Source organism: Streptomyces rubellomurinus (assembly GCF_000961885.1).
In the GTDB taxonomy this organism is placed as follows: domain Bacteria; phylum Actinomycetota; class Actinomycetes; order Streptomycetales; family Streptomycetaceae; genus Kitasatospora; species Kitasatospora rubellomurina.
The window spans coordinates 1-115,343 of record NZ_JZKH01000014.1; the positions used below are offsets into that span (position 1 = coordinate 1).

At 74.3% G+C, this 115,343-nt stretch carries 97 protein-coding genes and 1 pseudogene (1 of these 98 running past the window's edge); 28 read left to right on the top strand and 70 right to left on the bottom strand.

Annotated features, from left to right (window positions below; all coding sequences use genetic code 11):
- Positions 1-349 precede the first annotated feature (349 nt).
- From VM95_RS09515 to VM95_RS09525, 3 genes are all read right to left on the bottom strand, one after another.
- Positions 350-1,147: a hypothetical protein gene (locus VM95_RS09515; protein WP_045694074.1), complete on the bottom strand. Its 798-nt coding sequence runs from the start codon at positions 1,145-1,147 to the stop codon at positions 350-352.
- 76 nt (positions 1,148-1,223) lie between these two features.
- Complete coding sequence (locus VM95_RS09520) at positions 1,224-1,730, bottom strand: SigE family RNA polymerase sigma factor (RefSeq protein WP_045694076.1); 507 nt, start codon at positions 1,728-1,730, stop codon at positions 1,224-1,226.
- A gap of 258 nt (positions 1,731-1,988) precedes the next feature.
- Positions 1,989-3,650, bottom strand: coding sequence for a PLP-dependent aminotransferase family protein (locus VM95_RS09525; protein WP_052707238.1), 1,662 nt, complete (start codon positions 3,648-3,650; stop codon positions 1,989-1,991).
- Between the two features lie 159 nt (positions 3,651-3,809).
- Between VM95_RS09525 and VM95_RS09530 the strand changes: the two genes are divergently transcribed.
- Positions 3,810-4,298 (top strand): Lrp/AsnC family transcriptional regulator, encoded by a 489-nt coding sequence (locus VM95_RS09530; RefSeq protein ID WP_045694078.1) that lies wholly within the window; start codon positions 3,810-3,812, stop codon positions 4,296-4,298.
- A gap of 55 nt (positions 4,299-4,353) precedes the next feature.
- Here VM95_RS09530 and VM95_RS09535 read toward each other — a convergent pair whose 3' ends face one another.
- From VM95_RS09535 to VM95_RS42330, 5 genes are read right to left on the bottom strand one after another with little or no spacing between them, the layout of a single operon-like run.
- Complete coding sequence (locus VM95_RS09535; RefSeq protein ID WP_045694080.1) at positions 4,354-5,580, bottom strand: hypothetical protein; 1,227 nt, start codon at positions 5,578-5,580, stop codon at positions 4,354-4,356.
- 53 nt (positions 5,581-5,633) lie between these two features.
- Complete coding sequence (locus VM95_RS09540) at positions 5,634-9,371, bottom strand: hypothetical protein (RefSeq protein WP_045694082.1); 3,738 nt, start codon at positions 9,369-9,371, stop codon at positions 5,634-5,636.
- Positions 9,372-9,376: 5 nt separating this feature from the next.
- On the bottom strand, positions 9,377-9,694 hold the full coding sequence (locus VM95_RS09545) for a hypothetical protein (protein WP_045694085.1): 318 nt from the start codon (positions 9,692-9,694) through the stop codon (positions 9,377-9,379).
- A gap of 42 nt (positions 9,695-9,736) precedes the next feature.
- Entirely contained in the window at positions 9,737-12,082 is a 2,346-nt protein-coding gene (locus tag VM95_RS09550; RefSeq protein WP_045694087.1) for a hypothetical protein, read from the bottom strand.
- Positions 12,083-12,085: 3 nt separating this feature from the next.
- Positions 12,086-12,226: a hypothetical protein gene (locus tag VM95_RS42330; RefSeq protein ID WP_157882022.1), complete on the bottom strand. Its 141-nt coding sequence runs from the start codon at positions 12,224-12,226 to the stop codon at positions 12,086-12,088.
- A 284-nt stretch (positions 12,227-12,510) separates the two neighbouring features.
- Between VM95_RS42330 and VM95_RS09555 the strand changes: the two genes are divergently transcribed.
- From VM95_RS09555 to VM95_RS09565, 4 genes and pseudogenes are all read left to right on the top strand, one after another.
- Positions 12,511-13,566, top strand: a complete 1,056-nt coding sequence (locus VM95_RS09555) for an NAD-dependent epimerase/dehydratase family protein (RefSeq protein ID WP_045694090.1) — start codon at positions 12,511-12,513, stop codon at positions 13,564-13,566.
- A gap of 99 nt (positions 13,567-13,665) precedes the next feature.
- A pseudogene (locus VM95_RS43630) lies at positions 13,666-14,388 on the top strand (glycosyltransferase family 2 protein); the annotation flags it as partial.
- A 99-nt stretch (positions 14,389-14,487) separates the two neighbouring features.
- The gene (locus VM95_RS43635) at positions 14,488-15,015 is read left to right on the top strand and encodes a DUF2064 domain-containing protein (protein WP_244178702.1); all 528 of its coding nucleotides are present in this window, start codon (positions 14,488-14,490) and stop codon (positions 15,013-15,015) included.
- On the top strand, positions 15,012-15,665 hold the full coding sequence (locus VM95_RS09565) for a class I SAM-dependent methyltransferase (protein WP_045694093.1): 654 nt from the start codon (positions 15,012-15,014) through the stop codon (positions 15,663-15,665). Before VM95_RS43635 ends, VM95_RS09565 begins: the two co-directional genes overlap by 4 nt.
- Positions 15,666-15,704: 39 nt before the next feature.
- On the opposite strand, the gene VM95_RS09570 is transcribed toward VM95_RS09565, so the two are convergent.
- The 6 genes from VM95_RS09570 to VM95_RS09595 form a co-directional block, all read right to left on the bottom strand.
- Positions 15,705-16,313 (bottom strand): cytochrome b/b6 domain-containing protein, encoded by a 609-nt coding sequence (locus VM95_RS09570; protein ID WP_045694095.1) that lies wholly within the window; start codon positions 16,311-16,313, stop codon positions 15,705-15,707.
- Positions 16,297-17,010 carry a molybdopterin-dependent oxidoreductase gene (locus VM95_RS09575; RefSeq protein ID WP_045694097.1) on the bottom strand — a complete coding sequence of 238 codons (714 nt, stop codon included), beginning with the start codon at positions 17,008-17,010 and terminating at the stop codon, positions 16,297-16,299. The genes VM95_RS09570 and VM95_RS09575 overlap by 17 nt, the downstream gene beginning before the upstream one ends.
- A gap of 53 nt (positions 17,011-17,063) precedes the next feature.
- Complete coding sequence (locus VM95_RS09580) at positions 17,064-18,482, bottom strand: glycosyltransferase family 87 protein (protein WP_045694098.1); 1,419 nt, start codon at positions 18,480-18,482, stop codon at positions 17,064-17,066.
- Between the two features lie 19 nt (positions 18,483-18,501).
- The gene (locus VM95_RS09585; RefSeq protein WP_045694100.1) at positions 18,502-19,356 is read right to left on the bottom strand and encodes an S-methyl-5'-thioadenosine phosphorylase; all 855 of its coding nucleotides are present in this window, start codon (positions 19,354-19,356) and stop codon (positions 18,502-18,504) included.
- A gap of 90 nt (positions 19,357-19,446) precedes the next feature.
- Positions 19,447-19,950, bottom strand: coding sequence for a hypothetical protein (locus tag VM95_RS09590; protein ID WP_045694102.1), 504 nt, complete (start codon positions 19,948-19,950; stop codon positions 19,447-19,449).
- A 30-nt stretch (positions 19,951-19,980) separates the two neighbouring features.
- Positions 19,981-21,420 carry a molybdopterin-dependent oxidoreductase gene (locus VM95_RS09595; protein ID WP_078859734.1) on the bottom strand — a complete coding sequence of 480 codons (1,440 nt, stop codon included), beginning with the start codon at positions 21,418-21,420 and terminating at the stop codon, positions 19,981-19,983.
- 319 nt (positions 21,421-21,739) lie between these two features.
- On the opposite strand from VM95_RS09595, the gene VM95_RS09600 reads away from it, so the two are divergent.
- The 3 genes from VM95_RS09600 to VM95_RS09610 all read left to right on the top strand — a co-directional run bounded on the left by VM95_RS09600 (position 21,740) and on the right by VM95_RS09610 (position 25,510).
- Entirely contained in the window at positions 21,740-22,867 is a 1,128-nt protein-coding gene (locus tag VM95_RS09600) for an NADH:flavin oxidoreductase (RefSeq protein ID WP_045694104.1), read from the top strand.
- Positions 22,868-23,055: 188 nt separating this feature from the next.
- Complete coding sequence (locus VM95_RS09605) at positions 23,056-23,712, top strand: hypothetical protein (RefSeq protein ID WP_157882024.1); 657 nt, start codon at positions 23,056-23,058, stop codon at positions 23,710-23,712.
- A gap of 331 nt (positions 23,713-24,043) precedes the next feature.
- Complete coding sequence (locus tag VM95_RS09610; RefSeq protein WP_045694109.1) at positions 24,044-25,510, top strand: S53 family peptidase; 1,467 nt, start codon at positions 24,044-24,046, stop codon at positions 25,508-25,510.
- 118 nt (positions 25,511-25,628) lie between these two features.
- Here VM95_RS09610 and VM95_RS09615 read toward each other — a convergent pair whose 3' ends face one another.
- The 6 genes from VM95_RS09615 to VM95_RS38660 form a co-directional block, all read right to left on the bottom strand.
- Entirely contained in the window at positions 25,629-26,618 is a 990-nt protein-coding gene (locus tag VM95_RS09615) for a PI-PLC domain-containing protein (protein ID WP_045694111.1), read from the bottom strand.
- Positions 26,619-26,715: 97 nt separating this feature from the next.
- Complete coding sequence (locus tag VM95_RS09620; RefSeq protein WP_052707239.1) at positions 26,716-27,099, bottom strand: DUF962 domain-containing protein; 384 nt, start codon at positions 27,097-27,099, stop codon at positions 26,716-26,718.
- 4 nt (positions 27,100-27,103) lie between these two features.
- Positions 27,104-27,811: a DUF6875 domain-containing protein gene (locus tag VM95_RS42340; RefSeq protein WP_052707240.1), complete on the bottom strand. Its 708-nt coding sequence runs from the start codon at positions 27,809-27,811 to the stop codon at positions 27,104-27,106.
- Positions 27,808-29,028 carry a methyltransferase gene (locus VM95_RS09630; RefSeq protein WP_052707241.1) on the bottom strand — a complete coding sequence of 407 codons (1,221 nt, stop codon included), beginning with the start codon at positions 29,026-29,028 and terminating at the stop codon, positions 27,808-27,810. Before VM95_RS09630 ends, VM95_RS42340 begins: the two co-directional genes overlap by 4 nt.
- Positions 29,025-30,404 (bottom strand): cytochrome P450, encoded by a 1,380-nt coding sequence (locus VM95_RS09635; protein ID WP_078859736.1) that lies wholly within the window; start codon positions 30,402-30,404, stop codon positions 29,025-29,027. The genes VM95_RS09630 and VM95_RS09635 overlap by 4 nt, the downstream gene beginning before the upstream one ends.
- Positions 30,405-30,454: 50 nt before the next feature.
- Positions 30,455-31,543: a UbiA family prenyltransferase gene (locus tag VM95_RS38660; RefSeq protein WP_052707243.1), complete on the bottom strand. Its 1,089-nt coding sequence runs from the start codon at positions 31,541-31,543 to the stop codon at positions 30,455-30,457.
- A gap of 648 nt (positions 31,544-32,191) precedes the next feature.
- Between VM95_RS38660 and VM95_RS09645 the strand changes: the two genes are divergently transcribed.
- From VM95_RS09645 to VM95_RS09680, 8 genes are all read left to right on the top strand, one after another.
- Positions 32,192-34,294: a transglycosylase domain-containing protein gene (locus VM95_RS09645; protein ID WP_244178693.1), complete on the top strand. Its 2,103-nt coding sequence runs from the start codon at positions 32,192-32,194 to the stop codon at positions 34,292-34,294.
- 589 nt (positions 34,295-34,883) lie between these two features.
- Complete coding sequence (locus VM95_RS09650; protein WP_045694114.1) at positions 34,884-36,146, top strand: phenylacetate--CoA ligase family protein; 1,263 nt, start codon at positions 34,884-34,886, stop codon at positions 36,144-36,146.
- Complete coding sequence (locus tag VM95_RS09655) at positions 36,143-37,453, top strand: MFS transporter (protein WP_045694116.1); 1,311 nt, start codon at positions 36,143-36,145, stop codon at positions 37,451-37,453. Before VM95_RS09650 ends, VM95_RS09655 begins: the two co-directional genes overlap by 4 nt.
- Positions 37,450-38,595: a GNAT family N-acetyltransferase gene (locus VM95_RS09660; protein WP_045694238.1), complete on the top strand. Its 1,146-nt coding sequence runs from the start codon at positions 37,450-37,452 to the stop codon at positions 38,593-38,595. Before VM95_RS09655 ends, VM95_RS09660 begins: the two co-directional genes overlap by 4 nt.
- Positions 38,596-38,651: 56 nt before the next feature.
- Positions 38,652-39,818 carry a LuxE/PaaK family acyltransferase gene (locus VM95_RS09665; protein WP_045694240.1) on the top strand — a complete coding sequence of 389 codons (1,167 nt, stop codon included), beginning with the start codon at positions 38,652-38,654 and terminating at the stop codon, positions 39,816-39,818.
- Entirely contained in the window at positions 39,815-42,355 is a 2,541-nt protein-coding gene (locus tag VM95_RS09670; protein WP_244178694.1) for an acyl-CoA reductase, read from the top strand. Before VM95_RS09665 ends, VM95_RS09670 begins: the two co-directional genes overlap by 4 nt.
- Positions 42,356-42,521: 166 nt before the next feature.
- Complete coding sequence (locus VM95_RS09675) at positions 42,522-43,712, top strand: CapA family protein (RefSeq protein WP_425265293.1); 1,191 nt, start codon at positions 42,522-42,524, stop codon at positions 43,710-43,712.
- A gap of 58 nt (positions 43,713-43,770) precedes the next feature.
- Entirely contained in the window at positions 43,771-44,838 is a 1,068-nt protein-coding gene (locus VM95_RS09680) for a polyprenyl synthetase family protein (RefSeq protein ID WP_045694246.1), read from the top strand.
- Positions 44,839-44,877: 39 nt separating this feature from the next.
- On the opposite strand, the gene VM95_RS09685 is transcribed toward VM95_RS09680, so the two are convergent.
- Positions 44,878-46,221: a GH1 family beta-glucosidase gene (locus VM95_RS09685; protein WP_045694120.1), complete on the bottom strand. Its 1,344-nt coding sequence runs from the start codon at positions 46,219-46,221 to the stop codon at positions 44,878-44,880.
- Positions 46,222-46,416: 195 nt separating this feature from the next.
- On the opposite strand from VM95_RS09685, the gene VM95_RS09690 reads away from it, so the two are divergent.
- A complete protein-coding gene (locus VM95_RS09690) occupies positions 46,417-47,487 on the top strand; it encodes a hypothetical protein (protein ID WP_052707252.1) in 1,071 nt (356 codons plus the stop codon).
- Here the strand turns inward: VM95_RS09690 and VM95_RS09695 are convergent.
- On the bottom strand, positions 47,456-48,226 hold the full coding sequence (locus VM95_RS09695; protein WP_045694125.1) for a hypothetical protein: 771 nt from the start codon (positions 48,224-48,226) through the stop codon (positions 47,456-47,458). The genes VM95_RS09690 and VM95_RS09695 overlap by 32 nt on opposite strands.
- Before the next feature lie 74 nt (positions 48,227-48,300).
- Positions 48,301-49,146, bottom strand: a complete 846-nt coding sequence (locus VM95_RS09700) for a class I SAM-dependent methyltransferase (protein ID WP_045694127.1) — start codon at positions 49,144-49,146, stop codon at positions 48,301-48,303.
- Positions 49,147-49,324: 178 nt separating this feature from the next.
- Between VM95_RS09700 and VM95_RS09705 the strand changes: the two genes are divergently transcribed.
- Positions 49,325-50,818, top strand: a complete 1,494-nt coding sequence (locus tag VM95_RS09705; protein ID WP_244178695.1) for a N,N-dimethylformamidase beta subunit family domain-containing protein — start codon at positions 49,325-49,327, stop codon at positions 50,816-50,818.
- On the opposite strand, the gene VM95_RS09710 is transcribed toward VM95_RS09705, so the two are convergent.
- Both VM95_RS09710 and VM95_RS09715 read right to left on the bottom strand, forming a co-directional pair.
- Positions 50,757-51,527 carry an HAD family hydrolase gene (locus VM95_RS09710; RefSeq protein ID WP_244178696.1) on the bottom strand — a complete coding sequence of 257 codons (771 nt, stop codon included), beginning with the start codon at positions 51,525-51,527 and terminating at the stop codon, positions 50,757-50,759. The two genes, VM95_RS09705 and VM95_RS09710, sit on opposite strands and share 62 nt — an antisense overlap.
- An 11-nt stretch (positions 51,528-51,538) precedes the next feature.
- Positions 51,539-52,714: a serine/threonine protein kinase gene (locus VM95_RS09715; protein ID WP_244178697.1), complete on the bottom strand. Its 1,176-nt coding sequence runs from the start codon at positions 52,712-52,714 to the stop codon at positions 51,539-51,541.
- Between the two features lie 195 nt (positions 52,715-52,909).
- On the opposite strand from VM95_RS09715, the gene VM95_RS09720 reads away from it, so the two are divergent.
- The 4 genes from VM95_RS09720 (at position 52,910) to VM95_RS09735 (ending at position 57,081) form a co-directional block, all read left to right on the top strand.
- Positions 52,910-54,196 (top strand): extracellular solute-binding protein, encoded by a 1,287-nt coding sequence (locus tag VM95_RS09720; protein WP_045694130.1) that lies wholly within the window; start codon positions 52,910-52,912, stop codon positions 54,194-54,196.
- Positions 54,186-55,100, top strand: a complete 915-nt coding sequence (locus VM95_RS09725; RefSeq protein WP_045694132.1) for a carbohydrate ABC transporter permease — start codon at positions 54,186-54,188, stop codon at positions 55,098-55,100. The genes VM95_RS09720 and VM95_RS09725 overlap by 11 nt, the downstream gene beginning before the upstream one ends.
- Positions 55,097-55,921 (top strand): carbohydrate ABC transporter permease, encoded by an 825-nt coding sequence (locus VM95_RS09730; RefSeq protein ID WP_045694135.1) that lies wholly within the window; start codon positions 55,097-55,099, stop codon positions 55,919-55,921. The genes VM95_RS09725 and VM95_RS09730 overlap by 4 nt, the downstream gene beginning before the upstream one ends.
- A 62-nt stretch (positions 55,922-55,983) precedes the next feature.
- Positions 55,984-57,081 carry a radical SAM protein gene (locus VM95_RS09735; RefSeq protein WP_052707245.1) on the top strand — a complete coding sequence of 366 codons (1,098 nt, stop codon included), beginning with the start codon at positions 55,984-55,986 and terminating at the stop codon, positions 57,079-57,081.
- 16 nt (positions 57,082-57,097) lie between these two features.
- Here the strand turns inward: VM95_RS09735 and VM95_RS09740 are convergent, their stop codons facing one another.
- Genes VM95_RS09740 through VM95_RS09750 form a run of 3 tightly spaced genes read right to left on the bottom strand, consistent with a single transcriptional unit; the run spans position 57,098 to position 59,702 of the window.
- A complete protein-coding gene (locus VM95_RS09740; protein ID WP_045694137.1) occupies positions 57,098-58,069 on the bottom strand; it encodes a GHMP family kinase ATP-binding protein in 972 nt (323 codons plus the stop codon).
- A complete protein-coding gene (locus tag VM95_RS09745; RefSeq protein ID WP_045694139.1) occupies positions 58,066-58,560 on the bottom strand; it encodes an NUDIX domain-containing protein in 495 nt (164 codons plus the stop codon). Before VM95_RS09745 ends, VM95_RS09740 begins: the two co-directional genes overlap by 4 nt.
- Before the next feature lie 59 nt (positions 58,561-58,619).
- Positions 58,620-59,702 (bottom strand): NAD-dependent epimerase/dehydratase family protein, encoded by a 1,083-nt coding sequence (locus VM95_RS09750; RefSeq protein ID WP_078859740.1) that lies wholly within the window; start codon positions 59,700-59,702, stop codon positions 58,620-58,622.
- Between the two features lie 244 nt (positions 59,703-59,946).
- On the opposite strand from VM95_RS09750, the gene VM95_RS38665 reads away from it, so the two are divergent.
- Entirely contained in the window at positions 59,947-61,644 is a 1,698-nt protein-coding gene (locus VM95_RS38665; protein WP_157882025.1) for an NAD-dependent epimerase/dehydratase family protein, read from the top strand.
- 13 nt (positions 61,645-61,657) lie between these two features.
- Here the strand turns inward: VM95_RS38665 and VM95_RS09760 are convergent, their stop codons facing one another.
- The 19 genes from VM95_RS09760 to VM95_RS09850 all read right to left on the bottom strand — a co-directional run bounded on the left by VM95_RS09760 (position 61,658) and on the right by VM95_RS09850 (position 80,884).
- A complete protein-coding gene (locus tag VM95_RS09760; RefSeq protein WP_045694141.1) occupies positions 61,658-64,498 on the bottom strand; it encodes a hypothetical protein in 2,841 nt (946 codons plus the stop codon).
- 302 nt (positions 64,499-64,800) lie between these two features.
- Positions 64,801-66,219: a cytochrome P450 gene (locus tag VM95_RS09765; RefSeq protein WP_045694142.1), complete on the bottom strand. Its 1,419-nt coding sequence runs from the start codon at positions 66,217-66,219 to the stop codon at positions 64,801-64,803.
- Positions 66,220-66,250: 31 nt separating this feature from the next.
- Positions 66,251-67,795 (bottom strand): MFS transporter, encoded by a 1,545-nt coding sequence (locus VM95_RS09770; RefSeq protein ID WP_045694143.1) that lies wholly within the window; start codon positions 67,793-67,795, stop codon positions 66,251-66,253.
- 150 nt (positions 67,796-67,945) lie between these two features.
- On the bottom strand, positions 67,946-68,515 hold the full coding sequence (locus VM95_RS09775; protein ID WP_244178698.1) for a hypothetical protein: 570 nt from the start codon (positions 68,513-68,515) through the stop codon (positions 67,946-67,948).
- A 5-nt stretch (positions 68,516-68,520) separates the two neighbouring features.
- On the bottom strand, positions 68,521-69,477 hold the full coding sequence (locus VM95_RS09780) for an alpha/beta hydrolase (protein ID WP_078859741.1): 957 nt from the start codon (positions 69,475-69,477) through the stop codon (positions 68,521-68,523).
- Between the two features lie 143 nt (positions 69,478-69,620).
- On the bottom strand, positions 69,621-70,361 hold the full coding sequence (fabG, locus tag VM95_RS09785) for a 3-oxoacyl-[acyl-carrier-protein] reductase (RefSeq protein ID WP_045694145.1): 741 nt from the start codon (positions 70,359-70,361) through the stop codon (positions 69,621-69,623).
- Positions 70,358-70,861, bottom strand: coding sequence for a 3-hydroxyacyl-ACP dehydratase FabZ family protein (locus tag VM95_RS09790; protein WP_078859742.1), 504 nt, complete (start codon positions 70,859-70,861; stop codon positions 70,358-70,360). Before VM95_RS09790 ends, fabG begins: the two co-directional genes overlap by 4 nt.
- Positions 70,858-71,241 carry a 3-hydroxyacyl-ACP dehydratase FabZ family protein gene (locus VM95_RS09795; RefSeq protein ID WP_045694147.1) on the bottom strand — a complete coding sequence of 128 codons (384 nt, stop codon included), beginning with the start codon at positions 71,239-71,241 and terminating at the stop codon, positions 70,858-70,860. The genes VM95_RS09790 and VM95_RS09795 overlap by 4 nt, the downstream gene beginning before the upstream one ends.
- Positions 71,241-71,492 (bottom strand): acyl carrier protein, encoded by a 252-nt coding sequence (locus VM95_RS09800; protein WP_045694150.1) that lies wholly within the window; start codon positions 71,490-71,492, stop codon positions 71,241-71,243. The genes VM95_RS09795 and VM95_RS09800 overlap by 1 nt, the downstream gene beginning before the upstream one ends.
- A gap of 113 nt (positions 71,493-71,605) precedes the next feature.
- On the bottom strand, positions 71,606-72,034 hold the full coding sequence (locus tag VM95_RS09805) for a hypothetical protein (protein ID WP_045694152.1): 429 nt from the start codon (positions 72,032-72,034) through the stop codon (positions 71,606-71,608).
- Between the two features lies 1 nt (position 72,035).
- The gene (locus tag VM95_RS09810; RefSeq protein WP_045694154.1) at positions 72,036-72,443 is read right to left on the bottom strand and encodes a hypothetical protein; all 408 of its coding nucleotides are present in this window, start codon (positions 72,441-72,443) and stop codon (positions 72,036-72,038) included.
- Position 72,444: 1 nt separating this feature from the next.
- Positions 72,445-72,771, bottom strand: coding sequence for a DsrE family protein (locus VM95_RS09815; RefSeq protein ID WP_045694156.1), 327 nt, complete (start codon positions 72,769-72,771; stop codon positions 72,445-72,447).
- On the bottom strand, positions 72,764-73,744 hold the full coding sequence (locus tag VM95_RS09820) for an alpha/beta hydrolase (protein WP_063773475.1): 981 nt from the start codon (positions 73,742-73,744) through the stop codon (positions 72,764-72,766). The genes VM95_RS09815 and VM95_RS09820 overlap by 8 nt, the downstream gene beginning before the upstream one ends.
- Positions 73,744-74,538, bottom strand: a complete 795-nt coding sequence (locus VM95_RS09825) for an SDR family oxidoreductase (protein WP_045694158.1) — start codon at positions 74,536-74,538, stop codon at positions 73,744-73,746. The genes VM95_RS09820 and VM95_RS09825 overlap by 1 nt, the downstream gene beginning before the upstream one ends.
- Before the next feature lie 46 nt (positions 74,539-74,584).
- Positions 74,585-75,541: a beta-ketoacyl synthase N-terminal-like domain-containing protein gene (locus tag VM95_RS09830; protein WP_244178699.1), complete on the bottom strand. Its 957-nt coding sequence runs from the start codon at positions 75,539-75,541 to the stop codon at positions 74,585-74,587.
- Entirely contained in the window at positions 75,538-76,722 is a 1,185-nt protein-coding gene (locus VM95_RS09835; RefSeq protein ID WP_045694160.1) for a beta-ketoacyl-[acyl-carrier-protein] synthase family protein, read from the bottom strand. Before VM95_RS09835 ends, VM95_RS09830 begins: the two co-directional genes overlap by 4 nt.
- Before the next feature lie 441 nt (positions 76,723-77,163).
- Complete coding sequence (locus VM95_RS09840) at positions 77,164-78,990, bottom strand: acyl-CoA dehydrogenase (protein WP_045694162.1); 1,827 nt, start codon at positions 78,988-78,990, stop codon at positions 77,164-77,166.
- Between the two features lie 56 nt (positions 78,991-79,046).
- The gene (locus VM95_RS09845; protein ID WP_157882026.1) at positions 79,047-79,913 is read right to left on the bottom strand and encodes a helix-turn-helix domain-containing protein; all 867 of its coding nucleotides are present in this window, start codon (positions 79,911-79,913) and stop codon (positions 79,047-79,049) included.
- A 125-nt stretch (positions 79,914-80,038) separates the two neighbouring features.
- On the bottom strand, positions 80,039-80,884 hold the full coding sequence (locus tag VM95_RS09850) for a helix-turn-helix transcriptional regulator (protein WP_157882027.1): 846 nt from the start codon (positions 80,882-80,884) through the stop codon (positions 80,039-80,041).
- A gap of 649 nt (positions 80,885-81,533) precedes the next feature.
- Between VM95_RS09850 and VM95_RS38670 the strand changes: the two genes are divergently transcribed.
- The 3 genes from VM95_RS38670 to VM95_RS09865 all read left to right on the top strand — a co-directional run bounded on the left by VM95_RS38670 (position 81,534) and on the right by VM95_RS09865 (position 84,188).
- Positions 81,534-82,625 (top strand): sensor histidine kinase, encoded by a 1,092-nt coding sequence (locus VM95_RS38670; RefSeq protein WP_052707248.1) that lies wholly within the window; start codon positions 81,534-81,536, stop codon positions 82,623-82,625.
- Positions 82,622-83,314: a response regulator gene (locus VM95_RS09860; RefSeq protein WP_244178700.1), complete on the top strand. Its 693-nt coding sequence runs from the start codon at positions 82,622-82,624 to the stop codon at positions 83,312-83,314. Before VM95_RS38670 ends, VM95_RS09860 begins: the two co-directional genes overlap by 4 nt.
- 127 nt (positions 83,315-83,441) lie before the next feature.
- Positions 83,442-84,188: a phosphatase PAP2 family protein gene (locus VM95_RS09865; RefSeq protein ID WP_107072904.1), complete on the top strand. Its 747-nt coding sequence runs from the start codon at positions 83,442-83,444 to the stop codon at positions 84,186-84,188.
- Positions 84,189-84,195: 7 nt separating this feature from the next.
- Here the strand turns inward: VM95_RS09865 and VM95_RS09870 are convergent, their stop codons facing one another.
- The 23 genes from VM95_RS09870 to VM95_RS09985 all read right to left on the bottom strand — a co-directional run bounded on the left by VM95_RS09870 (position 84,196) and on the right by VM95_RS09985 (position 113,870).
- Positions 84,196-85,521, bottom strand: coding sequence for a glutamate-1-semialdehyde 2,1-aminomutase (locus VM95_RS09870; protein WP_045694164.1), 1,326 nt, complete (start codon positions 85,519-85,521; stop codon positions 84,196-84,198).
- 5 nt (positions 85,522-85,526) lie between these two features.
- The gene (locus VM95_RS09875) at positions 85,527-86,075 is read right to left on the bottom strand and encodes a dTDP-4-dehydrorhamnose 3,5-epimerase family protein (protein ID WP_045694166.1); all 549 of its coding nucleotides are present in this window, start codon (positions 86,073-86,075) and stop codon (positions 85,527-85,529) included.
- A complete protein-coding gene (locus tag VM95_RS09880) occupies positions 86,072-87,274 on the bottom strand; it encodes a polysaccharide pyruvyl transferase family protein (RefSeq protein ID WP_045694168.1) in 1,203 nt (400 codons plus the stop codon). Before VM95_RS09880 ends, VM95_RS09875 begins: the two co-directional genes overlap by 4 nt.
- Positions 87,271-88,218 carry a glycosyltransferase family 2 protein gene (locus tag VM95_RS09885; RefSeq protein ID WP_045694171.1) on the bottom strand — a complete coding sequence of 316 codons (948 nt, stop codon included), beginning with the start codon at positions 88,216-88,218 and terminating at the stop codon, positions 87,271-87,273. The genes VM95_RS09880 and VM95_RS09885 overlap by 4 nt, the downstream gene beginning before the upstream one ends.
- A complete protein-coding gene (locus VM95_RS09890; protein WP_045694173.1) occupies positions 88,215-89,543 on the bottom strand; it encodes an MATE family efflux transporter in 1,329 nt (442 codons plus the stop codon). The genes VM95_RS09885 and VM95_RS09890 overlap by 4 nt, the downstream gene beginning before the upstream one ends.
- A gap of 5 nt (positions 89,544-89,548) precedes the next feature.
- On the bottom strand, positions 89,549-90,802 hold the full coding sequence (locus tag VM95_RS09895) for a DUF4910 domain-containing protein (RefSeq protein WP_045694283.1): 1,254 nt from the start codon (positions 90,800-90,802) through the stop codon (positions 89,549-89,551).
- Between the two features lie 17 nt (positions 90,803-90,819).
- Entirely contained in the window at positions 90,820-91,845 is a 1,026-nt protein-coding gene (locus VM95_RS09900) for an NAD-dependent epimerase/dehydratase family protein (protein WP_045694175.1), read from the bottom strand.
- Between the two features lie 6 nt (positions 91,846-91,851).
- On the bottom strand, positions 91,852-92,499 hold the full coding sequence (locus VM95_RS09905; RefSeq protein ID WP_045694178.1) for a PIG-L deacetylase family protein: 648 nt from the start codon (positions 92,497-92,499) through the stop codon (positions 91,852-91,854).
- Entirely contained in the window at positions 92,496-93,293 is a 798-nt protein-coding gene (locus tag VM95_RS09910; protein ID WP_045694180.1) for a glycosyltransferase family protein, read from the bottom strand. The genes VM95_RS09905 and VM95_RS09910 overlap by 4 nt, the downstream gene beginning before the upstream one ends.
- A complete protein-coding gene (locus VM95_RS09915) occupies positions 93,290-94,525 on the bottom strand; it encodes a class I SAM-dependent methyltransferase (RefSeq protein ID WP_045694182.1) in 1,236 nt (411 codons plus the stop codon). The genes VM95_RS09910 and VM95_RS09915 overlap by 4 nt, the downstream gene beginning before the upstream one ends.
- Positions 94,522-95,796, bottom strand: a complete 1,275-nt coding sequence (locus VM95_RS09920; RefSeq protein ID WP_045694184.1) for a glycosyltransferase — start codon at positions 95,794-95,796, stop codon at positions 94,522-94,524. The genes VM95_RS09915 and VM95_RS09920 overlap by 4 nt, the downstream gene beginning before the upstream one ends.
- Before the next feature lie 2 nt (positions 95,797-95,798).
- Positions 95,799-97,025, bottom strand: a complete 1,227-nt coding sequence (locus VM95_RS09925; RefSeq protein ID WP_107072905.1) for a hypothetical protein — start codon at positions 97,023-97,025, stop codon at positions 95,799-95,801.
- A gap of 1 nt (position 97,026) precedes the next feature.
- Complete coding sequence (locus VM95_RS41345; RefSeq protein ID WP_045694187.1) at positions 97,027-98,544, bottom strand: right-handed parallel beta-helix repeat-containing protein; 1,518 nt, start codon at positions 98,542-98,544, stop codon at positions 97,027-97,029.
- Positions 98,541-100,568: an alginate lyase family protein gene (locus tag VM95_RS41350; protein ID WP_107072906.1), complete on the bottom strand. Its 2,028-nt coding sequence runs from the start codon at positions 100,566-100,568 to the stop codon at positions 98,541-98,543. Before VM95_RS41350 ends, VM95_RS41345 begins: the two co-directional genes overlap by 4 nt.
- Before the next feature lie 2 nt (positions 100,569-100,570).
- Positions 100,571-102,763 carry a bi-domain-containing oxidoreductase gene (locus VM95_RS09940; RefSeq protein WP_045694192.1) on the bottom strand — a complete coding sequence of 731 codons (2,193 nt, stop codon included), beginning with the start codon at positions 102,761-102,763 and terminating at the stop codon, positions 100,571-100,573.
- 37 nt (positions 102,764-102,800) lie between these two features.
- Complete coding sequence (gene asnB, locus VM95_RS09945; protein ID WP_045694194.1) at positions 102,801-104,711, bottom strand: asparagine synthase (glutamine-hydrolyzing); 1,911 nt, start codon at positions 104,709-104,711, stop codon at positions 102,801-102,803.
- 3 nt (positions 104,712-104,714) lie between these two features.
- On the bottom strand, positions 104,715-106,241 hold the full coding sequence (locus VM95_RS09950; RefSeq protein WP_045694196.1) for a Wzz/FepE/Etk N-terminal domain-containing protein: 1,527 nt from the start codon (positions 106,239-106,241) through the stop codon (positions 104,715-104,717).
- Positions 106,238-107,611, bottom strand: coding sequence for a Wzz/FepE/Etk N-terminal domain-containing protein (locus VM95_RS09955; RefSeq protein ID WP_045694198.1), 1,374 nt, complete (start codon positions 107,609-107,611; stop codon positions 106,238-106,240). Before VM95_RS09955 ends, VM95_RS09950 begins: the two co-directional genes overlap by 4 nt.
- A complete protein-coding gene (locus tag VM95_RS09960) occupies positions 107,608-108,876 on the bottom strand; it encodes a glycosyltransferase family 4 protein (RefSeq protein WP_045694200.1) in 1,269 nt (422 codons plus the stop codon). Before VM95_RS09960 ends, VM95_RS09955 begins: the two co-directional genes overlap by 4 nt.
- Positions 108,866-110,182 carry a nucleotide sugar dehydrogenase gene (locus VM95_RS09965; protein ID WP_045694202.1) on the bottom strand — a complete coding sequence of 439 codons (1,317 nt, stop codon included), beginning with the start codon at positions 110,180-110,182 and terminating at the stop codon, positions 108,866-108,868. Before VM95_RS09965 ends, VM95_RS09960 begins: the two co-directional genes overlap by 11 nt.
- Positions 110,183-110,256: 74 nt before the next feature.
- Entirely contained in the window at positions 110,257-111,753 is a 1,497-nt protein-coding gene (locus VM95_RS09970) for a sugar transferase (RefSeq protein WP_045694285.1), read from the bottom strand.
- Between the two features lie 758 nt (positions 111,754-112,511).
- Positions 112,512-113,099 carry a protoglobin domain-containing protein gene (locus tag VM95_RS09980; RefSeq protein ID WP_045694208.1) on the bottom strand — a complete coding sequence of 196 codons (588 nt, stop codon included), beginning with the start codon at positions 113,097-113,099 and terminating at the stop codon, positions 112,512-112,514.
- A gap of 138 nt (positions 113,100-113,237) precedes the next feature.
- Positions 113,238-113,870 carry a MarR family winged helix-turn-helix transcriptional regulator gene (locus tag VM95_RS09985; RefSeq protein WP_052707249.1) on the bottom strand — a complete coding sequence of 211 codons (633 nt, stop codon included), beginning with the start codon at positions 113,868-113,870 and terminating at the stop codon, positions 113,238-113,240.
- Positions 113,871-114,190: 320 nt separating this feature from the next.
- Between VM95_RS09985 and VM95_RS09990 the strand changes: the two genes are divergently transcribed.
- Positions 114,191-114,394 (top strand): cold-shock protein, encoded by a 204-nt coding sequence (locus tag VM95_RS09990; protein ID WP_045694210.1) that lies wholly within the window; start codon positions 114,191-114,193, stop codon positions 114,392-114,394.
- Between the two features lie 170 nt (positions 114,395-114,564).
- On the top strand, positions 114,565-115,343 hold the 5' portion of the coding sequence (locus VM95_RS09995) for a DEAD/DEAH box helicase (RefSeq protein WP_045694212.1). Its footprint extends 703 nt past the window's final position; 779 of the gene's 1,482 nt are visible here — the first part of the coding sequence; its start codon is at positions 114,565-114,567; the stop codon falls past the right edge of the window.

Here is a 115,343-nt window from a genome sequence, read left to right on the forward strand (position 1 = left end):
TATCAGATGTTTTCCGCTCCGTTTTCCGGGGCTTCGTCATCCAACTCGCCGGTGTCTTCCGGGGCTTGACGCCCCGTCCGACGTTTCAAACTCTAGCCGATCCCCGCTCCGAAAAGCGAATCCAGCAGAGTCCGACCGCAACCCGATAAAACGCGCACGCCGAATACGCACCGAGCCGCACCTGCACATGACAGGACCGGCCCGGTGCGAACCGGACGTGATGTCTCAAAGGATTGGCCGCCCCGGGACCGTCCGCGCAGATGCGTGTCCGGTGCTCCCAGCCGAGCGACTGGGAGACAGTACTCCTCCGCCACGCTCAAAACAAAATGCGCAGGCCGCCCCGGGTGGGTCAGCCGAGCGAGGCGAGGATCGGTGCCCAGGTGGCTCCGGTGAGGGCGGCCACCGCCTGCTGGTCGGAGAGCGGCGGGCCCGAACGGGTCGGCTTCGGCACCTCGCTTCCGCTACCGCCGCCGGTGCTGTTCCACTGCACCATCTGGAGCTGAGCGCCGGTCGACTTCAGGGTCACCGTCACCGTCCAGCGGTGGGCGGTGTCCGGGCCGGCCGGGTGGCCGGCCGCGGTCTGTTCCGTCATCACCAGGGCCCCGCCGGGGAGCGCGGCGCTGCTCGGCAGCTCGCTCACCTTGCAGGTGTCGCCCGCGGCGCGGGGCCTCGCACTGCAGCTCAGCCCCTCGCCGTCCTCCAGCGGCAGCTTGAGCCGCTGCGCCGAGACGCCGACGTAGGCGGCGCCGTGGCCGTCGTCGAGGACCAGTCCGCCGTTGGCGACGTAGCCGCCGGACGGGTCCGAGGGGTTGTTGCTCTGCCCGGTCTCCTGGCTGAACCGGCCGCCGGGGAACGTGGCCTCCACGGCCTGGATCATCTGGGCGTCGGTGATCGTGGTGCGGGGCGCCGCCATCGGCATCTCCCGCTCTCCCGCGGAGTGGCTGCCGGCGAGCGCGGCGGGGAGCACCAGGCCGGCCACCGCGAGCACGGCGCAGCAGGCGCCGGCTCCGGCGAGGACGGCGGCGGTGCGGCGGCGCCGGCGGCTGCGGCCGCGTTCGACGGCGCCGTTCAGGAAGGTGCCGAGCTCGGGTTCGAGGGCGTCGGTCGTGCGGTCGAGGGCGTGGGCGAGGTCTGTTTCGAACGACATGGTGGGGTCACCTGTTCTGTTCTGTTCTGTCGCGGGTGAGGGCTCGGGGCGGTGTCGGCCTGCGCGGACGGGGTGCTCAGTGCGGGATCAGGTCGGACAGGCTGTCGCCGAGCAGCGCGCGGGCCCTGCCGAGTGCGCGGGTGCTCTGGGAGCGGACCGCGCTGCTGGTCATCCGGAGCATCTGGGCGGTCTCCTCGATGCTGCGGTCCTCCCAGTAGCGCAGCAGCAGCACCGCCCGGTCGCGGGGCGGGAGTTGGCCGAGCGCGTCCAGCAGGGTGAGGCGCAGCGCGGTGTCCGGGCCGGTGGCCGCGTTGTCGGGCAGGGTCCCGGTGGGGCGTTCGGTGCTGCTGCGGCGGCGGCGCAGGCTGAGGAAGGTGCGGACCAGCACCGTCTGGGCGTAGGCCGCCGGGTTGTCCGCGCGGACCACGCGCTTCCAGTGGACGTACACCCGGCTGAGGGTCTCCTGGACGAGGTCCTCGGCGAGGTGGGCGTCGCCGGCGGCGAGGACGTACGCCGAGCGGTACAGCGCCTTGGCCCTCGCGGCCACGAAGGCCAGGTACTCGTCCTCCTGTGCTGACTTCACTCGGTGCCCGCCCGTTCCCTGGTGGTGTGATCTTCGTGCATACCCCTGATGACTACGTGGGGCGCCGGGATGTCGTGCGGGGCTGGGCACTTTTTTCTCCGGAACTCATTTCTCCGGAAACCCCTTGTCCGGGAACCCCGTCTCCGGGAACGGCAATGCTCCCCCCGGCCGGGGCCGGGGGGAGCTGCCGCGCGCGGGTCGGCCGAGGACGGCCGAGGTCGGCCGGGCTCAGCCGAGGACGGCCGAGGTCGGCCGGGCTCAGCCGAGGACGGCCGGGTCCTCGGCGAGGTCGGCGAGCAGGGCGTCGAGCTTCGCCCGGTCGACGGAGGGCATCACGAAGACGTGCACGTAGCTGCGGCGGGTGGACTCGTCGCCGGGGACGAGCAGGACGTCCTGCGAGGACAGCGACCACTTCGCCACCAGGTCGGCGCTCGGCTTGCGGAACCGTACGGTGACGGCGCCCGGGGTGCGGGCCGGCCAGAGCTCGACGCCGAGCTCCTGTTCCATGGCCAGCAGGCGGCGCTCCAGGTAGGCGGCGAGCTCCTGGGCGGTGCGGATCCGGTCGACCTGGTCCTGGTAGGAGTGGCGGGACAGGTGGTCCCAGAGGATCAGCGGGGAGAAGCCGTTGCGGGAGCCGGCGAAGGTGGTGTCGGGCGCGCCTATGTAGTCCGGCTGGGACGGCGGCGAGATCTGGTACTTCACCTTCGTCATGTAGATGCCGCACGGCCACGGCGCGCCGGCCCACTTGTGGCCGCTCATGGCGATCGAGGAGACCATGTCGACCTCGCCGTGCTCGGCGGTGGGCAGGGCGAGTCCGAAGTCGAACTCCGGCAGCCCGGTCTCCGGCGCCCAGCCGTACGCCGGGTCCTCGGCGGCCATCCGCAGGAACGGCGCGTAGCCGGCGCCGAGCGCGCCGTCGACGTGGATCCAGAAGCCGCGGCGCACGTCGACCAGCGGCTGCCCGCTGTCCGGGCAGGTCCCGTAGACCACCTCGCGGCGCACCAGGCCGTACCGCTCGAAGATCGGCAGCAGGCGCTCGCAGACCGTCCGGACGTCGTCGTGGGCGCCCTTGAAGGTGCTGCCGAGGTTGAGGTTGACGAAGACCGGGTGCCCCTTGGCGGCGAAGAACTCGACGAGGACGGCGAGCGCGTCGACGTCGATCTCGCCGGGGCCGTCCCAGGAGTACCCGGACGGGCCGGGGCGGGAGGGCACCTCGGCGGGCCATTCGCGGCGCCCGGTGGCCGGGTCGGTCAGCGGGCACTCGTCCGGGTACAGCTCCAGGCCGACGGCGTGGAAGGTCTCGACGGCCAGCACCCGGACGGCCTTGGCGAAGGAGTAGTGGGTGTCCTCGGAGTAGAACGCGACCGGGCGGTGGGCGTTCGGGTTGTGCCGGTCGGGCTCGGCCTGGACGTAGCGGACCTCGTCGCGGGCGGCGGTCGGCGGGTGGATCAGGGCCTTGCCGCTGAGGTAGTCGCGGGCGTTCCAGAGCGCGTACATGTTGCCCTCGGTGGAGCCCATGGACAGCATGTAGCCCCAGTACGACTCGGGGTCGGCCGGGTCGTGCGGGCGCTTCGCGTGCCACAGCCGCGCGTAGTAGTCGAGGACGGCGCGCTCGATGACCTTGGTGTTCGGCTTGTAGCCGCCGCTCTGGAACGGGTCGCCGAGGTTGTTGATGTTGTTCGGCATGAACCGGGCGAGGTCCAGCGCGGTGCCCTGCATGTCCTGGGTGGCCTGGTAGCCGACCAGGTGCTTGCGCTTGCGGGTCAGGTACTCGTCCACGGTGTCCAGCGCGCGCAGCCGCCGGGTGTCGTCCAGGCCGGTCGCGGGGAGCACGAACGCGTCGCCGTCCAGCTCCGGGCCCGGGTCGACGCAGGTCGCGGTCGCGGGTGCGGGCACGGCGAAGGTGGCGGTCGGGCTCATGGGCGGGGCACTCCGGGCGTGGTGGGGGGTCGGGGGGCGTTCGCCGCCCGCGCCCAGGATGGAACTTTCCGGCGGTTTCCGGAAGCTCGGCCGAAGAAGATTCGGTCGAAGCCCGAACGAGCTTGCTCATCGACGGAATCGGCTGGGATCCTGGCGGGCATGCCGAACAATCCGCAGCAGCGGCGGACCCCCATCGACGACACCGACCGGGCGATCGTCCGCGCCCTGACCGACAACGCCCGGCTGCCGAACAACGCCCTCGCCGAGGCGGTGGGCATCGCCCCGTCCACCTGCCTGGCCCGGGTGCGTGCCCTCCAGGAGCGCGGCATCATCCGCGGCTACCGCGCCGAGGTCGACCCGGCGGCCATCGGCCTGCCGCTGCAGGCGATGATCTCGGTCCGGCTGCGCGCCCACACCCGCGAGCAGAACGAGAGCTTCCGCACCACCGCACCCGATCTGCCCGGCGTCCTGGCCGTCTTCCACATGGCCGGCTCGGACGACTACCTCCTGCACGTCGGCGTCGCCGGCCCGGAGGCGCTGCGCGACTTCGTCGTCGACCACCTCACCACCCACCCGGCGGTGGCCCAGACCCGCACCAACCTGATCTTCGAGCAGATACCGGGCCGCCGTTACCTGGGGCCGGTCTGACCCGCGCGGACCACCCCGGGCGCGGTGCTGTCCGCTGCGCTCCGTCCGGTGGCCGTCAGGTCGGGAGCTCGGTGTGGTCGGTGAAGGGGTGGCCGCAGATGTCCCGCCGGCAGATCGCGTGCGGGCCCGAGCCGCCGGAGAACGCGGGGCAGCCGTCGTCGCGGCGGCAGTGGGTGTCCGGCGGGGGCTGGTGATGGATCTTGTGCGATTCGCCCCACGTGTGGCCGCATCCCGGTTGCACGCACACGTCGTCCTCGGCACCGCTGGTCCCGCCGTTCGCGCTGCGGTAGCCGGGGCAGCCGTCGTCCAGCCGGCAGGCCGGTCCCAGTCCGTGGAAGCCCTCGCCGTGTCCGCACCCGGTCTGCCCGCACGGGCCTGTGGTCGGCGCGCCGAGGGCGGGCTCGTACGGCGGGGGCGGGACGTAGCCGGGGCAGTGGTCGATGTTGCAGGGGGCGCCGGGCGACGGCGGCGGGTAGTTCGTGCGCTTGACCAGAATGGTGAGCTGCGCCTGGTGCCGCCCGTCGTTGGCCTGGACGGTGTGGGTGACGGTGGTATCGGCGTCGGCGCCGTTGTGGTGGACGCCGAAGACGATCTGGTCGACTCCGTGCGTGTCGAGCAGTGGGTGGTGGTCCGGATCGGTCCGGGCGGGCAGGGCCGCCATCACGGCGGGGCTGTCTGGGCCCCCGATGGACTCCCCGGCCTTCTCGTCGAACACGAGCGGGGCGGTGCCGAGGTTGCGCACCGTCACCGCGTGGGTCGTGAACAGGCCCGGCAGGAAGACGTGGAGTTCGTTCGGGTCGCCCGCCGCGGTGAAGTTCCCCGGGGTGGCGCCCCACACCATCCAGGGCTGCAGGGTCTGGTCGGGGTCGGTGGAACTGATCGCCACGAAGTGCAGGGTCTGCGGGTCGTTGTTGGTGAGGCGCAGCTGCCAGGGGCCATTGGTCTCCGCGATGGCGAAGAGGTGGACGAGGTAGACGTCGTTGTTCCCCCGCACGCACGTGCCCTGCGCCGCGACGACGCCGTCCGTCCCGATGACGGGTACGGCGGTGGTGCCCTCCCCCAGCGGCGTCACCGTCAGCGGGGTCAGCCCGCCCTGCCCCGAACGGACCTCGACGGTGGGCGCCTTCCCGCCGAGCGCCTGGTTGTCCCGCCACAGCGCGATGACGCGCAGGTAGGTCTCGCCGATCTCGATCGGCACCAGGTCGGAGAACGGGAACTCGTCGCTGACCTGTTGGAACGCGAGCTCGACCACCTGCGAGCCGAACGGAAAGTCGAATCCCATGGCGACCTCCTGGTGCGCTCTGGGTGTCGGTCGGATGCGGGATCAGGGCGGGATCAGGTCAGGCGGACGGTCTCGGCGTACACCAGCCGGGTGCCCTGGCGTCCGGGGCCCGGGTCCTGCGCGGGGTAGTTCTCGACCTCGGTGACGAGGACCCGCAGCGGACGGGTCTCCCCGGCCGGGATGCTCAGCTGGAGCTGCGCCCCCAGGGCACCGCTGGTGGCCGCGACGGTCGTCCAGCCGGAGGAGCCGATGACCGCGTCGTCGCCGAGCGCCGCGGTCGCGGCGCTGGTGGCGGCCTGCAGCTCGACGCGGACCGTGTTGGCCTCCGGACCGTCCGGGCCCTTGCCGCCGAGGACCGCCGTGATCCCGGCCGCCGCCTGTGTGACGACCAGGTCCCGGGGCGGGAACAGCTGCAGCGGTTCGGTTTCCACCGGCGCCGACAGGTGGGGCACGTCCACGGCCGTGTGCTCCTGGTAGCGGCAGAGCGACAGGCGCACGAACGGGCGGTACGACGTCGCGGCCAGGGGTGACAGGTCGATGTCGGCGAGCCAGCAGTTCGGCTCCGCGTCGAAGGTCACCGGGTGGAGCACGGCGGTGACCCCTCCCCCGGCCTCGTCGAGCACCTCCGGCACCGCGCCGAGGGCCGCCACGACCTGATCCGCGCGCAGCGGGCTCTTCGGCGCGTCGGTGGTCCAGATCGGGTCCTTCCCGGTGAGGCTGACGTGGTCCGGCTCGGAGCCGGCCGAGACGATCACGGCCAGCCGTTCGTCCGTCCCGGAGGCGAACCAGGGGCGTTCCAGGAACACCCGCAGCCCGCCGCCGCGCGTGGAGCGGTGGACCCCGCCACTGCTGCTGCGCGACCAGGCGAACGCGGGCACCGTGTACCGCGGCCGGGGCGCGGGCGGCCGTGCCGAGCAGGGCACGTCGGTGGTCCCGGGCAGCGTGACCCGTACCGTGCAGGCCTCGGGGTCGACGGCGGTGAGCCTGCCGAAGAAGTCGTGGAACCGCGAGATCGCGGTGACGGTGTAGGTGACCTGCCGGCGGCGGGTGTCGCCGAAGGTGTGCACGATCGTGGGCAGGGCCAGATCCGGCCTGGTGTAGGCCACGTCGTAGGAGCCGACGTGGGTGGCGAAGGCCGCGGCGGCCGGGGCGGACGGCGGATCGGTGATGACGTCCTCGAAGTCCGACCACTCGGCGTGCACGTCGATGCGCCCGGTGCTCGCGACGTCCAGGACCAGGTCGGTGATCCGCAGGATCGCGTCGGTGTCGCCGGTCTGGCGGCTGGCCACGAAGCGGCCGCCCGGGTCGACCAGGGGCCGCTGCACCGCGTGCACGACGGTGATGGTGTGCGGCGGGGTCACGGTGCGGATGTGGCCGTGGTAGACGAGCTGGTTGGTGGTCTTCGTCGAATCGGCCGGATCCGCGCCGGCCCAGATCGCGACCCCGTGGTTGGGAACGTCGGCGAGGCCCGGGCAGGACACGAGGTCCAGCGTCGCCTGCTCGGCCGGCCCCAGTTCGACGGTCATGACGCGTGGTGCCCCCGTGTCCGGAATGCTCGCCGTGCATCCGGCGGGGCCGGCGACGAGTCGCAGGCCGACCGGCGGGTAGTCCGGCCACTTCCCCCAGCGGTGCTGCAGGTGCAGGTGGTCGGCGCCGTCGAACCCCGTCGTGGTGCCCTCCGTTCCGGTGACCGGGTCGACGGGGCGCGAGCGCACCCCCACGGCGAACAGCGGGGCTCCCGGATCCGGCAGCCACGGCAGGTCGACGCCGGTCGCGGGCACGACCTGGTAGGAGCCGGCCCCTTCGTCGTGGGGCTGCGCGCCGGGGATGTCGGTCACGTCACGGTCGGCGCGGACGGCGGTGGTGAACGCCGAATCGATCGGCGGCACGGCCGCGGCGCCCACCGCCGAGTCGAACACCCCGTGCTGGAGGGCCAGTTCGAGCGGGGCCTTCGGCGCGAACAGGTACCGCAGGTCATCCGCCGGGTACCCGTGTGCGGCGGCGTAGTCGGCGGCCGAGGTCCCGCGATCGCTGCGGACGACCAGCCGGCTTGGCCCTTCGCCGTCGACGTACGGCCGGGTGGGCAGGAGCTCGGGTGCGGGGACGGGGTCGAAACGGCGGTGCGGGAACGACGCGCTGTGCTGCTCGTCGGCATCGGGCTCCCCCGGTCGCAGCCCGCCTCCGGCGAGATCGGCCAGGCGGGCTCGCAGCTGGTAGTGCCGGCCGAACCGCAGCCGGGGCAGGGACCCCGGTTCGTGGCCGAGCACCATCGTGAAGGGCAGGTCGGGGGTGTCGACCGGCTCCGCGATGCGGTCCGGCCGCGGGGCCACCGCGCTCCACCCGTCCCAGCGGGCCACGGTCTGGTGCACGTAGACGGCGCTGTCCGCGCCGGCGCCGGTGGTCACCGAATCGACCCGGACGCAGCCTTCTTCGAGCAGCCCGTCGGCACCGCCGAGTTGGAGGCCGCCGACGCCGTACCGCACTCGGCGCTGACACAGCGACCGCCAGGTCCGGGTGCGGTCGTCCCAGACGTCGAGGCGGTATCCCGCGACGAGGTTGTCGGCGGTCAGCGGCGAGCCCAACAGGCCCTCCCTGGTCGCGCGGTCCTGGGCGCGCCGCAGTCGGTTGTCGTGCTCCTGCTCGCGGTCGGTGTCGAGCAGGGCGACTCCGGCCGACCGCAGGGCGGGCAGCCCGGTGTCGTCGGCGTGGTCCGAGGCGGGCCCGCCGTCGCCGGACGCGGCGATGCCGACCATGCGCAGCGCCGCCCCGTCGACGTCGAAGGGCATGATCTCGAACCGGCCGTTGGCGCCGTCCCCCGCCGGGGCCGCACCTGGGGCGGCGCCCGGAGCGGCGCCCAAAGCCGCGCCCGCCAGGGCGAGCATGCCCAGCGCGAACGGGGCGGCCTGCGGCCCGGAGCCTGCGGCGGGCACGAAGCGGGTGCCGGACAGGGTGTAGGCGGTGGTGGGTGACAGGTCGTCCTGCGCGGCGCCGGCCCAGCCGGCCGTGGGCTCGGACCCGGGCCACCGGGGCGTCACCCGCAGGGTGGCCGGGGCGGTGGACGGGGCGAGCGCGGCCACCGGGACCCCGAGGTCGACGATCAGCCCGAGCGCCCGCAGCAGCATCGGGTGGTCGGCGAGTCTGGCGACGATGTCGTGGAATTCGGGCTGCTCCGGGGCGCCGGGCGGGGCCGCCGCCGCGCTGTCCGGACGCCGGTAGAAGTCGTAGGCCCGGCGCAGCGGCGACGGCTCCGTACCGGCGTCGGTGTCGGACGGTCGCAGGCCGCTCTGCCAGCCCTCGTTGACGGTGCGCAGCGTGGCCCGCAGCGCCTCGGGATCGGTCTGGTGCGCCGCCGCCAGCGCGGAGCCGCTCTGCCCGTAGGCGGCGCTGATCTGCGCGCCGGCCTGGCTGGCGGGCATGTGCACGGCCTGCCGGTCCTGGTAGGAGGCGGGCTGGTAGGGCCGGACGGCCAGGTCGGGCGGGAACAGCGCGCTCCACGCGGACTGCTGCTGCGCGGCCGTGAACAGCGTCGGGTTCCCATCGAGGTCGAGGTGCGGCACGGGCTGCGCCGGCACGACGGTGTCGCCGCGGTTCATCGTGAAGCCGACCGCCGCGAGGGCCTGCGGCCAGGCTTGCAGGCCGAAATCGGAGAGCCGCAGCGGCTGGTCGGCCGGGCCCAGCAGTCGCGGGGTCAGCAGCACCGAGCACAGCGCCAGTTGGCCGCCGTCGACGGTCGCGACGCGGCCGGCCGGAATGACGGTCCACACGAACTGGCGGGTCAGCGAGGTAGCCATGCGGATCACTCCGGTGCGAAGGCCTGGCAGTACGTCTGCCACGGGTAGGACGCCGTGTCCCGGCCGAGAGCCTCCTGCACCGAGAACCCGGGTTCCGGGCCGACCATGAAAGCGACCAGGGCGACGGGGTTGCCCCCGTGCACGGGCGGCGCCGGTTCGGAGCCTCCGAACGACTTGGAGCACCCGATCTCCACCGAGGTCGACCAGAACGTCAGGTCGACGCTGATGACCAGCCGGGCCGACCCCGTCAGCATGTTCGGCACGTAGGTCATCGCGATGGTCAGTTCGACCGACACCGAGACCAGTCCGAGCACCCGGACCATGCCCCCGATCCGGAGGTAGCCGGTGATCTCGACGGCGCTGCCCTACTTGGTGAACGTCACCCCGCCGAACACGTGCACCTCGCCCGAGGCCACCCCGAAGTCCATCGCGGCGCAGGCACCGAACTCGAGCGAACCGACGAACCGTTGGAGCCCGCCGGAGTCGCCGGCCCCGATGGCCAGTTCGAGGTAGCCGCCGCCTCCGAACGCGGAGACCACCACCAGGAAGGGCTGTTCGCGCGATGCGAAGGAGAACTCCACCAGCACCGGCTCGTTGACGAACGACAGGGTGATCGCGGCCTGCAGCCGGATGTTCCGCAAGGTGAAGGCGCCCATCGACAGCGGGCTCGGCACGGCCGCCGCGAACGTCGCCTTGATGGCCTTGTCCGAGACCTCGATCGCCGGGGCGGCGTCGCCCACCTGGGGCAGCGCCTGCTGCAGCTTCTGCACGAAGGCGAGGCTGCCGGTGAGCCGGGCGCCGCCGATCGAGAACGAGGTGGTGGGCAGGGCTCCGGTTTCGGCGTGGAACTTCAGTTCGCGGAAGTCGAGCTCGACCAGGGTGTCCTGCGGCGGGATGCTCAGCGTGAAGTTGCTGACGGTGCCGTCCGTGACCACCGGCGGCGGCCCGCCGTTCGCGGCGGCGGGCTTGGTCGTCACGGTGAGGCCGACCTGGCAGGTGGCGCCCGTGGTCGGGGCGAACGGGCCCGACGGCTGGGTCAGTTCCTGCGCCCAGGTCAGTGTCGCGACGGGATGGTCGCCGCCCGACCACGTGATCGTCGGGCGGCCGTGCTCCGGCGAGATCCGGGAGATGAGCTCGCGGAGCGGGAAGACGCCCAGCAGGTTCGCGTCCGGGGGGAACAGCTCGGCCGGGTCGGTCGGGAGACGATCGGTGATCGGCCCCAGCGTCCGCGAGATCCGGTTGACGTTCATGTTCGGCGCGGCCACCACCCCGGCGCGGGCCGAGCCGAACTTCAACGGGAGCGTGTCGAACTTCAGGAGCACATCGGGGACTTCGGCCCCGGCCGGGGTCTGCACCAGCTCGTCGGACAGCTGGGCGTTCAGGATCCCGTCCGCTCCCAGCAGCTGGCGCACGGCCGGCAGCATCACCTCGAGCCCGGTCACCACGGGGTGGAATCCGGGGCCGTCCGCGACGGGTTTGCCGCCGAAGGTCAGCGACCGTACGTGCTGGACGGCGCCGTCGAAAGCCTCGGTCGGGCTCTTCACCGCGACGGCCATGAACCGCCCGACCGACGCCTGAGGTCGCCCAGCCGCCGCGTCATGGACGGCGCCCGGCCCCTGGGCGTAGACGGCGTCGAGCTGGTCGGACCCGGCACCGGCGTGGAACAGCAGTGGCAACGCCATCTCCACGACGTCCCCGGCGGCCCGGGCATGCACCGAGAACAGCACCGGGGCGCCGCCGCGCGTCGGCCAGAACGTGGTGGTGTCCGCCGGCTGATCCAACCCGTCGACCATCAGCGGGGCCAGCTCGACGTGCTGGAACGGGAATTGGCGCTCCGCGAGGTCGAAGTCGCGGGCCGGCTCGGTGATCACCAGTGACCGCGTCCCGCGCAGCACCGCCACCGGCGCGTCGCCGGACTCGAACCGGCGTTCGTAGGTCTCGACGAAGGATGCCCGGTGGCCGAAGGGGAACAGCACGCCGGTTTCCAGCACGCGGACGTAGAAGTCCCGGCCCATGGCGGCGCGGTGCGTCCAGTCGAGCTCCCCGGCATCCCCGCGCCAGCTGATGGAGCCGCCGAACCACGCCCCGGACGCGCTGAGGATCAGCCGGTCCACCGCCATCGGCTGGCCCGGATGTGCGGCCGCCTGCGCGTCGATCCTGTCGAAGAAGCCGCCCAACGGGGTGCCACCCGCGAAGCCCGCGTCGCCGCCCAGCGGCAGCGTCCGCAGCGGGGACACGGACGCGTACGCACCGCCGTCGGCGACCAGCCGGGTGTGCCACAGTTCCGTGACGCCGCCGGACCCCGTGGCCGGCGCGGCGCGGTGCACGCAGGTGGTGTCCGCCACCAGCCCGAGCAGCACCCGCCACGGAATCTCCAGCGTGCTGCCGTCGGCCGCCGTGCCGGGAACCGGTCGAAGCCGGCCCATCGCCGTGAGGAGACCGCTCCCGGACAGCGGAATCGGCCGGTCGTCCACCGGGAACTCCAGCCTGGAGGGCCCGGCCGGACGGCCTTCGCTCGACGACGACCCGGGCGGCGGCGCCGTTTCGGCGATGTGCTGCGCGGCGAACTCGACGACCAGCCGGCCGCCCGGCCCGGTGGACACCAGCTCGGGCCCGGCCGCTCCCTCCTGTTCGGCCAGACCGACCGCCGTGACGGTCACCCTCACGAGGTCCGGCGGTCGCAGCACCAGAGAGGTCACCGGCTCGGTCATCGCTCATCCACCACCTTCCCGCCGCCCGGCGGCCGTCCCGTCCGCGAAGGTGAGCTCGCGCAGCAGCGCGCGGTCCGTGGGGGTAGCTGGGGCAGGAGGGGCCAGGAGGTCGTGCACCAGGCGCTCGGCAACGCGGAGTCTCACGAGGGCACGCCGCACCCCGAGCAGGAGGAAGGGGGTCGGCGGGGTCGAGCCGGGGCGCGGAACGCGGCCCTCGTGCGGGATCCGGAGGGCACAGACGGGCGACGCTCCGGATCGGATGCTTCGTTCACCCCCACACTACGCCGGTCGGGTGAAAAGCAACACCGTCCGTACTCGCCGCCGCCCTGACCGAGCGTCACCGCTCGCCGCCGCCGGAGCGTGACCGGCGGGGACACGGCCGCCGGGCGGCGGGGTCACGGGGTGGTGGGCCGGTAGCGTCGCGGGGCATGAGGATTCTGGTCACCGGCGGTGCCGGGTTCATCGGGTCGACGGTCGTCCGGGCGCTGGCGGCCGCGGGGCACGAGGTCCGGGTGCTGGACGCGCTGCTGCCCGCCGTGCATCCGTCCGGCGTGATGCCCGTGCTGCCGGACGGCGTGGAGGCGCGGCGCGGTGACGTGCGGGACGCGGCGGTGGTCGGGCGGGCGCTGGAGGGTGTGGACGCGGTCTGCCACCAGGCGGCGATGGTGGGGCTGGGGCTCGACCTCGACGACGCGCCGGACTACGCGGCCTGCAACGACCTCGGCACGGCCGTGCTGCTCGCCGCGATGGCGCGCTCGGGGGTGCGGCGCCTGGTGCTCGCCGGGTCGATGGTGGTCTACGGGGAGGGCCGGTACCGCTGCCCGGCGCACGGGGACGTCGCGCCCGGCCCGCGGCGCCCGGCGGCGCTGGACGCCGGCCGGTTCGAGCCGCCGTGCCCGCACTGCGGGGCCGAGCTGGGCCCCGGGCTGGTGGCGGAGGACGCGCCGGCCGACCCGCGCAACGTGTACGCGGCCACCAAGCTGGCCCAGGAGCACCTGGCCGCCGCCTGGGCCCGCGCCTGCGGCGGCCGCGTCCTGACGCTGCGCTACCACAACGTCTACGGGCCGGGCATGCCGCGCGACACCCCGTACGCCGGGGTCGCCTCGCTGTTCCGCTCGGCCCTGGCCCGCGGCGAGGCGCCCCGGGTGTTCGAGGACGGCGGGCAGCGCCGGGACTTCGTCCACGTCCGGGACGTCGCCGACGCCAACCTCGCCGCCCTCGCGGCGGTCGGCGACCGGCCGCCGGGCAGTGCCCGGGCCTACAACGTGGGCAGCGGCGAGGTCCGGACGGTCGGGGCAATGGCCGAGGCGCTGGCCGCCGCCCACGGCGGGCCGGCGCCGGTGGTGACCGGCGAGTACCGGCTCGGCGACGTCCGGCACGTCACGGCGGACTCGTCCCGGCTGCGCGCCGAGCTCGGCTGGCGGCCGCGGGTGTCCTTCGCGGACGGCATGGTGGAGTTCGCGGCCGCGCCGCAGCGCGCCTGACGGCGAGTGCGGGAGGATCCCCCGAACGGCCCCACCCGGGCGGCCGCGGCACCCCCGCACGGGCGCGGTTCGGCCCCCTCGGCACCGGCCACCGTTAGCGTGACCGCCGTGACTCCTCCCCCTCCTCCCCCGTGGGCCGTCGACGTCGTGCTGCCCTGCCTCGACGAGGCCGCCGCACTGCCCTGGGTGCTCGCGCGGATCCCGGACGGCTGGCGGGCGATCGTCGTGGACAACGGCTCCCGGGACGGCTCCGCCGAGCTCGCCCGCTCCCTCGGCGCGACCGTGGTCGAGGAACCCCGGCGCGGCTTCGGCGCCGCCTGCCACGCCGGGCTGCGCGCCGCCACCGCCGACCTGGTCTGCTTCCTGGACTGCGACGGCTCGCTCGACCCCGCCCAACTCCCCCGGGTCACCGGCCCGGTGCTGGCCGGCGCCGCCGACCTGGTGCTCGGCCGGCGCCGACCGGCCACCGCCGGCGCCTGGCCCCCGCACGCCCGCCTCGCCAACGCCCTGCTCGCCCGCCGGCTGCGGGCCCGCACCGGCGCGCCGCTGCACGACCTCGGCCCGATGCGCGCCGCCCGCCGCGAACGGCTGCTGGCCCTGGGCCTCGGCGACCGGCGCTCCGGCTACCCGCTGGAGATGGTGCTCGCGGCCTCCGCCGCCGGGCTGCGGATCGCCGAGACCCCGGTGGACTACCTGCCGCGCGCGGGACGGTCCAAGGTCACCGGCACCGTGCGCGGCACCCGCCAGGCCGTCCGCGACATGCGGGCGGTGCTGGCCGCGCCGCCGCCCACCCTGCTGGTGATCGCCAAGGCGCCCGCCCCCGGCCGGGTGAAGACCCGCCTCACCCCGCCCTGCACCCCGGACCAGGCGGCGGACCTCGCCGGGGCCGCGCTCGCCGACACCCTGCACACCCTGGGCGCGATGCCCGCCGGGCGGCGCCTGCTGGTCCTGGACGGCGTTCCCGGCCGCTGGCTGCCGCCGGGCTGGGAGGTCGTCCCGCAGGGCGGCGGCGGCCTCGACCGGCGGCTGGCCGCCGCCTTCGCCGACGCCGCCCGGTTGGCCCCGCGGGCCCCCGCGCTGCTGGTCGGCATGGACACCCCGCAGCTGGAGGCGGCCGCGCTGGCCGAACCGCTGTCCGCCGCCCGCCGCCCGGGCGTGGACGCCTGGTACGGCCCGGCGGCCGACGGCGGGTTCTGGGCGCTCGGCCTGGCCCGGCCGAGCGCGGAGCTGGCCGCCCGCCTCCTGCACGGCGTGCCGATGTCCACCCCGGGCACGGGCGCGGCGCTCCTGCGCCGCCTGGCGCAGGCCCGACTGACCGTCCACCACCTGCCCCGGCTCACCGACGTGGACACCATGGAGGACGCCCACCAGGTGGCCGCCGAGGCCCCCGGCAGCCGCTTCGCCGCGCGGCTGCGCGCCCTCGACTCCGCGCCGGAGGTGGCGAGTTGACGGTCGCCGCGGCCTGGGTGGACGACCCCTTCGCCGACGCCGTCCGGACCGGCCGGGGCCCGCTCTGGCTGCGCCGCGAGGACGGCCGGCGGCGGCGCCTGGACATCGAACGCTGGTGCGCGCCGGCGGCCGGCGCCGACCACAGCCTGCTGCTGCGCTGCGCCCGGCTGCGGGCGCCCGTCCTCGACCTCGGCTGCGGCCCCGGCCGGCTGGTGACCGCGCTGCTCGCCCTCGGCGTGCCCGTCCTCGGCGTGGACGTGACCGGGGCGGCCGTCGCCCGCACGGTGGGCCTCGGCGGCCCCGCGCTGTGCCGGTCCGTCTTCGACCGCCTGCCCGCCGAGGGCCGCTGGGGCGCCGCACTCCTCGCCGACGGCAACCTCGGGATCGGCGGCGACCCGGGCGCACTGCTCCGCCGCGGCGCCGAACTCATCGCCCCGGACGGACAGTTGCTGGTCGAGGTGGAGCCACGGGAGGTCGAGGAGCGCGCCCTCGTCCGGGTGGAGGGGCCGGACGGCCGGCTCGGCCCGGCCTTCCCCTGGGCCCGGCTGGGCACCGCCGCCGCCCTGCGGCGGGCCCGCGCCGCGGGTCTCGTCGAGGCGGAACGCTGGACCTCGTACGGCCGCCGCTTCCTCGCGCTGCGCAAGGCCTGAGCCGCCGGTCCGCGTGCGGGCGGGCCGGCGGCCCGGCCGCTACTCCGGCTCCGCGGCCCGCCAGTGCGGGTGCTCGCGCTCGGCCCACCGCCGTTCGACCAGCCCGGTCCGCATGCCCAGCCGCGCCTCGCGGTCCCGCCAGGCCATCCGGACGTGCCCGGCGACGACGACGGCGATGGCGGCGGCCAGCCAGTCGTGCACGAAGGTCGCACCGGTGCGCCAGGACGCCGGGGCGAGGTGGGTGAGCCACATCAGCAGCCCGGTGCCGACGATCACCAGGATCGCGCCGAGCGTCCACTGCGCGTACAGCTTCTGCCCCGCGTTGAACTTGCCGGCCGGCCGGTGCGCGGCCCGGCCGCGGACGGCCCGCAGCCACTGCCGGTCCACCGCGGTGAAGCGGCTCAGCCGAACGAAGTCCGCCCGCAGGTCGCGGAAGGCGAGGCCGAGCAGCAGCGGCACCGGCAGCGCCAGGCCGCACCACACGTGCACGGTGACCACCAGCGGGCGGTTGCCGACCAGTTCGGCGAGCGGCGCGACGTAGAGGCAGGCGGCCGTGGCGAGGCAGACGCCCATCAGTGCGGCGGTCGTGCGGTGCACCCAGCGCTCGGCGCGGGAGAAGCGCAGGACCAGGTCAGCTCGTCGGCGCATCGTCCCTCCCGTTCGACCGGCCGACCCAGGCGTCGACGTCGTAGCCGTTGCGCTCCCAGTAGCCCGGCTCGACCGCGCCAGTGACGGTGATGCCCGAGAGCCACTTCGCCGACTTGTAGAAGTACATCGGCGCGACGTACAGCCGCACCGGCCCGCCGTGGCTGTGCGAGATCGCGTCGTCCCGCATCCGCAGCGCGACCAGCACGTCGTCCCGCCGGGCCTGCTCCAGGGTGAGGCTCTCGGTGTACGCGCCGTCGAAGCAGCTGAAACGGACGGCCTTCGCCCCCGGCCGCACCCCGGCGGCGTCCAGGAGGTGGGCCAGCGGCACGCCCTCGAACGGGGTGTCCGGCACCCGCCAGCCGGTCACGCACTGCACGTCCTTGACCAGCCGCCGCTGCGGCATCGCCCGCAGATCGGCGAGCCGGTGGGTGCCGGGGCGCTCCACCAACCCGTCGACGGTGAGGGTGTAGTCGGCCTCGGTCCGCTCGGGGACGGAGGTCACCACCGAGTAGTAGCGGAAGCCGTTGTTGCCGGGCAGCAGCCCGGACAGGCCGATCGGGTCCCGTTCCGCGAGCGCCGACTCGGCCCGCTGCAGGTACGGCCCGGCGGCCACGCCGGCGGCCCCGAGGCCGAGCAGGCCGAGCACGACCCGGCGCCCGACCGGGGTGCCCCGGCTCTCGTCGTCTGTTCTGTCCACCCGACGATTCGAGCAGGTCGGGGCGGGTGTCTGCCAGGGCCGGGGGCGTTCTTTCAGACTTTCGTCATCTCCGGGCGCATCTCGTGTCCGGGCCGGGCCGGTGCCGTGCGTAGCAGCCGGCGCAGTGCCGGGACGGCGAGCACGCAGGCCAGGGCGGCTCCGTACGCGGCGCGTTGGGCGTCCTCGCCGCCCGTCAGGTAGAGCACCTGGCCGGCGGCGGGCACCGCCAGCCACTCCCACCGGCCGTCCAGGGCGACCAGGGCCACCACCAGCAGGCCGTACCAGGGGTAGCTCGGCGCGACGACCAGCAGCGCGGTGCCGGTGACCAGGAGCGCGCCCCGCCAGGGCCGGCGGGGGTCGCCCCGGCGCAGCACCCACAGCGCCACCGCGGCGAGCAGCAGGGCGGCGGCCCCCGGGGTCCACGCGTCGGGGAGCAGCGCCCGGAGCAGGCCGAAGCGTTCGAGGTGCCCCTGCTCGTAGCCCTCCTCCCGGAGGTATCCGGGCAGGTAGCCGAGGACGCCGACGCCGGAGGCGGCGACGTACGGCAGGTAGGCCGCCGCGAAGGTCCCCAGGGCCGTGGCGAGCAGGACCAGGTCGTGCCGCCGAGGCCGCCGGGCGAACAGCCCGGACAGCGCTCCGGGCAGGGCTGCGGGCACGGCTGCGGACAGGGCTCCGGACAGCGCTCCGGGCAGGGCGAGGGCCGGGAGCAGTTTGGTGGCGACGGCCGCGCCGAGCAGGGCGCCGCCGGGGCCGGCCCGGCGGCGGGCCGCGCAGGCCAGCCCGGCCGCCATCAGGAGCGCGCCGAGGGTGTCGACGTGCGCGTCGTTGACCGCCCACACCGTGACGCCCGGGCACCAGCCCCACAGCGCGGCCCGCCGCCGCTGCCGGCCCCCGGCGGCGAGCAGGACGCCGGTGGTGGCGACCGCCAGCAGTGCGCCGCCCGCCTGCGCGCCGCGCACGCCGCCGCCGAAGGGGTGCGCGGCGAGGAACCAGGCCTCGGCGACGGGCGGGTAGATCGTGTGCACGGCGGGCCGGTTGATCCGGGTGCAGTCGCCCGCCGCGGTGCGCCGCTCGTCCCAGCCCGTGCAGCCGTCGCCGACCGGGAACAGGCCCGGGTCGCGCAGCCGGGCCAGCGCCGGGTCGTCCGGGGCGTGCGCGTACGGGGAGATGCCGGCCGCCTGGACCCGGCCGTCCCACACGTACCGGTAGGCGTCGTCGCTGGTGCGCGGCGGCGCCAGCAGCCCGGCCGCGGCGACCAGGGCGCTGCCGGCCAGCACCAGCGGCGCCACCCGGCGGTCGTCCACCCCGCGCAGCAGGAGCAGGGCGAGCGCGAAGAGGGCGGCGTCGAGGGCGTACCAGCCGTACAGCGGCGGCCGGTCGGCGAGCGTCCCGCCGCCGGTCACGGTCAGCGCGAGGGCCGTGACCAGGGCGGCGAGGACGAGCGCGCAGGGGAGGACGGTCCGGGCGGGCATGCGGGCGGGCCGGGCCGGGTCAGTGGCCCGGGACGCCGGGGAGGCCGGTGGTGAGGCCGTCCAGCGCGTGCGAGCAGGGGCAGTCCCGGTCGGCGGGCAGGGCCTCCAGGGCCTTGAACAGCACGGTGCGCAGCCGGTCGACGTTGCGGGCGAAGACCTCCAGCACCTCGGCGTGGGTGACGCCCTCGCCCGACTCCACCCCGGCGTCCAGGTCGGTGACCAGCGCCAACGAGGTGTAGCAGAGCCCGAGTTCGCGGGCGAGGACGGCTTCGGGGTGGCCGGTCATGCCGACCACGGACCAGCCGTTGGCGGTGAACCAGCGGGACTCGGCGCGGGTGGAGAAGCGCGGGCCCTCGATCACCACCAGCGTGCCGCCGTCCACCGGCTCCCAGGCCGCGGCGCGGGCGGCGTCGAGGGCGGCCTGCCGCCCGGTGGGGCAGTACGGGTCGGCCATCGACACGTGCACGACCTCGGGGACGGTGCCGTCCGGCAGCGGCAGGCCGTCGTAGTAGGTCTGCGCCCGGCCCGAGGTGCGGTCGACGAACTGGTCCGGCACCACCAGCGTCCCCGGCCCGTACGCGGGGCGCAGCCCGCCGACCGCGCACGGCCCGAACACCTGGCGCACGCCCAGCGAGTGCAGCGCCCACAGGTTGGCCCGGTAGTTGATCCGGTGCGGCGGCAGGCCGTGGCCGCGCCCGTGCCGGGGCAGGAAGGCGATCCGGCGGCCGGCGGCCTCGCCGAGGAACAGCGCGTCGCTCGGCGGCCCGTACGGGGTGTCGACCCGCACCTCGGTCACCTCGTCGAGCAGGGCGTAGAGCCCCGAGCCGCCGATCACGCCCAGCTCGGCCTGTGCGGAGTCCCGACGAACCGTCATCTGTACCACCTCTCTTGGAAGGAATGCCCCGGCTGATGCACGAGCCCTTCGAGCCCTACCCCGCAGGCCCCGGTCCTACGATTCGCCGTCCTACGATTCGCCGCCGTCCTCGCCCGACCCCCGCGCCGGTCCCGATCGGCCGGCCCGGCGGAGCCGGAGGGCCAGGGCGAGGGCGGACGCGCCGAACAGGGCCCCGGTGACGGCGAGCCAGCGGCCCAGGTAGACGCCCTCCGACAGCCCGGTGGCGCCCGGGTAGGGCACCGAGAGGTCGAGGACGAGCGGGAACCAGACGAGCAGCAGCAGGCCCGACAGGAGGGCCGGCACCCGCAGGTGGTTGATCCAGGGCACGGCCGGTGCCGGCCCGCGCCGCCGGCGCAGCACGGACCGGGCCGAGAGGTCGGCGAGCGAGTAGAGCGGGAGCAGGAGCAGGTCGTGGGCGACGGCCGCGCCGACGAACCAGACCGCCACCGCGAGGGGGCGTTCGGCCAGCAGGCGCTGGACGGCGAAGCCGGTGAGGGCGAGGGAGGCGAGGAGCGCGAGCAGGTGCAGCGGGCCGGCGCCGTACCAGCGGGTGAGGGGGGTGCGTCGGTTCATCGTCCGTCCCGGTCGTGAGGTGCTCGTGCGTCAGGCCCTGAAGGTCAGCCGGTGGACCCACTTCGTGTTGTTCACCCCCGGGTTGGCCGGGACGATGACGCGGGCGGGGTACCCGTGGTCGAGCGCGAGGTCGACCCCGTTGACGTGCAGGGCGAGCAGCGAGCGCGGGTCGCGGATCTGGTTGCCGCGCAGCACCACGGAGGCGTACGGGCCGGGCGGCTGGACGGAGTCCACCAGCACGCTCGCCGCGTCCGGGAGCCCGGCCAGGGCGGCGAGGTCGGCGAGGCGCAGTCCGCTCCAGTGCTGGTCCCCGGTGGACCAGCCCTCCACGCAGGCGATCGGCAGCCGGGCCGCGTGCTGGGCCATCGCGAGCAGGTCCTCCCGGGTGAAGGACCGCACCGGTCCGGCGCCGTGCAGCTCCAACCGCCAGTCGGGGCCCACCATCGCCGCGGTGATGCCGACCGCGGCGGCGGTCTTGTTGACCTGGAAGCCGTTGGGCCCGTCCGCCGGGGCCCGGTTGTGCGGTGCCAGCAGCGCGGTGGCGCGCAGCCGGCCGCCGATGCTCTGCCCGGCGGTGACCACGAACAGGGCCAGCGAGCCCGCGCCGACCAGGGCGAGCGCGCCGCGCCGGGCGATCGTCGGCGGGGCGGGTGCGACGGCCACCAGGCCGTCCGCGTCCGGCGGTTCGGGCCGGGTGTCGGCGAGGCCGGTGCGCAGCTCGCCGAGCAGGGAGCGCGACCCGAGCGCGCGGACCATCCGGCCGAGCCGCAGCGCGACGTGGACGGCGAACGCGGCGATGAACACCCACGCCCCGTAGAAGTGCAGGGTATAGAAGGAGCCCGGGAAGACGTAGTGGAGCTGGATGTTGAGGATCCCGGTGGCGAACTCGAAGACGGCGCCGCCGACGAGCATCAGCAGCGACAGCCGTTCCAGGGCGTGGGCGGCGCTGCGCGCCGGCGGCCACTCGAACAGCTTCGGGATCACCGACCACAGCTTGGCCAGCAGGACCGGGACGAGGACGACGCCGAGCGTCACGTGCACGCCCTGGACGAGCCGGTAGAGCCAGGCCGGGCGGGTGGGCCAGTCGAAGAGGTAGAAGCCCAGCCAACCCTTGTCCGGCGTCTGGTCGTTCAGCGGGCCGAGGTCGGGGTTGTAGGCGGCGTAGGACAGCGCGCCGGTCACGAACAGGACGGGGATGCCGACCAGCAGCACCAGCCCGAACACCGAGGTCAGCCACGGCCCGCGGATCGGGCTGCGCCAGAAGCCGGGCCGGAACGGTCCGGGCGGCGCGGGCGCCCGCCGGAGCCGGTCGGCGACCGCCGACAGCCGGGCAGCGACCGCCGACAGCCGGGCACCGGCCGCCGTACGGGCTCGCGCGGCGGCCCGCGCGGCGTCGCGTCCGAGGCGGCGCGACGCGTCGGCGGCCGGCCGAGGCCGGCTCCGAGGCGATCCACCACCGCGCCGACCCATGACCACCGACCGCCTCCCACCGCCCAGGAACCCGTGGCGCGCGTCCCCGGCCGGAGCTGCGCCGCGCGGCCGGGGAAGGGCCGACTGGCCGGCGCCCGCCGGACAGCCAACCACCGGCGGAGCGGCGGCCCCGCCGCCACCACACCGGACCGGCGCCACGATCACCCGTACGGATGACCCCGCCTTTCAGCGCGTGGTGACGGGGATCACAGCGGGTTTCGCGCGGGCACCGAAATGCGGGGGCGGCCGCAGTGGTTGGCACGGGCAACCGTTTCCGTCCCGGCGCACACCGCCGCGGCACCCCGCAAGGAATCCGCTCATGACCGTCACCGAGTCCTCCGCCTCCCGCGCGGCCGAGATCCTGTCCCGGCCCGTCGCGATCAACGGACTGACCGTGCCCAACCGCATCGCGATGGCGCCGATGACCCGCATGTTCTCCCCCGGCGGCGTGCCCGGCGAGGACGTGCGCTCGTACTACGCCCGCCGCGCGGCCGCGGGCGTCGGCCTGATCGTCACCGAGGGGACGTACGTCGGGCACGAGTCCGCCGGGCAGAGCGACGCCGTCCCGCGCTTCCACGGCGAGGAGCAGCTGGCCGGGTGGGCCCGGGTCGCCGAGGACGTCCACGCGGCGGGCGGCACCATCGTGCCGCAGCTGTGGCACATCGGCATGGTGCGCAAGCAGGGCGACCCGCCGTTCGCGGACGCCCCCGCGGTCGGCCCGTCCGGCATCCGGCTGGACGGCACCGAGGGCACCGGGCGGGCGATGACCCGGGCCGACCTGGACGCCGTCATCGGCGCGTTCGCCGAGGCGGCCGCGGCCGCCGAGCGGATCGGCTTCGACGGCGTCGAGCTGCACGGCGCCCACGGCTACCTGCTGGACCAGTTCCTCTGGGCGGGCACCAACCGCCGCACCGACGCCTACGGCGGCGACGCGGTCGCCCGGACGAAGTTCACGGCCGAGCTCGTCGCCGCGGTGCGCGCGGCCGTGTCCCCCGAGTTCCCGGTGATCTTCCGCTACTCGCAGTGGAAGTCGGAGAACTACGAGGCCCGCCTCGCCGAGACCCCGCAGGAGCTGGAGGCGATCCTGACCCCGCTCGCCGAGGCCGGCGTCGACGCCTTCCACGCCTCGACCCGCCGCTACTGGGTCCCCGAGTTCGACGGCTCGGACCTCAACCTGGCCGGCTGGACCAGGAAGCTCACCGGCCGCCCGGCGATCACCGTCGGCTCGGTCGGCCTGGACGGCGACTTCATCCGTGCCTTCGCGGGCGAGGGCGCCCCGGTCGGGGCCCTGGACAACCTGCTCGACCGGCTGGAGCGCGACGAGTTCGACCTGGTCGCGGTCGGCCGCGCGCTCCTGCAGGACCCGCAGTGGGCGGAGAAGGTCCTCGCCGGCCGGTTCGCCGACCTGCGCCCGTACGACGCCGCCGCGGTCCGCACCCTGAGCTGATCGCCCCCGGACAGCCGGAGGCCCCGAGGCCCCGGCCGCCCGCGCCCGACGTGGCGCCGGCGGCCGGGGCCTCGGCCGTCCGTCGCCGATCGCTTCCAATCTGTGACATGGCCCCGTCTAGTTCGTTCGCGTCCCGGTGTGGTGGGATGTGCGCTCACGGGGTGACGACTGCAGACGGGGGTTGTGCGGTGCGAAGTGGACGGCTGAGGGAACTGGGCGGCGACGCGGCGTGCCTGGTCGCGGTGGGACTGGTCCGGCTGGGCGCGCGCGAACAGCTGGGCGCGACGGGCCGGTCCCCGGCCTGGGTCGGCGGGCTGCGGGCGGCCTCGTTCGCGGACGCCTGGCTGGCGTTCGGCGACGCGCCGGGGCCCGGGCTGCGGGTACCCGCGCCCACCGCGCTGCGCACCGTCACGGAACGGGCCGCCGAGCTGGTGCTCCGCTCCTGCGGCGACGACGGCCCGACCGCGCTGGAACGGCTGGGACGGCAGGCGACGGACAGCCGCGAGCAGGCCCGCCGGGACGGCGTGACGCACCCGGCCGAGCCCTGCGCGCTGACCCTGGTCTGGCACGGCGTCCAGGCGCTGGCCGCCGAGGACGGGCCGTCCCACGACCGCCGCATCGAGGAGCGCAGCGAGGCCTACGTGCGGGAGCGGCACCGCCGCCAGGACGCCCTGGCGCTCGTGCTGTGCTGCGCGCGGATCGCCGCCGCCGCACTGGTGGAGCTGAGCGAGGGCGATCCGGCGCGGGTGGACGCGTGGCTGGAGCAGGAGGCGGCCCACGCGATGCCCCGCACCGGCCCCGTGCCGCTGTGGGTGCCGGGGCGGCCCTGGCAGCCCGCCGGCTGACGGCCCGGCGCGCGGCCCGGCTGACGGCCCGGCTGACGGCCCGGCGCGCGGCCGGGCAGGCGGTCGGGCCGGGGCCGCCGTCCGGTCGTGGACGCAGGGCCGAACGCACGCCCGGCCGCGGCCTCCCCCGCCCGAACGGGTTTCCCACGAGCCATTGAGGACAGGGCGTTCCCGCCCCTACACTCGCGCCCGTCCGTGACCTCGTGTCGCGGCTCCCCCACGTCCCGGAGTCGTTCGATCCGACCCGGGCCGGGCCGAGCATGTCCCCCAACCATCCCTCGTGGAGGACTACTTGAAGGCTCCATCGATACGCCGGCTGCTCCTGGCGGGGGTGAGCAGCCTGGCCCTCGCGGCCTCCGGCGCGCTCGCCGTCCCCACGGTCAGCAGCGCCGCCGCCTACCCGGTGGTGCATCCCACGCTCGCCGACTACGCCCAGGTGTCGGCCGGCACCACGCCCCCCACCCAGGCGCAGTGCGCGTCGGCGGGCCGGCGCTGCTTCAGCCCGCAGGCGGTCAGGGCCGCCTACAACCTGGGCCCGCTCTACACCGACGGCTTCGACGGCCGGGGCCAGACGATCGCCGTCTTCGACTCGTACGGCAGCGACACGATGGCGCACGACCTGCACGTCTTCGACCAGGCCTTCGGCGTCACCGCGATGTGCGGCGAGGAGGGCGTGACCTGCCAGCCGGGCATGCCGACCTTCAGCACCCTGCACGTCCAGGGCTCGCCGGGCACCACCGCGCCGCCGTCCACCAGCCAGGGCACCGGCCAGGAGGACAAGTCCGCCTGGGCACTGGAGGTCGCGCTCGACGTCGAGACCGCGCACGCGATGGCCCCCGGCGCCAACATCCTGCTGGTCAGCACGCCCACCGCCGAGACGCTCGGGGTCCAGGGCTTCCCCGCGCTGATGGACGCCGAGCAGTACGTGGTCGACCACCACCTGGCGAACGTCATCTCGCAGTCCTTCGCCTCCGCCGAGGGCGCGTTCGCCAGCGCCCAGTCGATCGAGCCGCTGCGGCACGCCTTCAAGTCGGCGGCCCTGAACGGCGTCACCGTGCTCGGCTCCTCCGGCGACAACGGCACGGCCGGCTCGACGAAGACCCCGGTCAAGTCCGGCGGCACCACCCTCCCGTACCCCTCGGTGGAGTGGCCGGCCTCCGACCCGCTGGTGACCGGCGTCGGCGGCACGTACCTGTGCACCGACCCGAACGCGACCGCCGGCCGGGTCGCCGACAGCACCGACAACCCGTCCAAGTGCCAGGCCAACCCCGGTGCGGCCGAGGTCGGTTGGACCTTCGCCGGCGGCGGCTTCAGCCGGGTCTTCGACAAGCCCGGCTACCAGTCCGCGCTGCCCGCCGGCTCCACCCCGATCGGCGCCAAGCGCGGCGTCCCGGACGTGGCCCTGCAGGCCGCCCCCGGCACCGGCGCGCTGGTCTACGTGTCGCTCCCGCCGGACGGCAACTCCGGCCTCAACTGCGGCGCCACGCCGTGCAGCACGGGCTGGTACGACATCGGCGGCACCTCGCTGTCCTGCCCGGAGTGGGCCGGCCTGGTCTCGATCGCCGACCAGATCAACGGCGGCGGCCTCGGCCCGATCAACCCGGCCCTGTACAAGCTGGGCGCCGACCCGGCCACGTACGCGGCCGACTTCAACGACGTGACCATCGGCAACAACACCGCCGACCCGACCGTGCCCGGCTACTCCGCCACCACCGGCTGGGACCCGATCACCGGCCTCGGCACGCCCAACGCGGCGAAGCTGCTGCCCGACCTGGTCAGCGCCGCCCGTACGAGCTGACCTCGCGAGCTGACCGCACGAGCTGACCGCGCGCAACACCGGAGGGCCCCGCTGCACCCGCAGCGGGGCCCTCCGGCCGTCCCGGGCTCCGGGTCCCGGGCTCCCGGTCCCGGACCGGCTACCTGAACAGGCGGTCGCCGCTGGTGGCCATCCGGTGGGTGGCGCCGTGCCGGTTCACCCAGTCGCGGACGAGGTTGACGGCGTTGGCGCACTGCCAGCTGTTGTCGTACTCGCGCACACCGGTGAAGGCGCCGTAGCCCGCGATGATGCCGTCCACCTTCGCGTCGCCCAGCAGCTTGTCGACGTACCACGGGTCGTTGTAGGTGGTCGTCCAGGACAGCGTCGCCGCGAGCCGTCCGCCGGCGCGGTCGTCGGCCCCCTTCTTCAGTTCGGCGCAGGTGTTCCAGGTGGCCTCCGTGCAGTTGCCGAACCCCTTGGTGATGTCGGTGTCGCCGTAGTCCATCACCCGGTGGCCGGCGGGGATCCCGGAGCCGGAGCGGTCGAAGGCGCTGCGGACCTGGTCCCGGGTCCCGGTCGTGGTCATGCCCTCCAGGCTGCCGAGCTTGCCCTCCAGGCTCTTCCACCCCCGGCCGCCGACGTCCGGGGTGCTGCCGCCGTGGTACTCGTAGAAGCCGTAGAGCACCTGGATCCCGGCGGCCGTCAGCCGCTGCGCCTTGTCGTGCAGCCCGGCGACGCTGCACCCGCGGTTCTGCTGCTCCCCGCAGTAGTTCGGGTCCTTGATGTCCAGCCAGACCAGCGACAGCCGGCGCCCCGCGTGCGCGTTGGAGACGATCCGGTCGATCATGCTGTCGAAGCTCGGGCCCAGCCGGTTGTCGCCGGCCGAGGAACAGTCGTGGTAAGCGCGCCACTCGTTCGGGTTCCACCAGGCGCAGACGTCGATCTCGATGCCGTTGGCACCGTGGCTCAGCGCGGCGTCCACGCCGTCCAGGGTGTCGACCCGGTGCGCGATGGCGTAGACCGGGTGGCGCTGATCGGCCGCTGCCGCCGGGGTCGTGCCGAGCGCGGTGGCCCCGACGATCCCGCACAACGCCGCCGTCAGCGCCGCCAGCGTCCGGCGGCCGGCGCCGCGCCTGAGGTGAGTGGTCAAGGAAGGAACTCCTTCTTCTCGGTCTTCCGCGCCGGTGGCCCGACACGGAGAGACGATTTCACCAACTGCGCTTGGCCACATGGTAAATGAGTGATGGTCAGGCTGCCTGCGGGGCGGGTCGCCGCCCGTCCGCGGCGCACGGCCCGGCGACGGCGTCCCGCTCGCGCAGCCGCTCCAGCAGGGCCACGAGCTCGGCGTTCCGGCCGGTGGCCATCAGGTAGATCATCATGAGGTCGCCGGAGAACGCGGCCACCGGGTCGGTGAATCCGACCGGCTTGTTCTTCTCGAAGACGAAGTGCCCACTCCAGGCGAAGCCGAAGAACGCGGCCGGCACCCCCCACAGCAGGCGGGCCCGGCGCCGCCCCACGGCCGTCACCGCCACCCCGACCGCGGCGGCCATCCCCGCCACGTGCATCCAGCGGCTGGTCTCGTTCGTGTGGCCGCGCATGTAGTCCTCGAAGCGCTGGTCGAACTCCCTCATCGTGCTACCTCGTCTCTGTGGTGGTCGGGTGTTCCGTGGTGGTCGGGTGTTCCGTGGTGGTCGGGTGCGGGGTCCGGACGGGGCAGGCCGCCGCCCCCGCCTCGTAGGCCTCCCGGTAGACCTGGGCGACGCTGACATCCGGCTCGAAGCGGGCGCCGAACCGGAGCCGGTACTGCTGGAACAGCTCGGGATCGTGGTGGAGGAAGAGCACGTCGTGCAGCGCCATGTTGCGCATGGCGAGCATCGGGACGGGCGAGCGGGAGACCGGGAACTCGGGGTTGCGCGCCGCGGGCTCCGGGCAGTCGGGGTGGAACTGGCCCAACATCAGCCCGTCGCCGGCCAGTTCGGCCTTCAGCTCGGCCTGCACCGCGTCCAGGAGGTGCCCGTGCGACCGGGGGAGGTCGGGGAGCACCAGGATCAGGCAGTGGATCACGGGGTTGCTGCGCGCCCACTGCGCGGTGCGGAAGGTCCGGGCCATCTCCCGTACGAGGGCCCGTAGTTCGGCGCCGCCGGCGGTCGCCAGCCCGGTCCGGGTGTGGAGGCGCACCGTGCCGCCGCGGGCGGCGGGCAGCATGAACGGGCAGACCGCGCCGTCCCGGCCGAGTTCCGGGTGCGGGCGGCAGACGTAGTCCGCCAGCCAGCGCACCGCCTCGGCCTGCGGTGCGTCCACGGCGGGCAGCAGCTCGGCGATGTCCGGCGGCGTGCTGCTCATCGCGGCCCACCGCCCGCCGGCCGCCCGTCGCCCGGCCGCGCCTCGAACACGCCGGCGCCGGCCGCTAGCCGCGTCACCCGTACGGCGCCGAAGCCCGCCTCGTGCAGCAGCCCGGTCACCTCCTCGCGGGTCCGCTCCCGGCCGCCGCCGAACAGCGACATCATGTAGAGGTCCATCACCGCGCCCCAGCGGTCGCCGCCGGCCGGGTCGGCGCCCGCCAGGTGGTCGACCACCACCAGCCGGGCCTCCGGACCCATCGCGGCACGGCAGTTGCGCAGCAGCGCCCGGCACGCGTCGTCGTCCCAGTCGTGCAGGATGTGCCGCAGCAGGTACCGGTCGGCGCCCGGCGGCAGCGGCGCGAAGAAGTCGCCCGCCACCAGCTCGCAGCGCGCGCCGAGGCCCGTCCCGGCCAGCCTGCGGGCGGCCGGCTCCAGGGCCTCGGCCAGGTCGACCAGCACGCCGCGCAGCTCGGGGTGGGCGGCCAGCAGCCCGGTCAGCAGGGCGGCGTCCCCGCCGCCGACGTCGACCACGGTCAGCGCCCCGGAGAAGTCGACCGCGTCCAGTACCGCCGCCAACTCCAGGGCGAGGCCGGTCTCCTGGGAGCGGTCGAAGACCGAGCGCAGCGCGGGGTCGGCGCCGAGCCGGCTGAAGAAGTCCTCGCCGAAGGCCTCGGGGAAGCCGGGCCGCCCGGTGCGGACGGACTCGGTCAGCCGCTCCCAGGCGGGGGCCACGGCCCGCGCGACCAGCAGCGCGGTGGGGAGCGCGGAGGCCGGGGCGTCGGTGCGCAACGCCGCCCCGAGCGGGGTGAGTTCGAAGAACTCCCCGGGCCGACCGGCCTGGACGGCCTCGCCGGACGGCCCGGACGACCCGGACGACCCGGACGACCCGGACGACCCGGACGGCCCGGACGACCCGGACGACCCGGACGACCCCGACGACCCCGACTGCCCGGACGTGGCCCGCAGCGCCCCGAAGGCCGCCAGGGCGTGCAGCAGGCGGGTCAGCAGCGCGGGGTCGGCGCCGGCCCGGTCGGCCAGTTCCGCGGCGGGCAGCGGCCGTTCGGCCAGCGCGTCGGCGAGGCCGAGTTCGGCCATCGCGCACAGGGCGCGCGAGCGGAGGTGTCCGTAGATCAGCTCGCGCATCCGCAGGGCGTGCCGGGCCTGCTCGGCGTCGGGCAGGGCGACGTGGCCCGGCGGCCGCGTGGTGGCGGCGGTCATGAGAGCGCTCCGGTGCAGGTGTCCGCCACGGTGTCAACGGTGTTCCGGCCGCGGCCCGGGGTCTCGCCGACCTCGACGAGCAGCCCGCCGCGCGGCACCAGCGCCGGAATGCCGCCGTACCGGGGGCGGGTGGTGAGCAGGGTGAGTTCGGTGCGCTGGGCCAGCCGGGCCAGCATCGCGGGCAGCACGGCTCCGGCGACGCCGGCGCCGATGCAGCGGTGGGCGCCGTAGCCGTACGGGAGGTACTCCATGGGCGTGGGGGCGCGGTGGCCCTCGCGCGCCGGGTCCCAGCGCTCGGGCCGGAACGCGTCCGGTTCGTCCCAGGCCTCGGGTGAGCGGTGGGTGATGTACTCGCTGATCGCGACCAGGGAGCCCGCCGGGATCAGGTGGCCGCGGAAGCGGAACGCCTTGCGGCAGCGGCGCGGGCTCAGCACCACCGGCGGATGCAGCCGCAGGCTCTCGTGCACCACCCGCACGGTGTGGGGCAGCCTGCGGACGTCGGCGGGGGTGGCCGGCGCGTCCCCCAGGACCTCGTCGGCCTCGGCCCGGATCCGCTGCCAGACGCCTTCGTGGGAAAGGGAGTTGTAGACCGCCCAGCCGATCGCGGAACCCACCGGGTCGTAGCCGGCGATCAGGGCGCTGACGACCATGTCGCGGATCTCGCGGTCCGTCATCGCGGCCCCGCCCTCGGCCAGCATCACCGAGATCAGGTCCTCCCCCGCCGGGCCGCCCGTGCGGCGCCGGCGGATCTCGGCGTAGATGCGGTCCTCGACGGCGGCGACCGCCGCCACCGCCCGGCGGCGCGGTCGGCCGGGCAGTCGCCAGGCCACCAGCTGCTTGGGGAGCGGGTAGTCCATCAGTTCGTGGATCTCGTCCAACCTGGCGATCAGGAAGGGGGCTTGGGCGGCGAGGCGGTCGCCGCAGAACATCCGCAGCATCGCGCCGCGCAGCGCCTCGCGCAGCTCCCCGTGGATGTCCAGCCGCTGCCCGGGCCGCCAGCCGTCGACGGCCCGGTCGAGGGCGGCCAGGATCATCCGGGTGCTCTCCGCCACCCCGGCGCGGTGGAAGGAGGGTTGCGCCTTGCGCTTGCGACGGTCGTGCGGTTCGCCGTCGGTGACGACCAGGGCGGTCTCCCCGGCGATCGGCCGCAGGATGTCGTAGGCGCCGGTGAAGACGAAGTTGTCGGGATTGCGCAGGACCAGGGCGTTGGCCTGCGGGCCGAGCAGGAAGTGGGTGCGGGTGGGGCCGAACCCGAAGACGCTGACCTCCCCGTAGCCGTCCCTCAGGTGCTCCAGCCCTTCGGGCAGGGACTGCTGGAAGGCTCGTCCGGCGCGGAACACCTGGGCGGGCGTGCGCGGTCCTGGAATCCTGGGCATGCGGAACTCTCCTCCGGTCTGTCGGCAACGGTCGGGGGTGCGGGGGTGGGTCAGCTGTCGGTCGGCGCGGCCGGCGCGGCCGGCGCCGTCATCTGCCGCGAGTCGAGGGCCAGCAGGTCGCTGCCGAACAGCAGCAGGGCGCCCAGCGCCACCGCGCAGACGGAGGCGACGTCGAAGGCGTCCAGCAGCAGCACCGCGACCAGGTAGCCGGTCGACAGCAGCATGTCGCGCTTGAGCACCGCGTTGGCCGTCGCCGCGTCCGGGGCCCCGACCATGGCCCGGCACTGCCGGAACGCGGCCACCACCAGGGGCAGCGCGAACAGGGTGCGCGGCGGCAGCGCCCCGCCGGCCACGAACAGGGCGAGCGACAGGTAGCCGGTCAGCGTGGCCGCCATGGCGACCCGCGCGGCGGCCTCCCGGGTGGCGAACACCGTCGCCGAGGTCCGCAGCCCGGCCGCGCGGTCGCCCTCGACGTCGGGCAGGTTCTTGATCATGCCCTTGGGCACGAACCAGAGGATCAGGAAGGCCGGCACCGCCCACGCGGCCCCGCTCGGCATCCGCACCCCGGTGCCGAAGTAGCCGAGCAGGTACGGCCCGAAGACGGCCAGGCTCATGCCGACCGGCCCGAGCCAGGGGCGGGCCTTGAGCCGCAGCGGCCGGAACGAGTACTGGAGTGCCCCCGCCAGGGCCAGCGCCATCGGGACCAGGTAGGCGACGCCGTACAGCGGCGCCAGCGCGAGCAGGGCGAGCACCATGGCGTGGCCGGCCGCCAGCATCCGCCGCGGCCCGACGAGCAGCACCAGCCAGACCCGCGAGGGCAGGTTGCGGCTGTCCTCGGCCAGGTCGGTGTAGGCGTTGTAGACATTGGCCAGCAGGCCGTAGACCACGCTCATCAGCAGCCCGAGGAAGAACTGCCAGGTCGCCGCGCCGCCGCCCAGGGCCCAGCCCCAGGCGAAGCCGAGCAGCCCCGGGACGCACGTCCGGGGCCGCCCGAGCATGACCAGCACGCGCAGCCCGGCGGCCCACCCGAGGTAGCCCGGCGAACGGCGCACGGCCGCCTCCCGCTGTTCGGGATCGAGCGCGGCGAGCTCGGCCTGGCCGACGGGCGGGGCCGGCTCGCTGATCGTGGTCGGTGACATCAGGTCCCTCGCTCAGTCCAGCGCCCGTCCACCGGCGGTGGGTCCGGGCGTGCGGTCATGTCCGTTCAAGGCCTTCGGCCTGCCGTGGCGGGCCGGGGCGGCCGTGCGGGGGCCCGGACGGCCGTGGGGTGGCGGAGGTGCGGCCGTTCCGGGGCCGTCCGGCGCCGCGTTCTCCCGGCACCGCAGACGCTAGGCCGGTCCGAGAGGCAGTCTCAATGCGCCTTTGTTGGCATCCGGGCTGTATCCGGCGGCCCGCCCCGGCGTCGCCACCGCCCGGGCCGGCACCGGGCTTCCCGTCCGCGTGCAACGTTTCGCGCCGCCCGCGACGTCAAAGAGAGGGAGGGCCGCGCGAAGGGCGCACCGACCGCGCGAGGGGGGCCGGCGTCGGGCCGCTCCGGCGAGCTGACGGAATTCCCGCACATTCTTTCAGTTCGCACACTGTCGACCTTTGCGGGCCATATCCGGCGGCTGTTGCACAGCCGTGACAGTCGCGTGCGAAAAACCGTTCGACCGGCGCTCGGTAAGGGTTAGCATTCCGGAATGGAATCGAAGCCCTCGCCGATAGCGAATTCGTCCGATGCCGTGGCTCCCCGCCCGCCCCGCACCACGCCGCTGCGGTTAGTCCGTCACGGTGCGACCTTCCTGGGGGTGAGCGTGGTGTCGGGCGCGCTGCTGGCAGGGCTCGTCCTGCCCGTCGCCGGTGGCATCGGGCTGGTCGCCAAGGACACCGCGGAGGGCTTCGACGACATCCCCGACGACTTCAAGACCCCGCCGCTCGCCCAGGCCACCCAGATCTTCGACGCCAAGGGCGGCCTGATCGCCAAGGTCTACGAGCGCGACCGCACCGTCATCACCGCCGACCAGATGTCACCGCTCATGCGGCACGCCCAGGTCGACATCGAGGACGCCCGTTTCTACGAGCACGGCGCCGTCGACCTCAAGGGCATCCTGCGCGCGATCAGCAAGAACGCCGAGAGCGGCACGAACTCGCAGGGCGCCTCGACGCTCACCCAGCAGTACGTGAAGAACGTCAACGTGGAGAAGGCCGGCGACGACACGGACGCCGTGCAGGAGGCCCAGCGCAAGACCCTGGGGCGCAAGATCCAGGAGCTGAAGATCGCGATCAAGTTGGACAAGGAGCTGAGCAAGGACCAGATCCTCACCAACTACCTCAACATCACGTACTACGGGAACGGCGCATACGGCGTGGAGGCCGCCTCCCAGCGCTACTTCGGCAAGAGCAACAAGGACCTGACCGTCGCCGAGGCCGCCACCCTCGCCGGGCTGGTGCAGAACCCGTCCCAGTACGACCCGAAGCGCTACCCCGACAACGCGGTCAAGCGTCGCAACGTCGTCATCGACAAGATGCTGGAGAACAAGCACCTCACCGCCGACCAGGCGAAGGAGGCGAAGGCCGCCCCGCTGGGCCTCAACTACCGCGAGCCGCGCAACGGTTGCATCACCGCCACGGCCGGCATGGGCTTCTTCTGCGACTACGTGCGCCACGTGGTCAAGCAGGACCCGGCCTTCGGCAAGAGCGCCGAGGAGCGCAAGAAGCTCTGGAACACCGGCGGCCTGAACATCTACACCACGCTCGACCCGGACAAGCAGGCCGCCGCCCAGAGCGCGGTGAGCAGCAAGGTGAGGGTGACCGACACCGTGTCCGCCGCCGCCACCATGGTCGAGCCCGGCACCGGCAAGATCCTCGCCATGGCCCAGACCCGCCCGTACGGTCTGGCGACGGAGAAGAACCAGACCGTGGTCAACCTCAACGTCGACGCCTCGATGGGCGGCGGCAACGGCTTCCAGCCGGGATCGACCTTCAAGCCGATCGTCGCCGCCGCCGCGCTCGAGGCGGGGCTGCCGGCGGTGCAGGAGTACTCGGCCCCGAACTCCCTCGAGTACCCGACGATGAAGACCTGTGAGGGGACCTGGCGCAACGACGCCCGGCCCAGGACGGTCGTGCCCAACGAATCCGCCGGCGAGAAGGGCCCGTACCAGCTCAAGGAGGCCATGGCCCGCTCGGTCAACACCTACTTCGTGCAGATGGAGCAGGAGATCGGTCTCTGCGCCGTCAAGCAGATGGCCAACAAACTCGGCATCACCGCCAAGGCCAGCGGCAAGCCGCTGGAGGAGGTCCCCGCGATGGCCCTGGGCGTGGAGGAGGTCAGCCCGCTGACCATGGCCAACGTCTACGCGACCTTCGCCGCCGGAGGCACGCACTGCAGCCCGCTCGCCATCAACAAGATCACCACCGTGGAGGGCAAGGACGTTCCCGTCCCGGCCGGTCACTGCGAGAAGGTGTTCTCCGACGAGACGGCACGGGCGCTGAACACCGTCCTGAACGGCGTGACCGAGAAGGGCACCGGCAAGGACCTCGGCCTGGACGACGGCCGGCAGATCGCCGGCAAGACCGGCACCTCGGACCACAAGCGGGCCGCCTGGTTCAGCGGCTACACCCCGCAGCTGGCCACCTCCGTCTGGCTCGGCGGCCCGGCCGGCGGCGTCGAGATGCGCGACATCACCATCAACGGGAAGTACCACGGCGAGGTGTTCGGCGCGGACGGCCCCGGGCCGATCTGGCGGGACGCCATGAGCCAGGCCCTGCGCGGCACGCCCGAGAAGTCCCTGCCGATGGCCGACATCCCCGACCCGGCCCCCAAGCCCGACCCGAACGCCACCGGCACCGGCACCGCCACCGGGCCCGGCACGGCCAAGCCGAACCCGGCCCCGTCCGGCTCGCCGCGCTGACCGCCGACACCGAGCCCGTCCCCCACCCGACCCGCCGAGCCACCGCCCGGCGGGTCGGTCGGCTTTCCCCGCCGATCCGCTGGGGCCGCACCCCCCGAACGGCGGGTGGCAATTCCGGCATCAGGGCCGCAATCAGGCGGGCCCACATGAAATGTCGTGAATTCAACTACAGAATGCGGGAATCCGTGCGGAGAAACGCGGAGAACCCCGCCGACAAGAGCCGCCGTGAGATCCACCTCACGCCTTCCCCCGTCTTCCGCCGGAGACAGGGCGCTGACCAGGCCTCAGATCGTGTCCACACCGTTCTGACGACCGCTCACCCTGGATCCCAAGGTGTACTCGGGTGCTAGCCTTGCTTCCTGCGAGCGAGAGGCCCCACCACTCCCGAGATCGCATCAGCTGACGAACCGTCCGCGCGCCTCCGGCTTACGGTGCGCCCGCTCGGTCCGTTTTCCCACCCGTGGCCTGCCGGGTCGCAGCGGAATCGAATTCCGCCGACCGCCGGCCCAACGATCGCCTCCGACCCATCGGGCGAAGTCGCGTCCCCACGCGACCTCGCTCGGCCTCGCATGCCTCAAAGCAGGAATTGATGCCCGTTCACTCGATAGCGGAGCTCGTACGCTTCGCGCGCCGCAACTCGCCCTTCTACGCCGATCTGTACGCCGGACTACCGGACGGGACGGCGCGGCTGACCGATCTCCCGGTCGTCCCGCAGTCCGAGTTCTGGCAGGCCAACACGCCTCGCGGCAACCGGCTGCTGACCGGACCGCTGGAGGAGGCGGTCGTCTTCAAGAGCGGTGGCACCACCGGCTCGCCGAAGTTCTCGTTCTACAGCCGGGAGGAATGGCGGGAGTTCACCACGTCGTTCGGCGCCGGGCTGGTCGACGCCGGGCTGCGCCCGGGGCACCGGGTCGCCGATCTCTTCTACGCGGGCGACCTGTACGCCAGCTACACCTTCGTCCTCGACGCGCTGCACCGCTCCCCCGTCTCCAACGTCCGGCTGCCGATCGGCGGGGCGGCGCCCCTGGACTCGACCGCGCGGACCCTGGAGCAGTTCCGGGTCGAGGTGGTGGCCGGCACCCCGACGACGCTGTGCGCACTGGCCGACCACCTGCTGGCCTCCGGACGCGAACTCCCCTCCGTCGAGCTGCTGTTGTTCGGCGGCGAGGGCCTCTATCGGGACCAGCAGCCGCTGTTGCGCGCGGTGTTCCCCAACGCCCGTGTCTCGTCCATCGGTTACGCCGCCGTCGATGCCGGTCTGCTCGGCCGGCCCGTACCGGGGCCGGACACCCGGGTGCACCGGGCGTTCACCCCGGAGACGGTGGTGGAGATCCTCGACGACCACACCGGCGAGCCGGTCCGCGCCGAGGGCGTACCCGGCCGGGTCGTGGTGACCGACCTGCGGCGACGGCTGATGCCCGTGCTGCGCTACCCCGTCGGGGACCGCGCGGAATGGACCGACGTCGCCGCCGGGCGGTTCCGCATCCTCGGCCGGGCCCAGGAGGGCGTGCGGGTGGGGCCGGTGTCGCTGTACACCGAGGACGTGCTCGACCTCGTCCGGGCCGCCGACCCGGCCGGCCGGGTGACCGGCGTCCAGCTGGTGGTTCGCCGCTGGGAGGGCCGGGACGGGCTGGTCCTGCGGCTGGCCTGCGACGGGAACCCGGCCGGGCTCCCCGAGCTGGCCGACGCCGTCACGACCGGCGTCCACACGGCACGGCCGCTGTACCCGGAGGCGGTCGCCGCCGCCCACGTCCACCCGCTGTCCGTCACGTGGGTGCGCCCGCACGAGCTCGCCGTCAACGCGCGGACCGGCAAGCTGATCCGGGTCCTCGACGAACGGCCGCACGCGTGACGGCGGCCCAGGCGGCCGCCCACCGCCTGCCGCTCGTCCTGCGCAACCGGCGCTTCGCCGCCGTCTGGGGCGCGCAGGTGCTCACCCAGGCCGCCGGGCGGATGTTCCAGGTCGGTGCGGTGTGGTGGCTGGTCGGCTACGCCGCGGGCCCGGACGGCGGCCTCGCCTCGGGCGCCTTCCTCGCCGTCAGCACGCTGCCCGCGGTCGCGCTGGCGCCGCTGGTGGCCTCGCTGATCGCCCGCCACCCGCACCGCACGGTGCTGGGCCTCTCCGCCGCCGTCGCCGGTCTGATCGCCCTCGGCACCGCCGGCTGGACGTACGCCGCGACGCCCCCGATGGCCGTCACGTACGGTGCCGCCCTGGTACTGGCCGGCTGCCAGGCGGTCTTCGACCCGTGCCTGACCACCTCCGTTCCCGACCTGGTCGAGGACGCCGACATCGAGGCCGCCACCGGCTTCGAACTCGCCACCCAGTCGCTGGCCGGCCTCGCCGGCGGGCTGCTGGGCCCGCTGGTGGTCGACGCCGCGGGCCTCGCCGGCATCGTCGCCGGCAGCGCCGGCGGGTACCTGCTGGCGGCCGCCCTGATCGCCGCGACCCCGTTCCCGGCCGCCCCGGGCACCCCGGGCACCCCGTCCGCGGGCGGCGGCGGCGGCGGTGGCGGTGAGGCACCCGCCGCCCGCCGACCGCTGCGCCGCATCCTGGCCGAACTGCCGTTCGTCCGCCGCGTGCTCCTCTGCTTCACCGCGGCGAACGTGTTCACCACCGCGGTGTTCGTGGTGATGCCGCTGTACACCCGGACGGTGCTGCACGCGGACGGCTCGACCGTCGCGGCCCTGGAGGCGGCCCTCGGCGCCGGCACACTCGTCGGCTCCTTCACGGGCGGCCGGCTCCCGGGCGCGCCCACGGTGGTCGGCGCCGGATGCCTGGGCCTGATGGCCGCCGCGCTCGGCCTGCCCGGCCTGGCCGCCGGAGCGGCCCCGGCCGTCGGCTCGATGACGGTCGCCGGCTGGTGCGTGGGCGTGATCGGCGTGCGGTTCGTCGCGCTGTTCCAGCGGCTGGTGCCGACCGAGGACCGGCCCGGTTTCTTCGCGGTCATGCAGGCGTTGCTCGGCGCGACCTTCCCGGTGTCCTCGGTCGTGTTCGGCCTGCTCGGCGACCACCTCTCGCCGCGCACGCTGTGCCTGGTCCAGGCCCTCGGCGTGCTGCCGGTCGCCGCCGCGCTGTGGTGGACCGGCCGGGGTGCAGCCGCGGCGGCCCCACCGGAGGACCCGGCCACGGCCGCGCGACCGAGCGGGGCCGCGCGATGACCGTCACGATCGCCCCCGCGGCGCCGCAGGACGTCGCGCAGCTGCGCCAGCTCTACTTCGACGTCTACGGCCACGGCTACCCCGTCCCGCTCGGCAGCGACCCCGCGGAGATGCGCCGCCTGATCGACGACCCGCACACGCACTGGTTGACCGCACGCCACGAGGGCGCCGGCCGGCTGGCCGGGTCGGTGGCGGTGCAGACCGACCCCGGCGGCCGGATCGGCAAGCTGGTGGGCCTGGCGGTCCACCCGGAGCAGCGGGGCGGCGGCCTCGCCGCACGGCTGACCGCCTCCGTCTGCGCGGACGCCTTCGCCACCGGCACGCTGGACTCGGTCTACGCGACCGTCCGCGTGGTCACCCCCGGCCCCCAGCAGGTCTTCGCCCGCAACGGCTTCCAGGCCCTCGGCCTGATGCCGAACGCCGTCGAGGTGGCCGGGTGCGAGAGCCTCGCCCTGTTCGCCCGGTACGCCGACGGCGTCCTGGCCCGGCGGGAGAACGTCGGCGCGGTGCCCCGGGCCCTGGTTCCGCTGCTGGACGCGGCCTGGCAGAGCACCGGCGTCGACTACGGCCGCCCCCGCCGCACGGACGCCCCCGCGCCGGCCGCCGACCGGAGCGCGCCGGTGACCGCGCCGATGGAGCTGATCACCGCGCCCGGCTTCGTCCGCCGCCGCTTCCTCGAGCTCCTCCCCGATCCGGGCGAGCGGTTCTTTCCGCTGCACGTCCCGAACACCGTGCTCACGCCGCCGGACGGAGCGTTCGAGGCGTACGCCGACCTGGACCGGGCCGCGGCGAGCTGCTCGCTGATCGCGGTGCACCCGTCCCCGGCGGCCGTCGCCGGGGCGCTGGAGCCCCTGATGGCGGCCGTCACCCGCGCGGGTGCCGACTACGTCGAGACACTGCTGCCGCTGGCCGACACCGCCGGGCTCGACGCCTTCCTGGCCGCCGGGTTCATCCCGAGCGCCGTCTACCCGGCGATGCGCCGCATCGGCGACCGGTTCCACGACTACGTGCTGCTGTCCCGCACCAGCCGTCAGATCGACTTCCGGGCCGCGGCCGTCAGCGGCCGGCTCCAGCCGTACCTGCTGGCCTACCTGACGGCCTGGACATCGACCTACCTACCCCTTCCCGAGGTTTCCCCGTGACCGTCCGTACCGAGACCGCCCGTCCCGTGACTGCCCCTACCGTGAACGCCCATCCCCTGAACGCCCACCTCGCGCCGGTCGGCGTTCCCGACCCGGCCGCACTCGCGCACGTCCAGCGGCTCTGCGACCTGACCGACCCGTACGCGGCCGGGCCGGAGGCCGACGCCCTGTTCGCCGCCGCGATGGCCGAGACCAACGCGTGGCACGCGCAGCGCTCGCCGTTCCTCCGCTCGCTGCTGGACGGCCCGGTGGAGACCCCGGCGCCGACCGTCGGCGAGGGGGTCCGCACGCCCCTGGTGCACGCCAACTTCTTCAAGCGGCACGAGGTGCTCTCCATCCCCCGGGAGGAGGTGTTCCTCCACCTCACCTCCTCCGGCACCACCGGCCAGAAGTCGCAGATGTTCTTCGACACCTGGACGATCCGCTCCGCGCAGCGCATGGTGGCCCGCATCTTCGACCACTACGGCTGGATCACGCCCGACCAGCCCGTCAACTACCTGCTGTACAGCTACGAGCCCGCCCCGCAGCTCAAGCTCGGCACCTCGTTCACCGACAACTACCTCTGCGACTTCGCCCCGGCGAACCACACCACCCACGCCCTGCGGCACACCGGCAGCGGCCACGAGTTCGACGTCCACGGCTGCATCGAGGCGCTGCGGCGGTACGCCGAGGACGGGCTGCCGGTGCGGATCCTGGGCTTCCCCGCGTTCCTGCACTTCACCCTGGAGCGGATGCGCGCCCTCGGCCTGCCGCCGCTCCAGCTGCCGCCCGGCTCCCTGGTCCTGCTCGGCGGCGGCTGGAAGGGGCACACCGACCGGCAGATCGGCAAGGAGCAGTTCTACGCCGGGGTCACGGAGCAGCTGGGCATCCCCTCGGACCGCATCCGCGACACCTTCGGCTCGGTCGAGCACTGCGTGCCGTACATCGAGTGCGGACACCACCGCCTGCACGTCCCGGTCTGGTCGCGGGCGGCGGTGCGGGACCCCCGCACCCTGGAGCCGCTGCCGTACGGCGCACGCGGCTTCCTCCACCTCGTCTCCCCGTACATCACCTCGGTGCCGGCCCAGAGCGTCGTCATGGGCGACCTCGCCTCGCTGCACCCCGCGGGGGAATGCCCCTGCCCGCTGCCCACTCCGTGGTTCACCGTCCACGGCCGCGCCGGGGTCAGCCGGAACCGCACCTGCGCGGCGGCCGCCGCCGAACTCCTGAAGGGAATGTCGTGAACCCCGAACTCGCGAGCACCGCGCCCCACTTCTGGCAGGGCTCGTTCATCGACGACGACGAGGCCGCCCGGCGTCTCGCCGAGCTGCCCGACCTCGCCGCCCGGACCCTGGCCGAACCCCTGCCCACCGAACTGGTGCTGAGCGCCTGCCAACACCTCGCCGACGCCCTCGGCGCGCCGGGCGACCCGGTCCGCGCCCGTCTCCTCGCCGAACTCACCGGTGGCGGCGTCGACCCCGACGAGGCGGCGGCGACGCTCGCCGAGATCGCCGGTGCGATCGCCCGCCCGGCCCTGGAACGCAAGCTGCGCAGCGAACTCGGCGGACTGCGCCCCGAGCGGCTCACCCGGCCCGACGCGCGGGAGACCACCTTCGAGGCGTGGGCGCCGGTCGGGCTCCTGGTCCACATCGCCCCCGGCAACGCCGCCGCCGTGGCCCCGCTGAGCGTGATCGAGGGCCTGCTCACCGGTAACCTCAACGTGCTGAAGACCAGCAGCGCCGACACGCCGCTCGCCCAGCACCTGCTCGCCGAGCTGGCCGCCGCCGACCCGACCGGCGCCCTGGCCCGCCGGATCGTCGCGCTCCGCTTCCCCTCCGCCCGCACCGCGTGGCTGCGGCTGATGTGCGAGGCCGCCGACGCGGTGGCGGTCTGGGGCGGCGAGGACGCCGTCCGCGCGGTCTCCGAACTGGTCCCGGCCGGCTGCCGCCTGGTCGAGTGGGGGCACCGGGTCTCCTTCGCCTACCTGACCCGTGACGCCTGGTCGGACCGGGTGACCCTGGACGCGCTCGCCGCCGACGTCTGCCGCTTCGAACAGCAGGCCTGCTCCAGCCCCCAGGTGGTCTACCTCGACACCGAGGACGACGAGGAGGTCTTCGCGTTCGCCGAGCGCTTCGCGGCCCACCTCGCCGACGCCTCCGCCGAGCTGCCCCGGCCCGAGCTCGAACCGGCCGAGCACGCCGAGATCACCACCACCGAACTGGTCGCCCGGCTGGAGGAGCACCTCGGCCTCACCAGGGTCCTGGCCGCCGAGGACGGCTCCTGGCGCGTCCTCGCCGACACCCGGCCCGCCCTGGCCGCCTCGCCCCTCCACCGCAGCGTCTGGGTCAAGCCGCTGCCCCGCGCCCGCGTCATGCCCGTACTGCGCCCGATGCGCCGGTACCTGCAGACCGCCGCGATCGCCGGCAGCCGAGCCGACGTCGCCCGGCTGTCGCAGGCCGTGCTCGCCGCCGGCGTGCTGCGGGTCACCCCGGTCGGCGGGATGCTCGACGGCTACCACGGCGAGCCCCACGACGGCGTCTACGCGCTCCAGCGCTACAGCCGCCGCGTCAGCGTCCGGACGGACCGCGCCTTCGCCACCACCGCCTGCCTGGACGACCTGGCGGCCCCGGCCTTCGTCCCCGCCGCGCCGAGCGGCCCGCTGCTGGACAAGGCCGGGGTGCAGGAGCAGCTGCGCACCCTCGCCCCGGAGCACGCCCACCTCCACTTCCGCAGCGGCGGCAGCACCGGGGCCCCGGCCCTGTCGGTGTTCACCAACGCCGACTACGACACCCAGATGCGGGCCTGCGCCGACGGCCTGCTCGCCGCCGGGTTCGATCCGGCCCGGGACCGCGCCGCCAACCTCTTCTACTGCGGCGGCATGTACGGAAGCTTCATCAGCTTCTTCTCGATCCTGGAACGCCTCAACGCCACCCAGCTCCCGATCGCCGCCGGCCCCGACCACACCGCCACCGCCGAGGCGCTGGTGACGAACGGGGCGGACACCGTGTTCGGCATGCCCTCCTACCTCTGGCAGCTGTTCCACGCCCGGGCCGACCAGCTGCGCGCCTACGGCGGGATCAGGAAGGTGTTCTACGGCGGCGAGCACTTCACGGCCGAGCAACGCCGGGTGCTCACCGAGGAGTTCGGCGTCGAGGTGATCCGCTCGGCCGCGTACGGCAGCACCGACCTGGGGCCGCTCGGCTACCAGTGCACCCACGCCGAGGGATCGGTCCACCACGTCCTGACCGACCTGCACACCCTGGAGATCCTGGCCCCGGAGGCCGACCGACCGGTGCCCGCCGGGCAGCCGGGCCGCCTGGTCTTCACCAGCCGCACCCGGGCCGGGCAGCGCCTGGAGCGGTACCAGATCGGCGACCTCGGCCGCGCGGTCGAGGGCGTCTGCCCCTGCGGCAGCCACACCCCGCGCCTCGAACTCCTCGGCCGGTACGGGGACGTCGTCCGGGTCGCCACGTACTTCCTCAACGTCCGGCGCTTCGTCGCGGTGGCCCAGGAGGAGTTCGGCTACCAGGGAGAGCTGCAGCTGGTCCTGGACGCGGGTGAGGGCCGCGAGCGGGCCGTCGTCCGGCTCGACGGACGGTACGCACAGGACGGGCCGGCGGCCCGCGCCGCCTTCCTGACCGCCATCCCGGAGCTGGGCTCGGCCGTGGACGAGGAGCTGCTCGACTTCAGGGTCGAGACCGTCGACTCCGGGGCGTTCGAACGGACGCCCACCAGCGGCAAGCTCCGGACGGTGATCGACCGGCGGCGGACCACGATGTGATGCCGCCACCGCCCGGCCGGGGCTGGGGCTGGGGCCGGGACACCCCGGCCCCGGCCGGGCGACCGTCTCGTCGGGTGACCTCGGGGCGTGGGTGCCGGGTCGGCCGGCCGATCGCTCGCATAGTCGGAATCCACGTCATATTCACCGATCGTGGGACGAGCCGATGATGCGATTGCCATGCCGAGAGATCCTCACCGCCGCCACCGCCCTGCTGCTCCCCCTCACGGGATGCGGGGCACCGCAGGCACGGCAGGCCGTGCCGTCGCCACCGCGGGAGCCGAGCTCCGCGGCCACTCCCGCCCCGGCGGGACCGCGGGCGTTCACCCTGGTCGCCACCGGGGACGTCCTGCCGCACACCGAGATCATCCAGCAGGCCAAGGAGGACGCCGGGGGCAGCGGCTACGACTTCACCCGGATGCTCGCCGGCGTCAAACCGGTCATCGGTGCCGCCGACCTGGCCATCTGCCACATGGAGACGGTGTACGGCGCGGACGGCGGGCCCTTCACCGGCTACCCGTCGTTCAAGTCGCCCCCGCAGGTCGCCCGGGCGCTCAAGGACGCCGGATACACCTCCTGCGACACCGCCTCCAACCACACGCTCGACGACGGGCCGGACGGCATCCGGCGCACGCTCGACGCCATGGACGCCGTCGGCCTGTTGCACACCGGCTCCGCGCGCAGCGCCGACGAGGCGGGCCGCCCCGCACTGCTCACGGCGGGTGGCGCCACCGTGGCCCAACTCGCCTACACCTACGGCACCAACGGCATCCCGCTGCCGAAAGGGCAGCCCTGGGCGGTCAACCTCATCGACCGGGAGCGGATCCTCACCGACGCGCGGGCCGCCCGGGAGCAGGGTGCGGACATCGTGGTGGTCAGCCTCCACTGGGGCACCGAGTGGCAGGACACCCCGGACGAGCAGCAGCTCACGCTCGCTCGTGACCTGGCCGCCGAGCAGAGCCCCGGCCGGCCCGACGTCGATCTGATCCTCGGCACCCACGCCCACATTCCGCAGGCGTACGAGAAGATCAACGACACCTGGACGGTCTACGGCATGGGCGACCAGCTCGCCGGACACATGTTCAACCACACCGGCGCGGAGGACCCCCGCGGCAACTGGAGCTCGATCGCCCGGTTCACCTTCTCGCCACCGACGCGGCCCGGGCAGCGCTGGGCCGTCACCCGGGCCGAGTTCGTCCCGCAGCTGACGGACCTCGGCCCGCCCTACCGAGTCCTCGACCTGACCGAGGCCGTCCGCCGCGATCCCGGCCGCGGCGACTACGCCCGGGCCCTGGACCACATCCGGTCGGTCGTGCTGAGCCGCGGCGGCGCCTCGGCGGGGCTGACCATGGCGCCCTGACCGGGCGGCGCGGACGTACGCGTGCGGATGAGAGGGTGGGCCCGTGAACGAGACGATCATGGCAGCCGCCCGCGAACGAGCCGCCGGGCACCGGCACCGCTTCGACCTCCGCTTCGAGGCCTACTTCGCCGCCCTGCCGGAACGCCTCGACACCCCGCCGCTCAGCCGCTTCACCCCACGCTGCCTGGAACTGCTGCGGGACCTCTCACTGCGCGGCGGCAAGCGGCTGCGGGTCGCCCTCCTGTACGAGGCCGCCCGACTGGTGACCACCGGCCCAGTCCCCGGCCTGGCCGAGGCCGCGCTGAGCATCGAGCTGCTCCAGACGCACGGGCTCGTCCACGACGACATCATCGACGACACGCCCCTGCGCCGCGGCGGCCCCTCCACCTACTACGCCTACCGCCAGGACTTCCCGGAGGCGGACGGCACCGCCCTCGGCCTCGCCGTCCTGGCCGGGGACCTCGCCGCGTTCCTCTCGATGCGGGTCCTGCTGGACGCGGACGTCCCCGCCGAGCTGCGCCAGGCGATGCTGGAGGTGCAGCTGAACGCCGGCGCCGAGACGGTCGCCGGCCAGATCGTCGACCTCGAACGCGACTTCCTCGCGCTCCCGGACGAGGAGTTCCTGCACACCGTCTGCGAGTACAAGTCCACCCGGTACTCCGTGCTCGCCCCGCTGCGACTGGGGCTGCTGGCCGCCGGCGAGGACCTGGCCGCCCACGACGCACGGCTGCGCCGGTACGCGACCCTGGTCGGCATCGGCGGCCAGCTCCGCGACGACTACCTCGACCTGTTCGGCGACGACGACACCACCGGCAAGTCCACCGGCACCGACCTCCGCGCGGGCCGCCGCAGCTACGCCCTGACCGCCCTGCTCGCCGCCGCGGACGAGACGCAGCGGGCCGTGGTGGAGTCCGCGCTCGGCGATCCGCACTGCTCCCCCGACACGGTCGAGCACATCCGCGAGCTGGCCCGGCTGCTGGGCGTGGACGGGAAGCTCCGCTCCGACATGCGCCGCTGCGCCGACGCGGCCCGCACCGAAGCCCAGGGCTGGCGCCCGCACTGGCGCGACGAGGCGGTGTCCTTCTTCGAAGGCCTGCCACTGTCGAACGTGATCCCGGGCGACTGACCGGACACCCCGGACTCTGGCACGCTCCCCGAAGGCCAACTACCGTACACGACAGGCACGTTGGCCCGCAATCAAGTCGCGGTACCAGGCGTACGACGCCCTCGGCGTGCGCCGCTGCGTCGCGAAGTCGACGTGGACGAGGCCGAAGCGCTGACTGAACAGCCCCTCTGCCCATTCGAAGTTGTCGAGGAGGGACCAGGTGTAGTAGCCGCGGACGTCGACCCCCTCGGCGACGGCCCGGGCGAGGGCGTCGAGGTGGGTGGCCAGGTAGTCGATGCGGGGCTGGTCGGGGTCGGTGTCCTCGGTGACGGAGCAGCCGTTCTCGGTGATGGTGATGGGCGGGAGGGTGTTGCCGTACACGTCGCGCAGGTTGAGCAGGAGTCGGCGCAGGGCGTCGGGGACGACGGGCCAGCCGAAGGCGGTGTGGGGGACGTCGGGGATGTCGACGAGGGTGAAGGGCAGGCCGGGTTCGGTGGGGGCGGCGACGCGGGTGGGGTTGTAGAAGTTGAGGCCGAGGCCGTCGAGGCCCGGGGTGCGGATGAGGTCGAGGTCGCCGGGGTGGACGGCGCCGAAGATGTCCTCGGGGACGCCCAGGGCGGAGAGGTCGGGGTAGCGGCCGAGGAGGACGGGGTCGGTGAACAGCCGGTTGTGCAGGGCGTCGTAGGCGGTGGCTGCGGCGAGATCGGCGGGGTCGGAGGAGGCCGGCTCGACGAGGGTGAGGTTGTTGGAGAGCAGCACCTCCAGGCCGCGCTCGTGCAGCACCGAGGCGGCGAGTCCGTGGGCGAGCAGCTGGTGGTGGGCGGCCGGCAGGGCCTCGAACATCAGGGTGCGGCCGGGGGCGTGGATGCCCAGCGCGTAGCCGAAGACGGTGTGCACGAAGGGCTCGTTGAGGGTGATCCAGGCGGGGACGCGGTCCCCGAGCCGGTCGGCGACGAGGGCGGCGTACTCGGCGAAGCGGTACGCGGTGTCGCGGTCGAGCCAGCCGCCGCCCTCCTCCAGGGCCTGCGGCAGGTCCCAGTGGAAGAGGGTGGGCAGCGGGGTGATGCCGGCCCCGAGGAGGGCGTCCACCAGGCGGTCGTAGAAGGCGAGTCCGGCCTCGTTGACCTTGCCCGCACCGGCGGGCTGGATCCGCGACCAGGCGATGGAGAACCGGTAGCCGTCGAGCCCGAGCCCGCGCATCAACTCGACGTCCTCGGCGTACCGGTGGTAGTGGTCGCAGGCCACCGCCCCCGAGTGCCCGTCCCGCACGGCACCGGGCCGGGCGCAGAAGACGTCCCACACGGACGGCCCGCGCCCGTCCTCGTCCACCGCCCCCTCGATCTGGTACGCGGCGGTCGCGGCACCCCAGCGGAAGCCTGCGGGCAGGTCGAGACGGTCCGTCATGACTGCGTCCCCTAACCGTGGAAAACATGAGGGGAACTCATGTTACCGACCGGGGACCGAAACACCAGGGCACCGGGAAACCGGCCGAAGTCGCGGTGCGGCCTTTCGGGTGGTGGGTGGGGGCTGACACGATGGCGCGGGGACTCCGAGTGAGGGAGAGCTGCGGTGGCGACGGTGCGCGTGAGTTCGGCGGTCATGACCCACCCCGTGCGGCTGGAGCAGGCCCGCGAGTTGGCCGCGCGGCTTCGGTTGGACGCTCTGGCGCTCGATCCCGAGCCCGATGGTCCGCCGTGCGCGCTGCGGACGGCGCTGGTCGCCTGGGCGGCGGCGGATCCGGCGGGGAGTCACCATCTGGTCGTCCAGGACGACGTGTCCGCGCCGGAGGAGATGGTGGCGCTGGTCGAGCGGGCGGCCGCGCGGTTCCCCGACGAGGCGCTGGTGTTCTACACCAACTGGCACGCGCGCAACGGCGGTGCGGCCCGGCTGGCCGCGCTCGCGGGCGCGGGCTGGGTGCGGGCCGTGCCCGACGAGTTCACGCCGTCGCTCGCCGTCTGCCTGCCGGTCGACACGGCGGAGGACTTCCGCCGGTTCGCCACCGGCAGCACCGAGCGGCACGACGACGAGCTCTTCTCCGTCTTCTTCCGGGCCCGCGGCCGGATGAGCCTGATCGCCGTGCCCACCGTGGTGGAGCACATCGGCACCAGCAGCATCAACGGCCATGCCACCCAGGGGATCCGGCTCGCCGTCTGCCCGGTGGACGCCGCCGACGCCGGGCCGCTGCTGGAGCGGGGCCGCGTCCTGGAGGAGCCGGGGTGGGTCCCGTACATGCGGTACGGCGAGGGGTACGTCCGGCTCGTCGGCCAGGAGCACGGGCCGGACGGCGGGCGCGGCCATCACCGCTGGCGCGACGCCCTGCCGGCGACCGGGCTCGCGGAGCGGACCGTGCGCGAGGCGGTGGCGGACGCCATGCCGGCGGACCTGGCGGCCGAGGTCGCGGGCCGCTTCGGCCGGGGCTTCGCCGAGGAGCTCTGGATCCACTGCCTGCTGCTCGGCCGGCAGGCGGCCGAGGCCGCCCGCCGGCTGGGCGGCGATCACGGTGTACCGGCGGGCGCCCTCGCCCGGCTGCGGGAGGCGGCGGTGGCCACCGTCGGCCCCGCCGGGCTGCCGCCCGAGCGCCGGCCCGAGGCGGGGCCGGACGAGGTGCGGCTGATGTCCGCGTTCGCGTGGACGGCCGTCAGCGCGGGAGAGCGGCTCCCTCCGGCCTGACCGGATGGGCGATCCACACCCCGGGCTCCCAGTACGAGCCGAGGTCGCGGGCGCGCTCGATCCGCAGCGGGGACAGGCCGCCCGGGAAGACGTAGTCGCCGTCCTCCGGGAAGGCCAGGCCCGTCCAGCTCTCCCACTCGGCGACCGTCCCGGTGATCCGCGACGAGTGCTCCGAGGCCCCGACGACCGTGCCGCCTGCGCCCACCTGGGTACGGATCCACGGGTCGAGCGGGGCCCCGTCCGCCCGCCGCCAGGCCGCGTACCGCTCGATCGGCACCAGGGGGTAGCGGTCCTTCCAGGTGGGGCGCACCGGCACCAGCACCACCGGCAGCCCGGCCCGCCGGGCGACGAGGTGCATCCCGTCGAGGAGCAGCCCGGACAGGCCCTTGCGCTGGTAGTCCTCCGCGACCTCGATGCCCAGCGCGCACAGGGCGCCGGCGGGCCGCCCGGCCGCGCGGTCCGCGAACGCCCGGGCGATGGAGTCGTCCAGGCCGGGGCCGAGGTCGGCGGCCGTGCCGTCCCAGCTGCGCGGCAGCGAGCGCCCGGTGCCGGCCACCTCCTCGCGCACGTCGTCGTACAGGACGAACTGGTACGCGCGGAACTCCTCGAACAGCCGGTTCCAGTAGGTGTCGTTGACGTCGCCGTGCAGGTTGTACTCGGGGACGATGCCGGCGAACCGCTCCGGCATCCGGTCCCACAGCTCGGGGCGCTCCTCGTGGGTGACCACGACCAGGGCCATCAGGCCGTCCTCCGTTCCCGACTTTCCCAATGTTTCCGATGTTTCCGACGTCTCCGACGTTTCCGGTGGACCGACTACGCGGGGACCTCGACGTCCCAGACGATGACGATCGGCAGCCCCTCCCAGGCCGCGCGGGCCGCCTCCGCGATGAACTCCTCGTAGCCGCCGGGCGCGAGGCGGCCGTTGAAGAGCGGCTCGTGGCAGGCCCGGACGCGCAGCCCGGCCGCCGTGAACGCCGCGAGGTAGCGGCCCGGCAGGTGGACGTGGTTGCGGACGAAGGCGAGCCGGTCGGAGCCGTGCACGAAGACGCACTGGCCCTGGAGGGCTATGACGAAGGGATGCAGGTCCGAGACGAGGATCCGCCCGCCGGGGCGCACCACCCGGGCCAGTTCGGCGACGCCGGCCGTCAGGTCCGGCAGGTGGGTCATGGCGAGCGAGCAGACGGCGAGGTCGACGGAGTCGTCGTCGAGCGGCAGTTCCTCCAGGCTGCCGGTCCGGAACTCGGCGGCCGGGGCGCGCTCCTGGGCCTTGGCGAGCATCTCGGGCGACTGGTCCACGCCGATGGTGCGGTGGCCGCGGGAGACCAGGGCGGCGCTCTGGCGGCCGGTGCCGCAGGCGGCGTCGAGGGCGGTCCCGGCCGGGAGGGTGTCGAGGATGCCGTGCAGGACGGGCTCCTCGACCTCGATGTACGAGCTGGGCAGCGAGTCGTAGATCGCCGACCAGGAGGCGTAGCCCTCGGCGAGGCCGAGTTCGCTGACGGCGGCGCCGCCGTCCGGCAACAGCCCGTCGCCCGAAGCGAAACGCCGGATGTCCTCGACGCGTGCGTCGAGGAACTTCTCCTCCCCGTCCATGGCGTGCCGCAGCAGCGCCAGTCCTTCGATTCCCAGGACCAGTTCCCGCACCCGGAATTCACTGCTCATGCGGACTCCTTTTCGACGAACAGCGGAGAGGAATGCACGGCGGCCGGTCGGATGCGGCCGGATTTCGGCCTACCCGGGGCGGCGGAGGAGGATTCTGCCATTTCGCGCGCTGTCCGAAAGGCGGTGCCGGATGGCCGGTTCGGGGCGCCGTTGCCCGGGTTTTCGAAAAAGGCCTAGCATGACCGGCCGAAGCGGCCCGAACACCTGCGCGGAGGCGGAAATGATCGAGGGTTATCTCGGCCGGGAGAGCGTCGTTCCCGGGGGCGAGCTGGCCGTGCACGTGTCCACCGACGCCGCGCGGTTCCGGCTGAGGTTCTACCGGCTGGGAGAGGACGTCGATCCGGTGGCGGAGAGCGGCTGGCTCCCCGGTGCGCTCCACCTGCCGCCCCCGCACCCCGACGGGCTCCCCGGCCGGGCCTCCCCGGCCGACGACTGGGGCTGGCCGGCGCTCACCCTGCCGGTGCCCGGGGACTGGTCGCCCGGGATGCACCTCGTCCAGTTCGTCGCGGAGGGCGAGGACCCTCCGCGGGTCGACGCCGCGAACATCGAGGGCCCGGCCCGGGAGTTCTTCGTCGTCCGGCCGGAGCGGGCCGGCAGCCGCTCCCGGATCCTGTACAAGAAGTCGACCTTCACCCGGCACGCCTACAACCGCTCCGACCGGCCGGGCGAGGAACGCGCCGTCAGCCTCTACGACCACCCGGCGTACCTGCGCGAGGGCACCCGGCGCGGGCACAAGGTGAGCCTGCACCGGCCCGGCGGCGTCATCGACCTCGCCTACTGGGACGCCCCGTTCATCGCCTGGCTGGAACGCCACGGCTACCCGGTCGAATTCTGCACCGATCTCGACCTGCACGAGAATCCCGAACTGCTCTCCGACTACAACCTGCTGCTCAGCGTCGGCCACGACGAATACTGGAGCGAGGCGATGCGCGAGCACGCCGAAGGATTCGTCCGGGCCGGCGGGAACATCGCCTTCCTGAGTGCGAACACCTGTTGGTGGCGGATACACCCGACCGACCGGAACACCGCCTTCGTCTCCGACACCGACCATCACGTGGGCGAGGAATACCCCCATCTCCCCGCCACCGACCAGTGGTGGCCCCCGGCGCCGGACGGCGTGGGCCGCCCGGAGAACTCCCTCACCGGGGTGAGTTTCCGCAACGGCGGAATGTGGGCGAGCACCGAATGGCCCGGGGACCGCCCGCGCGAGGGGTACACCGTGCAGCACGCCGAGCACTGGATCTACGCGGACACCGGGCTGCGGGACGGCGACCGGCTGGGAGCCGGCACCCCGCTCATCGGGTACGAGTGCGACGGCGCCGCCTACGCCCGGGACGCCCGCGGCGTCGCCCGGTCCACCGGCGAGGACGGCACCCCGGCCTCCTTCCTCATCCTCGGCATCCACGTCCTCGAACCGGTCCACGAGGACTTCCACCGCTTCGCGTGGGGCCACTGGAACGGCCCGGCCCGCGAGCCGGGCGTCACCAGCCCGCGCGCCGCCACCATGGGCCTCTACACCGCGGACGGCACCGGCGGCACCGTGTTCACGGCGGGCACCACCGACTGGCCGGTGGTCTGCGGGCGCGAGCAGGACGCGGGCGTCGTCCGGGTCACCCGCAACCTGCTGGACCGGCTGCGGCACCGCCGTCCGCACGGCAGTCCGCACGCCTGAGCAGGTCCCGCAGCCCGCGGATCCGGGCCGCCCCCGCCGGCAGGGGCGGCTCGGCGCCGCGCACCGCCGGGTCCGGCCGGCACAGGTGGACGGGCCGCATCCCGGCGGCGAGCGGGCCGAGCACGTCCGGCGCCCACATGTCGCCGACGAACAGCACGTCCCCGGGCGGCAGGCCGCACCGGTCCAGCAGGGCCCGGTAGATCAGCGGATGCGGCTTGCGCGCCCCCGCCCGGGCCGAGCCGACCACCACGTCTACCACCGCGCCGAGGCCGAGCTCCTCGACGCAGTCCTCCAGGTTCCAGAACCAGTTGGAGCACACGCCGACCAGCAGCCCCCGCTCGCGGAGCTCCCCGAGGACGGGGCGCACGTCCTCGAAGAGCTCCAGCCGGACGGCCTTCATGGCCCGGTCGATCTCCTCGACCAGGCCGGCCAGCTCGCCCGCCGGCACCCCGCAGGCCCGCGCCCGGCGCCGCAGCCGGTCCAACTCCCAGCGGTGGTAGGCGGTTTCGCTGACCGAGTGGGCGGCATGCTGCTCCCCCTCGGCGGGGCCCACCGCCCACTGGTCGCCCCAGCGGGCGCCCTGGACGGCCAGGCCCCGGCGTTCGAAGAGCGTCCGGTGGTCGGGCGGCAGCGGCTCGACCATCCGCACCAGCGTCCCGTAGAAGTCGAGGACGACGGCACGGGTCCGCGGCGGCGGCAGGACGGGCACCGGAGCCGGCCTCAGTACCGGCCGTACCGGCGCGGGAAGTAGTCCTGCAGCGTGCCGTCCCGCTCGATGTCGACGGTCGCGCAGTGCAGACCGCCGCCGAACGGCCCGACCGCCCGGAACGGCACCGGGACGATCTCGAAGCCGTAGGAGGACAGCTGCTCCGCCAGCCGGACCTCCTTCTCCTCGATGCACAGGGTGTTCTCGTCCAGGTTCAGCATGTTCCCGGCGAGCCAGGGGCTGCAGAAGGACAGCTTCGGCGGGTGCTCCCAGCTCGCGGGCTGCACCGCCTCGACGATCTCCCAGTCGTTGCGCCGGAAGAACTCCATCAGCTCGGCGTCCGCGAGCCGCTCGCCGCAGTGCAGCACCAGGCCGGGGCGCAGCGGCACCCAGGTCGCGTCGATGTGCAGCGGGTGGGTGTTGGTGGAGGTGACGGCGTGCACCCGGTGGTCGGGGAAGTGCCGCTTGAGCCACTGGTAGCCGCTGCGGTTGGTGACGAAGGACAGCTGGACGAACAGGTCCTTGCCGAAGCGGGCCACGTCGGCGGCGTCGAACAGGGGCTCGGCCTCGGTCAGCACCAGGTCGTAGTCGCGGACCCGGGCCAGCTGCTCCTCGGTCGACAGGTCGTTGTAGGTGTCCCAGAACCCGGTGTGGTACGAGGCGTCGGTGAGCCGCGGCTTGGGCGCGGCCTCCCAGCGCATGTGCTCGTCGGCCTCGAAGAGGCTCTGCAGGACGGGCCGGTAGCACAGGTACTCGTGCCAGCGGCTGCGGTAGGACATGGTCGCTTCCAGGACTTCGTTGCCGACGGTGAGCAGCAGGTCCCGGGGCGGCATGCAGCCGAACATGGAGTCGTGGGTCCACTCGGGTGTGCTGACCTGCCGGGTGAAGTCGACGGGGGTGGGGCGGTCGACGCGGATGCCGCGGCGGCGCAGCAGGTCGGCGAAGTCGTCGAGCTGCTCCTCGGCCTCGGCGACCATGTCGGACGGCATCGGGCCGTGGGTCCCCAGCGGGAAGCCGTCGTCGGGGTAGTCGCGGCGGACGGCGTGCTCGGGGGCCTGGACCACGGTGCCCTCGGCCCGCCCGACGATCACGTGGCGCAGCGGGTCCCAGCCGTTCCAGGCGTTGACCCGGACCGGCCGGGAGGTGGTGTCGGGGGTCGTCCCGGGCGCGGTCGTCGTCTGCTCGGTCACGTACAAGCCCTTCGATCGGGGTCGTGTGGGTGACGCAGAGGCCCAACCTGGGGGCGCCACCCAGGAGGAGTCAAGGCGTTGGGCCCTCTGCGCGACACCGAACGTCATCTTCCGGCCGAATGTCCGCGCCTCCGCGCGGCGCGGTGATCGGACGGGTAGTCAGAAGACCGCCCCCATAGCGAACTTGGAGACCTCATGGCTCTTCGCTCGTCCCATCGCCCCCTCGCGCTGGCGCTGTTCCTGTCCCTGGCCGCGGCGGGGTGCGGCTCGGGGAGCGGGAGCTCCGGGGCCGGCGGCAAGCTGACGGTGTGGCTGGCCGTGGACGCCCAGGAGAGCTGGCCGCAACTGGTCCAGTCCACCAATGACCGGTTCGCGAAGGCGCACCCCGGGGTCGCGGTCGACGTCCAGTACCAGCAGTGGACGACGAAGAACCAGAAGCTGGACGCCGTCCTCGCCGGGAAGAACGTGCCCGACGTGGTGGAGATGGGCAACAGCGAGACCACCAACTACATCGTCAACGGCGCCTTCGCCACGCTCGACCCGTCCCGCTTCGACCAGTCGGGCTCCTGGCTGCCGGCGCTCGCCGACGCCTGCCGCCACGACGGCAGGACCTACTGCGTGCCGTACTACGTCGGGGCCCGGGTGGGCGTCTACCGCACGGACTACTTCACCCGCGCCGGTGTCGCCGGCCCGCCGAGGACGTACCCCGAACTCATGTCCGCGCTCGACCGGCTGAAGGGCACCCTCGGCGCCGAGGACCCGAACTTCTCCGCCCTCTACATGCCCGGCCGCTACTGGTACGCGGCGATGGCCTGGGTGAAGGACGCGGGCGGCGAGATCGCGGTGCAGGACGGCGGCAGGTGGAAGGGCGCGCTGTCCTCCCCGAAGTCCGTCGCCGGGCTCACCGAGTGGAAGCGGCTGATCGACGCCTACTACGTGGGCGACCGCGCCAAGGACAACGGCGACCAGCCGGGCGTCGTCGCCCAGGGCCGGGTCGGCGTCTTCTACGGCAACACCTGGGAGGCGGACGCCGCCGCCGACGAGCACGCCGGCGGGGACCCGAAGCTCAAGGGCCGGTTCGCCACCTTCCCGTTCCCCGGCCCGTCCGGAAAGCTCCTGCCGCCGTTCCTCGGCGGCTCCACCCTGGCCGTCCCGGTCAAGTCGACCCGCAAGGACCTGGCCGCCGACTGGATCGGGATGTTCACCGACCGGCAGTCGCAGCAGACCCTGATCGCCGCGAACACCCTGCCCAACAACACCGCCCAGCTGGCCGAGGTCGCCGCCGGCGGCATCAACGGGCCGGCTGCCCAGGCCGCGGCGACCGGGGGCTGGATGACGCCGTTCGCGCCCGGCTGGACGTCGGTGGAGAAGTCCAACGTCCTGCCCGAGATGCTGGAGCGGATCGCCAACGGCAAGGCCTCGGTGCAGGACGCGGCGCGGGAGGCCGACCGGCGGATCGACGAAGTGATCAATGAGCGCTGACCGGGGCCGGCGGCGGCGCCCGCGCCTGCTGCCGTACCTGCTGATCGGCCCGACCGTCCTCGCGCTCGTCCTGGTGCTCGGCTACCCGCTCGTGGACATGGTCGTCCTCTCCTTCCAGGACATGACCCGGGAACAGCTGTTCAGCGGCTCGTCGCCGCCCTGGGCCGGGCTCCGGCAGTTCCGCCGGATCCTCGGGGACGCGTTCTTCTGGACGGTGGTGGCCCGCACGGTGCTCTTCACCGCGGTGTGCGTCGCCCTGACGGTGTTCTGCGGGATGGTGACCGCGCTGCTGATGCACCGGGTCTCCCCGTGGGTGCGCTCCGTCATCTCCGGGGTGCTGGTCATGGTGTGGGCGATGCCGGTCATGGTCGCCGGGTCGATCTTCCGCTGGCTCTTCGACGCCGACTACGGCGTGGTGAACTGGCTGCTCTCGAACCTGCCCGGGGTGGACCTGGCCAAGCACAACTGGTTCACCAACCCCTGGGAGGGGTTCACCGTCATCGTCGCGGTCGTGGTGTGGGGTTCGCTGCCGTTCGCCGCGATCACTCTGCGGGCCGCGCTGGCGCAGGTCCCGCCCGAGCTGGAGGAGTCCGCGGTGCTCGACGGCGCCCGGCCGTTCCAGGTCTTCCGGCACGTCACCCTCCCGGTGATCCGGCCGGTCCTGCTCATGGTCACCACGCTGACGGCGATCTGGGACTTCGGGGTCTTCAACCAGATCTGGCTGATGCGCGGCGGCCAGCCCGAGCGGGAGTACTACCTGCTGGGCGTCTACTCCTTCATCGAGTCGTTCGCCGTGAACCGGTACAGCACGGGGGCGGCGATCGCGCTGGTGACGGTCGTCCTGCTGCTCGCCGGCTCGGTCGTGTACCTGCGTCAGATGCTCAGGACGGGAGAGGCCGAATGAGGCGACGGCGGTCGCTGGGACACGACCTGCTCGGGCTGGCCCTCGCCGCGGTGGTGGGCTTCCCGGTCTACTGGATGGTGCTGACCGCGTTCCGGCCGGCCCACGAGATCCTGAGCCTGCCGCCGAGGTTCTGGCCGGGCCGGCCGACCTTCGACAACTTCGCCCGGGCGCTGGGCACGGAGACGTTCTGGGCCAACGTCCGCTCCAGCGTCGTCATCGGCCTCGGCACCGTCCTGGTGTCGCTGGTCGTCGGCACCCTCGCGGCCTTCGCCCTGGCCCGCTTCCGGTTCGCGGGCCGCAAGGCCTTCGTCGTGGTGATCCTGATCGTCCAGATGGTCCCGCTGACGGCCCTGATCATCCCGGTGTACCTGCTGCTGAACGACGTCGGGATGACCGACAGCATCACCGGGGTGATCCTCACCTACCTGGTGTTCACCCTGCCGTTCACGGTGTGGATGCTGCGCGGGTTCATCGCCGGCGTCCCCGTGGAACTGGAGGAGGCGGCCATGGTCGACGGCTGCGGCCGCCTCGGCGCGTTCCGCCGGGTGGTGCTGCCGCTGCTCGCGCCCGGCATCATCGCCACCTCCGTCTTCGCCCTCGTCCAGGCGTGGAACGAGTACGTCCTCGTCTACGTGCTGCTGTCGAGCCCGGAGAAACAGACCGTCAGCATCTGGCTGGTTTCCTTCCAGACCAGCTTCGGGACGGACTACGGCGGCCTCATGGCGGGCGCCACGCTCACCGCCCTGCCCGTCGTGGTGTTCTTCCTCGTCGTCCAGCGCAGGATCGCCTCCGGCCTCGCGGTCGGCGCGGTCAAGGGCTGACCGCGAGCGCAGCAGACCCGGGTTGCCGGGCGGCACCCCGTTCACGTCCACAGGAGGATTCCGTGACGCACGACCGCCTCGATCTCGTGTCCAAGCTGTACCAGCCCTCCGGCTGGCCCCGCGTCCTGCGGGCCGCCTCGGGGGCCACCTCCGAGGCCCCACTCGTCGTGGACCTCGACCCGACCACCTTCTGCGACCTGGCCTGCCCCGAGTGCATCAGCGGAAAGCTCCTCAACCAGGGCCGCTTCACCCCCGAACGGCTGGCCGCGCTCGCCGAGGAGCTTGTCGCCCTGTCCGTCCGGGCGGTGGTGCTGATCGGCGGCGGCGAACCGCTCGCCCACCGGGGCACCCGCCGGGTCCTGCGGATCCTCGGCGAGGCCGGCCTGGCCGTCGGCGTCGTCACCAACGGCACCATGATCGACAAGAACCTCGACGAACTCGCCCGGTACGCCACCTGGGTCCGCGTCTCCATGGACGCCGGCACCGCCGAGACGTACGGCCTCTTCCGCCCCGACCGCAAGGGGCGCAGCGTCTTCGACAAGGTCGTCGCGAACATGCGGCTGCTCGCCGGGGCCAAGACCGGCGCCCTCGGCTACTCCTTCCTCGTCATGACCCGCCGGGAGCCGGACGGCCGGACCGTCAGCAACCACACCGAGGTGCTGCGCGCCGCCGAACTCGCCCACGACATCGGCTGCGACTACTTCGAGACCAAGGCGATGTTCGACGACGAGCACCACGTCGTCCAGGTGCCCCAGGACATCCTCGACTCGGTGGAGCGGCAGCTGGCCGAGGCGGCCCGGCTGCGGAGCGACAGCTTCCAGCTCGTCAACTCCTCCACCCTCACCTCGCTGCGCCGCCACAGCGGGCCCGTCCAGCCCAAGGACTACCACCGCTGCCGGGTCGCCGAGCTGCGCACCCTGATCACCCCGTCCGGCGTGTACGTCTGCGCCTACCACCGGGGCAACCCGCTGGCCAGGATCGGCGACGCCGTCACCGACGACCTCACCGACATCTGGCAGGGCTCGGACCGCGGCATCGTCGACCCGAGCCGGGACTGCCGCTTCCACTGCGCGCGGCACCGTTCCAACCTGGAGCTGGAGCGGATAGCGGAAGGAACGGGCGCAGCCCCCCTCGACGAGGACTACGACCCGTTCCTGTGACCCTCAGGGCCTGTCGCTAGATCCGGACGTCCGCCCGGCGGCTCCGGCTCCCCGGGGCCGCCCGGGCGGGGATCACCCGGGCCCCGGGGTGCGGGCCGCGCAGCGCCTCCGCCAGGCGCGCCACCACCCCGGGCGCGTCGGCCGCGCGGCACACCCCGACCAGCGAGCCGCCACCACCGGCCCCGCTGACCTTCAGCGGCAGCCCGGCGGCACGCAGCGCCAGCGAGCGCAGCTCCTCCAGCAGTGGGGTCGACATGCCCTGGAAGTCGCGCATCGCCGCGTGCGCCCGGGCCATCGCCGCCCCCAGCGCCTCGTGGTCGCGCCCGCGCAGCGCCGCCCAGGCGGCGGCGGACGCCCGGTCGGCCTCGGCCCGGTAGGCCGCCAGGTCGGGATCGCCGGCCGCGAGCTGCGCCCGCACCGTGCGGATGTGGTCGCGGGTGTCCTTCCGGGTGCCGGAGTCCACCACGACCACCCGCCAGTCGTCCGGGAACTCCAGCCGCTCCCGCACCCGCGGCAGGCCGCGCTCCCGGCCGTCGAGCAGCAGCGCGCCGCCCTCGGCGACGGCGAGGTGGTCCATGCCGCCGCCGTTGAAGCGGGCGAACTCGAACTCGTACGCCCACTGGACGATCGAGCCCTCCGGCACCCGCTCGCCGGGCGGCGACCCGGCCTCGGCGAAGGCCCGGAACAGCGCCACGATCAGCGCCGTGGACGAGGACAGGCCGCTCGCGGGGGGTGCCTGGCTGCGGACGCGGACGGCCGGCGGGCGCGGCGTCAGCCCGGGGAGCCGGCCGCGCAGGAAGGTCCACACCTGCGCCGGCCAGTCGTCCGCCGCCGCCACCTCGGTCGTCTCCCCGGGCACGACCTCGACCGTGGTCGGCAGGTCCAGGGCCAGGCTGACCGAGCGCCCGCCGCCCAGCCAGTCCAGGTCCTCGCCGGACAGGCACGCCCGGCACGGCACCGCCGCGCGGATCGCGTGTTCTTCGCTCACCTGGCCCGGAACCTCCCGTCGACGAGGAACTCCCGGTACATCGCCAGCGCGAGCCGGGTGGGCGGGTGCAGCGGGCCCGGCGGGTCGTCCAGCGGCCGGAACAGCGCGCGCCGCACCTCGTCCGCCCCGGGGGCCAGCTCCCCCGACCAGCGCCGGGCCGCGAAGCACAGCGCGAAGCAGTGGGTGACGTCCCCGTTCGGGTAGGTCAGGGTGTGCACGGCCGGTTCGGAGATCGACCCGAACGCGACCAGGTCCTCCTTCTCCACCCGCAGCCCGGTCTCCTCCGCCACCTCCCGCACGGCCGCGTCGGCGAAGCCGCCGTCCTCCTCGCAGGCGCCCGCGGGCAGCTCCCACACGCCCGTGTCGACCCGCTGCTGGAACAGCCCCCGGCCGTCCCCGTCGAGCAGCAGGACCTGGGCCCCCGGCACCAACAGCCGTCTGCCGCCCACCTTCTGACGCAGCGACCAGATGTACGACCCGACGTAGGCCATGCCCGTACCGCCTCCCTCGCCGCCCGCCCCGCGGCGGGCGCCCACGGCCCCACAGACTGTCACGCACCGTCCTCCGCCAGCCAGCGCGGCACCGCCTCGGGCGTCGACTCCAGCCACCGCACGTACCGGTCCACGCCTTGTGCCACGTCGATCCGGGCCCGCCAGCGCAGCAGCTCCCGGGAGCGCTCCGTGCAGGCGTACCCGCCGAGCGGATCGCCCTCGGGGCGCGGGGTGACGATCCGCCGGGCCCCCGGGAAGTACGGGGCGAGCAGGTCCGCGACCTCCCGGACGGACGTCGGGCGGCCCGTCCCCACGTTCACCGTCCGGCCCGCCATCCCCTCCTCGACGAGCGCGAGCGCCGTCGCCTCGGCCACGTCCTCGACGTGGACCAGGTCCCGCACCTGGACCCCGCCGCCGTTCAGCCGCATCGGGCGGCCGAGCCGGGCCTGCAGGGAGAGCCAGGGCACCATCCAGGAGTGGCTGCCGGGCTTCGGGATCTGCGGCTCCCCGTACACCGAGAAGTACCGGACGATCGCGTACTCGCAGTCGGAGGACGCCCCGAGCATCAGCCGGGTCTGGTGCTCCGCCCACAACTTGCCGTTCGCGTAGACCGACAGCGGGAACAGCGCCTGGTCCTCGTGGAACACGTGCGGGCCGGGCGAGTCGGCGGGGCCGTCGCCGTACACGGACGCGGAGGAGACCAGCACCACCCGGCGCACCCGCGCCCGCGCCGACTCCTCCAGGACGACCTGGGTGCCCTGCACGTTGGCCCGGAACGCGATCCCGGGATTGCGGGTGCAGGCCGCCACGTCCGCGTAGGCGGCCGCGTGGACCACGAAGTCGGCTTCCCGGACCAGCCCGGCGACCGCCTCGCGGTCGCACACGTCGCCGACGACGAGCCGGGCGCCCGTCCCCGCCACCCCGAAGACCTCGTGGCCGGACTCGGGGTAGGCGTCCATCCGGTCCAGGACGGCGACGTCCGCGCCCGCCCGGCACAGCAGGGCGGTGAGCCGGCTGCCCACCAGGCCCCCGCCGCCCGTCACGACGACGCGGGCGTCGCGGAGCTTCTCCAGCCGGGGCCCGACGCTCTCGGCGTCCTCGGCCCCGGTTCCGTTCGATGGCGCGTGCGATCCAGCGGACATGGGTGTCCTTTCCGTGGCGACGGCGAACTCGGATGCGCGCTCACACACAGCCACAGGCTTCCCACGGAAGGTGGCGTGCCAGGCCAGCATCCGGGGCTCCCCACCGCTCCGCCAGAGCGAATTCGGCACTCTTGCCAGCCCCCGGCGCGATCCGTACTGTCCGGAACCGGCGACATCCGCAGCGGACCGGAACCACACCCGTACCGCCAAGTCCCGGGCTCCACACGAGAGATGGGGAACGCACGTGACGCGTCATCAGCTCAGCGGGGTGGTCATGACCCACCCCAAGCGCCGGCGGGCCGCCGAGCGGATGGCCCGGGCCGCGCCCCCGGGCGCGCTGCGCGTCGTCATGGACCCGGACCCGACCGGCACCCCCTCGGTGCTGCGCACGGCGCTCGCCGCCTGGGAGGCCGTCGAGGACGGCGCCACCCACCAACTGGTCGTCCAGGACGACATGCTGTTGTCCGAATCGTTCTTCGAACGGGTCCGCCTCGCCGTCGCCGCGATGCCGGACGCGGCGCTGGCGCTGTTCGCCCTGTGGGACTCCCGCAACGGCGCGGCCGTCCGCTTCGGCGCCATGGCGGGCGCCCGCTGGGTCGGCGCCGTCAACGAGTACTTCCCGTGCGTCGCGATCGTGCTGCCCCGCGGCGTCGCCGAGGGCTTCGTCCGCTACGGCCGCGAGCGCCTCGGCGGCTGGCCCGACGACATCCTGATGAACCGCTACCTGCGCGAGAACGGCGTCCCCCGCTACGTCGCCGTCCCCAACCTCGCCGAGCACCAGGACGGCGGCTCGATCTCGGGCAACGCCTTCCGGGGGCCGCGCCGCTCGGTCTGCTTCCTCCCCGACGACCGGCCGGGCGAGGAGGGGGACCGGCTGACCGGCCTGACCGTCCTGCCGTTCTTCAAGTACGGCATCGCCCGCTGCGCCGTCCGGGTCGCCGGCCCCGGCCCCGAGCGCTGGCTGCACCTGGACTGCGAGCAGTACCTGCACGGCCTGGGCCTGCCCGGCTCGCTGCTCACCCCGCCCGGGCCGGAGGCCGACCGGCCGGACGTCCGCGGCACCTGGCTCACCGCCCTCGCCATGGGCCACGAGGCCGCCCGCCTCGGCCCGGACGCCGACGGCGGCGGGCCCGCGGTGCGGCCGGAGGTGTACGCCGAGGCGATGGCCACGATCGGCACCGGCGGCATCAGCAACACCAGCACCGAGGAGCGGCTCGCCGAACGCCGCGAGGCCCTGGCGGCCGTGGCGGCGCGGGCCCTGGCCGCCGGACACGAGGCCGCCGACCGCCCGGCTCCCCGGCGCCCCCGGCGGCGCGGCGGCCCGACCGTCCGGGGCGGCCTGACCGTCCGCGGCGGCGCCACTCCGCTCGGCGAGCACCTCGTGCGGCGGCTGGCCGACCTGGCCGGCGCCGAAGCGCCCGACGCCGTCCTCGACCTCACCGGCCTGCGCGCGGGAGCCCCCGCCCGCGAACTGACCATCCGACTGCCCGACGACCCGCGGCCCTACACCCTGGCCGTGGGCGAGGTGTACGGCCCCGGCTGCTCCCGGGACACCCTCATCGGACGCATGGTGTGGGACGCCCTGCGCAGCCGGCCGGTTACCGTCCAGGGCAGCCCCGACACCGAGGTGCACCCCGTGTACGCGGACGACCTGGCCGACGCCGCCCTGGCGGTGCTCCGCACCCGGCCGGCCGCCCACAGCCTGACCGTCGCGCCCGAAAAGCCCACGACGCTCGGCGAGTTGGCGCACGCCGTGCACGCGGCCGTCCGCCCGGTGCCGGTCCGGACCGCCCCGCCCGCGGCCGAACGCCCGTCCCCCCGGCCCGCGTGCCCGGACGGCCCCCGCCCGCCCGCGTGGGCACCGGCGACCGACCACGCGAAGGGGCTGCACGCCTTCGCCCAGTGGCTGGCGTACGAGGGGACGCTGCTCACCGGGATCTGAATCGCCAGGACTGCTACGGCTGTTCGCCCGCCCGCAGTTCGGTGGCGATCTGGCGGCGGCCCGCGACCAGGGTCTCGGCGACCACGGCGAGGCCGGCCAGCAGGGTCAGGCCCGCGGTGGGCAGCAGCACCGGCATCGGGACGGGGGTGATGACCTCGCCGACCCGGACTCCGACCAGCGCGGAGATGTCGAAGGCGCCGCCCAGCAGGGCGACCGCCGCGACCGCGACCAGGGCGCCGCCGAGGGCCGCCGCGAGGGTCTGCGAGAGCGCCTCGGTGACGATCAGCGCGAGCCCCTGGCGCGGCCGCAGGCCCATGGTGCGCAGCCGGGCGAGCAGCGCGGTGCGGTCGGGGGCGGCCCGGAGCAGCGTCAGCAGGACGGCGAGCAGGGCGAATCCGGCGCCGGCGGCGGCCGCGTACCAGAACAGCCGCCCGGCGGCGTGCTGCAGCGGGTCGTCGGCGAGCGCGGCGGCGGTCTCCCGGCTGCTGTGCACCGTGTAGCCGGCGGGCAGGCCGTGGGTGTCCTTGCCGACGGCGGTGGCGTCGTCCGCGACCAGTTTGGCCAGGCCTACCGGCTGGGCCCCGCCGTTGGTCCGCAGGGCCGCCCGGACGCCTTCGGGGTCGACGTCGCCGACGGCGAACCACCGGTTCACCCGCTTCGCGTCCGGCAGGTGCTCCCAGGCGGGGCCGGCGGGGACGACGGCGAACGGCTTGCCCGGGTCCGGCAGGGCGGGGGTGGCGGAGACCGTCCCGGCGAGGGCCAGGGGCAGGTCGTTGCCGTTGGGCGTGCGCACCTGGGCCGGCCCGGTGGCCAGGCGCTCGGCCAGGTCGCGGCTGACCAGTGCGGGCACCGGGGTGTCCCGGCCGCCGGGCGCCCCGGCCAGCGTCGCCGGATCGAACTCGCCGGCCCCGAGGGTCCGGGCGATCTCGGCGTACGCCGCCGGATCGACCACCATCACCAGGTAGGCCTCGGTGTAGTTCCGGTCGGCGCTGAGGAAGCGGGCCTGGGGCTCGACCCAGACCGCGGTCGAGGCCCGGACGCCCGGCAGCGCGCCGGCGGCCTCGGTGAACGGCGCGGTCAGGGTGGCGTAGCCGGGGAGGGAGACGCCGATGTCCCCGCCCGTGGCGATGCGCGCGGCGCGGGTCCGTACGTGGTCGACGGTGTCGAGGACGGTGGCGCCGAAGCCGGTCGTGGTGACGGCGATCAGCAGGGCGAGCAGCGGCAGCGCGGAGGGCTTGCGGCGGCCGGCGTTGTCGCGGGCGGCGCGGGACAGGCCGAGGAAGGCGATCAGGCCGCGGCCCCGGCCGGCGAGGGCGGCGAGCCGGCCGACCGCCACCGGTTCCGTCCGGGCCAGCAGCAGCCCGCCGGTGACGGCGAGCAGGAACGGGGCGGCGACCAGCAGCGGATCCAGTCCGGCGCCGGTGCCGACGCCCCGGCGGCGGACCTCCGCCACGGCCGCGGCGGTGACCGCCAGGACGGCGAGTTCGCCGACCAGCCGGCGCCGGCCGCCCGCCGCCCGCCGAGCGCCGACCGCCCCGCGGCGCGACCAGAGCGCGGCGGCCCGGAGCGGGAAGGCCAGCAGGGCGACCAGCGTCGCGGCGAGGGCCGCCAGCACCGAGGGGCCCCACCGGGGGGTGGGCAGCAGTACCAGGGCGAGGGCCGTCCCGAGCGCGGCGGCGGGCAGGACGGTGACGGCGCCCTCGCCGATCAGCCGTCGCAGCACCCCGGCGAGGGAGCCGCCGCGGGCCCGGAGCAGCTCGATCTCGGCGGTGCGCCGGTCCGTGCCGAGGGCGGCGGCCAGGAACAGCACCACGGTGGCGACGCCCGCGACCCCGGCCGGGCCGATCGTGCTCAGCGGCAGCACGGCCCGGTGGCGCTGGTCCGCCCGGGTGAGCAGGTCGGGGAGGCCGGAGGTGGTGTGCAGGTCGAGGCGCCCGGTCGTCCGGGCCAGGGCGGTGGCGTCGCGCCCGGTCAGGAAGGAGCGGAGGATGCCGTGCAGCCGGTCGAGCCGGTCGGCGCGCAGCGAGGAGGTGTCGACGGGCAGCCGCCAGAAGTTCTCGGCGGTCGAGCCCCAGCGGGCCAGTGCGGGCAGGCTGCCGCCGTCGACGAATCCGCTGGTCGCCCAGTGCTCGTGGGCGGGGTCGGCGCGCAGGCAGGCGCGGGCCGGGCAGCCGAGGTCGTCCCAGGCCGGGTCCTGCGGGTCGTTGACCTGGTAGAGGCCGACCACCACGGTGGTGCGCCGGGCGCCCGAGCCCTCGACGCCGTTGTCGATGACGTCGCCGAGCTTGATGTGGATGGTCTCGGCGGCCTTCTTGCTGATCACGATCGGCAGCGGAGCGCCGGGGGCGGCGGGGGTCGGCCAGGTGCCGTCGGTGAGGGTGGCCCGGGCGGCCAGGTCGTTCAGGTGGAGCAGGGCGAGGACGGGGTCGGTCCGCTTCTCCGCGATCCGGACGTACTCCGGGTTGCCCATGCCGTGGTCGCCCAGGGCGCGGGTGCCGTGGGCCCGGCCCGACGGGGCGAGCGTCAGCTGCCGGCCGACCATCTCCGTCAACTCCCGTTGCACCCGGTCGAGTTCGGCGGCGTCGTCGCCCTCCCTGGTCCTGGAGGCGAGCTGCAGGCTGGTCTGGTTGAGGCCGTTGCGGCCGACGAAGTCCTGGAGCGCCGTGTCCGCGCCCCGGTCCGCGACGCGGGGGAAGGCGGCCGCCAGGAAGACGGTGACGAACGCGAGGGCCGCCATGAGCAGCGCGGCCGGCGAGTTCGCCCGCAGTCTGGTGCGGACCCAGCCCGCGGGGCGGTGGGCGGTGTCGGCGGCGGCCTCTCCCCCGCGCCGTCCGCGCACGACGAAGCCCAGCATCACGTTCCTCCCCGGGGCGGCGATCGCCGGTATTCGATCACCGGATAGCGGACGATGCTGTCAGATCCGCTCCGGGAACGGAAGGAACTTGCGCGAATCATGTGACCGATGAGCGAATTCCCCGAATTTCTTTCCGCCACGGCGATGCCATGCACACTTCACCGGCCGGGGAATTCCCCTTTCGCGCATTCTCCGAGCGAAATGCTGAACCGGGAGGCCGCCGGATCCGTTGACCCGGGGCGGCGGCCCCGGCCGGCGTCGTGCGCGCCGCCGGGCGGGGCCGCCGCCGTCGCGGCGGGGGTTCAGTCGGATTCCGCCCGGAACGGGCAGCCCTCCGCGGCGACCGGCCGGGCCGTGGCGGGGGCGGGCGCGCGGCGGGTGACGCGCATCGGGAGTCCGTCCTTCGGGCGCAGGGTCACCATGGGGTCGGTCACCGGAGTGTGCCCCGGCAGGTTGGCCAGGCCGACGCGCTGCGCGAGGGCGGCCAGCACCACGTGGCCGTTGAGCAGGGCGTGGTGGTTGCCGATGCAGACCCGGTGCCCGGCGCCGAACGGCAGGTAGGCGTGGCGCGGGAGCTGCTCCTCCCGCTCCGGGGCGAACCGGTCCGGGTCGAACCGCTCGGGGTCCGGGTAGTAGTCGGCGCGCCGGTGCAGCACGTACGGGCTGAAGACCACGGTCGCACCGGCCGGCAGACGGTGGCCGAGCACCTCCACCTCCCTGGTGGCCTGGCGCGAGAAGTAGTAGACCGGCGGGTAGAGGCGCATGGCCTCCTTGAACACCTGGAGGGTGTACGGCAGTCGGGGCAGGTCGTCGAGGACCACCGGCCGGTCGCCGAGCACCTCGTCCACCTCGGCCAGCAGCCGCGCGTAGCAGTCGGGGTGCTTGGCGAGCAGGTGGAGGCTCCAGGTGAGCGCCGTGGCCGTGGTCTCGTGGCCGGGCATGAACATGTTGAGCGCCTCGTCCCGGATCTGCCGGTCGCTCAGCGGCGTGCCGTCCTCGTGGCGGGCCTCCATCAGGAGGTTGAGCCAGTCGTCCGGGCGGTCGGCCTGTGCGCGCCGCTCCGCGAGGAAGGCGTGGAAGGACCGCTCCAGCCGCTCGATCGCCCGCCGGTACCGCAGGTTGGCCGGGGTGGGCCACTCGATGGTCAGCGGGATCAGGGCGCTCGCCTGCGAGTCGAAGCCGTGGATGGCGTCGGTGAGGGCGTTGCCGAGTTCGTCCGCCTCGCCGAGGATGTCACGGCTGAACAGGTTGCGGCCGACGACGCCGAGCACCACCTTGACCATCTCGCGCCGCACGTCCACCACCTGGCCCTCGGACCAGGCCCCGGCCACCTCGCCCGCCACGCGGGCGGCCACGTCGACGGAGGTCTTCACCGCGGCGGTGCGGAAGCGCGGCTGGATGATCCGGCGGTTCCGCTTGTGCACCTCGTTGGACGCGGTCAGTAAGCCGTCGCCGAGCAGCGGCCTGCCGAACGCGCGGAAGCGCTCGGTCTTCTCGAACGCGGCGCCGTTCTTGATCAGGATCTCGTGGACCAGCTCCACCGAGTTCGCCAGGTACATGTACTGGCCGGCGACCTTGTAGGCGCCGAGGTCTCCGCACTGCTCGAAGGTCCGGGAGAACAGTGCCAGCCGGTCCTGCTTGAACTCCCAGGTGTTGCCGATGACGGCCCGGCCCTTGAGCCGGGGTGGCGACTGGTCGCGGACAGCGGACGAAATGGCCATGAGTCGTGGCCTCTCTGGGTACGGGTGGGCGTCAGCGCGAGCGCGCGCGCCGGAACGCCAGCCAGATGACCGGCGCACCCAGGGCCGCCACCGCGGCGCCCACCACTGAGGTGAGGTGCATGCCGTGCAGGAAGCTCTGGTCGGCGAGGTCCGCCAGCCGCGGGAGGTGGGCCTGCGCGGCCACCGCCTTGGCGGCCTCGGCGGACCCCTCGGCGGCGTGCGCGGCCGGGGCCGGCAGGTCGGCGAGCTTCGGGTGGAGGTCGGAGGCGTAGGAGTTGGTGAGCAGCGAACCGAGCACCGCGACACCGAGCACGCCGCCGATCTGCCGCATCGAGTTGTTGACGGCGGCGCCCGCGCCGGTGCGCTCCGGCGGCAGCACGGACATGATCGCCTCCGTGGTGGGCGCCACCGAGGCCCCCATGCCGAGGCCCTGGACCAGCATCACGAGCCAGAACCAGGGCATCGCGGTGTCCGCGCCGAACCGCACGTAGGCGAGGAAGGTCGCCGCGGACACCACCATGGCCAGCGCGACGACCGGGCCGACGCCGAACCGGCGGACCAGCGGGGCCGAGAGCGGGGCGCCGCCGAGCACGCCGACCGCGACCGGCACCAGGTTCAGGCCGGCCTCGAAGGGCGTCTGGCTCAGCGTGCCCTGCAGGTAGAAGGCGGTGTAGTACATCGAGCCGCTGAGCGCGAAGAAGGTCAGCATCACGGCCAGGCTGGAGCCGGCGAAGCGGCTGTTGCGGAACAGCCGCACGTCGAAGCTCGGGCTGGGCACGCGCAGTTCGACCAGCACGAAGACCACCAGGACGGCCAGGCCGCCGAACAGCGGGCCGAGCACCACCGGGGTGGTCCAGTCGTTGCGGTGGCCGCCCTCGATCAGGCCGTACACCAGGGACAGCAGGCCGACGGTGGAGAGCAGCACGCCGACCGGGTCCAGCCGGGGCTTGACCTCGCCGCGCGCCACCGGCAGGAGCAGCCGGGCCCCGACCATGGCGAGGCCCGCCAGCGGCAGGTTCACCAGGAAGATCGAGCCCCACCAGAACCGCTCCAGCAGCGCGCCGCCGACCAGCGGGCCGGCCGCGATGGCCAGTCCGCTCGCGCCGGACCAGATGGCGATCGCCATCGGCCGCCTGGCCTCGTCGAAGACGGCGGCGATCAGCGACAGGGTGGCCGGCATGATCAGCGCGCTGCCGATGCCCATCGCGCCCCGGGCGACGATCAGTTCGGTCGGACTGGTGGACAGGCCCGCCCAGAGCGAGGCGCCGCCGAAGACGACCAGGCCGGTCATCAGGAGCGCGCGGTGGCCGTACCGGTCGCCCAGCACGCCGCCGGTGAAGAGCATCACGGCGAAGATCAGGGTGTAGGAACTGATGCTCCACTGCAGCTGGTTGGGGGTGGAGGCCAGGCCGTCGTCGGGCGAGGCGAGGGTCTTCAGCGCGACGTTGAGGATGGTGTTGTCGAGCCAGACCGTCAGCTGCGCGAGCACCAGGACGGTGAGGGCGAGCCACTGGCGGGCGCCGGGCCCCCTCGCGCCGTGCCGCTCCGATGCCCCCTGGGCAAGCTGCTGCACCACGTCCGCACGACCTCTCGACGAAGGGTTGCCGCTCAGCCCCACCAGGCCGGCCCGGCCGGGGTGCACCCGCTGTCAGCTTGGCGCCACCACCGCGCACCCATCGTGTCGGGTTTGTCCACTGAGGGTCAACGAGCGGCGTTCCATTGGCAATTACTTGCCAGTCGCCCCGTCCGACCGGCCGTGCTCCCCGGCCGTGCCCTCGGCGAGCGAGCGCAGGGTCTCCAGTTGGCGGCGCATCATGAACAGGTCGCCCCAGGCCATCGCCCGGCAGCGCAGCCGCCCCAGCGGCCCGCCGCCCCGGCCCACCAGCAGCTTGACCACCAGCCGGGTCAGGCCCGGGCCGTCGTCCTGGACGACGTAGCTGATCGCGAACCCGCCGAACGCCCCCCGGGCCCACGGGGTGTCCAGCACCATGGTCAGGTGGCGGTCCACCTCGAAGTCGGTGAGCTCGAAGATGGTCATCACCCGCTGGCCGTGCTCCAGCACCTCGGCGCCCGGGGTGAGCGAACGGGGGCTGAGCCGCCCGAAGTTGTCCAGGACGTCCCAGCTGTACGGGGCGACCTTCAGCTGGCACAGCCAGCGGAACACCACGGCGCGCTCGGCCCGGACGGTGACGGCCCGGAACCACTCCTCGGCCGGCGGCGGCAGCAGGCCCTCGCACGGGTACCGGGCCTCGCGCTCCTCGGGCCGGGCGCCCCAGTTGCGCGGATCGACCACCACGGCGCTCACCCGAGGGACCGCTTCAGGAAGTCGAGCACGGCCTCGCGGTACTGCTCGGGCACCGTCTTCAGGCCCTGCAGGTGCTCCGTCCCCGGCAGCACCAGCACCTCGGCCTTCGGGTAGTCGGCCGCGAGCCGGCGCACCTCGTCCACCGGGATGATGCTGTCCTCCTCGCCCGCCAGGAAGAGCGAGGGCACGCGCAGGTAGGCGCCCTCGGCCGGCGGCGGCCACTCGCCGTGCAGCATGGCCGTGCCGACCGAGCCGAAGACCCGGCTGAGCACGCCCAGCGCGGGCGCGGTGCGCAGCGGCCGGGGCACCGGGATGCCCTTGGCCTCGATGAAGTTACGGAACAGCGGCGGGATCTCGCGGGCCGGGCCGCTGTCGGTGACGATCGCGTCCACCGGGCAGTCGGGCCGGCGCAGCAGGTAGAACGAGGGGAAGGTGGAGAAGGAGAAGCCGAACACCGCCACCTTGGCGTCGGCGTAGCCGCGCTGCTCGCGCAGGTACGCCACCACGGCCGCGACGTCGTCGGTGTGGCGCCGGCTCAGGCCCCAGCAGGCGCGGTCGGTGAAGCTGCGGCCGTGGTTGCGGTGGTCGAACAGCGCCACCGTGTACCCGGCCTCGTGCAGGAACGCGGCCTGGGCGAGGCTCGCGGACTTGCTCAGCCCGATGCCGTGCCCGACCACCACCACCCGGTCCGTGCCGCCGGGGCAGAGCCACACGTGCAGGTTCCGCCCCGGTCCGCCCACGGGGAGCAGCACCTCCTCGGCGTCCAGGCCGAACTCCTCGGGAGTGCGGTGGTGCGGGCGGCGGGGCGGGTGGTACACGAGGTAGGAGAGCGCCGCGGCGTACAGCGGCGCCACGGGTACGGCCAGGACGGCCAGTGCCCTGGTCAGCGGGCTCGGCCGTCGACCCCGGGTGTCGGCGGGCGCGTCCTGGTCACCAGTCGGTGCGCGGTCCATCGGTTCCCTCCCCGCTCGGATTCCCGGCCGAGCCCATTATGCCTGTGCACCACCGGAACTGATGCGCACTACCGGAATTGACCGATCGTCAGTTCCGGCCGTGCGCGCCGCGACGCCGGGCCGCAGCGCCGGGCCGCGGCGCCTCAGAGGACGATGCCGCCGTCGACCTGGAGCACCGAGCCGGTCACGTACTGCGCGCCGACCAGGTAGGAGACGGCGTCCGCCACCTCCTCGGGCCGGCCGAGCCGGCGCAGGGCCACGTTCTCCGTCGCCCGGGTGCGCACGGCGTCGGGGAGTTCGGCGGTCATGTCGGTCTCGATGAACCCGGGCGCCACCACGTTGGCCCGGATCCCGTAGCGGCCGACCTCCTTGGCGAGCGCCTTGGTGAAGCCGATGACCCCGGCCTTGGAGGCGGAGTAGTTGCTCTGCGTCGGGTTCCCGTAAACGCCGGAGACCGAGGAGAGGGTGATGATGCAGCCGGACTTGCGCTTCATCATCTCGAACACCACGGAGCGGCAGACGTGGAACGTGCCGTCCAGGTTGGTGTCCATCACCTCCCGCCAGTCCTCCTGCTTCATCATCAGCAGCGGCTGGTCGCGGACGATCCCGGCCGAGGTGACGACGATGTCGATGCCGCCGAGCTCCGCGGTGACGGCGGCCACCAGGTCCCGCACCTGCGGCAGGTCGGCGACGTCGGTCTGCCGGCTGTAGGAGCGGGCGCCGAGCGCGGCGAGCTCCTTCTCCAGCTCCTCGGCCGCGTCGGGCCGGGAGCGGTAGCAGAAGGCCACGTCGTGCCCGTCCGCGGCCAGCCGCAGCGCGGTGGCCCGGCCGATCCCGCGCGATCCGCCGGTGACCAGGGCCACCTTGCCCGTCCTCGCGTTCATCCGATCTCCTTCGTGGACACCGCCGGCTGCTCGGCGGTGAGCTCGGTGGCGGGCCGCATCGCCATGACCACCCGCCCGATCTCCAGCACGGTGCGGCCGTCCACCGCCGCCTCGCCCTCGAAGATCACGGTGTCGCTGAACGACCGGACCAGCCGGACGTGGTGCACCAGCACGTCGCCGGGCAGCACCGGGTGGTGGAAGACCACGTCGGCGATGCCGCCGAAGAGCATCACCTGCCCGGTCAGCACGTCCGGGTTGGGCAGGTCCCAGGCGGCCAGCACGCCGGCCGCCTGGCACCAGGACTCCACCAGCAGGACGGACGGGTAGGCGTGCTCCCGGTCGTCCGCGCCCTCCGGCAGGTCCTGGTACCAGGGCTCGTTGGCGGTCACCGCCTTGCGGGCGGTGAGCCGCTCGCCGGGGACCAGGTCGTCGACCCGGTCCACCAGCAGCATCGGGTAGCGGTGCGGCAGCACCCGCTTGATGCCGGCGACGGTGATCACAGCTCCCCCTCCTCGGTCTCCTCGGTGAAGCGCAGCCGTACGGCGGCGGCCTGGCCGCGCGCGGTGCCGGCCACCGCGCGGCAGCGCCAGGCGCCGTCCTTCTCCTGCCAGGCCAGTTCGACCTCCAGGCGGTCGCCGGGGAAGACCGGGCTGAGGAAGCGGGTGGACTCGATCGCCGCCAGCCTCAGCCCCGGCTTCGGCAGCGTGGCGAGGGCGGTGAGGTGGACGTGCTCCACCACGCAGACCCCGGGGAAGATCGGGAAGCCCGGGTAGTGGCCCGGGAAGACCGGCTCGTCCGCCGCCACCAGCACGGCGGCGGTGCCCGCGCCGTCCGCCGCCGGCTCGGGGCGGCCCCGCACCGGGCTGACCGCGCCGGGCATCAGGCCAGCCCGAGCTTGTCGGCCAGCAGGTCGTGGGCCTTCTTCAGGCAGGTGACCTGCTTCAGCTCCTCCTCGCCGAGGGTGACGCCGTACTTGCGCTCCAGGACGACCATGACCTCCATGGCCATCAGCGAGTCCACGCCGACCTCGTTCACGAAGTCGGCCTCGTCGGTCAGTTCGCTCTCGTCCACGTCGAGGACGTCGGCGACGGTGGTGCGCAGCTCGTCCATGTCCAGGACAACGTTCGACATGATTCCTTCTTCCTGTTCGGTCGTGCTCGCGCGGGCTTCGGGGCCCGGGAGCCGGGTGGGGCTCGGAGGGAGGTCAGGGGTTGCCGGGGGCCGGTCGGCGGGCCCGGGCGGGGTCAGACGAAGAAGACGTCCCGGTAGGCGGACCAGTCCGGGCCCGGCGCGTCCGGTCCGCCGGCCCGGCGGACCCCGGGCTGCAGCCAGCCGGGCCCGGCCTCGAAGTGGGCGAGGTCCGCCGCGTCGACGTAGACCCCGGCGCCGTGTTCGAGCAGGCTGCGGACGGAGTCGCGCGGGCTCGGCAGGGTGTCGAGGGTGTCGTGGCCGACCCGGACGGACGGCGCGGGCCGGGTGTCGGCCGCCGCGAAGGTGACCGCGAGGCCGCGCAGCAGGACGTCCACGCCGCCCAGTTGGCGGTTGAGTTCGCGGGCGAGGTAGAGCACGTCGGCGAACTGGGTCTCCAGCGCGCCGCGGTAGGCCCGTTCGATGACCAGCAGCCGCCGGCCGGGCCCGTCCTCCCGGTCGGTCCGTTCGGTCTGGTCCGCCATCTCAGATCACCCCCAGGAAGAGCGTGGTGCGCGCCGCCGCCACGTGCTCGGCGAACTTGAACGGCGGGCGCAGCTTGATCCGGTCGGCCAGGGGCACGCTGCCGCGCTCCTCGGTGCAGAACCGGCAGGAGTACCAGGTCAGTTGCTCCGGGAACGCGTCCAGCAGCCGCTCCGCGAGGGCCAGCGTGGACGGGTAGCCGTGCGCCCAGTTCTCCAGGTTGCGCGGCTTGGTGGCGCCCAGTGCGGCCTTGGCGATGCCGGTCGCGTGGCCGCAGGTCCACAGGTGGACGGTGGCGCCGCGCTCCAGCAGGGCCTGGGCCAGCCGGACGGCGCTGGTGAGCATGTCGCTGGTGTGCGGGGCGCCCATCAGGGCGAGCAGCACGTCCGCGTCGGGGATCCGCTGGGCCATCTCAGTGCCACACTCCTCGCACCTGCGGCTCCAGCAGCCGCTCGGCGACCTCGGCCATCTCCACCAGCCGCGCTCCGTCCAGCAGTTGGTCGGCGGTGAGGGCGCGGTGGGCGAGCGAGAAGCCGTCGACCCAGACCTCGCCGCCCCGCTCCAGCAGGGTGTGCAGGGCGCTCGGCCCGCTGGGCAGCGCGGCCACCACGCCGTTCTCCACCAGGAAGAGCACCACGCGGTGGCCGGCCGCGCGCAGCGCCACCGCGTCCTCGGCGAACCGGTCGGCGCCCGGCCCGGCCCACGGGCCCTGGGACTCGGTCAGCAGGTAGTCAGCCACGGCCCACCATCCGGTCCTCGCCCTTCCCCGTCCCGGGGTCCTTCACCGTCCCGAGGTCCTTTCCCGGCCCGGGGTCCTTCCCGGCCGGTCCGAACGCCTCGGTGAGGAAGCCCAGGACCCGCTCGCGGTAGTCGGCCGCGTCGAACCGGATCGCGTTCATGTGCAGGGCGTTGGGCGCCGTCCAGCTCACCGCGTCCGGGTAGCGGGCGGCGACGGGGGCGATCTGCGCCGGCGGCACCACCGCGTCCTGCCCGCCGGCCACGAACATCAGCCGGGTCGGCACCGCCCGCAGGTCCGGCGGCCACTCGCGGACCACCAGCATGGCCTGGCCGATCAGGCCGAAGGCGCGCCGGTAGAGCGCGGCCGGCAGGCCCTCGGTCAGTTCGGCGGGCAGCGTGCCGCGGCGCAGGGTGGCGAAGTGCCGCAGCCCGGCGCCGATGTCGTACATCGGCCCGCTGTCGCAGACCACCGCGGCCACCGGGTGGCCGATCCGCCGGAGGACGTTGAGGCAGACCCAGGTGGAGAACGAGAAGCCGACCAGCGCCACCTGCCCTCCGCCGAGCTGCGGGTCGGCGTGCACCCAGCGCAGCACGTCCGCGAGGTCGTCGGTGTACCGGTCGGCCATCCGGGTCAGCCGCCGGTCCCGCCCGCTCTCGCCGTGGTTGCGCATGTCGTAGGCGACGACGTGCCAGCCCGCCCGGTGCAGCAGCTGGATGTGCGCCAGGGTGCTGGACTTGGTGCGGCCCATGCCGTGGCAGAGCACCACCGTGTCCGGCCCCGCCCCGGGGACCGCCCAGCCGTGCAGGGCGATGCCGTCCCGGCTGGTGGTGAGGGTGAACTCGCGCTGCGGCAGGCCCTTGTCGGCCGGGGTGCGGCCCGGTTTGCCGGCCGGCGGGTGGTACACCTCGAAGGCGTGCCGGGCCGCCGTGCCGAGCGCGGTCGCGACGGCCGAGGGCAGGCGGGTGAGGCTCATCAGCTGGTCAGCGCCTCTCCGCCGTCGACGCCGATGATGTTGCCGGTGATCCAGGAGGACTCGGCCTGCGCCAGCAGGACGACGGCCTCCGCCACGTCCTCGGGCCGGGTCAGCCGCCCGTGCGGGTTGCTGCGGGCGGCCAGCTCCAGCAGGCTCTCGTGCTCGGGGATCCGCTCCAGCGAGGGGGTCACCGTCACGCCGGCCCGGATCGAGTTGACCGCGACCCGGCTGGGCGCCAGCTCCAGGGCGAGCTGGCGCACGTGCGACTCGAGCGCGCACTTGGCCGCCGACACCGCGCCGTAGTTGGCGGTGACGCGCTGGTCGCCGGCGCTGGTCATCGCGAAGATCTTGGAGCCGGGGCCGAGCAGGCCGGCCCCGTACAGGTCCTGGCTCCAGTAGACCAGCGAGTGCGCCATCACGTCGAGCGTCATGTTCATCTGACGGCTGGTCAGCACGGCTCCGCCGTCGACCGGCAGGTACGGCAGCAGGCTGCCGAAGGCGAGCGAGTGCAGCAGCACCCGCAGCGGCCGGCCGCCGGTCAGCTCGGTGAAGACCGGCAGCAGCTCCGCACGGGTGGCGGCGGCGGCCGCGTTGGCGTTGAAGAAGTGCGCCTCGACGCCGGTGGAGCGCAGCTCCTCGACGGCGGCGCGCGCCTTCTCCTGCCCCGCGGCGGTGTCGAAGTGCACGCCGAGCACGTTGGCCCCGGCCAGCGCCAGGCCCTTCGCGGTGGCGAGGCCCATCCCGCTGGAGGCCCCGAGGACGAGGTTCCAGCTGCCTTCGAGTGGTGTGGTCATGACGTCCTGCCCATCCGATCGTCGGTCCGGTCGATCCAGCGGTGCATCAGGTCCGCTCCGGCGGCGTCGCCAGGACGACGGCCAGGTTGCCCTCGCCGGCGGCGGTGACCACCGCCACCGGGCCCTCGCCCTCGGCGAGCGCGCCGGCCACCTGCAGCACCGGCTCCAGCGAGCCGGCGCCGGCCTCGACCCGGGTCGCCCCCGTGCCGAGCGCGGCGCTCACGGCGGCGGCCACCGGGGAGTCGTCCACCACCGCGACGGTGCGGTGCGGCCGTCCCTCGGGCAGCCCCAGTTCGGTCAGCAGCGCCGCGATCCGCCCGCGCAGCCGGTCCGCCGCGCCGGCGGCCGCCCGGGGCGGCAGGAAGAGGCTGCGGGCGGCGCAGTGGCCGTAGCCGCGCACGCCCCGGGCCCGGAGCCGGTCGGCGGGCTCCAGCACCAGGGCGACGGCCCCGCGCTCGGAGGTCCGCGCGCCCGGGTCCCCCTCGGGCAGTGCCTCCTCGGTGGCGCCGGCCAGCAGCCAGGAGGCCCGGCCGAGGCCGACCGCCCGGCTGCCCGCCTCGATGGCCTCCAGGCCGGCCACCCGCGGCGAGGTGAGGGTGAGGTTGAAGCCCTTGAGCGCGTGCTCGGTGGCCAGCCGGCTGCCGAACAGGTTGATCGAGAAGTACGGCGCGGTGGCCGGGTTGAGCATCCGCGCGCCCTCGGCGACCACGGTCGCGTCGATCGCGGTGTGCACCGCCACGGCCGCGCTGTTGGTGCCGACCGCGGCGCCGCGCCGCTCCTCCTGCTGCTCGGGCTCGCCCGCGTCGGCCAGCGCCTGCCGGGTGGCCGCGAGCAGGTACTGGGTGGCGCTGGGCAGGTACTTGTAGCCGCGCGGCCCGAGCCGCTCGCGGTGGTCGAACCACGGTTCGGGGCCGGCCTCGCGCGGGCCGTGCGCGGCCTCGCCCGCCCGGTCGGACCACGGGGTGACGACCCCGATGCCGGAGACCATCAGATCGGTGCTCATACCCCCGCCTCCTTCAGCACCAGGGACACGTTGTTGCCGCCGAAGGCGTAGGCGTTGACCAGGGCGTAGCGGCCGGTCAGCGGCGTGGCCGCGGTGGGCAGGAACACCTTGCACTCCGGGTCCTGCTCGCCCAGCGCCATGTTGGGCGGCACCGTGCGGCGGTAGAGGATCTGGACGGCCGCGACGAGGGCCAGCGCGGCGGCGGCGCCGCCGGTGTGCCCGAGCAGGGCCTTGAGGCTGTACACCGGCAGCCGGTCCGGGGTGGCGCCCAGCACCTCGCCGAGCACCTGGCTCTCCACCAGGTCGTTCAGTTCGGTGCCGGTGCCGTGCGGCACCACGCAGCCGACCTGGTCCGGGGTCGCGCCCGCCGCCGCCAGCGCCTCGCGCATCGCGCGGGTGATCTGGGTGCCGGTGGGCTCGGGCGCGGTGGCGTGGTAGGCGTCGCAGCTCCAGCCAACGCCCGCCAGCTGGGCGTACACCCGCCGGGCCTGTCGGGTACGGGCGTGCACCGCGGACTCCAGGACGACCATCCCGGCGCCCTCGCCGAACAGGGTGCCCTTGCGGTGCCGGTCGAACGGGCGGCAGCGTTCGGGGTCGATCGCGCTCAGGCGGTTGAAGCAGGCCAGGGCGACCCGGGAGTAGGCCTCGGCGCCGCCAGCCACCACGACGTCGGCCTCGCCGGAGCGGATCAGGTCGGCGGCGAGCGAGAGGCCGAAGCCGCTGGCGGCGCAGGCGTTGCTGACGCTGGAGTTGGCGCCCTCGGCGCCGAACCAGGAGCCGACCGCCGAGGCCACCGAGAAGACCGGGGACCAGCGGTCGGACTCGGGCCGCCCGTCGGTGCGCCACTGCTCGTGCAGGCCGGAGTCGCCCATCCCGGTGCCGATGACCACGGCGACCCGGTGCGGCGGCACGTCGCTCAGGCCCGCGTCGGCCACCGCCTGGCGGGCGGCCTCGATCGCCAGCCTGGAGCCGAGGCCGAGCCGCAGGTCGCCGTAGCGCTCGGGCCCGGTCGGCACCGCGTCGCCGGGCACCGCGTACATCAGCGGCAGCTTCATCTGCGCGTACGGGTCGGGGACCGTGGTCGGGGTGCTCCGCGCCGCGGTCAGGCCCTCCCAGAAGGCGTCCACTCCGGTGCCCAGGTGGGAGACCACTCCCACGCCGGTGATCAGCACGTCGTTCATCAGGTCCTCTCGCCTCGTGCGTGGGCTCGTACCTGCCGAAGATCACTACGGAGTTTTTGCGTGCGAATCCGGTGATCCGGTCGTCCGACTCGATATCTCCGGCTCGATATCTCCGGCTCGACCGAGGAATCCGCCAGGGAATCGAAATGATCCTCCGGGGTGGCTTCACCGTATTCAGCGGCGGCCGGGGCGTTCAACGCGCAGTCAAGTTGCTGCCAGCGCGGGTGAACGGACGCACTCAACCGATTGGCAGCTTCTGGCCATGCGGGCCGCGCGGGTTGCTAGGGCGGCCCGGGAACCTCCTCGGGAACCGACCCGGGAACCGCCCCGAGAACCATCCAGGAAACGCCCAGGAACCGCTCGGGAAATGCCGAATGGCGTGCACCGGTGACCGGTACACGCCATTCAACACGTCCCTGCGGAACGCCGTCCACCGAACCGTCAGAATGCGGCCTCGGGCAGTTCCATCAGGGACAGGTCGCTCCCTTCCGCGAGCCGCCGCCACACCGGGAGCACGGGCAGCACGGTACGGGTGAAGAAGCCGGCCACCGCCACCTTGCCCTGGTAGAACGGGCGGTCCCGGTCCGAGGCGGCGGGCAGGCGCTCCAGGGCCACCGCGGCCTGGCGCAGTAGCAGGTAGCCCACCATCACCTCCCCGGTGGCGAGCAGCAGCGCGGTGGTGTGCTGGCCCACCCGGTACAGCTCCCGGCCGTCCTCGCCGGCGCCGGAGAGCTGGGCCAGCAGCGCGCCGAGCATCCCCTCCAGGGCGTCCAGGGCCGTGGCCAGCCGGTCGCGGCCGGCGGCCAGTCGCTCGCCGCCGTGGGCGTCGGCCAGGAACTGCCGGATCTCCCCGGTCAGCCGCCCGAAGGCGACGCCGTTGTCCCGGACGACCTTCCGGAAGAAGTAGTCCAGGCCCTGGATCGCCGTCGTCCCCTCGTACAGGCTGTCGATCTTGGCGTCCCGGATGTACTGCTCGATCGGGTAGTCCTGGAGGTAGCCGGAGCCGCCGATGGTCTGCAGGCTGTGGGTCAGCTGCTGGAAGCAGCGCTCGGAGCCGAAGCCCTTGACCACCGGGAGCAGCAGGTCGGCCAGCCCCTGGGCGGCCGGATCCGACGCGCCCCGGTGCCCGGCCTCGACGACCCGGTCCTGCAGGCCGGCCGTGTACAGCACCAGGGCGCGCAGGCCCTCGGCGTAGGCCTTCTGGGTCATCAGCGACTGCCGCACGTCGGGGTGCCGGGTGATCGGCACCCGGGGCGAGGACTTGTCGGTCATCGCGGTGAGGTCCGGGCCCTGGACCCGGTCGCGGGCGTACTCCAGGGCGTTGAGGTAGCCGGTGGAGAGGGTGGCCATCGCCTTGGTGCCGACGAACATCCGGGCGAACTCGATGATCGTGAACATCTGCCGGATGCCGTCGTGCCGGTCACCGAGCAGCCAGCCGCGGGCCGGCCGGTCCACCCCGAAGGTCAACTCGCAGGTGGTGGAGGCCTTCAGGCCCATCTTGTGCTCGACGTTGGTGGCGAAGACGCCGTTGCGCTCGCCGAGTTCACCGCTCTCCCAGTCGAAGTCGTACTTCGGCACCAGGAAGAGCGACAGACCCTTCGTGCCGGGCCCGGCCCCCTCGGGACGCGCCAGCACGAAGTGCACGATGTTCTCGGCGAGGTCGTGCTCACCGCCGGTGATGAACCGCTTCACCCCGCTCAGCTCCCAGGAGCCGTCCTCCCGCCGGCGGGCGGTGGTCCGGGCGGCGCCGACGTCGCTGCCGGCGTCCGGCTCGGTCAGCACCATGGTGGCGCCCCAGCGCCGCTCCACCATGTGCCGGGCCAGCCGGTGCTGCTCCGCCGTGCCCAGGCGCTGGACCACGGAGGCGAAGGACGGGAAGCCGCAGTACATCCACACCGCCGGGTGGGCGCCCAGCAGCAGCTCGCCCACCGCCCAGAACAGCGAGGGCGGGCACGGCGTCCCGCCGAGCTCCTCCGCCATGCCCAGGCGCCACCACTCGGAGTCCAGGAAGGCCTGGTAGGAGCGGCGCAGGCCCTCCGGCACGGTGACCGTACGGGTGGCCGGGTCGAAGACCGGAGGCCTGCGGTCCGACTCCGCCCAGGAGTCGGCCAGCGGGCCGGCCGCCAGGCGCCGCACCTCGCCGAGCACGCCCCGCGCGGTCTCGGCGTCCAGCTCGGCGAACTTCCCCGTCCCGTAGAGCTGTCGGGAGTCGAGCACTTCGAAGAGGTTGAACTCCAGGTCGCGGAGGTTGGACTTGTAGTGCCCCATCTGGGCCTCCGAACTGTCGGGCGCTGCCCCGCAACGCCGCTGGTGGGGGTGGTGGTTCAGGACCCGGCGCCGACCGGCGCGCTCACGGGGGCCCGCAGGCCGGCGGGGCTCCGGTGCGGCACCGGCCGCGGTGCCAGCATCCCCATCTCCGCCGCCAGCATTCCGGCCCGGAACCGCGACTTCGTCCCCAGCGACTCCAGGATCTCGGCGACATGGCGGCGGTAGGTGCGCACCGAGATCCGCAGTTCGCGGGCGGCCTTCTCGTCGGTCGCCCCGGCGAGCAGGCGGGCCAGCACCTGGCCGGTGATCTCGGCGAGCTCGTACTCGGGCGGCCGGGTCCGCACGCGCGCGGCGCCGGCCGACTGCCAGACGTTGTCGAACAGCGCGCCCAGCGCGTCGATCACCACCGCCGAGCGGACCACCGAGGCGTCCGCGCCGACCGCGGTGCGCACCACCGACACGCGCCGGTCCACGATCACCGCCTCCAGCGAGGGGATCCGGGCCGGCCGTACCTCGATCGGCCAGTCACCCGCCAACTCGGCGGCGACGAAGTCGTGTTGCATCCCCGCGTGGGTACAGAGCATGCGCACCGACACCGTCCGGTCCAGCGCCGCCAGCAGCGACCTGAGGTCGGCGCACAGCTCCTTGGTGCGGCGCGGGCTCGCCGACAGCACGATGTCCACCGACGCCCGGGCGCCGCTGATGACGGTGACGATGGCCTCGCGCACCGGGCCGACGCCGGGCTCCACCAGCTCGACCGGACGGCTGCGCTGCGCCCACGTCCGGTACCGGTGGGCCGCCGTGTCGATGAGCATCCGCACGTTGCTCAGCGCGGCGTCGAGCTCCGCCTCGCCGGCCCCGACCAGGCCGCGCAACTCGGCCGCCTCCGGCACCGGTTCGAGCACCCCTGAGTCACGCTCCATAGCCACCCCCTGTGGATCGTCCCTGCACTGCCACGCCCGGCGGCACGCACCGCCGCCGGGAGCCGTTCCGCCCGGCGCCGGAGTACGGCGCCGACGCCCGGATTCCTGCGCCCGACCCCGGAGCCCTACGCCGACGTCGAGACGAGCCCGAGTTCGACCGCCCGGGCGCCGGCCTGGAACCGGGATCCGGCGTCGAGTTCCCGCATGATCTCGGCCACGTACCGCCGGTAGGTCCGCAGCGACAGCCGGAGGACCCGGGCCGCGACCTCGTCCGTCTGGCCGGCCCGCAGGCATTCGAGGATCCGCAGGCCGGTCTGGCTGCGCGCCCGGCTGTCCGGGCCGGGCCGGTCGGCGTACCGCAGGGCGCCGGCCCACGCCACCGCGTAGAGCGAGGTGAGCGCGCCGACCACGGCCGCGTCCCGGACCACCGAGACCCGGCGCTCGCCCGCGCCGCTGCCCGACCAGACCAGGGCGGCCGAGGAGTCGAGCACCACCGCCTCGCGCAGGGCCGACTCGGTGACCCGCAGCTCGCAGCGGTCCGCCGCGCGCACGGCCTCCCGCACCGGGCCCCGGCCGACCGACCGCGGATCGCAGAGCACCCGCAGCGTCGCCGGCTCCACCGCGGCCACCCGCCGGCCGGCCAGCGCCACCCGCATCAGTTCGCCCGCCGCGCCGGTGTCCGGGACGGAGACGCTGACCTGCCGGACGCCGCCGCCCACCATGGTGGCCAGCGCCGCCTCCAGCGCGGGCTGGTCCTCGATCGCCAGCGACCGCCCCGAGGACGGGCCGCGGCGCTGGAAGGACTCCACCGAGTCGAGCAGTTCGCGCGCCCGGGAGAGGGTCAGGGCCAGCTCGGCCTCCTCCGCCTGCACCGCGCCCGACCGGCCGACCGCCGCGCCGCTCCCCTCCTGCCGCTCCCACCGTGCTCCGGCGAGGCCATCCGATCCGCTGCTCGCCGGTACGTAATCCACTGCCCGTCTCCCCACTCGGACGGCCCCCACGACGGCGGGCGATCCCTGCTTGCCTGAACGCCTCGGCCGACGGGCCGGGCTGACCGCCTTCCGGCCGGTCGACTCGCAACGGTTGAAAGTGAAATGACATTCGGAACAGCTTCGATCGCATCCTCGGGGCCGGCGCACGTCCGGTCACCACCCGAACGGCCCGAACCGCAAACGAGCCACCCCGGGGCGAAGCGGGCTCCATCTCCCCATAAACGCCCAGCACGCGCAAGACCGTGGCAACTTCTTGCCAGTCCACGTTCAGGGGCCTCGACAGGGAACCGAATTCGCCTCGGCACGAAGCGACATGACGGCAGGTCAGGAGCTGCGTGACATGCTCGCGACCGGCGCGCGCCCTGCCCGCGCGCGGGACACTCAAACCCCCCAGAAGAGGGGGGTTCTGCCGCCCCCGACGCCCCCGTAGCGTCGGCTCCGCCACGGAAGGCGCCGCTCCGGACCCGAAGGCTTCACCAACCGGCCAACCGGGTTGCCCCGAGCGTCACTTCCCGTACCTTCGCAAGATCTTGACGTTGTGTGAGTTTCGAGATCCACTTGGCTCGCGTCGCATCGGGCTGCCTGGAGGGTCTCATTGGGGTCAGGGCTGCAGCGGGCCAGGCGGTTCATGCTCCTGGCCACCGGCCTGTACCGGGCCAGCCACCTGATCGGCGGCCTGGCCGCGGCCGTGGCCGGCGGGACGGGCCTCCTGCTGTTCGGGGCCGCCCTGGCGAGCAGCGCGGCGCTGTACCTGCCGGCCTACCGGCGCGGCCGCCTCGACCGCGCCGCGCTCTGGGCCGACGTCGTGTCGGCCGGCTGCCTCGTCCCGTTCCTCGCCCTGGCCACCCACAGCGCACCCGTCGCCCAACCGGGCACCTGGGTCATGCTGCTCGGCAGTTCGGCCTGCGCCGCCGCGTCGGCCGGGCTGGCGGGGCGCGAGGCGGTGGGCGCGGTCGGCCTGGTCGTCGCCGTGCACACGGCCTGCTGCCTGCGGACCGGTGAGCTGCGCCCGCTGGGCGGGCACCTGGTCTCGCTGCTCTCCTCCGCGCTGATGGCGTACGTCCTGTGGCGCTACCTGCACCGCCAGGGCGTCCTGCTGGACGAGGCGCGGGAGCGCGCCGTCCGGGCCGAGGCCGCCCGGGCCCGCCGCGCCGAACGGATCGCCCAGCACCGGGCCCTGCACGACACCGTCCTGGCCACCCTGACCGCCGTCGCCCAGCAGCGGGTCGACCCGACCCGCGCGGAGTTCCGGGAGCGCTGCGCCCGGGAGGCCTCCTACCTGCGGCGGCTGATCCAGCGCGCGGACGAGGAGGACGGGCCGGAGGGGCCGGACGGCGAGGTCGCGGCCGGCGCGGCGCTGGAACAGGCGGTGACCGCCGCCGAGGGCATCGGCCTGACCATCCACGCCCGGTACCACGGGCTCCCCACCCTGCCCGGCCCGGTGGCCCGCTCGCTGGCCGCCGCCGTGACCGAGGCGCTGAACAACGTCCGCCACCACGCCGGCACGTCGACCGCCCACCTGACCGCCACCGGGCGCGGGCACGGCATCGCCGTCACCGTGGTCGACGACGGCCGCGGCTTCGACCCCGCGCTCCGGCCCGCCGACGGCACCGGCCTGCGGCGCTCGATCCACGCCCGGATGGCGGAGATCGGCGGCACCGCCGCCGTCGACAGCGCCCCCGGCGAGGGGACCCTGGTGGAGCTGAGGTGGCCGGAGTGAGCACCGCGCCCGACCACCCGACAGCCGGCCACCCGACACCCGGCCCCCCGACACCCGGCCACCCGATCGGCGTCGCGGCCGTGGACGACGACCGGATGCTGCTGGACGGCCTGTGCTCCTGGCTGGAACGGGTGCCGCAGCTGCGCCTGCTCGCCGCCGCCCCGACCGTCGACGACCTGCTCGCCGGGCCCGGCCGGCGGGCGGACGTGGTGCTGCTCGACCTGCTCCTGCGGGACGGCTCGGCGCCCGCCTCCAACGTCGCCCGGCTGTGCGCGGCCGGCCCCCGGGTGCTGGTGATCAGCACCCAGGCCGCGCCCGCCGCCGTGGCCGACACCGTCGCCGCCGGCGCGGCGGGCTACCTGACCAAGGACCACGCCCTGGACCGGCTGGTGGAGGCGGTCACCGAGGTCGCCGCCGGCCGCGCCGTGCACTCCCCCGAACTGGCCTTCGCGCTGGCCCACGACGACCGGCCGGACCGCCCCCGGCTGACGCCCCGCGAACTCCAGGTGCTGCTCGACTACGCCTCGGGCCTGACCCTCAAGGCGACCGCCCGGCGGGCCGGGATCAGCCCGCAGACCGCCAAGTGGTACCTCGACCAGGTCAAGGACAAGTACCGGCGGGCCGGGCGGCCGACCTTCACCAAGCTCGACCTCGCGTCCCGGGTCCGCGAGGACGGTCTGGAGCGGTAACGGGCCCGGCGCCGCCGCGCGCCGGTTAGCATGGCTCAGGCCTCGGCAACGCGCCGAAGTCGCCTTCGCCACAAGGTTCGTGACACTGTCGCGGACGGGCGGGTCGGACACCGTGAGGGGGGCTCGCGTGGGATCGCCCGTCCGGAGCGCGCCTGGTCGTCGTGCGCCGTCGCGCGCGCTGCTGCCCCCGCCGCCGCGCAGGTGGCTCGGGCTGGTGGCGGCCCTCGCCGCGCTGGTGGTCCTGGTGCTCGGCGTCCGGTACGCGGGCGAGGGCGAGCCCGGCACGGTGGACGACCGGATCGGCACGGCGCTGTACGGGCCGGGGGCGCCCTGGCGGTCCGTCGCCCACGCCCTGGACGCCCTGGGGGAACCGGTGGGCGCGACGGCCCTGGTGGCGACGGCCGTGGCGGGCTGCCTGCTGCTCCGACGGCCGCGCGCGGCGGTGTTCACGGTAACCGGCGTCGCCCTGGCCGTGGGGGCGGCGACGCTGCTCAAGCACCTGGCGGGGCGCACCATCCACGGGGACGGGAACCTGTCCTACCCGAGCGGGCACACCGCCTTCCTCACCGCGTTCGCCCTCACCGTGGCGGTGCTCGCCACGAACCACCGGGGCAGCGGGCGCCCGCTCCTGCTCGGCGCGGCGCTGCTGGCCGGCGCCGTCATGGGCTGGGCGCAGGTGGTGCTGGGCGCGCACTACCCGACCGACGTGCTCGGCGGCTGGTGCACCGCGCTGGCGGTGGTGCCGGCGACCGCGTGGCTGGTCGACCGCACGGCCGACCGGCTCACCGGCGCCGGCACCGACACCGGCACCGGCACCGGCACCGACACCGGCGCCGACACCGACACCGACACCCACCGCCGACAGCCCCGCTGACGCCGGGTCACGCGAAGCGCCGAAACACCGGCTTCACCGGCCGCCCGCCCAGCCAGGGCGCGGGGTCGGCGGCGTCCAGCGCCTTCCGGTACACGGCGCACGCCCGGCCCACCGCCTCGACGGTGTGGTCGATGTCGGCGTCGTCGAGCGCGCTGCTCACCACGAACGAGGGCGCCAGCACGCCGCCGGCCAGGAGTTGGCGCAGGAACAGGGTGCGGTACTCCTGCGACGGCCGCCCGTGCTCGTCCAGGGTGGCGAAGACCAGGTTGCTGGCCCGGCCCCGGACCAGGACGTGGTCGGCGACGCCCATGCCCGCGGCGGCCTCGCGCACGCCCGCGGCCAGCCGCTCGCCGAGGGCGTGCAGCCGGGCGGTGACGCCCTCCTCGGCGTAGGTGGCCTGCACGGCCATCGCGGCGGCGAGCGCGTGCGTCTCCGCGCCGTGCGTGGTGGACAGCAGGAACACCCGCTCGCCGGGGTGGCGCAGCCCGCCCCGCTCCATCAGTTCGCGGCGCCCGGCCAGCGCGGAGACGGCGAAGCCGTTGCCGAGCGCCTTGCCGAAGGTGGAGAGGTCGGGGGTGACGCCGTACAGGCCCTGGGCGCCGGCCTCGGACCAGCGCAGGCCGGTGATCATCTCGTCGAAGACCAGCACGCAGCCGTGCCGGTCGGCCAGCGCGCGCAGGCCGGCGAGGTAGCCGGGCGGGGGTTCGGTGTGGCCGGCGGGTTCGAGGACCAGGCAGGCGATCTCGCCCCGGTGGCGGGTGAGCAGTTCCTCCGTCGCCGCCAGGTCCCCGTACGGGAACGCCACGGTGAGCTCGCTGATCGCGTCCGGGATGCCGGCGGACATCGGCGTGGTGCCGATGAACCAGTCGTCGACGGAGAAGAACGGGTGGTCGCGGCAGACGGCCACCCGGGCGCGGCCGGTGGCGGCGCGGGCCAGGCGCACCGCGGCGGTGGTGACGTCGGAGCCGTTCTTGGCGAACTTCACCATCTCGGCGGTCGGCACGGTGGCGAGGAAGCGCTCGGCGGCCCGCACCTCGACGATGGACGGCCGGGCGAAGTTGCCGCCGCGGTCGATCTCCCGCCGGACGGCCTCCAGTACCCGCGGGTGGGCGTGGCCGAGGCTGACCGAGCGCAGGCCGGAGCCGTACTCGACGTAGCGGTTGCCGTCGACGTCCCACACGTGGGCGCCGCGGCCGTGGCTGATGACCGGGGCCAGGCCCTCGGGGTACTGGTCGTCGCCCTTGGCGTAGGTGTGCGCGCCGCCGGGGATCAGGGCGTGCAGCCGCTCGTTCGCCGCCCGGGACTCGGGCAGCTGGAAGTCGTCAACGGCCATGGGGCTCACTTCTCCTTGGGGGCCAGGGCCTCGGCGAGGCCCGGTGCCTTCCGGTCCCGCTCGGACATCGACACGGGCGGCAGCGGCCAGGGGATGGCGAGCTCCGGGTCGTCGAAGGCGATCGTCACGTCCTCGGCCGGGTCGTGCGGGCGGTCGATCCGGTACGAGACGTCGGCGTCGGTCAGCGCCTGGAAGCCGTGCGCGCAGCCCGCCGGGATGTACACGCTGGCCTGGGTCCCGCCGGAGAGCCGGAAGACGGCCGTGTTGCGGAAGGTCGGCGAGTGCGGCCGCAGGTCCACCACGACGTCGAAGACCTCCCCGTGCGAGCAGCGCACCAGCTTGGCCTCGCCGGCGCCGGAGCGCAGGTGCAGGCCGCGCAGCACGCCGCGCACCGAGCGGGAGAGGCTGTGCTGGACGAAGGCGTCGGGGTCGATGCCCACCGAGCGGAGCACCTCGGCGTCGAAGGTGCGGCAGAAGAAGCCGCGCTCGTCGGCGTACGGCGTCGGTTCGAACAGGTAGGCGCCGGCGATCGCCGGGACTTCGGTCACCTTCATGAGGGCTCCTCGGGGAGGACGGCCGCGGTCAGGGCGGTGAACTGGTGGTCGAGGTGCCGGGCGGCGGCCAGGTTCCGCTCGGCGAGGATCTGCCGCAGCTCGGCGGCGTGCTTCTCCAGCTCCCGGAACTGCTCGATCAGCCGCTCGGCGTCGACCTCGCGCGCCGGGTGGCAGTACGCGTCCAGCCCCATCCGGGCCATCAGCGCGTCGCTCTTCGCCGCGTAGCTCAGGGCGAGCGTCGGGGTGCCGGTCTTCAGCGCGCAGACCAGGTTGTGGTACCTGGTGGCCACCACCGCGTCGGCGGCGGCCGTCTCGGCCATCAGCTCGGCCAGCGAGGCGGCCGGGGAGGCGGTGACCAGCGGGGAGCCGACCGCCTCGATGATCGCGGCGACCACCGCCGCGTCGGCCCCGTCGCCGGTGAGCAGCCGCACCGGCCGGCCGTCCTCGGCCAGCGCGCGGACGAAGCGGGTCGTCCCGTCCAGGTAGCGGCGGTGGATCTCCCCTGCCCGGGCGCGGTCGTCGTTGCCGCCGTGGAAGTCCATGACGCCGACGCAGACCTGACCGCCCGGGGAATCGGGCGCAGGGGGCGTCGGCAACGCGAAGGCGAGGTCCGGGTGGACTTCGTCCCGGGAGACGTCCACGCCCATCCCCCGCATCGCCTCGCGGGACAGCTCGTCCCGGTAGGAGCGGTACGCGGCCAGCCGGGCCGAGCGGCGCACCAGGGCGCGGGTGGCCCGGTCGCGGATGGGGGCGGCGCCGACGCCGACCAGCGCCACCCTGGTGCCGAGCAGCCGGCCGGAGGCACAGAGCAGGAACAGCGCGTACGGGAAGCCCCAGGGCCGCAGCGGCAGGGTGGCCTCCAGGACGCCCATGCCGGGGACGATCACCACGTCGTGCCGGCGCACCCAGGCGGCGGTGCGCACGGCGTCGACGAGCTTGCCCAGGCCCTTGCCGAGGACGGCTCCGGCCCGGTTGGCCGTCCGGTACTCCCCGCGGTACCAGTGCAGCCGGGTGGCGGGGATCCGGTAGCGGGCCGTGACGGTCTCGGGGCCGCCGCAGAGCGCGTCCACGACGGCCCGCGGATGTGCGGTGCGCAGGTAGCCGAGTACCGCCTCCAGCGAGCCGTCGTTGCCGAGGTTGCCGGCGCCGAGCAGGCCGAACACCCCGACGCGCAACGGGGGTCGGGACCTCGCCGTCATGCCCGCCGCCCCTCGCGCCCGGCCACCAGGTCGTCGACGGAGACGGTGAGCGCGGCCGGATCGACCGGGGCGCGGTCCTCGACCCGCTCGCCGGCGCCCGGGCGCAGCCGGCTGGTCATCCAGGCGGCCAGGTGGCGGCGGCAGGCGCTGCGGTCGGCCGGGGACAGCGGCGCCCGCCGGATCGCCGAGGCGAAGCCCCAGACGTACTCGGCGAGCAGCCGGGGCGTCGGGTGCAGCGGGCCGGCCCGGCGCGGGTCCAGGTTGACGCAGCGGGAGCGCTTGGAGGGGTTGGCCCGCTCGGCGCGGGTGGGGTGGTCGCGGCGGAAGTACAGCAGCTCCGGCACCTGGTGGAAGGGCCCGTGCAGGGTGAGCTCGGCGACGAAGGTGCGGTCGGCGTGGTGGTAGCTGTCGTGCGGCTTGACCCGGCGCAGCACGTCGGCCCGCAGCACGCCGTAGAAGTCGTCGCCGCCGGGCTCGAACAGCAGGCTGCGGAAGCGTTCCGGCGCGGACGGCGAGCCGGTGGCGAGCCCGTACGCGTAGGGGACCTTGACCCGGCCGGTCTCGTCGATGACGGCCTGGTCGGAGTGGGCGAGGATCACCTCCGGCCGCTCGTCCAGCGCCTGCACGCAGCGCTTCAGCAGGTCCCGGGCGTACAGGTCGTCGTGGGAGGCCCACTTGAAGAGTTCGCCGCGGCACTGGGTGAAGACGAAGTTGTGGTTCGGCGCGGCGCCGATGTTGCGCGGCAGCCGCAGGTAGCGGATGCGCGGGTCCTTCGCGGCGTAGTCGCGGCAGATGTCCTCGGTGCTGTCGGTCGAGGCGTTGTCGGAGATGACCAGCTCGAACTCCGCGTAGGTCTGGCCGAGCAGGGCGTCGAGGGATTCGGCGAGGTACTCCTGGCCGTTGTAGACGGGCAGCCCGATGCTCAACCGGGGTACGGCGGTCATGGCGTCCTCACTTCGGAGTGTCCGGGGACGGGATCGCGGTGGTGCTCGCGCAGGGCGGCGCGCAGGTGCAGCCACCAGAGGGCCGAGCCGCAGGCCGTGGCGGAGGCGACGCCCCAGGCGGAGCCGACGGTGCCGGCCAGGGCGGCCCCGCCGAGGCCGCCGCCCAGGTAGCAGGCGGAGGCGAAGAGTTGGCAACGCAGGCTGCGCCGGGCGGCGGCGAGCGCGCGCAGCCCGGCCGCCGCGCCGCTGCCGAGGCCGGCGCCGGCGACGCCGAGGGTGGCGGGCACGATGAGCCGCGAGGCGTCGTGCCAGACGTCGCCGAGGACGAGCTCGCCGAGCCGGTCCGGCATCAGCAGCAGGGCCGAGCCCCAGAGCAGGGCGGCGCCGGCCTGACCGCCGCCCAGCAGGAAGCAGAACCGGCCGAGCCGCTCGGGGGTTTGCCGCAGGACCCGGGCCGCCTCGGCGACGGTGACCAGGGACAGCCCCATCAGCAGGGCCAGGAACGGGCCCTGCAGGAGCTCGGCGCCCCGCACGGCGCCGACCGCGCCGACCCCGGCGATCGCGCCGAGGCCGTACGCCCGCAGCTGGCCGGCGCCGCTGAGGCTGACGTTCTCGACCAGGTACCGGGAGCCGAGGTCGCGCTGCTCGCGCAGCCAGCCGCGGGCCCGGGTGACCCGGGGCCGGATGCCGGACTGGAGGAAGCCGTACCCGGCCGCCGCCGCGGCGGCGGCGCCCCAGGCCAGCACGAAGGCGGCCACGGTGCCCACCCGCGCCGCCACGACCATCGCCGGGACGAGCGCGACGCCCTGCACCAGGTCGTTGGCGAAGGCCTTGTGCCCGGTGCCGGCCGCGAAGAACGCGAACCGCCGGGCGTCCTGGAGCAGCAGCGCCGGCAGGGCGAGGCCGAGGCCGGCGAACGCGGGCCCGACGTCGCCGCCGAGGCCGAGCCCGACCAGCAGGCAGCCGGCGCCGAGGGTGGTGCCGACGGCGAGCGCGGTGCCGGAGGAGCGGGCCGCGGCCGCGCGCCAGGCCTCCTGCGGCACGCCGCTGAACCGCACCATGAGCGGGTCGGTGGCCAGCCCGCGGGAGACGTTGAGCACCACGCCGTAGGTCAGCCAGGCCAGGCTGAACACGCCGAAGGCGTGCACCCCCAGCTCCCGGGCGACGTAGATGCCCACCGCGAAGTTGATCATGCTGGTGACCGCCTGGTCGGCCAGCCCCCAGGACACCCGGCCGAGCACGCCCCGCCGGGCGCCGGGCTCCTGTCCGGGCGCCTGCGCCGGCGGCCCGGCGCCGGCCGTCGTCCGCGCCCCCTCGGTGGCCATCCGCGTCACGCCTTGATCAGCCCGGCGCCCTCCAGGGCGCCGGCCGCGACGGCGACCGCGTCGAAGGGCAGCCCGGAGCGCTCGGCGACGTCCAGCAGGTCCGCCGTGCCGTCCGACATGCTCAGCACCCAGAGCATCGCCAGCTGGGCCTGCCCCGCGTCGGCGTGGCCGCCCAGCGACTCGTACAGCCCGCGCCGGCCCAACTGCGGTTCGCCGTACGGGCTGAGGTTGACGTAGCGCCGGTTGCGGTCGAGGACGGCGAAGGCCTCGCGGCAGACCGCGAGGGTGTCCGCCAGCGCCTCGGGCGCGACGAAGTCCAAGTCGTCCGCCGAGGTGTGGTACTCGGGGTACCGGCCGTTCGGGGTCCGGCTGAGCGAGCCGACGCCCAGGTTGAACCCGGGCGAGCAGTACTGCCGCTCGTCGTAGCCGTACGGGGTGAACTCGTTGATCCGGTGCGGGCGTTCGGAGGCGGCCAGGACGTGCCGCAGCACCCGGTCGATCTCCGCGTCACCGCGCCGGCTCCGCTTGTACGTCAGCGGGCCGCGGTCGCCGGCGCAGGCCAGCACCAGCCCGTGCTTGACCCGCTCGATCCGCTCCGCGTTGCGGGCCAGCCAGGTGATCGCCCCGATGGTGCCGGGCGCGAAAACGAACCGGTAGGTGTACCAGGGCGAGCGCTGCGCCAGCTCCCGGGCCAGGAACACGGCCACCGCGACGCCGGCCATGTTGTCGTTGGCCAGCGCCGGGTGGCAGACGTGGCAGGAGACGATCACCTCGTCGGCGACCTGCCCGGGCACCACGTGCTCGGCGTAGCTGAGGTGGCCGTCGGCGAGCGTGGAGTCCACGCGCACCTCGTAGTCGCCCTCCGGCAGGGCGTCCAGGGTCTCCTGGGACAGGCAGAAGCCCCAGTCCGGCCGGTAGTAGCTGGTGCGGTACGGCACCCAGGTCGGGTGGTCCGGCAGGGTGTGCAGGTGCGGGCGCAGCTCGCTCAGCGGCATGGTCGCCGCGACGGGCACGCTGTAGCCGAGCACGTGCAGGGCGGACGCGGCGAGGTCGACGACCCGCTTCCCGGTGGCGTCGGCGACGTACGCGTCCCGGACGTTCCACTCCTGCGGCACCGTCCAGTCGAGCACCTGCGTGCCGGTCGGCACCTCGTGCCGCTGGAGCGGCAGGTACTCGCCGACGATGTCCAGGGTGGCGCGCACACCGTCGCCGGTGATGCTCCGGCAGAGCGGGTACAGCCGCTCCACCAGGGCGTGCATCTCCTCGCCGACGCCGCTCACCCGCGCCGCCGCAGGGTCTCGTCGACGGTGCCGGCCCCGGCGGCCCGGCGCAGCACGGCCAGCCGGGTGAAGCTCTGCTCGAAGCTCTCCCGGGTGAGCCCGAACCGCCGGTAGGCGTCGGCGAGTTCGAGCGCGCCCTGCTTGACCGTCCACTCGCATGCGAAGCCGGGCAGCGCCTCGCGGAACCGGGAGAAGTCCACCCGGTAGGAGCGCGGGTCGGCGCCGCTCTCCCCGGTGATCCGCACCTTCGCGCCGTCCACCGCCTCGGCGACCTGCTCGGCGATCTCGGCGACGGTGACGTTGTTGACCTCGCTGCCGATGTTGAACGCCCGGTCGTGCACCGCCTCCCGGGGGGCGACCAGCGCGGCCGCGAAGGCCCGGGCGATGTCGGCGGCGTGCACCAGCGGGCGCCACGGGGTGCCGTCGGAGAGCACCAGCACCTCGCCGGACAGCAGCGCGTGGCCCACCAGGTTGTTCAGCACGATGTCGGCGCGCAGCCGGGGCGAGTAGCCGAAGGCGGTGGCGTTGCGCAGGTACACCGGGGTGAAGTCGCCGTCCGCCAGGGCGTGCAGGTCGTCCTCCACCCGCACCTTGGACTCGGCGTACGGCGTGACCGGGCGCAGCGGGGCGTCCTCGGTCACCAGGTCGTCGCCGCCGGCGGCGCCGTAGACGGAGCAGGTGGAGGCGTACAGGAAGCGCTTCACCCCGGCGTCGCGGGCCAGCCGGGCCAGCCGGACGGAGGCGTGGTGGTTGATGTCGTAGGTGAGGTCCGGCGCCAGCGAGCCCAGCGGGTCGTTGGAGAGCGCGGCCAGGTGGATCACGGCGTCCACCCCGGCCACGTGCTCGGCCGTGACGTCGCGCAGGTCCACCCGCGGCCCCGGCGGGTCCGCGGGCGCCGGGCCGAGGACGCAGTCGGCGAACAGGCCGGCGTCCAGCCCGACGACCTCGTGCCCGGCGGCCGCGAGGACCGGGGCCATCACGGTGCCCAGGTAGCCCTGGTGTCCGGTCAGCAGTACGCGCATGCTTTCTCAACCCTCCAGATCAAGCGTCAGTTTGGTGACGGCGAAGGCCTCCGCGTAGCGCGCGTGGCATTCGATGCCGCGGATCCGCGCCAGCCCGAGGAAGGCCTCCCGGTCGTACCAGGGCCGGTGCCGCTGCGAGGGGTAGTGCTCCTGCAGCAGCCGCACCTTGCGTTCGGCGACCTCCGGGGCGAGCGGCTGGTAGGCCACCGGGCGGCCCAGGTCGGCGTCCCACTTGACGATCTCGTAGCCGAGCACGAGGTGGTCGCGGAACGCGGTGGTCAGCAGCGTCGCCAGGCCGCGGTGGTCCTGGTGGGCGTCCTCGGTGCGCGGGCCGAGGACCAGGGCCGGCTCGGTCCGTGCGCGCAGCTCCTCCACGGCGGCCTTGGCCTCGTCCCAGTGCGCGGGCAGCCGGCCGTCCGGCAGTTTGAGGACGGTCAGGCGCAGGTCGGCGCCCGGGCAGAAGGCGGCGAGCGCGGCCCGCTCCTCCTGCTCCCGCTCGCCGCCACCGCCGGAGAGCACCAGCGCGTCGACCCGCAGGCCCGGGCGGGCCAGGCACGTCGTCAGCAGGGTGCCGCCGGCGCCGATGGCGATGTCGTCGCAGTGCGCCCCCACGGCGACGACCGCGTCCAGGCGCCCGGCCCCGAGCCGGATCACGCGGACCCCACCGCGGCGCCGTCCCGCTCCCACACGGCCCACGGGCGCTCGCCGCGGGCGTAGGCGGCGTCCAGCGCGGCCCGTTCCTTCACGGTGTCGGTCGGCTTCCAGAAGCCGCGGTGCCGGTGCGCCACCAGGCGGCCCTGCTTGGCCAGCCCCGCGCAGCCGTCGGCGACCAGGTCCCCGTTCTCCGGGATGTGGTCGAAGACCTCCTGGCGGAGCACGAAGTAGCCGCCGTTCTCCCACAGCGGCATGTCGCTCACCGCGGTGATCCCGCCCACCAGGTTGTCCTCGCCCAACTCCACGCAGTGGAAGGAGGACTGCGGCGGCACCACCATCATCGAGGCGCCGGCGTCGCGCCGGGAGAACGTCTCGATCATCTCCGGCAGCGGGGCGTCGGTGAGCACGTCGGCGTAGTTGGCGAGGAACATCTCGTCGCCGTCCAGGTGGTGGCGCACCCGGCGCAGCCGCTCGCCGATCGGCGACTCGATGCCGGTCTGCGCGAAGGTGATCGTCCACGACGAGATGTCGGTGGACAGCAGTTCCGTCCGTCCGCCGCGCAGCACGAAGTCGTTGGACGCCGTCTCCTCGTAGCTGAGGAAGAAGTCCTTGATGTGCCGGGCCCCGTAGCCGAGGCACAGGATGAACTCGGTGTGGCCGAAGTACGCGTAGTAGCGCATCACGTGCCAGATCAGCGGCCGCGGGCCGACCATCGCCATCGGCTTGGGCACGTCGTCGGAGGATCCGCTGCGCATCCGCAGCCCGTATCCCCCGCAGAACAGGACGACCTTCACGGCTTCACCTCCACGATGCTCAGCTCCGGGATGGGGAAGACCAGTCGGCCGCCCCACTCGTGCACGAAGGACAGCTGCTCGACCAGTTCGGCCCGCAGGTTCCACGGGAGGACGAGGACGTAGTCCGGCCGGTCGGTGGCGATCTGCTCGGGCGGCAGGACGGGGATGCGGGTGCCCGGGGTGAACCGGCCGTGCTTGTAGGGGTTGCGGTCGACGGTGTACGGCAGCAGGTCGGGCCGGATGCCGCAGTGGTTGAGCAGGGTGTTGCCCTTGCCGGGGGCGCCGTAGCCGACGACGGTCTCGCCGCGCTCGGCCGCGTCGATGAGGAAGCGCAGCAGGTCCCGGCGCACCTTGGCCACCCGGGCGGAGAACTCGGTGTAGCCGGACAGCTCCTGGAGCCCGGCGGCCTTCTCCCGCGCCAGCACGTCGGTCACCCGCTGGGTCGGCGCGCCGGCCGCCTCCTCGGGCCGGGCCCACAGCCGGATGGAGCCGCCGTGCGTGGGCAGCAGCTCGACGTCCACCAGTGTCAGCCCGCCGCTGGCCAGCGCCCGGATCGCGGAGGCGACCGTGTAGTACTGGAAGTGCTCGTGGTAGATGGTGTCGTACTGGTTCTCCTCGATCAGGGTCAGCAGGTGCTGCACCTCGATCGAGACCCAGCCGTCGTCGGCGACCAGGGCGCGCAGGCCCCGGGTGAAGCCGACCACGTCCGGGATGTGCGCGTACACGTTGTTGGCCACGACCAGGTCCGCCGGGCCGTGCTCGGCGCGCACGGCCGAGCCGGTGGCCGGGTCCAGGAACTCGGTGAGCGTCGGCACGCCCGCCTCCCGGGCCGCGGCGCCGACGTTCACCGAGGGCTCGATGCCGAGGCAGCGGATCCCCCGGTCCACCACGTGCCGCAGCAGGTAGCCGTCGTTGCTGGCGACCTCGACCACGAAGGCGTCCGGGCCGAGGCCCAGGCGCCGCACGGCGCCGTCGACGTAGGCGCGCGCGTGCTCCACCCAGGAGGTCGAGTAGGAGGAGAAGTACGCGTACTGCGTGAACGTCTCCTCCGGGGTGATCAGCGGCGGGATCTGCGCCAGCCAGCAGTCGGTGCAGACCCGCAGGTGCAGCGGGTACGCCGGCTCCGGCCGGTCCAGTTCGTCCGCGGCGAGGAAGCTCTCGCACGGCGGGGTCGCCCCCAGGTCGACGACGCTCCCCAGCGCCGTCGAGCCGCAGAGTCGGCATTTCGTCATTGACTGCCCCCAATTCCGCCCGCGCGGGTGCCCCGCCGCGGGCCGGCGTTTCCGTTCCCCACCGGCGGCGCGAGGTCCGCGCCGCCGGACCGTCCCGCGATCGCGGAGCGGTAGCCCTCCAGCAGGCGCTCCAGCCCCACGGCCGGGCTGAACCCCTGCTCGTACCGGCGCCGGGCCGCCTCACCCATCTCCCGGTTGCGGTCCGGTTCGGCGGTGATCCGGCGCAGGCCGGACGCCAGCGAGGCCGCGTCGCCCGGCCGGTGCAGCAGCCCGGTCACCCCGTCCTCGACGAGCTCGGCGAAGGCGCCGTGGCCGGCGGCGACCACCGGCACCCCGGCCGCCATCGCCTCCACGACCACCAGGCCGAACGCCTCCAGCCACGTCGACGGCGCCACCACGGCGACCGCCCGCGCGACGGCCCGCCGGCACTGGTCCGGGTCGTACAGGCCGGCGAACCGCACGTCGTCCCGGCCCGCCGCCCAGGCGGCCACCTCCCGCTCCAGCGGCCCGGCGCCGGCCACCACGAGCGGCACGCCCACGCCGCCGGCCGCGGCCAGGTCGTCCCACGCGGCCATCAGCAGCCGTACGCCCTTGGCCTCGGCGAGCCGGCCGAGGTAGAGCACGTGCTCGCCGGCGCCCGTGCGGCAGGCGCCCGGGTCGGGGACGAAGTTGTGCTTCACCGCCAGCCGTCCGGCCGGCAGACCGGCCCGCAGCAGGACGTCGCGCTGCGCCGCGGAGATGCAGAAGAACCGCTCCACGCCGGACCACCAGCGCCGCCGGTTGGCCGCCAGGCTCACCGCCAGCGGCACCGTCGCCAGCCGGGAGCCGCGGTAGCAGCCGTGCCGGACGGCCGGCAGCGGCGCCCGGCCGACGCACGCGGTGCACGGCCGGCCGTCCCGTTGCAGCGTGCCGGGCGGGCACACCTGCGTGTAGTTGTGCAGCGTGGCGACGGCCGGCACCCCCGCGTCGGCGCAGGCCGCCAGCACCGCCGGCGACAGCAGCGGGAAGACGTTGTGGACGTGCACCACGTCCGGCCGGTCGGCGCGCAGCCGGGCGGCGAGCTCCCTGCGCACCGCCGGGTTCCACGGCACCCGCAGCGGCACCGCGGCCTTGGCCGGCAGGGACATCGCGGCGATGTCGTCGCTGCGCCGCTCGAACAGCTCGACCCGGTGGCCGGCCTCGCGCAGCAGCGCCGCCTCCTGGTCGACGACCCGGTTCTCCCCGCTCGGCTGCGCGGAGCCGTAGCGGTTGTGCACCACGAGGACGTGCATGGTCAGGTCACCTCCGGTTGCCGGACGCGTCGTCGGGGGGTCGCGGGCGCCGCGAGGGGCGCGCCCGGGTCGGGCACCACCAGCAGCGACGCGGCCACCGTCAGGTGCAGCAGGTACGGCGAGGCGTCGCCCAGCCCGGCCTCGGTGTACGACGCGATCGCGCAGTAGCTGATCAGGAAGATCGCGCAGGCCCGCGCCGGCGACGGCGGCCGCAGCAGCGCGACCCCGCCCAGCGTGAGGAAGACCGCCGCCACGACGGCGACGCCGGCCAGGCCCTGCTCGTTGTAGACGGCCAGCCAGCTGTTGTCGATCGGCAGCCCGCCGAAGGACTTGTCGCCCAGGCCGGTGCCGAACAGCTGCTCCAGGGTCGTCCGGGGCGCCGCCAGCAGGGCGTCCCAGACCTTGGCCCGGCCGGTGAGGTTGGAGAAGTTCTCCTGGGTCTGGCCGCGCAGGAACCACGCCTGGAGCAGTGAACTCAGGCCCACCGCAGCCGTGATGGCGACCAGCACCGCCCAGCCGAAGAACCGGCGGGCGGCCGCGCTGGTGAGCAGCAGCGAGCCGATCGCCAGCAGCAGCCCGACGATCAGGCCGAGGGTCGCCGTCCGGGTGTGGGTCAGCGCGAGCAGGACGAGCGAGGGCACGACGACCAGCGCCGCGCTGCGCCCGGTCGTGCGGCGGTCCAGCAGGAGCAGCACGGTGAGCCCGATGATCACCGCGGCGTACTGGCCGATCTGCGGCGGGGTGAGCGGCCACAGCGCGCCGACCAGCCGCCCGCCGTAGAGCTCGGGCATGGCCGCGCCCGGGGAGACGACCAGGCCGGCGGCCACCGAGGCGAGCACCGCGAAGTACATCCGGATGTGCGAGCGCACGAGCCCCTCGCCGCCGTCCCACCAGCGGCTGAGCAGCCACAGCGTGCCGACGAACAGGGACAGCCGGAAGCAGCGGAACAGGGCGCCGAAGCCGGAGGTCGGGTGGGCGCTGGCGACCACGCTCAGCACCAGCATCAGGGTGAGCAGGCACAGGAAGGCGCTGGCCCGGATCCGCAGCCGCAGGTTGAGCAGGAGCGCCAGCGCGAACGCGGAGACCAGCGCGCCCATGGTGGCCATCTGGATGAGGGAGCGCGGCAGCGGGACGATCGTCCGCGCCCCGGCGGAGCCGAGCGTGTTGAGGATCAGCAGCCCCCAGACCAGCTCGACGGTCCGCGGCGGGCCCGTCAGGTCGCGGTGCATCTCAACCACCCGCCCGCGGCCGGAGGTTGCTGCCCGCGTCCTGCAGGTACGGCGCGCCCTGCCACTGCGCGAAGTCGAGCGCGCGGCTCGGGTCGTGGGCGACGAAGCTCCACGGCCCGAGGTAGCTGTTGTCGTGCCAGCGGTTGTCCTGCTCGGCGGTGATCGCCTCGGCGACCGCTTCGCCCTTGTACGGCGACCAGTCCGGGTAGGTGCCGTAGTTGGCCAGCACGCCCATCCGGCCGCACCGCGCCGTGCACCCGACCACGGACGGGTCGAAGAGGAAGCGGTTGCCGTGGATGTCCACCCGCTGGGTCTTCCACCGGCAGTCGGCGTAGAGCGGCGCGGTGGCGATCGTCGGCTGGGTGCACTGCTTGGTGTCCTTGGCCAGCAGGGTGCAGTCGCCGGAGGAGGTGTTGGCCGGGCTGTTGCAGAACCGGTCGGCGTTCTCCCACAGGGTGATGCCGGACCAGTTGTCCTCCAGCACGTTCCCGTCGATCTCGATCTTCTCGGTGCGGGCGGTGACCCGCGGTTCGCCGCCGGACTCGGACAGGTAGACGGTCGCGTACGGGAAGGTGTCGCCGCGGTCGGCGGCCCTGCGGCCCTCGACCCAGTCGTTGCGCCGGATGGTGTTGTTCCGGATGACGGCGTTGTAGCTGGTCTCGTAGATCAGCGCGGCGCCGTCGTTGGCCTCCAGCACGTTGCCCTCGATGAGGAAGTCGTTGTTGTTGGTGTCCGCCCACAGCCCGGCGCCGCGGTTGTCGTGCACCCAGTTGCCGCGCACGTCGGCGCCGTTGACGGCCCAGAACTTGACGCCCCCGGTGCAGCCGCAGCCCGGCTGCTTCTTCTCCCACTCGTCGGTGTCGTTGCCGGTGATCTCGTTGCCCTCGACCACCAGGCGGGTGATCGCCGCGGGGCCGGACTTGAACGCGTTGATGCCGTACTGGCCGTTGCCGCGCAGGCAGTTGGCGCGGATCTGCTGACGGTCGCCGGCCATCAGCCCGGCACCGGAGTTGTGCTGGACCGTCGTGTGCTCGATCACCCAGCCGTCGGCCGAGTCGTGGTTGACCACGCCCTCGTTCTGCGGCGCGACGAAGCCCTGCACGGTCAGGTGGCGGATGGTGACGTTCGCCGCGGCGCCGCCGAACGCGTACTGGTTGGTCCGCTGTCCGTCGAGCACCGCGCCGGGCGCGCCGAGGTAGCTGTCGCCCTCCTTGGGGACGACCTGGGCGTAGCGGTCCGCTTCGAGCCGGTGCGTCCCCGGGCCGAGCCAGAACGTGGTGTTCGGGGGGCTGGCCTTGGTCTTCGCCGCCAGGTCGCCGACCACCCCGGGGTCGACGGCCACCGCGCCCGCCGGCGCGGTCGCCGGCCCGGCCTCGGGCCGGTCGCACACCCGGGCCGCGGCCACGGGCGTGGACGGCGCGGGCGCGGTCGGCTCCGGCCGGCCGTCGGACCCGCTGGTGCAGCCGGTCGCCACCAGCAGGGCCAGCGCCGCCGCCCACTGCCACCTCGTGCTCCTCACCCCTCCTGACCCCCGAACCCGAGGACGGTGCCGAACTCCCGCGCGGCGTCGCTGAGGCCGGTGCCGACCAGCGTGGTCGCGGACACCTTGCGTCCGAAGCCGGCGGAGTACCAGCCCAGCGGCGGCGCGGTCTCGCCGCGGTGCGCCCGCCAGGTCAGCTCGGCGGGCAGGTCCAGGACCGCGCGGCGGTCCTCGCCGTCCTTCGTCCAGGTCAGCACGGCCCGGTGGCCGGTGAGCTCGGCGGCGACCGCCGGGCCGAGGTGGAACGCCAGCCGGACGGCCCGGCGCGGGCCGCGCACCTCGTCGGTGATCCGCAACTCCCGGCTCGTGGCGGACAGTTCGACCCGGCGGCGGTGCACCGAGGGCCGGTAGCCGTCGTGCTCGGCGCACCAGCGGGCCACGCCCTCCCCGGCGGTGTCCACGACCAGCACGCGGCTGCGGGCGTGCCTGGTCCACAGGAAGGGGCCGCCGGAGACGGACTGGTCGGCGCCGTCCAGTTCCAGGGTGTTGTGGCCCAGGGTCGAGCGGAAGTACCGCCGCCACGCGGGCTGCCCGTGGTAGCAGAACGTCCCCGGGTCGGCGAGCACGTCGACGCCGTCGTGCCGGACCTCCACAGACAGCGCGTCCGCGTGGCCGTGCGCGGCGATGGACAGGAACCCGTGCGGGCCGCCGTCGCAGCGGCACCAGATCTCTTCCGCGCCGATCTCCTCCGCGCCGATCTCCTCCGCGCCGATCTTCTCCGCGCCGCTCTCGTCCGCGCCGCTCCCGCCCCCGGCGCGCAGCACGGTCAGGCCCGCGTCGGCGAAGTGGGCCGGCCGGCGCGCCGGCCGGACGACCGTGCCGTCCGTCCCGTACGGCCGCAGCAGCGCGGCCAGCAGCGGGGTGCGGACGTCGGTGCCGGGGACGGCCGGCCACCAGGGGAGCCGGCCGAACACGGCGCCGCCGGTGGCCAGCAGCGAGGCCCAGCGGTCGGTGCCCGCGCCGTCCAGCACCAGGCCGTGGCCGTCGTCCGCGTCCCCCTGCCGGGGCGGCCGCAGCCGGTCGTCCACGACGGCCGCGAGCGCGTCGGTCATCCGCAGCAGGACCAGCCGGACGGTCCCGGGGACGGGCACGGCGGCGGCGTCCGCCTCGGCCACCGCGGCCAGGCCGAGCTCCAGGACGAGCCCGTGGTACTCGGTGGCCAGCTCGCGGTTGAGGCCGGAGGGGAAGGTGTTGCCGCGCAGGTGCCGCTCCAGCGACCGCAGCGCGCCGGTGCGCCAGCGCGCCGAGGAGGGGAACCAGTCGAACGCGCAGGCCGCGGCGAACTGCCCGGCGGCCTCGGCGACGACGTGGTTGTTCGCCGAGGACCCGCGGCTGGGGAAGGCGGCCAGCCAGCGCTGGTGGTGCCAGATCTGCTCCCGCGCCACCGGGTCGCCCTCGAACAGGGCGGCCGCGCCCGGCCAGCCGTCGAGCAGCCGGCGCACCCACACCCAGGACAGCAGCCGGATGCCCAGCTCGATGCCGCTGATCCAGTGCACGCCGCGCAGCGGCGGGTTGGCCGCCCACCAGGACCGCAGGTGCTCGGCCACCCGCTCGGCGTACCGCTCGTTCCCGCTGAGCGCGTAGGCGGCGGCGAGCACGGTCAGGTACTGGTGGCGGGACGGCTCCCAGATCTGCTTGATGTCCCCGACCGCGTCCTCGTCGCGGTACGGCACGTCGAAGGCGTAGCCGTCCGGGGCCCGGCGCCCGGTCCTCGGGTCGCGCCACCAGTCCGGGGCCACCAGGTCGTCGCGGACCACCCCGAAGTACTCGGCGTGCCCGTCCATCAGCCGGTCCGCCTCGGCGAGCAGGCGCTTCGCGGCGTCCGGCGGCACCGCGGCGAGCGCCCCGGCGGGCAGGACGGCGGTGAACCGGGCGCCGGCCACCGGCGGGCAGGGCGGCGGCGCCGACCGCCACCGGCGCCGGCGCACCGCGTCGCCGACCCGGCCGGCGACCTCCTGGGGCCCCATCGCGGACAGCCGCCGCAGGTACCAGCCCGCGCTCATCGTCACAGCGACCTCGCCAGGGCCACCGGAGCGCCGCCGGCCAGGGCGGACCGCACGGCGAGGGTGGCCGCCGTGGTGGCGACCAGCGACTCCAGCGGCACCGGCATCGGCCCGCCGGTGCGCACCGCCCGGACGAACGCGGCCAGTTCGGCGGACTGCCCCTTGTCCCGGGCCTTGGGCAGCCGGGAGCTGACCCACCGTTTCTTTCCATACACCGACGCCCGGACGAAGTCGTCCAGCTTGAGCACCTTGCCGTCCGCGACCAGGTCCAGCGTCTCCTTGGGGAAGCCGGGCGCGCCGGCGGTGACGTAGCTGAGGGTCGCGGTGGAGTCGTCGGGGTAGCGCAGCACGACCTGCAGGTCCTCGTTCCCGGCGGCGGCGACGGCGTACACCGAGACCGGGTCGGCGCCCAGCAGCCAGCTCGCGGTGTCGATGAAGTGGCCTCCCTCGCCCGCGAACCGCGAGCCCTCGGTGCCCTGCTGGAGGTACCAGCTGCCGTGCTGCAGCCGGCCGGCGTTGACCAGGTAGCGCAGGCTCGCCGGTCCGCTCCGGGCGCCGAAGCGCGCCTTGGCCTCCCGCAGCAGCGGCGCGAAGCGGCGGTTGAAGCCCACCTGCAGGCGGTCGTTGCCGGACTCCGCCACCGCGGCGAGCACGCCGGCCAGTTCGTCCCCGGTGAGCGCCAGCGGCTTCTCGACGAAGACCGCCTTCCCGGCGAGCAGCGCCCGGCGGGTCAGCTCGGCGTGCGAGCTGTGCCGGGTGACCACGAACACCGCGTCGACGGCCGGGTCCCCGAGCACCGCGTCGAGGTCGGTGGTCGCCCGCGCGAAGCCGAACTTGCGCTGCGCGTTGGCCCCGGACAGCGCCGTCGTGGTGACGACCGCGGACAGCGCGACGCCTTCCCGCCCGGCCAGGTGCGGCAGCAGCATCGACGTCGCGTAGTTGCCGGCGCCGACGAAGGCCAGCCGCACCGGCGACCCGGACGGCCGGGCCGGAGCGGAGGCCGGGGCCGTGCGCCGCACCTCGGGCACCACGACCTCCGGGGCCTGCCGCTCCGCCTCCGCCTCCGCCTCCGGCACGGGGTAGCGGAACAGCGCGGTGACGGCCTTCAACTCGCCGTCCTTCAGCCGCCGGTAGGTCTCCACGGCGTCCTCGAAGTCGGCGACGTGGGAGACCAGCGGGCCGACGTCGACCCGGCCGCGCGCCATCAGGTCCAGGAAGCAGGCCAGGTTGCGGCGCTCCGTCCAGCGCACGTAGCCGATCGGGTAGTCGCGCCCCTCCAGCTCGTACGCCGGGTCGTAGCGCCCGGGGCCGTACGAGCGGGAGAACCGGACGTCCAACTCCTTCTCGTAGTAGGCGTTCCACGGCAGGTCCAGCCGGCACTTGCCGATGTCGACCACCCGGCCGCGGTCCCGGGCCAGGCGGGCGGCCAGCTCGACCGGCTGGTTGCTGCCGCCGCCGGCCGCCAGGTACACCTGGTCCACGCCGTGGCCGCCGGTCAGCTCGGCGACGGCCGTCTCCACGGCCACCGAGCCGGGGTCGCCGCAGGCCACCGCGCCCAGGCGCTCGGCCAGTTCGCAGCGCGAGGGGTCCGGGTCGGCGCCGACGACGCGCACCCCGGCGGCGGTCAGCAGTTGCACGACCAGCTGCCCGATCAGCCCGAGGCCGATGACCAGCGCCACCTCGCCGAGCTGCGGCTCGCCCTGGCGCACGCCCTGCAGGGCGATCGACCCGACGGTGCCGAAGGCCGCGTGCTGCGGCGCCAGGCCGTCCGGCACCGGCGTGTACAGGTTCTTCGGCACCCAGTTCAGCTCGGCGTGCAGCGCGTGCTCGTTGCCCGCGCAGGCCACCAGGTCGCCGACCTTGACGTCGTCGACCCCGGCGCCGACCTGCTCGACCACCCCGCACAGCGAGTAGCCGAGCGGCGTGTACGAGTCGAGCTTGCCCATCACCTTGCGGTAGGTGGCGGGCAGTCCGTTGACGGCCACGCTCTGCATGACCTTGGCCACCTGGTCCGGGCGCGAGCGGGCCTTGCCCACCATCGACATCCCGGCCTCGGACACCTTCATCATCTCGGTGCCGGTGGAGATCAGCGAGTAGACGCTGCGCACCAGCACCCCGCCCGGCTTGCACCCCGGCACCGGCACCTCCAGCACCGACAGCTCGCCGCTCTTGTAGTTCTGCACAACCTGTTTCACCGGAAGTCCCCTCGCTCCTAAGCCCGTTCCGTTGCTCCTACGCGATCGCGCCGCGGTACCAGTACTCCAGGGTCAGCACGTGCCACAGGTGCTTGGAGTAGTCCTGCCGCCCGGCGGCGTCCTCGGCGACCAGCCGCGCCAGCGCGTCGCGGCGCAGGAACCCGGAGCGGACGAGCTCGCCGTCGTTGACCACCTCGCGCACCAGCGGCGCCAGGTCCCGGCTCATCCAGGCCCGCAGCGGGGCGCTGAACAGGCCCTTGGGCCGGTAGACGATCTCCCGGGGCAGCACGCCGGCGGCCGCCTCCTTGAGGACGGCCTTGCCCTGCCGGCCGACGATCTTGCGGTCGCCGGGCACCGCGAACGCCGCCCGGACCACCTCGACGTCCACGTACGGCACCCGGACCTCGGTCGACGCGGCCATGCTGGAGCGGTCCGTGTAGGCGAGGTTCAGGCCCGGCAGGAACATCCGGGCGTCGGCCAGGCACATCCGGTTGACGAAGTCGTCGAGGTCGTTGTCCCGGTACACGTCCGCGTGCTCGGTCAGCACCTCGTCGACCGTCCCGGCCAGGTCCGGGTCGACCAGGCCGAGCAGCTCCGCCCGGTCGTACATGGTGTAGCTGCGCCGGAACGCCGTCTCCTCCGGCAGGTCGGCGAAGGAGAGGAAGCGCTTGGCGAAGCGCACCGACCGCAGCCCCCGGCGGGAGGTGGCGACGGGCAGCCGGTCCACGGCGGCGGACAGGCCGCGCCGCAGCGGCCGCGGCACGCGCTGGTAGCGCAGCGCGAGCCGGTTCGCCAGGTGCTTGCGGTAGCCGGCGAACAGCTCGTCCGCCCCCATCCCGGAGAGCATCACCTTGACCCCGGCCGACCGGGCGGCCGAGCAGATCAGGAAGGTGTTGATCGCGGCCGGGTCGCCGATCGGCTCGTCCAGGTGGTACGTCATCCGCGGCAGCAGGTCGAGCACGTCCGGGGCGATCTCGATCTCGTGCAGGTCGACGCCGAACCGCTCGGCCACCTGCCGGGCGTGGCGCAGGTCGTCGGGCATCGCCTCGAACCTGGCGTCCTCGGCGCGGAACCCGATCGTGTAGGCGGAGATCCCGGGGCGGTCGCGGGCCGCCAGGGCGGTCAGGTAGCTGGAGTCCAGCCCGCCGGAGAGGAAGGTCGCCACCGGGACGTCGGAGAGCAGGTGGCGCCTGGTCGACTCCTCGACGATCGCGGCGAGGTCGGGCCGTTCGCCGGCCCGGGCCCGCTCCCGGCCCTCGGCGGCGACGTCCCGCAGGTTCCAGAACCGGCCGCGCTCCACCCGGCCGTCCGGCCGGCACCGCAGCCAGCTGCCCGGCGGCAGCTTCTCCGCCTCGCGGAAGGCGCACCGGGAGTCCGGCACCCAGTAGTAGAGGAGCGAGGCGACCAGCGCCGCGTGGTCCACCTCCAGCCGCCCGCCGGTGGCGGCGGCCAGCGCCTTGAGCTCGGAGGCGAACACCAGGCCCTCGCCGCGCCGGACCAGGAACAGCGGCTTGATGCCGAGCTGGTCGCGGGCGAGCACCAGCTCGCCGGTGCGCTCGTCGAAGATACCGAACGCGAACATGCCGCGCAGCCGGGGCAGGCAGTCGGTGCCCCAGCGCCGCCAGGCCTCCAGCAGCACCTCGGTGTCGGAGGTGCCGCGGAAGCGCACCCCGGCGGCGGCCAGTTCGGCGCGCAGCTCGGGCGCGTTGTAGAGCTCGCCGTTGTACGTCAGGACGAGGCCGTCCGAGACCATCGGCTGGGCGCCGGTCCCCGACAGGTCGATGATGGACAGCCGCCGGTGCCCCAGGTGCACCTCGCCGAGGCCGTCGCCGAGGGCGTGGCCGTACCGGCCCGACCCGTCCGGGCCGCGGTGGGCGAGGGTGTCGGTGAGCAGGTCGGTCACCGCCTTCCCGTCCGGCCACCGGTACGTGCCCGCGATGCCACACATGTGCTACCTCGCCTCCTGGTCGCTGTCCGGGACCTTCGCGGTCCACGTCGTCCGTCGGTGCGGGCGCCGTCCGGCGCCGCTCTGCCGGGCCCGCCGCACATCGCGCCCCCGCGGCGCGGTGTGCGGCCCGTCCCAGAGCGTGCCGTCGGTGCGGTCCCGCGGATCGGGGTCGATCAGCACCACGCCGATCACCTCGATGTCCTGCTCGGCGAGCTGCCGCGCCACGGTGTGCAGCCAGGCGGCGCTGCCGTGCCCGGCCCGCACCACCAGCACCGTCCGGGTGCCGAGGTGGCGCAGGTCGGTCCACGCGGTGCCGGGCGCCACCGAGCCGACGCCGAGCCGGCGTTGGTCACCCGGCAGGGCGTCCGCGCCCGCGCCGTCGACCACGGTCGGGCCGCCGGCCTTGCGACGGCGCTCGGCGAGCGGCGCACCGGGCAGGCCGTCCACGACGACCACCGGGCCCTCCGGCTCCAGTGCCCCGGCGAGGTCCAGGGCGATCGCGCCCGCGTTGCGCGCGCACCCCAGCTCCAGCAGCGACACCGGCTCCTCACCGGCGCGCACGGCGCGGGCCAGGGTCGTGGTGAGCCCGGCCCGGGCCGTCCGGGTCCGCTTGCGCTGCCACCGGCCGCCCGGCCGGTGGGGCAGCTCCGCGATCACCGAGGCGCCGAGGTTCGCCGCGACCTCCCGGCGCAGCACGGGGCGGTCCGCCACCACCGCGCCGACCGCGGCCAGCGCGATCCCGAGGACGAGCCCGAGCACCAGCCCGATCCCGCCGTTGGTGGCGGCGCCCCTGGCCAGGGACTGCTTCTCCGCGCGCGCGGCGTCCACGACCTGCGTGCCGGCGACGAGCCGGGGCATGCCGACCTTCGCCTCCGCCGCGCGCTGGCTGAAGTCGGTGATCCGCGAGGTGAGTTCGGCCCGGCTGGCGAACAGCGACTCCAGGTTCGCGGACGCCTGCGGCCCCTTCTGCGCCGAGGCGTCCCCGATCGTCGTGTTGACCTGGGCGAGTTCCTCCTTCAGCCGGTCGCGCTGGTCGAGCAGGGCCTTGGACTCGGCGTCGGCGGCTTCCTGGAGCCGCCGGACGTGGTCCGCGACGAAGGTCTCGGCCAGCGCCTTGGCCCGGGCCACCGCCTCCGCGTCGCTGTGGCCCGTCGCGTTGATCTGCAGCAGGTTGTTGGTCAGGCCGGTGCCCCCGTACTCCTTCATGAAGTCCTCGGGCTTCTCGGCGGAGCCGAGGGACTTCAGGGCCTGACCGGCGATCCCCGTGGTCTGCAGCAGGGCGACGTCGGTCTTGATCAGCGTTCCGGGGTCGTTCGGCTGGTCCGCCTGGTGGGCGACCAGCACCTTGGTCACCGCGCTCGGCGGCGGCGGCATCAGGACCGTCACCGCCGCGCCGAGCAGCAGCCCGACCAGCGCCAGGGCGCTCCACAGGCGCCGCCGGCGGCGCACCGCCACCACCAGGGCCTGCAGGTCCAGCAGCGGAGCGGCGCCCGGCGGCTCCGACGTCGTGTCCGTCGTACGCGTCGTCACCCCGCACCTCTCCCCGCGTCGGCGCCGAGGGCGAGCGCCGGCTCGGCGCCCTCCGGAGGACGGCCGGCCGAGCGCGCCGTCCGCGCCGTCCGCGCCCGGACGGCGCCGGCGACGACGACGCCGACCACCTCGTGCCCGGCGTCCGTACACGCCCCGGCGAGGCCGGACAGCTCCGCCGCCGTCCAGCTGCCCGCGCTGAGCACGACGAGCGCACCGGACTCCCCGTCACGGTCCGGCACCAGCGGCCGGGCCACCGGGACCTCCACCACCCGCAGCAGCAGGTCGTCCGCCGCCTCGTCGACGAGCTGCCCGGCGGCCCGCAGGGCGGTCCCGTCGCCGTCCGGGACGACGACCAGCAGCCGCCGCACGGACGGCAGCCGGTCCCCGAGCCGGGCGCACACCCGCCGGTAGCGCAGCCGCCGGCCGGCCTCGTCGCCGCAGGCGTGCGGGGTCGGCACGTCCCACCGGACGTCCAGGCCCAGCAGCCGGCGGAGCAGGGCCCGCGGGCCCCGGCCGCGCGGCCCGCGCGCGGGCCGGTCACCGGCGACGTCGACGACGCCGAGCGGCGCCGCGCCCAGGGCCGCCGCGATCTCCGGCTCGGTCCGCAGCCGGCGGCTCATCCGCGCGGCGGTGAGATGGCCGACGACCCCGAGCAGGAACGCCAGCAGCGCCCCGGCCGCGACGAGTTGCGTCCTCGTCGGCGGCGCCTCGGCGGACGGCCGGGCGGCCGGCCCCATCACGACCATGTTGGCCTTGGCGGCGGCCGGATCGACCTGGTCCAGCTTCTTGACGGCGTCCTGCAGCGCGGTGCGCAGCTTGGTGAGCTCGGTGCGGGTCTGCACGCTCTCCACCGTCTGCCCCGGGCCGGCCGCGTCGGCCAGTTCGGTGATCCGGCGGCTGGCCTGCGCCACCAGCTGCCGCAGTTCCTCGGGCTGCGCCGCGGAGGGGTCGGAGCCGTCGCCGGCCGTCCGCGCGGCGAAGGTGACGAACTGCTTGGCGACCTGGTCGGAGAGCTGCTGGGCGCGCTCCGGGGTCTCGGCCGTGCCGGAGATCTTGATGATGTTCCCGTCCGCGGCCGTGGCGCTCACCCGGTCCGTGAGCGTGCCGCCGCCGACCCCGGGCCAGCCGAGCGCGGCGGCCGCCCGGTCGACCACCACCGAACTGGTCGCGATCTCCGACTGGGTCAGCAGCTCGCGCTCCTGCCACACCCCCGGCAGCAGCACCGACGCGGAGGCCGTGTACTGCGGCGGGAACAGCAGGGAGGCGCCGAAGCCGACCAGCCCGCCCAGGACGGCGAGGACGGCGAGCAGCCGCCAGCGCCGCCGGAGGATCCGGCCGACGGTGACCAGGCGTATCGTTTCGTCGCTCAACGGCGCGGCCTTCTCCCGGCCCGGCCCCGGCCACCTGCCGAAACCGGGGCGCGGCCGCCGACCGCGGCGGCGTAGGCGGCGAGCAGCGAGCGCTGGGAGTTGCGCCAGGCGAGCGGCCCGTTGATCCGTTCCTGGCCGAGCTTGCCCATCCAGGCCCGCTTCTCCGGGTCGTCCATCAACCGGGCGACCAGCCGGGCGAATTCGGCCTCGTCGTCGGCGGCCGCGTAGACCGCGGCGTCACCGGCGGAGACCCGGGCCTCCCGGAGGTCGAAGGAGACGATCGGCCGGCCCATCACCATGTACTCCAGGACCTTGTTCATGGTGGACACGTCGTTGAGCGGGTTGCGCGGGTCCGGGGACAGGCACACGTCGGCGGTGGACAGGTAGCGCACCAGGTCGGCGTCCGGCACCCGCCCGGTGAACTGCACCTGCTCGGCGAGCCCGAGCCGCCGGGACAGCTCCACCATCGCGTCGAAGGTGTCGCCGCCGCCGACGAACACGGCGTGCCAGTCGGTCCGGCCGAGCTCGTCGCGCAGCTTCGCGAGCGCCCGCAGGGCGTAGTCGACGCCGTCCTGCGGGCCCATCACGCCCAGGTAGCACAGCAGATGGGGTTTGCCGCGCTTCAACTCCGGCTCCGGCGGCACCGGTTGGAACCGTTCGGTGTCGGGTGCGCTGCGCACCACGAAGACGTCCTCGGGCCGCAGGCCGCCGCGGCGCAGCGCGGTGTCCCGGTAGCTCTCGTTGGTCGCGAGCACGACGTCCGCGGCCCGGTAGGTGAGCCGCTCCAGCGCGCACACGCCGCGGTACAGCAGGTCCGCGCCGCGGTCGAAGCGGGAGAGGTACAGCTCCGGCACCAGGTCGTGCTGGTCGAAGACGAAGCGGGCGCCGCGCCGCTTGAGCCACAGGGCGGGCAGGAACAGCAGGTCGGGCGGGTTGCAGGCGTGCACCACGTCGACCGGGCCGATCCGGCGGGCGAGCCGGGCCGTGTGCCACAGCGCCGTCCCGTACTCCCGCAGGTAGCCGGCCGGCCCGCCGGTGGCGGCCCGCAGCGGGTAGCGGTGGATCCGCACCCCGTCGATCACCGCCTCCGGCTCGGTGTCGCGCTTGGTCCCGCGCGGGCAGATGACGTCCACCGTCCAGCCCGCGTCGCGCAGGGTCGTGCACTCCTGCCACACCCGCCGGTCGAACGGCACCGACAGGTTCTCCACGAGGACCAGCGCGCGACGGCCCTGCCCGTGCGCGCCGGTCGTGTCGTCACCAGGCAAGGCCCGTGTACCCCGGTTCGGCCCGGCGCGCCTCGGCGTCGGGGAGGCGGACGAGATCGACGAGCACCCGGTCGCCGCCGGGCGGCAGCGCGGACAGCACGGCCGGGTCCCTGGTGCCGACCACGCACACCTCGGCGTGCCGGAGCACCTCGTCGACGGTGGGCGCGAGCAGCTGCGCGAGGTGCGGCAGCCGGGTCTCGATGTACTCGCGGTTCGCGCCGAGCAGCCGCGAGAGGTTCACGTTGGGGTCGTAGATCCGCAGGTCGTAGCCCTTGCCGAAGAGCCGCTCCGCCAGTTCGACGAGCGGGCTCTCGCGCAGGTCGTCGGTGCCGGGCTTGAAGGACAGGCCGAACATGCCCACCCGCCGGCTGCCGGTGCGCTCGACCAGCTCGACCGCGCGCTGCAGGTGGTCGGCGTTGGAGGGCAGCACGTGGGAGAGGATCGGCACCGAGACGTCGGCCCGCCGCGCCGCGTGGACCAGGCTGCGCAGGTCCTTGGGCAGGCAGGAGCCACCGAAGGCGAAGCCGGGCCGCAGGTAGGCGGGGCTGATGTTGAGCTTGCGGTCGGCCAGGAACACGTCCATCACCTGGTGCGAGTCCACCCCGAGCGCCCGGCACACCGCGCCCAGCTCGTTCGCGAAGCCGATCTTGAGGCCGTGGAACGCGTTGTCCGCGTACTTGATCGCCTCGGCCACCGGGACGGGCACCCGGAACACCTCGCCGGGCAGGCCGCCGTACAGCGCCGCGACCACGTCGCCGCTCGCGGTGTCGAGCTCCCCGATGACGGTCTTCGGCGGGTCGAAGAAGTCCCGCACGCTGGTGCCCTCGCGCAGGAACTCCGGGTTGACGGCGACCCCGACGTCCACCCCGGCCGTGCCGCCGAGGTGCTTCTCCAGGATCGGCACCAGCAGGTCGAGACAGGTGCCCGGCAGCATGGTGCTGCGGAAGACGACGGTGTGCCGGCCCCCCTTCTCGGCCGCCGCCGCGCCGATCTGCTCGGTGACCCGCTCCAGGTAGGTGGTGCACAGGCTGCCGTTGGCCTCGGACGGCGTGCCCACGCAGACCAGCGACACCTCGCTGCCCTGCACCGCCTCGCGGACGTCGGCGGTGGCGCGCAGCCGCCCGGCCCGGACGACCTCGGCGGTGAGCTCGCCGATCCGCTCCTCGACCACCGGGGCCCTGCCGTCGTTGACCAGGTCGACCTTCACCTGGTTCACGTCCACCCCGATGACCTCGTGGCCCAGGCTGGCCAGGCACGCGGCCGACACGCAGCCCACGTAGCCGAGCCCCAGGACGCTGACCCTCATGACCCGTTCCTCCCCTCGGGCAGGCCCTTGTGGCCGGCCGTCCGCGCGCCCATCGGGCGACGCTCCCTCCCGCATCAGTAGGCCCCCTGCCCCTGGAGCACCGCACGCAGCGTCTTCCAGAGGATCACCGCGTCCAGGGCGAGCGACCAGTCCTCCACGTAGCGCAGGTCCAGCCGGACCGCCTCCTCCCACGGCAGGTCGCTGCGCCCGCTGATCTGCCACAGGCCGGTCAGCCCGGGCTTGACGAGCAGCCGCCGCCGGATGTCCGGGCCGTACGCGGCGGACTCCTCCGGCAGCGGGGGCCGCGGCCCGACGAGCGACATCGAGCCGGCCAACACGTTGAACAGCTGCGGCAGTTCGTCGAGCGAGTAGCGCCGCAGCACTCCGCCCACCCTGGTCACCCGGGGGTCCTGGCGGAGCTTGAACAGCAGGCCGGCGCCCTCGTTGCGGTCCGCCAGCTCGGCGCGGGCCCGGTCGGCCCCGACGACCATGGTGCGGAACTTCAGCAGGGTGAACTCCCGGCCGTCCTTGCCGACCCGCTGCTGCCGGTAGAACGCCCCGCCCCGGCTGTCCGTCCGCACGAGCAACCCGACGAGCAGCATCAGCGGCGCGAACAGGATCAGCAGGACCACGGCGCCCAGCCGGTCGACGACCGCCTTGACCGCCCGCGGGCCCCCGGTGAAGGTCGGCATGCTGACCCGCAGCATCGGGATCCCGAGCACCGCGTCGACGTGCAGCCGCGGGCCGGCCACCTCCATCAGCACCGGGGCGACCACCATCTCGGCCTCGCCGCCCTCCAGGTTCCAGGCCAGCCGCTGCAGCCGGTCCGGCGACCAGTGCGGGTCCGGGGTGACCGCGACGACCCGGTAGCCGTCGCGGCGGACGTGGTTGGCGACGTCCGCCAGCCGGCCGACGACCGGCACGCCGTCCAGGCGGTCACCGCCCGGCCCGAGGTCGTACGGCGTGCACACCGCCTCCACCCGCCAGCCGAGGTGCGGGAACTTGCGGGTCCGGCCGATCAGGTCGCGCACGGTGGCCGGGCTGCCGGCGGCGAGGACCGGGCGCAGGCACCGCCCCGCGTTGCGCTGCCGGTGCAGCCACAGGCGCAGCAGGTACCGCTCGGTCATGGTGACGAGCGTGACCGCCGGGATCGCGACGAAGATCCAGAGCTTGATGTTGTGCGAGCCGAGGGCGATCCCGCCGAGCGACAGGACGACGGCGGCCGTGAACAGCGAGCGCCCGAGCCGGCGGAACTCCTCGGCGCCCTGGCCCAGTACGGCCGGCGCCCAGGACCGGGTCGTCGCCAGCGCGCCCAGCACCAGCAGTTCGGTGCCGAAGGCGAGGATGCCCCACTTCTCGTGCCAGTTGGCCGCGTCCCGGACCCCGAAGAACCCGCCGATCGCCGCCACCACGAAGGCGGTGGCCACGGTGTCGCTGATGATCACCGCACGGCGGTACTGCTGCTCCCAGTCGATCTCGGGCCGGCTGTACTTCCCGTTCACCCGGCGCTTGCGCACCGGTGGGAACGGGCGGACTAATTCTCCTTCCCCCTGCTCGACTGCCCCGTCCAGGTCGTCAGTGGGTTCGACGTGCTCGCTCCACACGATTCCTCTCCCCCCGGGAGGCTCGCGCCTCCCGCACTGTTCCTCCCCTCGGGAGGCACCGACTCCCGTGCCGCGCCGTTCCCTCCTCCGGGGGACCCCCGCCCCCCGCGCACGCCAAAACAGGCCCTGGCCGTACCGCGTGAAAACTCCGCCCGGCGTCAACGGACGCGAAAGTCCTGCCGGATTCCCGAGGCGTGCGGGAAACCGCCGCCGGTCACTCCCCACACACGAATCACTCGAAACACACTGCTGGCCGTGCGCAGCGCCGAACCTGGATCATCATTCGTCGCCTCGCCTCCAGCCGTGCGGGGCGAAAATCAATGTAGAGCATCGAAGCCACCCAAAGAGGGGGATGTGTGAAACGCGTGCTCGAAATTTGAACTGGGATGGACCGAAGGGTGACGGCGGGCGGTCCCCGGGCGGCGGCGGCACGTGCGCTGACCTGCGGCGACGGAGGTTCACCGGCCCGCCGGCAGCGACCCTTCCGAGGCGTCGCGCCACGGCCGGCGGGGCCGATTTCAGGACATCCGCGACGCCGTTCGGCCGCCGGAACGGCGTCGGGCGCGACGGGCGGCAAGATCCACGGGAAACAAAGATCGTCTTCAAATGATCAAACCCCGAGCAAGATCCGAAGAATTGACGACGGCGCCCCGCCGGATGCGACGGCGGCCCGGCGCGGAGGTGTTCCGCGCCGGGCCGCCGCCCGCTCTCCGTACCCGGCCGGGCTACCAGGCGGCCCCGGCGTACGGCCGGGACCACAGCGCCACCTGGAGGGTGACGGCCTTGAACCACGCCTGGTGCATCGCCTCGACCTCCGCCTCGGCGTGCCCCTTGGCCGCGAGGAACGGCCGCACGGTCGCCGTGATCGGGTACACGAACGCGATCAGGTAGCGCAGCGGCACGTGCGGGACGGACCGCGCGCCGTCGGTGGCGTTCTTCTTCGCCGACGTGTGGCGCAGCGCGATCTCCTCCTGCTGGGCGAGCCAGCGGGCGTCGTACGGGCGGGTGCAGGTGTCGGCGATCCACTGCCCGAAGCGCAGGCGCACGGCGGCGAGGTACTCGCTGACGGGCGCGCCCTCGGGGGTCGAGAAGTAGGCGAGCAGGTGCGGGTGGGAGCCGACGAAGCCGTACCAGACGTCCAGGATCCGCTCGGTCTGGTCGGCCAGGACCTCGCCGGCGAGCTTGAGCGCGGTGACGTCCGCGTCGGAGAACAGGGTCGCCGCGGCGAGGCCGTCGAAGTCGTCGGCGGTGACCGGGGAGGCGGGCAGGTCGGGGTGGTCGTAGTGGTAGCCGGGAAGGGGCGCGGGCGTCATGGCCGTCCTCGAATCCTTGCGTGGGTGGACCTGGCGGAGGAGTCCTGATTAGGAGTCCTAACTACGCCGAAGCTACCGACCGGACCAGGGGTCGCGCAAGGGCCGGCCCGCGCCGGTGACAAGGAAGTTGACGAACGATCAGGGCCGCTGCGCGGGCTCGTGCGCCGGCTCGTGTTCGGGGCAGTCCACGCGCAGATCGGCCGCGCCGAGCGGGGCCGCCATCAGCCCGCACCACTCCCCCGCCGGCCCGTCCGGATGCTCGTGGCGCAGGAAGCGGCAGGTCAGGCAGGTGCGGGCGACGGTGATGCGCCCGGTGCGGTGCAGCGAGGCGACGGCCTCCAGCAGCACCCGCAGCGCGGTGGCCCGGTCCTCCGGCGAGGCGGCGGACAGGCCCGCGGCGAGCGGGTCCCGCCAGCCCCGCAGCCGTTCGGCGGCCTCCCGCCCCGGCCCGGTCGGCACCCAGGCCGAGCGCCGGGTCTCCGTCACGTCCGGGACGGCCTCCAGCAGCCCCTTGCGCACCAGCGCGGCGGCGGCGTCGCTGACGGTCGGCGCGGACACCTCCAGCCAGCGCGCGAAACTGCCCGTGCTCTGCGGCCCGGCGCTCGGCGAAGTGACCCGCAGCAGCAACTGCGCCTGGGTGACGGACAGTCCCTCACGCTTGGCCGCGTCCCGCAGCATCGCCCGCCCGGCGTCCCCGAGCCGCTCGACCGCGTCGATCAGCCGGGCGTCGAGACCGTCCGCCCCGCGCTCCACCGCGCCGCCCTCCGCCACCAGGACCTCCCCCTCCGGCCGGCGGCCCCACGGACGGGACCCCGGCGGCCGCCCAGTCTAGGTCCTCCCTTTTGGATCTTGTCCGGCCGAGCCCCGCGGACGACCGAACGAAAGTCCGGGCCGAGATATCCACCCGTTTCGGGCCGGGGCCTGCTACAGTCGTTTTTGTTGCAGTAGTGGTTCCCATGAACTTTGTGTGCGCCTGCTGGTGTTCTCCGCAGGCGCATTTTTGTTTCCCGGCTTCCCGGGCGGGCGCTCATCACGGCGACTCGGAGCCCGCGCTGTGCGCGCTTCGACCAGTCCCTTGAAGGAGATTCTTAATGGCTAATGGCACCGTGAAGTGGTTCAACTCGGAAAAGGGCTTCGGCTTCATCGAGCAGGAGGGTGGCGGTCCGGACGTGTTCGCCCACTACTCGAACATCAACGCCAACGGCTTCCGTGAGCTGCTCGAGGGCCAGAAGGTCGAGTTCGACGTCACGCAGGGCCAGAAGGGCCCGCAGGCGGAGAACATTCGCCCGCTGTAGTTCTGTTCTGCTACGGCACCCCGTTCGATGACGAGGGGCCCGCACCGCGTACACGATGCCCGGTGCGGGCCCCTCGGCATTGCGCCACGGCACTTCCCCGGCCGTTCAAGCCCCCCTGACTGCGCCGCGGTTCCTTCCTCGTGACGCGCCCCTGAGGAAGGTTTCTCCGCATGAACCGATCCAGCCGTTCCCCGTTCCGGAACGACAGCCGGCGCAACGACAGCCGGCGCTCCGCCGACCGGGGCGGCCGTCACGGGTCCGCCGCCCGGGGAGAGTTCGCGATTCCGGTGAGCACCACCCCGGCGCTGCCGGCCGTCGAGTCCTTCGCCGAGCTGGACATGCCGAAGGCCCTGCTGTCGGTGCTGACCCGGCAGGGCGTCACCTCGCCCTTCCCGATCCAGGCCGCGACGCTGCCGAACTCGCTGGCCGGCCGCGACGTGCTGGGCCGGGGCCGCACCGGTTCCGGCAAGACCATCGCGTTCGGCCTCGCGGTGCTGGCCCGCACCGCCGGGCAGCGGGCCGAACCCCGCCGCCCGCTGGCCCTGGTGCTGGTGCCCACCCGCGAGCTCGCGCAGCAGGTCACCGAAGCCCTCACCCCCTACGCCCGCGCGACGCGCGTGCGGATGGCGACCGTGGTCGGCGGGACGTCGATGAGCCGCCAGGCCTGGCTGCTGAACCGCGGGGCGGAGGTCGTGGTGGCCACCCCGGGCCGGCTTGAGGACCTGATCCGGCGCGGCGACTGCGAGCTGGGGGACGTGGGTGTCACCGTCCTCGACGAGGCCGACCAGATGGCCGACATGGGCTTCCTGCCGCAGGTCACCGAATTCCTCGAACAGGTCGCCGAGGGCAGCCAGACCCTGCTGTTCTCCGCGACCCTCGACCGCAACGTCGACCGCCTCGTACGGCGCTTCCTCAAGGACCCGGTCACCCACTCGGTGGACCCGTCCGC

Excerpts from the sequence above, each read along its gene's own strand:
- VM95_RS09795 (WP_045694147.1), bottom strand. The coding sequence starts at position 71,241 with ATGCCCGGCGCGGTCAGCCCGGTGCGGGGCCGCCCCGAGCCGGCGGCG.
- VM95_RS09525 (WP_052707238.1), bottom strand. The coding sequence starts at position 3,650 with ATGAGCCCGACCGCCACCTTCGCCGTGCCCGCACCCGCGACCGCGACC.
- VM95_RS41350 (WP_107072906.1), bottom strand. The coding sequence starts at position 100,568 with ATGAGCGCGGGCTGGTACCTGCGGCGGCTGTCCGCGATGGGGCCCCAG.
- VM95_RS09515 (WP_045694074.1), bottom strand. The coding sequence starts at position 1,147 with ATGTCGTTCGAAACAGACCTCGCCCACGCCCTCGACCGCACGACCGAC.
- VM95_RS09550 (WP_045694087.1), bottom strand. The coding sequence starts at position 12,082 with ATGACCGAGCCGGTGACCTCTCTGGTGCTGCGACCGCCGGACCTCGTG.
- VM95_RS09835 (WP_045694160.1), bottom strand. The coding sequence starts at position 76,722 with ATGAACGACGTGCTGATCACCGGCGTGGGAGTGGTCTCCCACCTGGGC.
- VM95_RS09765 (WP_045694142.1), bottom strand. The coding sequence starts at position 66,219 with ATGGCCATTTCGTCCGCTGTCCGCGACCAGTCGCCACCCCGGCTCAAG.
- VM95_RS09650 (WP_045694114.1), top strand. The coding sequence starts at position 34,884 with ATGCCCGTTCACTCGATAGCGGAGCTCGTACGCTTCGCGCGCCGCAAC.
- VM95_RS09810 (WP_045694154.1), bottom strand. The coding sequence starts at position 72,443 with ATGGCCCAGCGGATCCCCGACGCGGACGTGCTGCTCGCCCTGATGGGC.
- VM95_RS09990 (WP_045694210.1), top strand. The coding sequence starts at position 114,191 with ATGGCTAATGGCACCGTGAAGTGGTTCAACTCGGAAAAGGGCTTCGGC.
- VM95_RS09820 (WP_063773475.1), bottom strand. The coding sequence starts at position 73,744 with ATGAGCCTCACCCGCCTGCCCTCGGCCGTCGCGACCGCGCTCGGCACG.
- VM95_RS09585 (WP_045694100.1), bottom strand. The coding sequence starts at position 19,356 with ATGACGGTTCGTCGGGACTCCGCACAGGCCGAGCTGGGCGTGATCGGC.
- VM95_RS09870 (WP_045694164.1), bottom strand. The coding sequence starts at position 85,521 with ATGGCCGTTGACGACTTCCAGCTGCCCGAGTCCCGGGCGGCGAACGAG.
- VM95_RS09830 (WP_244178699.1), bottom strand. The coding sequence starts at position 75,541 with ATGAGCACCGATCTGATGGTCTCCGGCATCGGGGTCGTCACCCCGTGG.
- VM95_RS09840 (WP_045694162.1), bottom strand. The coding sequence starts at position 78,990 with ATGGGGCACTACAAGTCCAACCTCCGCGACCTGGAGTTCAACCTCTTC.
- VM95_RS09620 (WP_052707239.1), bottom strand. The coding sequence starts at position 27,099 with ATGAGGGAGTTCGACCAGCGCTTCGAGGACTACATGCGCGGCCACACG.
- VM95_RS09845 (WP_157882026.1), bottom strand. The coding sequence starts at position 79,913 with ATGGAGCGTGACTCAGGGGTGCTCGAACCGGTGCCGGAGGCGGCCGAG.
- VM95_RS09530 (WP_045694078.1), top strand. The coding sequence starts at position 3,810 with ATGCCGAACAATCCGCAGCAGCGGCGGACCCCCATCGACGACACCGAC.
- VM95_RS09675 (WP_425265293.1), top strand. The coding sequence starts at position 42,522 with ATGCGATTGCCATGCCGAGAGATCCTCACCGCCGCCACCGCCCTGCTG.
- VM95_RS09900 (WP_045694175.1), bottom strand. The coding sequence starts at position 91,845 with ATGCGCGTACTGCTGACCGGACACCAGGGCTACCTGGGCACCGTGATG.
- VM95_RS09545 (WP_045694085.1), bottom strand. The coding sequence starts at position 9,694 with ATGGTCCGGGTGCTCGGACTGGTCTCGGTGTCGGTCGAACTGACCATC.
- VM95_RS09875 (WP_045694166.1), bottom strand. The coding sequence starts at position 86,075 with ATGAAGGTGACCGAAGTCCCGGCGATCGCCGGCGCCTACCTGTTCGAA.
- VM95_RS09805 (WP_045694152.1), bottom strand. The coding sequence starts at position 72,034 with ATGGCGGACCAGACCGAACGGACCGACCGGGAGGACGGGCCCGGCCGG.
- VM95_RS09680 (WP_045694246.1), top strand. The coding sequence starts at position 43,771 with ATGGCAGCCGCCCGCGAACGAGCCGCCGGGCACCGGCACCGCTTCGAC.
- VM95_RS09595 (WP_078859734.1), bottom strand. The coding sequence starts at position 21,420 with ATGGGTCGGCGCGGTGGTGGATCGCCTCGGAGCCGGCCTCGGCCGGCC.
- VM95_RS09685 (WP_045694120.1), bottom strand. The coding sequence starts at position 46,221 with ATGACGGACCGTCTCGACCTGCCCGCAGGCTTCCGCTGGGGTGCCGCG.
- VM95_RS09600 (WP_045694104.1), top strand. The coding sequence starts at position 21,740 with ATGACCGTCACCGAGTCCTCCGCCTCCCGCGCGGCCGAGATCCTGTCC.
- VM95_RS43635 (WP_244178702.1), top strand. The coding sequence starts at position 14,488 with ATGCCCGCCGGGCGGCGCCTGCTGGTCCTGGACGGCGTTCCCGGCCGC.
- VM95_RS42340 (WP_052707240.1), bottom strand. The coding sequence starts at position 27,811 with ATGAGCAGCACGCCGCCGGACATCGCCGAGCTGCTGCCCGCCGTGGAC.
- fabG (WP_045694145.1), bottom strand. The coding sequence starts at position 70,361 with ATGAACGCGAGGACGGGCAAGGTGGCCCTGGTCACCGGCGGATCGCGC.
- VM95_RS09890 (WP_045694173.1), bottom strand. The coding sequence starts at position 89,543 with ATGGCCACCGAGGGGGCGCGGACGACGGCCGGCGCCGGGCCGCCGGCG.
- VM95_RS09660 (WP_045694238.1), top strand. The coding sequence starts at position 37,450 with ATGACCGTCACGATCGCCCCCGCGGCGCCGCAGGACGTCGCGCAGCTG.
- VM95_RS09745 (WP_045694139.1), bottom strand. The coding sequence starts at position 58,560 with ATGGCCTACGTCGGGTCGTACATCTGGTCGCTGCGTCAGAAGGTGGGC.
- VM95_RS09750 (WP_078859740.1), bottom strand. The coding sequence starts at position 59,702 with ATGTCCGCTGGATCGCACGCGCCATCGAACGGAACCGGGGCCGAGGAC.
- VM95_RS09825 (WP_045694158.1), bottom strand. The coding sequence starts at position 74,538 with ATGACCACACCACTCGAAGGCAGCTGGAACCTCGTCCTCGGGGCCTCC.
- VM95_RS09700 (WP_045694127.1), bottom strand. The coding sequence starts at position 49,146 with ATGAGCAGTGAATTCCGGGTGCGGGAACTGGTCCTGGGAATCGAAGGA.
- VM95_RS09880 (WP_045694168.1), bottom strand. The coding sequence starts at position 87,274 with ATGACGGCGAGGTCCCGACCCCCGTTGCGCGTCGGGGTGTTCGGCCTG.
- VM95_RS09800 (WP_045694150.1), bottom strand. The coding sequence starts at position 71,492 with ATGTCGAACGTTGTCCTGGACATGGACGAGCTGCGCACCACCGTCGCC.
- VM95_RS09965 (WP_045694202.1), bottom strand. The coding sequence starts at position 110,182 with ATGAGGGTCAGCGTCCTGGGGCTCGGCTACGTGGGCTGCGTGTCGGCC.
- VM95_RS09925 (WP_107072905.1), bottom strand. The coding sequence starts at position 97,025 with ATGCACCGCGACCTGACGGGCCCGCCGCGGACCGTCGAGCTGGTCTGG.
- VM95_RS09920 (WP_045694184.1), bottom strand. The coding sequence starts at position 95,796 with ATGCACGTCCTCGTGGTGCACAACCGCTACGGCTCCGCGCAGCCGAGC.
- VM95_RS09635 (WP_078859736.1), bottom strand. The coding sequence starts at position 30,404 with ATGCCCAGGATTCCAGGACCGCGCACGCCCGCCCAGGTGTTCCGCGCC.
- VM95_RS09760 (WP_045694141.1), bottom strand. The coding sequence starts at position 64,498 with ATGCTGGGCTTCGTCGTGCGCGGACGGCGCGGGGGAGAGGCCGCCGCC.
- VM95_RS09540 (WP_045694082.1), bottom strand. The coding sequence starts at position 9,371 with ATGGCTACCTCGCTGACCCGCCAGTTCGTGTGGACCGTCATTCCGGCC.
- VM95_RS09695 (WP_045694125.1), bottom strand. The coding sequence starts at position 48,226 with ATGGCCCTGGTCGTGGTCACCCACGAGGAGCGCCCCGAGCTGTGGGAC.
- VM95_RS38660 (WP_052707243.1), bottom strand. The coding sequence starts at position 31,543 with ATGTCACCGACCACGATCAGCGAGCCGGCCCCGCCCGTCGGCCAGGCC.
- VM95_RS09590 (WP_045694102.1), bottom strand. The coding sequence starts at position 19,950 with ATGAACCGACGCACCCCCCTCACCCGCTGGTACGGCGCCGGCCCGCTG.
- VM95_RS09915 (WP_045694182.1), bottom strand. The coding sequence starts at position 94,525 with ATGACGAAATGCCGACTCTGCGGCTCGACGGCGCTGGGGAGCGTCGTC.
- VM95_RS09730 (WP_045694135.1), top strand. The coding sequence starts at position 55,097 with ATGAGGCGACGGCGGTCGCTGGGACACGACCTGCTCGGGCTGGCCCTC.
- VM95_RS38670 (WP_052707248.1), top strand. The coding sequence starts at position 81,534 with ATGCTCCTGGCCACCGGCCTGTACCGGGCCAGCCACCTGATCGGCGGC.
- VM95_RS09725 (WP_045694132.1), top strand. The coding sequence starts at position 54,186 with ATGAGCGCTGACCGGGGCCGGCGGCGGCGCCCGCGCCTGCTGCCGTAC.
- VM95_RS09535 (WP_045694080.1), bottom strand. The coding sequence starts at position 5,580 with ATGGGATTCGACTTTCCGTTCGGCTCGCAGGTGGTCGAGCTCGCGTTC.
- VM95_RS09555 (WP_045694090.1), top strand. The coding sequence starts at position 12,511 with ATGAGGATTCTGGTCACCGGCGGTGCCGGGTTCATCGGGTCGACGGTC.
- VM95_RS09895 (WP_045694283.1), bottom strand. The coding sequence starts at position 90,802 with ATGCACGCCCTGGTGGAGCGGCTGTACCCGCTCTGCCGGAGCATCACC.
- VM95_RS09780 (WP_078859741.1), bottom strand. The coding sequence starts at position 69,477 with ATGGACCGCGCACCGACTGGTGACCAGGACGCGCCCGCCGACACCCGG.
- VM95_RS09980 (WP_045694208.1), bottom strand. The coding sequence starts at position 113,099 with ATGACGCCCGCGCCCCTTCCCGGCTACCACTACGACCACCCCGACCTG.
- VM95_RS09630 (WP_052707241.1), bottom strand. The coding sequence starts at position 29,028 with ATGACCGCCGCCACCACGCGGCCGCCGGGCCACGTCGCCCTGCCCGAC.
- VM95_RS09690 (WP_052707252.1), top strand. The coding sequence starts at position 46,417 with ATGACCCACCCCGTGCGGCTGGAGCAGGCCCGCGAGTTGGCCGCGCGG.
- VM95_RS09580 (WP_045694098.1), bottom strand. The coding sequence starts at position 18,482 with ATGCCCGCCCGGACCGTCCTCCCCTGCGCGCTCGTCCTCGCCGCCCTG.
- VM95_RS09720 (WP_045694130.1), top strand. The coding sequence starts at position 52,910 with ATGGCTCTTCGCTCGTCCCATCGCCCCCTCGCGCTGGCGCTGTTCCTG.
- VM95_RS09705 (WP_244178695.1), top strand. The coding sequence starts at position 49,325 with ATGACCGGCCGAAGCGGCCCGAACACCTGCGCGGAGGCGGAAATGATC.
- VM95_RS09885 (WP_045694171.1), bottom strand. The coding sequence starts at position 88,218 with ATGACCGCCGTACCCCGGTTGAGCATCGGGCTGCCCGTCTACAACGGC.
- VM95_RS09570 (WP_045694095.1), bottom strand. The coding sequence starts at position 16,313 with ATGCGCCGACGAGCTGACCTGGTCCTGCGCTTCTCCCGCGCCGAGCGC.
- asnB (WP_045694194.1), bottom strand. The coding sequence starts at position 104,711 with ATGTGTGGCATCGCGGGCACGTACCGGTGGCCGGACGGGAAGGCGGTG.